Here is a 115,343-nt window from a genome sequence, read left to right on the forward strand (position 1 = left end):
CGGCGCCTGAGGCGATGGCAATGTACTTCGCCAGTCGGTGGTTGAGCAGATCCAGCAGGTGGTCTTTCTGCAGCGGAAAGCTCTGCGTCGCCGCGTCATACCAAAAGCCGGTAATCCATCTGTCGAGCGCTTCATTGCGCGATAGCCACGTAAATACCACGGCAAGGGCAATCAGTATGAAAAGCTGATAACCATAAAAGCGGGACGGTAAGCGGTAAAGGCGTTTTGTCTTATTTGTCTGTAACTTAGACAATTCTGAACGGCTGGAGGTAAGTGCCATGATTTGGGGTCGTTGACGAGTAATGGGGCTATCATAAAAGTGTCAACTTAAGGAAACCTTAAACGAAGACGATATGTGCTTTATTTCTGTTTATCCTCGATAAATCACTATCTCGGGCTGCGGCATTTCATTACACTCGTCGCGATTTTGTCATTATAAAGAGATTGCATGTTAAACCGTTCTTCTTCTGGTTCACGTCTGGGTCGTCAGGCGTTGCTTTTCCCTCTGTGTCTGGTGCTCTACGAATTTTCTACCTATATCGGCAACGATATGATCCAGCCCGGTATGCTGGCCGTGGTGGCGCAGTACAACGCCGGAATCGAGTGGGTACCGACCTCCATGACCGCCTATCTGGCCGGCGGCATGTTTTTGCAGTGGCTGTTAGGCCCGCTGTCGGATCGTATTGGCCGCCGTCCTGTGATGCTGACGGGCGTGGTGTGGTTTATCGTCACCTGTCTTGCCACGCTGCTGGCGCAAAACATTGAACAATTTACCCTGCTGCGCTTCCTGCAGGGGGTGAGCCTGTGCTTTATCGGCGCCGTGGGGTATGCCGCCATTCAGGAATCGTTTGAAGAGGCGGTGTGTATCAAAATTACCGCGCTGATGGCGAACGTGGCGCTGATTGCCCCATTACTCGGGCCGCTGGTGGGTGCCGCGTGGGTGCATATGGCGCCATGGGAAGGGATGTTTGTGCTGTTTGCCGTTCTCGCCGCCATCGCGTTCTTTGGTCTGCACCGGGCGATGCCGGAAACGGCCACCCGCATCGGCGAGAAACTCTCGCTGAAAGAGCTGGGTCGGGATTATAAAGAAGTGCTGAAGAATGGCCGCTTTGTGGCGGGCGCGCTGGCGACCGGGTTCGTTAGCCTGCCGCTGCTGGCGTGGATCGCCCAGTCTCCGGTTATTATCATCAGCGGCGAAAAGCTCAGCAGCTATGAGTATGGTCTGCTGCAGGTGCCGATCTTTGGCGCGCTGATTATCGGGAACCTGGTGCTGGCACGTTTGACGTCACGCCGCACCGTGCGTTCGCTAATTATCATGGGCGGCTGGCCGATTGCGGCAGGGTTGATTCTGGCGGCGGTGGCGACCGTCGCGTCATCACACGCTTATCTGTGGATGACGGCGGGACTGAGCATCTACGCCTTCGGGATTGGCGTGGCCAACGCCGGTCTGGTGCGCCTGACGCTGTTCGCCAGCGAGATGAGTAAAGGCACGGTCTCCGCGGCGATGGGGATGCTCCAGATGCTGATTTTTACCGTAGGTATCGAGGTGAGCAAGCATGCCTACGCGATGGGCGGCAACGGGCTGTTCAGCCTGTTTAACCTCGCCAACGGCGTGCTGTGGGTTGCCCTGATGGTGGTGTTCCTGAAAGACAAACGCGTTGGAAACGCCCTGCAACCTTAATCTTTTTTCCCTCTCCCCTTTGGGGAGAGGGCCAGGGTGAGGGGCGAGGCCGCCAGACCGCTCGCGGTCAATTAAACGGCGCCTCCCCATCCAGCACCTTATCAATCACATCCAACACGCCTTCATCGTTATTGTGCGGCGCTTCAAAACGCGCCGCCGCTTTGATATGCGGTCTGGCATTAGCCATCGCAAAGCTGAACCCGGACTGGCGCAGCATCTCCACGTCGTTGCCGCTGTCGCCGAAGGCCACCACTTCGCTATCGGCTATGCCCCAGCGCTTTTGCAGGATCCGCAGGCCGTTTGCTTTGTGCACGCCGGGGATGATCAGGTCGATACTGCCGTGACCGGTGGTGACGGGCACCATGATGTCACTCAGCTTTTCATGCAGCAGCGCCTGAATACGCGGAATTTCATCGTCAGACACGTTGAGCCCGAACTTGAAGAAAATATCGTTCAGGTTGTCGAAATCGCTGACCATTTCCAGACGGTGATAGTACTTCGCCGCGATACCCTTAAAGCCTTCGTCATAGCACTTCAGCGTGTAGGCGCTGCTCTTCCCGCAGGCGATAATCTCAATGCCGGGAACGTCGCTTAACACGTTCGCAACGGTCTCGAAATGGGCTTTCGACAGTTCACCGTTAAAGACGTCTTCACCCTCACTTACGACCCAGCCGCCGTTTTCGGCGACGAATGAAATTTCATGCGCAATCTCCGGGAAAAAGGAGATCAGCTGGTAGAACTGGTTGCCGCTGGCGACCACGAAGCGAATGCCTTGCGCCTTCATGCGGGCGTACTGCGCCAGAAAGCGCGGACGATTGTAGGTCTTGGCATCGCTGAGGAATGTGCCATCCATGTCGACGGCAATCAGTTTAACGCTCATATCCCTTCTCCAGTGTCGTTTGATTCGTTTCCGGCTTTGCCACCGCGCGCGCCACCAGCGCCGCGATGATGACCAACCCTAACACCACCAGCATGGCGCTGCGCAGCCCGTAGTGCTCGCCGAGGAAGCCAAGCAGCGGCGGCCCGACCAGGAAGGCGAGATAGCCCGTGGTTGCCACCACGCTGACGCGCGTCGGGGCATCCGGGCCGGTATCGCTGGCGGCTGAAATGGTAAGCGGAAAGCCGAGCGACGCGCCCAGTCCCCAGAGGATCACCGAGACCCCGGCAATCCAGTCCACATCGACAAATATGATCATCGCGATACCCAGGCCGCCCAGCAGGGCGCTGGCGCGCACCACCGCTACACGGCTGTAGCGGTCGATAAACCAGCCGCCGGTGAAGCGCCCGATGGTCATCCCCAGCGTAAACCCGGCGTAGATCAGCGAGCCGGAGGTCGGGCTAAAGCCGTGACCGTCTACCATCAGCAGCGGCAGCCAGTCGTTGGCGGACCCTTCGGCGAAGGCCATAGCCAGCACCACCACGCCGATCAGCATCAACTGGAAGTCGCGGTAGAAGGGCAGCCCTTTTTCGGCCGAGTGCTGTTCGTCAGCGGAGTTCTTACCTGTGCCGTCCGGGATCGCCCGGATGCCGGTCAGAATCGGAATGATACACACCAGCGCTGCCAGCAGGATATGCAGATTGGCGCTCACGCCAGTGGCCGTCAGCGCCATTCCCACGCCCGCACCGGCCAGCGTGCCGAGGCTGTAAAAACCGTGCATCATCGGCAGCACGGTTTTGTTCATCTCACGCTCGACAGCCGCTCCTTCAACGTTGATGGCAACTTCCGCCGAACCGAAGCTGCCGCCAAATACCGTCAGCCCCAGCGCAAACAGCACCGGTGAGGCAAACCACAGCGCGACGCTGAGCACGATCATCCCGAATACCGCGAAGCACATGGTGGTGCGGATCACCGCCCGCGTACCGAAGCGCTTCACCAGCCACGCGGAGCAGAGGATGCCGCTCATGGAGCCTATCGACAGGCCAAACAGCACGATACCCATCTCAGCTGTAGAGACGGACAAAATGTCGCGAATGGCGGGGGTGCGCGTGGCCCAGGAGGCCATCAGCAGACCGGGAATAAAGAAGAACATAAACAGCGCCCACATGCGGAGCTGCAGGGCTTTGCGGGAAGAGGTCAGCGTCATTGGGGTAGCACCAGAAGTACAACAATAGCGACAACACTAGCAAGTTTGTGTACATTTGTACACAAACCAGGTGAGGAAATGATGAGCAGACCACCCAACGATCCGCATCGCCGGGAGAAAATCCTGCAGGCGACCCTCGACACCATTGCTGAACACGGTATTCACGCCGTCACGCACCGGAAAATCGCCACCTGCGCGGGCGTGCCGCTGGGGTCGATGACCTACTATTTCGACGGTATGGAGCCGCTGCTGGAGGAGGCCTTCACGTGGTTTACCCGCCAGATGTCGCAGCAGTACCGGGATTTCTTCGCGGGCGTCACCGGGCCGGAAATGGCGTGCGAATCCATTACCACTCTGATCCACAGCTCGCAGGTGACGACGCCGCACAACATGGCGCTGATGTATCAGCTTTACGCTTTTATGCACCGCAGCGCGGCGCTCAAAACGGTGATGCAGGACTGGATGAAGATGAGCCAGACAACGCTCGAGCAGTGGTTCGACCCGGTCACCACCCGCGCGCTGGATGCCTTTATTGAAGGAATGACGCTGCACTACGTCACCGACCGGGCGCCGCTATCCCGCGAAGAGATCCGGGCGATGGTGGGGAGAATTGCGGGCGAGGGGAACCCTTAGGTATCGCTCGCCCTGCCAGTTTTACCTGCGCTCGATTTTATTCCCGCTGGCGTCAACCACCGCTTCGCCATCTTCTTTCGTAAATGCCCCTTTCTGTGCGTCCGGCAGGATGTCGAGGACGACTTCAGACGGGCGGCACAGGCGAGTGCCCAGCGGCGTCACGACGATCGGACGGTTAATCAGGATCGGGTATTGCAGCATAAAATCGATAAGCTGGTCGTCGGTGAAGCTGTCTTCGGCCAGGCCGAGCTGTTCGTAGGGCTCCACGTTTTTACGCAGCAGATCCCGCACCGAGATCCCCATATTGGCAATCAGGGTTGTCAGCTTATCGCGCGACGGCGGGGTTTCCAGATAGAGGATAATCTCTGGCTCCGTGCCGCTGTTGCGGATCATCTCCAGCGTGTTGCGCGACGTGCCGCAGGCGGGGTTGTGGTAGATAGTGATGTGGCTCATATCAGTGGCTCATTACAGTGTGAAGGAGAGACGTAGCGCCAGCGCGGCGAGCGTCACAAACAGGACCGGCAGCGTCATAATGATGCCCGTCCGGAAATAGTAGCCCCAGCTAATCGTCATGTTTTTCTGCGCCAGCACGTGAAGCCAGAGCAGGGTGGCAAGGCTGCCGATAGGCGTGATTTTCGGCCCCAAATCGCAGCCAATCACGTTGGCGTAAATCATTGCTTCCTTGATTAGTCCTGTCGCCGTACTGCCCTCAATGGAGAGCGCGCCAATCAGCACCGTGGGCATATTGTTCATTATGGATGACAGGAACGCGGTGATGAACCCGGTTCCCAGCGTGGTGGCCCACAGCCCTTGCCCGGCCAGGTTATTCAGTACGCCTGAGAGATATTCCGTCAGCCCGGCATTGCGCAGGCCATACACCACCAGATACATCCCCAGCGAGAAGATCACGATCTGCCACGGTGCGCCGCGCAGCACTTTTCCGGTATTTATCGCATGTCCGCGTTTTGCAACGGCAAACAAAACCAGCGCGCCCGCAGTCGCAATGGCGCTGACCGGAATACCCAGCGGTTCTAGCACAAAGAAACCGACGAGAAGAAGGAGCAGCACGATCCAGCCCGTTCTGAAGGTCGGGAGGTCGTGAATGGCCCGCGCGGGCTCACGCAGTTTTGCCAGGTCATATTCCGGGGGAATTTCCTTGCGGAAGAACAGATGGAGCATGGCCAGCGTTGCGGCAATCGCGGCGACATCAACGGGAATCATCACCGAAGCGTATTCGCTGAACCCCAGCGTGAAGAAGTCTGCCGAGACGATGTTGACCAGGTTCGACACAATCAGCGGCAGGCTGGCGGTATCGGCGATAAAACCTGCCGCCATCACAAATGCCAGCGTAGCCTGCTTGCTGAATCCCAGCGCCAGCAGCATGGCGATAACGATAGGGGTTAGGATCAGAGCCGCACCGTCATTGGCAAACAGCGCCGCCACGGCTGCGCCCAGCAGCACGATATACGTAAACAGCAATCTTCCGCGGCCGTTCCCCCAGCGGGCAACGTGCAGTGCCGCCCACTCGAAAAAGCCGGACTCATCCAGCAGCAGGCTGATGATGATGACGGCGATAAACGTTGCCGTGGCGTTCCAGACGATATTCCACACAACCGGAATATCGTTTACGTGAATAACGCCGCTGGCGAGCGCCAGTACGGCACCAATAGTCGCGCTCCAGCCGATGCTGAGCCCTCTGGGCTGCCAGATGACCAGTACCAGCGTAAACAGAAAAATAGCCCCTGCCAGAAACATCTTTTACTCCATTATATCTGTTTTTGTGAATATGTTTTGCTTAGCACAAGCCCGGAAGTCGGTTTTTCAGCTTCATGCGCGTCTCTTCCCGCAGGCAGTTCCAGCTGTTGTCGATAATCGTTGCCGCCCACGCGGGCATGTTGGGAGAGAGACGGTAATAAACCCACTTACCCTCACGACGGTCGATAACCAGCCCGGACTCGCGCAGCAGCGCCATATGGCGGGAGACCTTCGGCTGCGATTCGGCGGTTGCGGCGCAGAGATCGCAGACGCACAGCTCGCCCGCTTCGCGGAGCAGCATGACGATGGCGAGCCGCGTTTCGTCAGAGAGGGTTTTGAAGAGCTGGAGCGGGTGGAGCATGAGGGTTCCTGTCGGCGTGGCTTTTATATGCGTTTAATCATATATGTTTTAATGGTTGGAGAAAAGGTGAAATTGAGTAAGGGGAATTTCAGGCAACAAAAAACCCATCAACCTTGAACCAAAACGGCGGGGTTGATGGGCTCCACAAATTGGGGACATCAAAGAAAAGCAGTGGCACTAGTTATGACTGCCCCCTGATAAAAAAGTTCTGCGCGTAACGAAAATAATTTCACCACGCGCAAACTTAGGAGTTATCCGAGTCCCGGCCAGATGATAATGATCAGCGTACCCGCCAGCGTCAGCAGCACGTTAGCGATAGCATACGTGCCCGCATAGCCCAGCGCCGGGATGTTGCTGCGCGCGGTATCGCTGATGATTTCCATGGCCGGGGCACAGGTACGCGCCCCCATCATCGCCCCGAAGAGCAGGGCGCGGTTCATGCGCAGCACGTAGGCGCCGAACAGGAAGCAGATCACCACCGGCACCAGGCTGACGATAAGTCCGGACACCAGCATCTGCCAGCCGACGGCGCCGAGGCTGTGACCAATCCCGCTGCCCGCGCTTAAGCCCACGCCTGCCATAAAGACCATCAGACCGAACTCTTTCACCATGTTCAGCGCGCCCTGCGGAATGTAGCCGAAGGTAGGATGGTTCGCTCGCAGGAAGCCCAGCATAATTCCGGCGAACAACAGCCCGGCGGCGTTACCGATGCCGAAGCTAAAGTTGCTGAACTGGAAGGTGATCATGCCGATCATCAGGCCAACGATAAAGAAAGCGCAGAAGGCCAGCAGGTCGGTGACCTGGCTGTGAATGGAGATAAAGCCGATGCGGTCGGCCACGGTTTTCACGCGTCGGGCGTCGCCGCTGACCTGCAGCACGTCGCCTTTGTTGAGCACCACGTTGTCGTCGATAGGCATCTCAATCTGGCTGCGGATCACGCGGTTGAGGAAGCAGCCGTGGTCCGTCAGCTTCAGCTGCGCCAGGCGGCGGCCAACGGCGTTATGGTTTTTCACCACGATCTCTTCGGTGACGATACGCATGTCGAGCAGGTCGCGGTCGAACACCTCTTTGCCGTTACGGAAGCTCGGGTCGAGGCGGGCGTGGGCGTCCGGGTAACCCACCAGCGCGATGTCGTCGCCCATCTGCAGCACCGCGTCGCCGTCCGGGTTCGCCAGAATGCCGTTGCGGCGGATACGTTCGATATAGCAGCCCGTCTGGCGATAAATCCCCAGCTCGCGCAGATTTTTGCCGTCTGCCCATGCCACCAGCTCTGGCCCAACGCGATAGGCGCGGATCACCGGGAGATAGACTTTACGTTTGGAATCGGTATCCAGACCGCGCTCGCGGGCGATTTGCTGGGCGCTGGTCTGTAGATCCTGGTGCTGCAGTTTTGGCAGATAGCGTGCGCCAACGATCAGGCTCACCAGACCAATCAGATAGGTCAGGGCATAGCCCAGGCTCAGGTGGTCGAGTGCGGCAGAAAGCTGTGCGCCGGCCATGCCGGAATGACGCAGGGTATCACCGGCACCCACGAGCACGGGAGTGGAGGTCATGGAGCCTGCCAGCATACCGGCCGTTAACCCGATATCCCAGCCAAACAGTTTACCCAGTCCTAACGCGATCAGCAGCGCGCTGCCGACCATCACCAGCGCCAGCATCAGATAATTTTTGCCGTCGCGGAAGAAAATTGAAAAAAAGTTCGGTCCCGCTTCCACGCCAACACAAAAAATAAACAGCATAAAACCTAAGTTGAGCGCGTCCGTGTTAATGCTGAAGTGCTGCTGACCTAATAATAAGGAGACGACTAAAACGCCAATGGAATTACCAAGTTGAACTGAACCCAGGCGCAATTTACCCAGGCAAAGGCCCAGCGCCAGTACCACAAATAATAACAGGATGTAATTCCCATTTAACAAGTCTGCGACGTTTATATTCACGGAGGCTAACTTCTTGTTTACCAGTAAGTTGTTGAATGAAAGGACTATTTGGGCTACTGTTTTCTGGGTCAGGGAAAGGCGTTAACGCTCCCTGTTTCCTGCTTTATTCCCTAAAACATTAGCTGGCGTGTAGTTTAATCGCATTAGCTACTGACAGCTACCTATTATCGCATCACCCTGTGCGTACTTTGGCAAGGATTGCCGCATTGCTTTATCTGACTGGGCGTCTACCCGACGAAGCTGTATTTGATAGAGATAAGTCAGGAGGATAGTTTGAACATTAAACGAAACTGGGCGGGGGTGATCAGCTGCTTTTTGCTGTTTACCGTCGTGTGCATGTCGCTCGCTTTTAACCTGAAAGGGGCATTCAGGGCTGCAGGACACCCGGAGCTGGGGCTGCTCTTTTTTACCCTGCCGGGAGCGGCAGCCAGTTTTCTTTCCCGTAAAGGGGAAGTGGTCAAGCCGCTAATTGGCGCCATGCTGGCGGCACCACTGTGTCTGCTGCTGATGCGCATGCTGTATGTTTCAACGCGAAGTTTCTGGCAGGAGCTGGCGTGGTTGATGAGCGCCGTATTCTGGTGCGCCCTTGGCGCGCTCTGCTACTTATTTGTGCGCAGTCTGCTTCAACGCCGACGGCACCACAAATAAAAACGCCCTCTCGGTGAGGGCGTCCTTTCATTACTGGGCAGCAAACAGGCCCAGGTGCTCTTTGGCGTAAGCTTCGAAGTCGGTGCAGCCGCCGATGTGTTTCTGATCGAGGAAGATCTGCGGTACGGTTTCAACCGGCTTACCGACGGTTTTTTCGAGATCCGCTTTCGTGATGCCTTCCGCGTGGATATCCACGTAGCGGAAGTTGAAGTCATCGCGCTCTTCGGTCAGTTTCTCAGCCAGCTCTTTCGCGCGCACACAGTAAGGGCACCCTGGACGACCAAAAATTACTGCAAACATTTCTCTCTCCTCAAAAAACAAGCCTGACGGCGAATGACACGTATAGTGCCCCATAACCTGTCGTCATTAAAGAAGGTTTCGCCTGTCGTTATAATATCTATGAGCTATGTTTCGCCAATTACACCGCGCATATCATTGCCTATACTGGCTGGCATACGTATTAAGCAAGACAAAGAGAGACAAGATGACGCCAACCATAGACCTGCTCCTTTCCCATCGTTCCATTCGCCACTTCACCGATGAGCCGATTACCGATGCGCAGCGCGAAGCGATTATTAACAGCGCAAGGGCGACTTCAAGTTCCAGCTTCCTGCAGTGCAGCTCCATTATCCGCATTACCGACCCGGCCATGCGTGAACAGCTGGTGACGCTGACCGGCGGGCAGAAGCATGTGGCTCAGGCAGCCGAGTTCTGGGTATTCTGCGCCGACTTTAACCGCCACCTGCAGATCTGCCCTGAGGCCGAGCTCGGGCTGGCCGAACAGCTGCTGTTGGGCGTGGTGGATACCGCGCTGATGGCGCAAAACGCCTTTACTGCGGCGGAGTCGCTGGGATTAGGCGGCGTCTACATCGGAGGCCTGCGTAACAACATTCAAAGCGTGACCGACCTCCTGAAGCTGCCAAAACACGTGCTGCCGCTGTTTGGCCTGTGTCTCGGCTGGCCGGCGGATAACCCGGATCTGAAGCCGCGTATTCCCGCGGCGATGCTGGTGCACGAAAACCACTACCAGCCGGTCGATCAGGACGTCCTGAATCAATACGATGAAGAGCTGGCGAACTACTACCTGACGCGCGGCAGCAATAACCGTCGCGACACCTGGACTGACCATATTCGCCGCACCATCATTAAAGAAAATCGCCCGTTTATTCTTGATTATCTGCACAAACAGGGCTGGGCGACGCGATAGTCCATTTATCCTGCGCCTGCCTGCGTATATGATACGCAGGCTTTTTCCATGTCTTCAGAGAGGTGCAGGGTGAAAATTGCCATATTGTCCCGGGATGGAACGCTCTATTCATGTAAGCGTCTTCGGGAAGCGGCGGCGAAACGCGGACATCAGGTTGAGATCCTCGACCCGATGTCCTGCTATATGAACATTGACCCTGCCGCCTCGTCGATTCACTACAAAGGCCGCAAGCTGCCTCACTTTGATGCGGTGATCCCCCGCATCGGCTCGCAGATAACCTTTTACGGCACCGCTGCATTGCGCCAGTTCGAGATGCTGGGCAGCTATCCGCTCAACGAATCCGTCGCCATTTCACGCGCCCGCGACAAGCTGCGCTCGCTGCAGCTGCTCGCGCGCCAGGGCATCGATCTTCCCGTTACCGGGATTGCCCATTCACCGGACGACACCAGCGATCTGATCGACATGGTGGGCGGTGCCCCTTTGGTGATCAAGCTGGTGGAAGGCACACAGGGCATCGGCGTGGTGCTGGCGGAGACGCGTCAGGCAGCGGAGAGCGTGATTGACGCCTTCCGCGGGCTGAATGCCCATATTCTGGTGCAGGAGTACATTGAAGAGGCCAAAGGGCGCGACATCCGGTGTTTCGTGGTGGGAAACGAGGTGGTGGCGGCCATCGAGCGCCAGGCCAAAGAGGGCGATTTCCGCTCTAACCTTCACCGCGGCGGCATTGCCAGAATCGCCGATATCAGCGACCAGGAGCGGGAAATTGCCGTCAAAGCGGCGCAGACTTTGGGGCTGGACGTGGCAGGCGTAGACCTGCTACGGGCGACGCGAGGGCCACTGGTTATGGAAGTGAACGCCTCGCCGGGGCTTGAAGGCGTGGAAAAAACCACAGGGGTCGATATTGCGGGTAAAATGATCTTATGGATCGAGCGTCATGCGACGCCGGGCTACTGTCTGAAAACGGGTGGTTAAATGGATTACCGCGCGCTTTTTAAGTACCCTATGCGAAGTTTTTATTAAAGAGGCTGCAACGCGATGGATTTACAGGTCGTACCTACACTGGATACGTTACGTCAATGGCTTGATGATGCCGGAATTACGTTTTTCGAATGCGATTCCTGCCAGGCGCTGCATCTGCCTCATATGCAGAATTTCGACGGCATTTTCGATGCCAAAATCGATCTGATTAACGACGTGATCCTTTTCTCCGCGCTGGCCGAAGTGAAGCCCTCTGCGCTGCTGGCGCTGGCTTCCGATCTGTCAGCGATTAACGCCAGTTCTTTGACGGTGAAAGCATTTCTCGACATACAGGATGATAATCTGCCAAAACTGGTCGTTTGCCAGTCTTTATTCTCCGGTGCCGGGCTGTCGTTCAAGCAGTTCTCATGGTTTATGCGCCTGAGCGAAGAGCAAATTTCGATGGTCATGATGGAAGCCAATGCACACCATCTGCTGTATAGCGCGGAAGATGATGCAGAGAATAATGATGCATCTCCCAATTTTCTTCACTAAGCCTGTCTGACTTTTGCGCAGTCGCTGCCATAGCGGCTGCAGAAGGCCATTTTTTCTGCTGCTTTTAACCTTTCTTTAAAGAATTATTCACCTCCCTGAAGGCCGTTTCGGCTTATCACGTAGACTTAACCTGCATAAAAAATTGATAAAAGGCGTTTTTTCGTCTGGGCTATAGCCGGGGACACGGGCTACAGTTATTCTTGCGATGCTTCAAAAAGCGAGCGGAAGCTGCCGGGTAAAGAGGTTTCTTTTTATTTTGAGCAGAGCGACAAACTATGCATGATTTTTGCATACATTCAGATTGCACAGTTTTAGTTCGTTTGTTAACGAGCTTTCAGAAGGAATAACACTATGATCGCCTTGAATAAAAAATGGTTATCGGGTCTGGTTGCGGGTGCTCTGATGGCCGTCTCTGCCGGCACGCTCGCTGCGGAACAAAAAACGCTGCACGTTTATAACTGGTCTGACTATATTGCGCCGGACACGGTGGCGAATTTTGAAAAAGAGACCGGCATTAAAGTCGTCTACGATGTGTTCGATTCCAACGAAGTGCTGGAAGGAAAACTGATGGCGGGCAGCACCGGGTTTGACCTCGTGGTGCCTTCCGCAAGCTTCCTCGAGCGTCAGCTGACGGCAGGCGTCTTCCAGCCGCTGGATAAGAGCAAGTTACCAAACTGGAAAAATCTCGATCCGGAAGTGCTGAAGCTGGTGGCCAAGCATGATCCGGACAACAAATACGCCATGCCTTACCTGTGGGCGACTACCGGTATCGGCTACAACGTCGATAAAGTCAAAGCCGCGCTGGGCCCGGACGTCAAGCTGGACAGCTGGGACGTGGTGCTGAAGCCGGAAAACCTTGAGAAGCTGAAAAGCTGCGGCGTCTCCTTCCTCGATGCGCCGGAAGAGATTTTCGCAACCGTGCTGAACTACCTGGGCAAAGATCCGAACAGCAATAAAGCCGATGATTACACTGGCCCGGCGACCGATCTGCTGCTGAAGCTGCGTCCAAACATTCGTTACTTCCACTCATCTCAGTACATCAACGACCTGGCGAACGGCGACATCTGCGTCGCGATCGGCTGGGCAGGGGACGTATGGCAGGCGGCTAACCGCGCGAAAGAGGCGAAAAACGGTGTGAACGTCTCCTACTTCATTCCGAAAGAGGGGGCGCTGGCCTTCTTCGACGTCTTCGCGATGCCGGCTGATGCGAAAAACAAAGATGAAGCGTATCAGTTCCTCAACTACCTGATGCGTCCTGAGGTGATCGCCCACATCAGCGACCACGTTTACTACGCGAACGGTAACAAGGCCTCCGTGCCGCTGGTGAGCGAAGAAATCCGTAATAACCCGGCTATCTATCCGCCAGCGGATGTGTTCGCCAAGCTCTTCACCCTGAAAGTCCAGGATCCAAAAATTGACCGCGTACGTACCCGTGCGTGGACCAAGGTGAAAAGCGGTAAATAACCCTTTGTTACAGGCCGGGCAAGCGAAGTGCCCCCGGCAACAGGCGCACCGTTCTGGTGCGCCTGCACCATGATTTGATTTCTGCCGGAGAGCACCCCGTGAATGACGCGATCCCCCGCCCGCAGGCGAAAGTCCGTAAAGCGCTGACCCCGCTTCTTGAAATTCGTAACCTCACCAAATCTTTCGATGGCCAGCATGCCGTGGACGACGTCAGCCTGACGATTTATAAAGGCGAGATTTTTGCTCTTCTGGGAGCTTCTGGCTGCGGTAAATCGACCCTGCTGCGTATGCTGGCCGGTTTTGAACAACCCACCGCCGGGCAGATCATGCTCGATGGCGTGGATCTGTCCAGCGTGCCGCCGTATCAGCGCCCGATTAACATGATGTTCCAGTCCTACGCGCTGTTCCCGCACATGACGGTGGAGCAGAACATCGCCTTTGGCCTGAAGCAGGACAAGCTGCCGAAGGCCGAAATTACCGCGCGCGTGGCCGAGATGCTGAGCCTGGTACACATGCAGGAGTTCGCGAAGCGTAAGCCGCATCAGCTGTCCGGCGGCCAGCGCCAGCGCGTGGCCCTGGCTCGCAGCCTGGCAAAACGCCCGAAACTGCTGCTGCTTGATGAGCCGATGGGGGCTCTGGATAAAAAGCTGCGCGACCGTATGCAGCTTGAAGTGGTCGATATCCTCGAGCGCGTGGGCGTGACCTGCGTGATGGTTACCCACGACCAGGAAGAAGCCATGACCATGGCCGGACGTATCGCCATCATGAACCGCGGGAAGTTCGTGCAGATTGGCGAGCCGGAAGAGATTTATGAGCATCCAACCACCCGCTACAGCGCGGAGTTCATCGGCTCGGTCAACGTCTTCGAAGGGCTGCTGAAAGATCGTCAGGAAGATGGTCTGGTCATCGAATCGCCGGGGCTGCAGCATCCGCTGAAGGTCGACCCGGATAACTCCGTGGTGGATAACGTGCCTGTCTACGTCGCGCTGCGTCCGGAGAAGATCATGCTCTGTGAGGATCCGCCTGCCGATGGCTATAACTTTGCCGTCGGTGAAGTGGTGCACATTGCCTATCTTGGCGACCTCTCCATCTATCACGTGCGCCTGAAAAGCGGGCAGATGCTCAGCGCGCAGTTACAGAACGAACATCGCTACCGCAAGGGGCAGCCGACCTGGGGCGACGAAGTGCGCCTGTGTTGGGATGCAGACAGTTGCGTTGTGCTGACGGTATAAGGAGCGGCCAATGAGTACACTTGAACCTCCAGCCCGCGCAGGCAAACCGGGCGGTTTTGCCCAGTGGCTGACGCGAATGCAGATGAAACACGGCCGCAAGCTGGTGATCGCCATGCCGTACGTGTGGCTGATCCTGCTGTTCCTGCTGCCGTTCCTGATTGTTTTCAAGATAAGCCTGGCGGAAATGGCGCGGGCAATCCCGCCTTACACCAACCTGCTGGACTGGGCCGACGGGCAGCTGACGCTGACCTTAAACCTGGGTAACTTCCTGCAGCTCACCGACGACCCGCTCTATTTCGAAGCCTATCTGCAGTCGCTGCAGGTGGCCGCCATCTCGACGCTCTGCTGTCTGGTGATGGGTTACCCGCTGGCGTGGGCGGTGGCGCACAGCAAGCCGTCGACCCGGAATATCCTGCTGCTGCTGGTAATTTTACCGTCGTGGACCTCGTTCCTGATCCGCGTTTACGCCTGGATGGGGATCCTGAAAAACAACGGCGTGCTGAACAACTTCCTGATGTGGCTCGGGGTTATCGATCAGCCCCTGACGATCCTGCACACCAACCTCGCGGTCTATATCGGTATTGTGTACGCCTATCTGCCGTTTATGGTGCTGCCAATCTACACGGCGCTGACCCGTATCGACTACTCGCTGGTGGAAGCGTCGCTCGATCTCGGTGCCCGTCCGCTAAAAACCTTCTTCAGCGTCATTGTCCCGCTGACTAAAGGCGGCATTATCGCCGGGTCGATGCTGGTCTTTATCCCGGCGGTGGGGGAGTTTGTGATCCCGGAACTGCTCGGCGGGCCTGATAGCATCATGATTGGCCGCGTGTTGTGGCAGGAGTTTTTCAATAACCGCGACTGGCCGGTGGCGTCAGCGGTGGCGATTATCATGTTACTGCTGCTGATCGTGCCGATCATGTGGTTCCACAAGCATCAGCAGAAACAGATGGGAGATCGCGGATGAACAACTTACCGGTAGTGCGCTCCCCGTGGCGAATCGCGATCCTGGTGATCGGCTTTACCTTCCTGTATGCGCCGATGCTTATGCTGGTGATCTATTCGTTTAACAGCTCCAAACTGGTGACGGTCTGGGCAGGCTGGTCGACGCGCTGGTACAGCGAGTTGTTCCACGATGATGCAATGATGAGCGCGGTGGGGCTGAGCCTGACCATTGCGGCGCTGGCGGCGACCATGGCGTCCGTGCTGGGCACGATCGCCGCGCTGGTGATGGTGCGCTTCGGGCGTTTTCGCGGTTCGAACGGCTTTGCCTTTATGATTACCGCCCCGCTGGTGATGCCGGACGTGATCACCGGTCTCGCGCTACTGCTGCTGTTCGTGGCCCTGGCGCACGCCATCGGCTGGCCGGCAGATCGCGGCATGCTCACCATCTGGCTGGCGCACGTCACTTTCTGTACGGCCTACGTAGCGCTAGTGATCTCCTCGCGCCTGCGCGAGCTGGATCGCTCCATTGAAGAGGCGGCGATGGATCTCGGCGCGACGCCGCTGAAGGTCTTTTTCATCATCACCCTGCCGATGATTATGCCGGCGGTGATCTCCGGCTGGCTGCTGGCGTTTACCCTGTCGCTCGACGATCTGGTGATCGCCAGCTTTGTTTCCGGCCCGGGGGCGACCACGCTGCCGATGCTGGTCTTCTCCAGCGTACGCATGGGGGTCAACCCGGAGATCAACGCCCTGGCTTCTATCATCCTCGGCGTGGTCGGAATTGTCGGATTTATCGCCTGGTATTTGATGGCGCGCGCGGAAAAACAGCGCGTGCGCGATATCCAGCGTGCAAGACGCGGCTGAAGGATTTAAAATTTCCAGTGATGTGCCGCGCATGACGCGGCACTGTTTTTCAGGGAAGTAAAACATTGGGATTATTAAAAAAATCACGTATTACGCACGCGCGTCCTAACGTACCTGCGCTGGTTCAGGTGGCGGCGCTCGCCATTATTATGATCCGCTGCCTGGACGTGCTGATGATTCTCAACACCCTGGGCGTGCGCGGCATCGGTGAATTCATTCACCGCAGCGTGCAGACGTGGAATCTGACGCTGGTCTTTTTGAGCAGCCTGGTGCTGGTGTTTATCGAGATCTACTGCGCGTTTTCGCTGGTTAAAGGGCGCAACTGGGCGCGATGGGTCTATCTGCTGACGCAAATTACCGCCGCAAGCTATCTGTGGGCCGCCTCGCTGGGGTATGGCTACCCGGAGCTGTTCAGCATCGCCGGTGAATCCAAACGCGAGATCCTGCGCGCGCTGTTTATGCAAAAACTGCCGGACATGCTGGTGCTCTTTCTACTCTTCGTTCCGGCTTCCAGTCGGAGATTCTTCCGCCTGCAATAATGTGTATAATCGCAGCCCTCGTGATTTTTAAGGTTTTCATATGCAGTGCGCACTCTATGACGCCGGACGCTGCCGCTCCTGTCAGTGGATAGAACAGCCGGTCCCTCAACAGCTCACCGCCAAAATGGCCGACCTGCAACAGCTGCTGGCAGAACACGCGGTGGGCGAGTGGTGCGCACCCGTCAGCGGCCCCGAACAGGGGTTTCGCAATAAAGCCAAAATGGTGGTCAGCGGCAGCGTAGAAAAACCGCTGCTGGGGATGCTGCACCGCGACGGCACGCCGGAAGACTTAACCGACTGCCCGCTGTATCCCGACTCGTTTGAGCCTGTCTTTGCCGCACTGAAACCGTTTATCGCGCGGGCGGGCTTAACGCCCTACAGCGTTGCCCGCAAGCGCGGCGAGCTGAAATACCTTCTGCTGACGGAAAGCCAGAAAGACGGCGGCATGATGCTGCGCTTCGTGCTGCGCTCTGAAACCAAGCTGGAGCAGCTGCGCGCGGCGCTGCCGTGGCTGCAGGCGCAGCTTCCGCAGCTGAAGGTCATTACGGCAAACATTCAGCCCGTGCATATGGCAATCATGGAAGGGGAGAAAGAGATTTTCTTCACCGACCAGCACGCGCTGGCCGAAAGCTTCAACGGGGTGCCGCTGTGGATCCGCCCGCAAAGCTTCTTCCAGACCAACCCGACCGTGGCAAGCAGCCTGTACGCCGCCGCCCGCGACTGGGTTCGTGCGTTGAACGTTCACCACATGTGGGATCTCTTCTGCGGCGTGGGCGGTTTTGGCCTGCACTGCGCCACGCCGGAGATGCAGCTCACCGGCATTGAGATCTCTGCCGAAGCGATTGCCTGCGCGAAGCAGTCCGCCGCCGAACTTGGGTTAACGAATCTGCACTTCCAGGCGCTCGACTCCACGCGGTTCGCGACCGGCCAGGGCAACGTGCCTGAGCTGGTGCTGGTCAACCCGCCGCGCCGCGGCATCGGCAATGCGCTGTGCGACTACCTGAGCCAGATGGCGCCAGAGTACATCATCTATTCCAGCTGCAACGCGCAGACCATGGCAAAAGACATTGCGCAACTACCGGGCTATCGCGTTGAACGCGTTCAGCTTTTTGATATGTTCCCGCACACCGCGCACTATGAAGTGCTGACGTTGCTCGTAAAATCTTAAACAAAATGTGAACTCTTCATCCCGGCGAAATCAGGTAAGCTTACGTCATAAGAAATGAATGAAGGCTTACCCATGAAGCAGATCCTGCTGGTGGAAGACGACCACGATATCGCGGCGCTTCTGCGACTCAATTTAGAAGACGAAGGCTACGCCATCACCCACGAACCCGACGGGGGCAAAGCCCTGCAGCGTCTTGAAGTCCAGACGTGGGACGCGGTGATCCTCGACCTGATGCTGCCCAGCGTTGACGGCCTGGAGATTTGCCGCCGCATCCGTCAGATGACGCGCTACCTGCCGGTGATCATCATCAGCGCCCGTAGCAGCGAAACCGACCGCATCACCGGGCTGGAAACCGGCGCCGATGACTATCTGGCAAAACCGTTCTCCGTGCAGGAGCTGATTGCGCGCATCAAAGCGCTGTTCCGTCGCCAGCAGGCGATGGGGCAGGCGCAAACCGACGGTCAAATTCAGGCTCACGGACTGACCATCGATCCGCTGGCGCGCAGCGTGCTGCTTCACGGCCAGGTGGTGGATCTCACCCCGCGCGAGTTCGAACTGCTCTACTTCTTTGCCCGTCATCCCGGCGAGGTGTTCTCCCGTCTGGCGCTGCTGGAGCAGGTCTGGGGCTACCAGCACGAAGGCTATGAGCACACCGTCAACACCCATATCAACCGCCTGCGCATCAAGATTGAGAAGGACGCCGCCGAGCCGGAGATTATTCGCACCGTCTGGGGCAAGGGCTATAAATTTGCGGAGCCAAATCATGATGCGCCGCTTTAGCCTGAGCCAGCGCCTGACGCTGCTCTTCATCCTGCTGATGATGCTCTGCGCCGCCGTTGCCTGCGCGGTACAGCTCTACAGCAGCATGCAGTACGGTAATGCGATGGTGCAGCGTTTGTCGGGCGGGCTGGCGCAGCAGATCGTTCAGCGCGAACCAATTCTGGACGCGCAGGGCAGGGTCGACCGCAGCGCGCTGAAACCGCTGTTTGGCCGGCTGATGACCTTTAATCCGAGCGTTGAGCTGTACGTTATCTCTCCTGACGGCGATATCCTCGCCGATGCCGCACCGCCGGGCCATATTCAGCGGCAAAAAATCGATCTGGCTCCGGTGCAGAGCTTCCTCAGCGGCACCGCCATGCCGGTGCTGGGCGACGATCCGCGCAGTCAAAATCAAAAAGTCTTTAGCGCCACGCCGCTGCGGCAGGACGGCGAGCTAAAAGGCTATCTGTACATTATTTTGCAGGGCGAGGAGTCAAATGCTCTTGCGGAGATGGCCTGGCATAAGGCGCTGTGGAGTACCGTCCTGTGGTCACTGCTGTGGGTCGCGCTGTTTGGCCTGCTGGCCGGTTTACTGGTCTGGTACTGGGTCACGCGCCCGGTTAAACAGCTGACGGTGGAAGTCGCCGGGCTGGAGCAGGACAGCATAAGCGCTATCAGACAGCTGGCGGCACAGACGCCGGACGCGGCGGCAAAAGATGAGGTGGCGATCCTGCGCAACAGTTTTATCGAGCTGGCGCGCAAAATCACCCAGCAGTGGGATCGGCTGGCCGACAGCGATCGCCAGCGCCGGGAGTTTATCGCCAATATTTCGCATGATCTCCGTACGCCGCTGACCTCGCTGCTGGGCTATCTCGAAACCCTGTCGCTCAAATCCGCCACGCTGACGCCGCAGGAGCACCAGCAGTATCTCGCCACCGCGCTGCGCCAGGGACAAAAGGTCCGTCATCTTTCGCAGCAGCTGTTTGAGCTGGCACGCCTGGAGTACGGCGGTATTAAACCCCAGCGCGAGCGGTTCGCGATGGGAGAGCTGATTTCCGACGTGGCGCAGAAGTTTGAGCTCACCGCCCGTACGCGAGAGGTCAACCTGCATATTGACGTGCCGGGGCCGTTGCCGCTGATAAACGCCGATGTGTCGATGATCGAGCGCGTAGTAACCAACCTGCTGGATAACGCGATGCGCCATACGCCTGGCGGCGGGGAAATTCGTCTGGCGGTGTGGCAGGAAAATGAACGGCTGCAGGTCGAAGTGTCCGATAGCGGAGCGGGCGTGGATGCCGCGCTGCGTGACGATCTGTTCCAGCGGCCGTCGGCGCTCAATACTCAGGCGTCGAGAGAGAATCGCGGCGGGTTAGGGCTGCTGATTGTTAAACGGATGCTGGAGCTGCACGGGGGTGGGATCAGGCTGATGGAGTCGGCGAGCGGAGCACGGTTCAGGTTCTTTGTGCCACTCTGAGAAATTGCCGGGTGGCGGCTTCGCCTTACCCGGCCTACAGACTACCACCCCCGTAGGCCGAGCCACCCGGCAAAAAAATCTTACTGCGGGAACCACTGCTCGCTAATTTTCTGGTAAGTACCGTCTGCTTTAATCGCCTTCAGCGCGCCGTTCAGTTTTTCCAGCAGGGCTTTGTTATCCGGACGTACCGCGATACCCAGACCCGTGCCGAAGTACTGTGGATCGGTCACTTTCTCGGTAGCCGTGCCCAGCTGCGGATTGGTTTTCAGCCACTCGTTCACCACGGCGGTATCGCCGAAGACGCCGTCGATACGGCCATTTTTCAGGTCGATAATCGCGTTCTGGTAGCTGTCATAGGCCACGGTCTTCACTTCAGGATGTTTGTCCTGCAGGTATTTCTGATGCGTGGTGCCGTTTTCCATCCCGATGCGTTTGCCTTTCAGCTGATCGAAAGAGGTATAAGCGCCTTTCTTCGCAATCACCACCGCCGAGTTGGCGTAGTACGGGTCGGTGAACGCGACCTGCTTGCTGCGCTCAGGCGTGATGTCCATCCCGGAGATCACCGCGTCGTATTTTTTGAACTTCAGCGACGGGATCAGGCTGTCAAAAGCATGGTTAGTAAAGGTGCAGTCGGCCTGCATCTGTTTGCACAGCGCTTTCGCCAGATCGATATCGAAACCGACGATCTGGTTGCTGGCATCCAGCGACTCAAACGGCGGATAGGTGGCGGACACGCCGAAATTGATTTTATCCGCAGCGGATGCGCCAGCGGCGAAGGTGGCGAGTAATGCGGCCAGAACTAACTTTTTCATTGTAATGCTCCCGTCTGTCTTATTGATGCGCCGTGTCTGCGGCCTGGATGTACAATGCCAGTTAATGAATTTATATGCAATAAAAATGATTAAGTATTATCTTTATCGCAAAAAAAAGCGGATAACCCATCAGGTTACCCGCTTCATGAATACCATTTTATGCATTTTCGTGGTTAATTTCTGCGCTCAAACGCCAGCGCTTTACGCTCGATCAGGCGCATCATCAGCGTCAACAGGCCGTTAACCACCAGATAGACCACGCCTGCCGCACCGAACACCATCACGTCATAGGTGCGTCCGTACAGCAGCTGTCCGTGACCCATCACCTCCATCAGGGTGATGGTGTAGGCCAGAGAGGTACTCTTGAACACCAGCACCACTTCGTTGGAGTAAGAAGAGAGCGCGCGCTTAAAAGCGTACGGCAGCAGGATCGCCAGCGTGTCTTTCTTGCTCATGCCCAGCGCTCCGCAGGACTGCCACTGGCCTTCCGGGATGGCGCGGATCGCGCCGTAGAACAGCTGGGTGGTATAGGCCGCACTGTTCAGCGAAAGGGCAATCAGGGCACACAGCCACGGTTCAGAAAGCAGATGCCAGATAACCGGATACTCCTGCAGCGACGGGAACTGGCCCGGGCCGTAGTAAATCAGGAAGATCTGCACCAGCAGCGGCGTACCGGTAAACAGGGTGATGTACCCGCGCACAATCCACACCAGCACCGGCGTTTTCAGCGTCAGGATGATGGTGAAAATAAGGGCCAGGATCAGCGCCACGATAATGGACGCCACGGTCAGCGTCAGGCTGGTATGCAGCCCTTTCATCAACTCGGGGAAATATTCAAGCATCAGCCTGGTCTCCGTTCAAAGCGCGTCGCACGCAGGTCAATACGCTTGAGGATGTACTGACTGAGCAACGTGATCACCAGGTAGATCGCCGCCGCCACAATGTACCAGGTAAAGGGCTCCTGGGTACGGGTGGCGATGCTTTTGGTTTGCAGCATTAAATCATTGACGCTAATCAGGCTCACCAGCGCGGTATCCTTCAGCAGCACCAGCCACTGGTTGCCGAGCCCAGGCAGGGCATGACGCCACATCTGCGGCATGACCAGACGGAAGAAGATGGCTGATTTCGACAGACCTAACGCCTGACCCGACTCCCATTGACCCTGCGGCACGGCTTTCAGCGCACCGCGCAGGGTTTGCGACGCGTACGCGGAGTAGAGCAGGGAGAGGGCAATCACGCCGCACAGGAACGGGCTGACGTCGAAGTTTTCGATCTGCATCTGCACCGGGATCTGCGCAAAGCCGAGATTGAGGGTGAAGCCGTCCGACAGCGTGAGCAGCAGCTGTGAGGAACCGAAATAGATAAACAGGACCACCAGAATTTCCGGTAGCCCGCGCAGCACGGTGACCAGCGCGGAGCCTGTCCAGGCGACGGGGAACCATTTCGCGGATTCCCACACCGCAAAGAACATCGCCAGCACGAGGCCGATAATCAGTGCGCAAACGGCAAGGCCGACGGTCATCCCGGCGGCGCTTGCTAAAGGAAAAATTTCATTCATCAGGAATTACTTCTGGAACCATTTTTTGTAGATGGTTTCGTAGGTGCCGTCTTTCTTCACTTTTTCCAGCGCAGCGTTGAATTTCTGCTGTAGCTCAGTGTTGCCCTGACGAACGGCAATCCCCAGACCGGTACCGAAATAATCCTTATCGGTCACTTTGTCGCCCACTGGCGCCAGCTTGTCGTTAGCTTTCAGCCACTCGGTCACTACCGCGGTATCACCGAAAACGCCGTCGATACGGCCATTCTGCAGATCCAGCTTGGCGTTCTGGTAGCTGTCATACGGAACGGTGGTGATTTCCGGATGCTTATCCATGATGAATTTCTGGTGGGTGGTACCGTTCTGCACGCCCACTTTTTTGCCTTTCAGCTGATCGACAGAGGTGAATTTGCCTTTCTGACCAATAAACAGGGCGGAGTTGTCGTAGTAAGGGGTGGTGAACAGCACCTGCTTTTCACGCTCAGGGGTGATGTCCATACCGGCCATTACGGCGTCGATACGGCGGAACTTCAGGCTTGGGATCAGGCTGTCGAACGCCTGGTTGCTGAAGGTACAGGTTGCATCGATCTCTTTACACAGGGCGTTAGCCAGGTCCACGTCGAAGCCAACAATTTTGTTGTTCGCATCGATGGACTCAAACGGAGGGTAAGAGGCTTCCGTAGCAAAACGAATGGTCTGAGCTGCGGTAGCGGAAAGGGTAACGCCAGCAAGCAGCACGGCAAGTAATACTTTTTTCATTATATTTCCCCTGACACAATCAATGAGATAAATAGTTTTTGAAGGCATCGGTTTGCGGGTTAGCGAAGCAGCTCGCATCACCTTGCTCAACGATATACCCGTTTTCCATGTAGACCACACGGCTGGCGGTTTTGCGCGCCACTTCCACTTCATGGGTGACGATAACCTGCGTAATGTTGGTTTCCGCCAGCTCGCGAATGATGCTCACGATCTGGGCGGTGATTTCCGGATCCAGCGCCGCGGTCGGTTCATCAAACAGCAGTACCGCGGGCTCCATCATCAGCGCACGGGCAATGGCCACACGCTGCTGCTGACCGCCGGACAGGTGCAGCGGGTAGCGGTCGCTGTAGGGCTTAAGGCGCAGACGATCCAGCAGCTTTTCAGCACGGGCGATCGCCTGATCCTTGCTTAACCCCAGCACGCGGCACGGGGCTTCAATCAGGTTCTGCAGCACGGTCAGGTGCGGCCAGAGATTGTATTGCTGGAAGACCATGCCGACGTTTTGACGCAGCTCGCGAATCGCTTTATCAGACGGCGTCTTTGCGAAATCAAAGTGGTTACCGGCAATCGCCAGCGTACCTGAACGGGGCATTTCAAGCAGATTAAGGACGCGCAGAAGGGAGCTTTTGCCTGCACCGCTTGGGCCAAGCAAAACCAGCGTTTCGCCTTCCGGGCAGTTCAGCGTGATGTCAAACAGCGCCTGGTGTGCGCCGTAGAAGCAGTTAATGCCGTTTAGTTTAATACTCATCGGGGCAGTCTTTACTCATCCAGGCAATCTATAGCAATTGAGGCCGCAGATAGTACCGTTGACAGAATAGTTATGCAATATTTCTGCGTTAAAAGTTAAATATAACCCGTATTTCCTCTTAAACATAGCACAAAATAGCGAACGGCAAGGTCGGCGAGTATAAATGTCGGCATTCCGCAAGAAATGCCGCACATTTTACGGGGGTTACCAGGTTATATCGGCGGGTTTAGCGATTTTCAATCGACTGGCGCAGCGTGCCTGCCGGGGCATGAACGCTGCCGCCCACGTAGCGCACGTCGTCTACCGCCCAGCACTGTCCTTCACGGATCATCAGCACTTCATCCTGCCAGGTTTGGGTTCCCTGCGTCAGCTTCACGCGCAGCGGAATATTGCGGGCATCCGTGTTCGGAATGGTTGACGCGCTCGCCACTTCGGCGCTGTCCGGCAGCGTGGCGCGGCTGGAGAACGGATCGGATTTCAGTAGGGCGTTATGCTGAGGATCGCGGGTGGCATCGTTAAGCAGTTTTGCCAGACCATCGCTCAGATACGGGCGCAGACCGGTGAGATCGTTGCTGCGGTGCTGAATGCGATAATCATAGAACTGCTGCGCCACGGTGTCCGGGCCGCCCTCAATGCAGGGGCCGCTGCGGGTACCGATATCCTTAAAGGCAGGCGTGACCGTGGTAGTACAGGCGCTGAGCACCAGCGCGCAGGGCACTAAAAGTGTTAAAGCTGAATAGCGCATGTTGATTTCCTTATTTATTAACTATCCTTTCAATCATAGCGTAACGAACCGATAATGCTGTGCCTAAGGCATTGAACGCTAAAGAAGGAGAGAAACCATGCAGTTTTCAACAACGCCAACCCTGGAAGGGCAGACTATCACCGAGTACTGCGGCGTGGTCACCGGCGAAGCGATTCTCGGCGCGAATATCTTCCGTGACTTTTTTGCCGGCATCCGCGATATCGTTGGCGGCCGCTCGGGCGCATATGAAAAAGAGCTGCGTAAAGCGCGTGAAATCGCCTTTAAAGAGCTTGGCGAGCAGGCGGAAGCCCTCGGCGCTGATGCGGTCGTGGGGATTGATATCGATTACGAAACGGTCGGGAAAGATGGCAGCATGCTGATGGTGAGCGTAAGCGGTACGGCGGTGAAAACCCTGAGATGAGGCGTTCGTTTGCCGCGCTGCTGCTGGCGCTGCTGCTGGCAGGATGCGCCACGGAAAAAGGGGTTATCGACAAAGGCGCCTACGAGCTGGATACGCGTCATCAGGCTCAGGCGGCTTATCCGCGCATCAAGGTGCTGGTGATCCACTACACCGCGGATGATTTTGACAGCTCGCTGGCCACGCTGACGGATAAAAACGTCAGCTCTCACTATTTGATCCCTGCCAGGCCTCCCGCACCGGACGGTAAGCCGCGCATCTGGCAGCTGGTACCCGAGAGCGAACTAGCCTGGCATGCGGGCATCAGCTTCTGGCGCGGCACCAACCGCATCAATGATACGTCTGTCGGCATTGAGCTGGAGAACCGTGGCTGGCAAAAAACGTCGGGCGTTAAGCGCTTTACCCCTTTTGAGCCAGCGCAGATTGCGGCGCTGGTGCCGCTCGCCAAAGACATTATCACCCGCTACAACATCAAACCTGAAAATGTGGTGGCCCATTCTGATATCGCCCCGCAGCGCAAAGACGATCCCGGCCCGCTGTTCCCTTGGCGTCAGCTGGCGCTGCAGGGGATTGGCGCATGGCCCGACCCGGCGCGGGTGGCGTTTTACCTGAACGGCAAGCCGCGAGATGAGCTTGTGGAGCCGAAGGTGCTGCTCGATCTGCTGGCGCGCTACGGCTATGAGGTGACCGATAAGATGACGAACGCACAGCAGAAGCGCGTGATCGTCGCGTTTCAGATGCATTTTCGCCCGGCGCGCTGGGACGGCGTGGCCGATCGCGAAACGCTGGCAATCGCGGAGGCGCTGTTAGAGCGCTACGGGCAGGGGTAATCCCTCGGGTTACCCGACTCCACTTTTACACGGTCTCCTTTTGGACTAATTTTCTAATCACATTCGCGGAGTAAATGTTTATAGTTTCCTCAGTCGAAATTACTCGCTAACGTGTTTGACAATATATCAGCACGCGAAATCAGAAATACTGATGTGCTGACGTCTTAGCTTTATTTACATTTATTAAATGGACTACGCATTTATGCGCTGTGATTGCACACGTTCATCTTTTCCAATTTAATATTAATGGGTATAACTATGTTAAGTATCTATAGTAAAAATAGCCGTCCACAAGAAGAACTTGACGCCATTATCGCGGCAACTGAAGGTTTTGAAGAAAGAACCTTACGCAAATGGCAGCGTATCAGTACCGAGAATAACGAAGATATTCATTTTATCATTAGCGGTGAAGTTGAATTCCGCCGCAAGTCGGATGAACTGTGTGTATTCACCTTACATAATAAATGTATTTTCGGTCTCTCCTCTATTTATTACAATTCAGCGCATATGTACGGCCTGGTTCGTGCCAATACCGTGGTGCGCACTATTAAAAAAGATGATTTTTTCCGTCTGATGAGCGAAAAAAACCTGTGGGAAGCCTTGAGCAAAGTCCTCTCCTGGTATATTTGCATGCTCAGCAAACGTGACGAAGTGCTCGTCGCCCGCAGCGCGTACTCGATTGTTCGCGAGTTCTTGCTGGAAATTAACGAACTGATGGTGCACCATCAGCACGATATTAATATTTACGACTATATTCAGGAATATACCAGCCTTGCCCGCAGCACCATTATTAAAATCCTCGCTGACCTGAAAAAAGGTAATTATATTCAGGTTGATAAAGGTCGTCTGATGTATTTGTCGACACTGCCAGAGAAATATTAATCGCTTTTTACCTCCCCTTTTAACTGGAAGAGGGACTATGTGTCAGTGAATTATTTGCCTGCGTTCCTGCCGTGGTTTCTTCCACGGGGGACGTGGGTATTTTCCCTTGCGAATAATCTTTTTCCTGCTCTTTTAACGCCTTCATCAATAATGCCTTGATTGCCCCATCATCAAGTGTGTGACTGGTATTATCCTGTTCGGGAGTAGCAGAAACGTTCATTTCGGTCCCTGGCAATGTATCTCGGGATATATCATGCGGTAATTCACCGTCTGGCGCCTGCTGCCAGTCGGTATCGCCGCTATCAATTGGCATCTCCTGCAGCGGCGGCATCTCTTTTGTCATCGGTTCTTGCTTTGCTTCAGGCTGCGGGAACGGTTTACTGACATAGACATAATGCATGTCCGATAGCTTCGTTTCTGGCTTAACGGCGCTCGTTTTTATTGGCTCTGGTACCGGATGGCGCAGATCCCAGTAAAGATGAGCATAGAGTCCCGCAGCGATCGTCATCACTATTCCCACCACCCAGATCAGGGTGGCACAGACCATTTTTTTCAGCGAGGGGCGCCGGTAAGAAAACCAGACCGGTGCGTTCAGGGTATAGCTGCGCTGGGCAGCCAGAGTGATCGTCGACATTATAAATGCTTCTCCTGCGCGGTGGGGGTCGCAGATATATTTGCGGACTGAATAAGCACGCTTGGCGTAGTCCTGGTTTCACGCATTAACTGCATCAATGTCTCTTCACCCGCAATCCCGTCCACATGCAGATGCATTTTCTGCTGAAACTCGCGGGTACGTTGCATTAGTTCCGCCGTCCACACCTTTGCGTGGGTTTCGGGCAGATTCAGCGCCAGGCTAAGCTGCTGATCCATCCAGCCCAAATCTTTGACGCTACTTTCGGCGCTCACGGCATCTTTCCCCTGCGGCGTAAGGCGGTGCAATAGGGTGTAATTGCCCGTTGCATGCTGGTTAAACCATCTGCGGCTCACCTGCCAGGTGCGATTATTCATCAGCAGATCCAGCGAGTTATCATCTACTCTGGCCACCACGGCATAGTTCAGGTGATCGCCCGTTTTGATCTCGCCGATCCACGGGTAACCCTCTTTTGCCAACTCCTCGACCGGAGCGCTGCCCTCCTTACACATCAGGTTGACCCGCCCGGCGTTCTGGCAGAGCGCCTCTTCCATCGTGGTGTCATAACCCCACATGGTATAGAGCTGATGCATCGCATCGGGCTTATTCACCACTTCATTCTCAATAACCGGCACCACTGGGGCGTCGGTTTTTGGGGTCTGCGGTTTCCAGCTTGCCATCACGGGCAGCTGTACCGGCAGTCTGGCGGTAATGGCGGGCATCAATGTCCAGCCGCAGGCGGCAAACAGTACAGAGGCAAAAAGGCCCATAACGGCAAGGCGTTTGCCCTTCGGTTTTGCCGGCAGAACTTCTCCTGCGGCGAGGCGCAGATGGCGCGGCGATACCTGCGCTGAACGTTCGGTCCAGGCGGCGAGCATCGCAAGGTGCGCCAGCTCGTTGAGTTTGCCTGCCTGTCCTTTGGTCAGAACATGCATCTTGCGCACGCGGGCCCGGGTGAACGGCGTCGCGTCGCTGCCATGCGCTTCACACTGGGCCTGAACATAGCTCAGGGATTCGCGGCAGGTGAGAGGCCGGAGCGTGTGACGCGTATGAAGAGATTCACGCAACCCGGACTGCTGGAGGGCGGCTTCCTGGTCGGCCGATCCCATCAGCACAACCGACAGAGGCACATCCAGCTCCTGCGCGCGGGTTAACAGCATTGACAGTGCTTCATGGCAATTCGCTTTCATCGACTGAATATGCGAGATGACCAGCACTTTACGTGAGGTTTTGCGGGACAACATCTCGTCCTGCCACTGACGCAGCACAGCATCAATAGCCTGGATCCGGGTTTTGCTCTCTTTAGTGGTGGTGTTGAGTTTATAGAGCAGGCCGCTGGCGCTGAGTTTCGGGAAGGCGTTAATGGCAATCAGCGTGCCGTCATGCTTTTTAAGCGCATCGCAAAACTGCGAGGTGAGATAGCTGTCGTCGCTAAAGAGCGCAGTAACGCCTGTTGTCTGGCACTTCTCTTTCAGCAAACCGAACACATCCTGATGATACGGAACAAAAAAATCACCTGGCATCCGGCTGATAGTCCGGAAAGGCTGGGTAGTGAAATTAAAATGGCGCATATACATAGCGTATTACCGTCTCTTTCATTCATAACAAGGAGACGGAAAAGTAAAGGATACGGGCGGAAGGGGCAATTTGAATGCAGGATAAAAATATTCGGCCTGCGCTTTTAGCATAGGTTTATTTAATGTTCAATCTTTTTCTAAATTATTGTTGGCGGAAGTATAAATGGGCGGGGGATAGGGAACTCATTAGTATTTACGCCACTTAATCATACAGCCCTGTGCTGTGAATTACTGACTGGCAGAAAGGCTCGTTAAAAAATGCGGATGTCATTTGTTAATCAATTGATTATGCCCTGCGTCATGTTTGTGCTGCTCATTTTCTGCGGCCAGCAAGGGTATATGGTTTATAAAGATTATAAGAAAGTTACGAACAGATTGTCTGATCCAAAGCAGAAGATGCAAAAAAAAAGTCATGATGAAACTCAGTTTGTACTTTTTACGCCGGCGGTGATGCCAGCGAAACAGCCAGCGGCGTTGAAAAAGCCGCTCAGTGCGGAAATCGAAGGTATTCTCAGCAGCGACGAAGCCTGGCTGTCCTTTGCGGTGATAAAAACCCCCTCCGGACAAAAGAGCTATCGCGAGGGCGAAATGCTCGCCGGTTTTGACAATGCCTATATTGCCGAAATTCATCCCGATAATGTGGTGGTGAATTATGAAGGCGCACCGCAGGTTATTTCACTTAAAAAACCAGACTATTTTAAAGGCGGCGTTAACAGCAGCCCGGTAACCAAATCGAAGAAAGATGCAGGATTGGATAATCTGCATCTGGATGATTACCTGGTGTTAAAACCATTAATCGAGAAAGGCCAGCTGGAAGGCTACAACATTAATCCACGCAATGCGTCTCCTTTCTACAGCCATGCTGGCCTGGAAAAAGGTGATGTAGTGGTAAAAGTTGACGATGTGGATATGACTAAAGAGGCGCAGGCAAAAGAGATCGTTGCCCGCTGGTCAAAAATGAAAGAGGCGGATGTCATTATTCGGCGTCACGCTCACCTTGAAAATATTCGGGTCAATGTTCTAAACAATTAATAAGTGTACAGACATGAAGAAATTTCCATGGGCGTGCGTAGCGCTGACCGCATTGTCATTATATTCCGGTTCGCTGTTCGCGGCGAACTTTAGCGCCAGTTTTAAAAATACCGATGTCCGCGAATTTATCGATACCGTCGGGCGTAACCTCAATAAAACCATTCTGGTCGATCCTTCCGTTCAGGGAACGGTGTCGGTCCGTACCTACAACGTGTTGACGGAAGAGGAATATTATCAGTTCTTCCTGAGCGTGCTGGATCTCTATGGTCTGTCGGTGATCCCGATGGATAACGGGATGGTGAAAGTCGTGCGCTCTTCGGTGGCCCGCATGTCGGGCGCACCGATTGCCGACAGCAAAAACCCCGGCAAAGGCGACGAAATCATCACCCGCGTGGTGCGGATGGAGAACGTCCCGGTACGTGAGCTGGCCCCCCTTTTGCGTCAGTTGAACGACGCCTCCGGCATCGGCAACGTGGTTCATTTTGAACCGTCAAACGTGCTGTTGTTAACCGGCAAAGCCTCGGTGGTAAACCGCCTGGTCGATCTGGTGCAGCGAGTGGATCAAAGCGGCGTCCAGCGCCGTGAAATCGTGCCACTGCGTTTTGCCTCGGCCAAAGATCTTTCTGACATGTTGAACAATCTCAACAACGAAGAGCAGAAAGGGCAAAACGCCCCGCAGCTGGCGACCAAAGTGGTCGCCGACGATGAAACCAACAGCCTGGTGATTAGCGGCAGCCCTGACGCGCGTCAGCGCACGCGGATGCTGATCTCCCAGCTCGATCGCGAGCAGAACAACGAAGGCAACACCCGCGTCTTCTACCTGAAATACGCCAATGCCAGCAAAGTGGTGCCGGTGCTGACGGGGATCGGAGAGCAATTGAAAGATAAAGCGGGCGGCGGTAAGAGCAAAGCCGCGCCGATGGCAGGCGACCTGAATATTACCGCCGACGAGTCTACCAATTCGCTGGTGATCACCGCCCAGCCAAACGTCATGAATTCGCTGGAGAAAGTGATCGACAAGCTGGATATCCGCCGTCCACAGGTGCTGGTGGAGGCGATCATCGCCGAAGTTCAGGACGGTAACGGCCTGGATTTGGGCGTGCAGTGGACCGGTAAACACGGTGGGGTTCAGTTTGGTTCGACCGGCCTGCCGATCAGCCAGATCAAGAAGTCAAAAGTCATTGGCAGCTATACGGGCCTGGCGACCGGTTTCTTTAACGGCGATTTTGGTGCGCTGATGACGGCGCTGTCCACTAACGGCAAAAACGATATTTTGTCGACACCGAGCGTGGTGACGCTGGATAACAAAGAGGCGTCGTTCAACGTCGGTCAGGATGTACCGGTACTCTCCGGTTCGCAGACCACCAGCGGCGATAACGTGTTTAACTCGGTGGAACGTAAAACCGTCGGTACTAAGCTGAAAATCGTACCGCAGATCAACGATGGCGACATGATCCATCTGAAGATTGAGCAGGAAGTTTCCAGCGTGGATAACACCTCGACGGCCGATGCCAGCCTGGGCCCAACGTTCAACACCCGCACCATCAATAACGAAGTGATGGTCCACAGCGGACAGACGGTGGTACTGGGAGGTTTGATGGAAAACGTCACTAAACAGTCGGTCTCGAAAGTACCGTTGTTGGGCGATATTCCGGTCGTGGGGCAGTTGTTCCGCTATACCTCGCAGGACAGCGCCAAACGTAATCTTATGGTGTTTATCCACACCACCGTACTGCGCGACGACGACAACTACAGCGCGGCGTCGAAAGAGAAATACGATCAGATCCAGGCGCGTCAGCAGCAGCGTATGGAAGAGCACAAGCTGGGCATTGTAGAGAATTCTGATTCCCCGATGCTGCCGGCCTATCCGTCCCAGAGCCGCGCCGCGCCGGTGAGCGCCAGTGCGCCGGTGTCGTCCCGCAACCCGTTTAAAGAGTAAGGCGGACGCGACATGACCGAGATGAGTAATGCGCTCTGTACCAGCACCTGGGCGAAAGAGAACGGGGTCCTGTTCTATAACGACGAGGTTTATATCCGCGAGGATGCGCAGGCGTATGCCCTGCTGGAGATGCGCCGCGTGCTGGGGCGCTCCTATGCCCCGACGATCTTGACGGCGGAAGCGTTTGACGAACTGCTGACCAAAATATGGCAGCAGAACAGCGGCGTCTCGCAGCAGCTGGTGGACGACATGGACGCCGATATTGACCTGATGGCGTTAACCGAGGAGATCCCGGACAACGAAGATCTGCTCGATAACGACGAGAACTCACCGGTGATCCGCCTGATCAACGCCATTATGGGCGAAGCGGTGAAAGAGGGGGCCTCCGATATTCATATCGAGACCTTCGAGCGCACCCTGAGCATTCGTTTTCGCGTTGACGGCGTGCTGCGTCCGGTGCTGCAGCCGGCGCGCAAGCTCGCGCCGCTGCTGGTGTCGCGTATCAAAGTGATGTCCAAACTGGACATCGCCGAAAAACGTCTCCCCCAGGACGGTCGTATTTCGCTGCGCATTGGTCGTAAGGCTATTGACGTGCGTGTCTCCACTATTCCGTCTCAGTACGGAGAACGCGTGGTGATGCGTCTGCTGGATAAGAGCAACCTTAAGCCGGACATCAACAAGCTCGGTCTGATTGACGAAGAGCTGGTGAAGTTAAAGGGACTGATTGAACGTCCGCACGGCATCATCCTGGTGACCGGCCCGACCGGTTCGGGGAAAAGTACCACCCTGTACGCGCTGCTGTCGGCGCTTAACGGTCATGAACGCAACATTCTGACCGTGGAAGATCCGATCGAGTATGAACTGGAAGGTGTAGGACAGACCCAGGTCAACCCGCGCGTGGATATGACCTTTGCACGCGGGCTGCGCGCCATTCTGCGCCAGGATCCGGACGTGGTAATGATCGGGGAAATTCGTGACGGTGAAACCGCGCAAATCGCGGTGCAGGCGTCCCTCACCGGTCACCTGGTAATGTCTACCCTGCACACCAACAGTGCGGCGGGCGCCATTACCCGTCTGCGTGATATGGGGCTGGAGTCATTTTTAATTGGTTCGTCGCTGCTTGGCGTCATTGCCCAGCGTCTGGTGCGTCGGCTGTGTCCACACTGCCGCACGACCAGTCCGCTGGATGACAATGAGAAAGCGCTGTTCACCTTTATGGAAACGCCGCCCAAAGCGATTTATCGCGCCGTGGGCTGCGAACAGTGTCGCCAGAGCGGCTACCAGGGACGCGCAGGCATCCATGAATTTCTGGTGGTCGACAGCGCCATGCGCCGTGCGATCCATGAAGATAAAGATGAGATGTCCATCGAAACGCAGCTTTTCAAAGAGGCCTACAGCCTGCGTGAAAACGGTCTGCTGAAGGTGATCTCCGGCGTGACCTCGCTGGAAGAGGTGATGCGCGTCACCGCCGAGCGCGGAGGGGATGCGTAATGGCCTGGTATGCGTGGTCCGCGACGGACGCCGCCGGGAAAACCCAGCGCGGCAACCTGCAGGCCGAAGGGCCAAAGCAGGTGCGCCAGATGCTGCGCGAACAAAAGCTGATACCGGTGAATATCTCCCCAACCAGCGATCCGGCGGCGGGGAAAAACGCCCGTAAAGGGGCAAAACTGTCGATTCCGGTGCTGTCGATGTTTACCCGACAGCTTGCGACGCTGGTCAATGCCGCGCTGCCGCTGGAGAGTGCGCTAAAGGCGATTGCGAAGCAGACGGAAGATAAAACCCTGGCGGCGATGGTGACCGAGATCCGCGACAAGATCGTGGAAGGCCACACGCTGTTCGACGCCTTCAGCCAGTTTCCGCGCAGCTTCGATAAGCTCTACTGCACCCTGGTGATGGCCGGTGAAAAGACCGGTCATCTCGGGGGCGTGCTGGAAAAGCTCGCCGAATACAACGAGCAGCGCCAGAAGATGAAAAGCAAGCTCACCCAGGCGATGGTGTACCCCATCACCCTGACGGTAGTGGCGATCGCGGTGATCTCCATTCTGCTGGTCGCCGTGGTGCCGCAGGTCATCGACCAGTTCACTCATATGAAACAAGAGCTGCCGATGACCACCCGCACGCTGATTGCGGTGAGCGACTTTTTACAGGCATGGGGCATCGTTATCGCCGGCGGCCTGTTCGGGGCGTCGGCGAGCTTTAAATTTTGGATAAAAAAAGAAAAGAACCGATTTGTTTATCATCGGTGGCTGTTGCTAAATTCACCGCTGAAAAAACTGGTCTGCGCCATCAACAGCGCGCGCTACATCCGCACGCTGAGTATTTTGCAGGCCAGCAGCGTTCCGCTGCTGGAAGGGATGTATATCGCGATGGACGGGATAGAAAACCTCTATGCCCGGCAGGTGCTTGAGCAGGCGGCGGACACCGTGCGCCAGGGGGCATCTCTCTACAACGCGCTGGAACAGGCGAAAATTTTCCCACCCACCATGCTTTATATGGTGGCCTCCGGGGAGGAGAGCGGCGAGCTGGGCTCGTTGATGGATCGCGCGGCGGAAAACCAGGAATCTGCATTACAGCATCGAATTACTTTAACGCTGTCGGTATTTGAGCCGGCACTGGTAGTAACTATGGCGACCGTTGTTCTATTTATCGTTCTTTCAATATTACAACCGCTTCTTCAACTTAATAATATGGTAGGTTAATCATGTCTTTGAAAAAGAATAGCCTGAAGCGTCAGGCGGGATTCACGCTGCTCGAATTAATGGTGGTTATCGTTATTCTCGGTGTGCTGGCCAGTATGGTCGTGCCTAATTTAATGGGCAATAAAGAAAAAGCCGATATTCAGAAAGCGACCAGCGATATTGTGGCGCTGGAAGGTTCGCTGGATATGTACAAGCTCGACAACCATCGCTATCCGACCACCGAGCAGGGGTTGCAGGCGCTGGTGACCAAACCTGAAATTGCGCCCATTCCGAAAGGCTACCGTGACGACGGCTATATTCGCCGCCTGCCGCAGGATCCATGGGGCAATGACTATATTCTGGTCAGCCCGGGAGAGCATGGCGCTGTCGATATTTTCTCAGCCGGTCCGGATGGAGAAGCGAATACAGCCGACGATATCAGCAACTGGTCTTTTGATAAAAAAGATAAGTAATGAATAAGCAACGTGGATTTACCCTGCTGGAAATTATCGTGGCGCTGGTGATATTCGCCCTGAGCGCCATGATGGTGGTCACCACCATTCCATCACGCAGCGGCGCAGATACATTTGGTCAGCAGCTAAAATCCCTCGTTGAATATGGTTCTGACCGTGCGGTAATGGACGGAAATATTGTCGGGCTGGTGATGACCTCGTCAGAATTTGAACTGGTGACACAGGTTGGAAATAACGGCGAAAGCCACTGGGCACCGCTAAAGGCGGGACGGATCGCGACCCGCGGCGAGTTTCCTGAGGAGATGCACGTCTCCCTCTCGCCGCGAACGCTGGCGGCCACGCTGGACGATGAACCGCAAATCATTTTTTTGCCGGACGGCGAGCTGAGCCGCTTCACGCTCAGCTTCGAAAGCCTCGATAAAAAGCAGCGCTTTCACGTGACGTCACAGGGCTCTGTTCCCGTGGTGGTGGAAAACGATGACTAAACGCAAAACCAAAGAGCAGGGGATGACCCTGCTGGAAGTGATGGTGGCGCTGGTGATTTTCTCCACCGCGGCGCTGGCGCTGATGAACTCCGTCACCCTGAACGTGCGCTTTACCCACAGCCTGTCGGAAACACTGCAGGCCGGCTGGGTGGCGGAAAATCTACTGGCACAAGCTCAGCTTGCTCAGACCGATTTTCCGGATGCCGAGCAGGTGGGTACCGAAACCATGGGCGGACAAACCTGGACCTGGCATATCCAGCGGGTAAAAACCGCCGAAAATACCTTTGCCGATGAGGTAAGGGTTTACAGCGAAGGAAGCGATGCGCAACCGGTGGTGGCACTTCAGCTAGACGAACCGGAGGTGGATCGTGAGTAAGGCGCAGCGTCAGCAGGGCTTTACCCTGCTGGAAATTATGATTGCGCTGACCATCTTCGCGGTGATCAGCATTCTCGCCTGGCAAATTCTTGACGGTGCGATGCGCACCTCGACGGCCAGCGACGAGGCGGCGACAAAAGTGACGGCGCTTCAGCGCACGTACAATCTGCTCTCGCGTGACTTTTATCAGCAGCAGGCGCGCGCGCCGCGCAACAGCGGCGAGGTGTTCGTTCAGCAGCAGAATGGTCTGGAAATGACAACCCTTAACGGCATCAGCGGTCAGGTGCAGCTAGAGCGGGTGAGCTGGACATTAAAGGACAAGCGCCTGTGGCGCAACGTCTGGGCTGCTATCGATGGTCCCGCCAGCGCGCAGCCGGAAGAAGTGCCGATTCTGAACGATGTGAAAGCGATGAAATGGCGTTTCTGGCACGAAGGCTGGCAGGAGAAATGGACCGACATCGCCCATCAGCCTGATGGCGTTGAGCTGAATCTGACTATGGAAAACGGCGAAACCTGGCGCTGGGTTTTTATCACTCCCGGCGATATGCCCGAGATCCAGACCGCGCCAAAAGAGACGAATGCGGACCCGGCGCAGCCGGCAGCGGAGAATGCGGCGCAACCCGTAACCAACCCGCAGCCCGATACGGCAGCACAACCAGGAGTGAGTTCATGAGCGGCAAACCTGCGCGGAAAGAGCGTGGCGTGGCGCTACTGGTGGTCCTGATCCTGCTGGTGATGATGTCCGCCCTGGCGGCGAAAATCAGTCAGCAGTTCTGCCGCCACCTGCAAAAAACGCATTATCAGGTCAGCCAGCAGACGCTGCGCTGGGCCATTGCCCGTCAACAGAAGGTACTGGAAAACGTATTGCAGAAAGCGGCCAGTTCAGAAGGGGCGGGGCTGTCGCCGCGAGGTGACTGGGCACAGCCGATGGAAACCCATGGAGATAATTACACCGTGGTGAGTCAGGTGGAGGATGCCCGGACCTGCTTTAACGTCAATAGTCTGCTGGCCGTTGATGCGGCGCCAGCGGCCCCGGCCGACGCCACTGCGCTGCCGGAAAAACCGGTCAAAGAGCAGATTGTCGAACAGCTGCTGGCAGAAAGCGGAGTCGGTACGCTGGCGGCAGAAGAGATTTACCAGCAACTGGTGGATTATCTTGACGCCGACGACGTGACGGCGAAACAGGGCCAGGAGGCCGATGCCTGGGCGAGCGTGACGCCCGCCCGTGGTCCGGCGAATCAAATGATGCGCACCATCAATGAAATCAGACTGCTGCCCGCCTTTCCGCAGGCCGCATGGCCGAAGGTCAGCAAACTGCTGTGCGCCTTGCCGGATACGGATGGCACCATAAATGTGAATACCTTAACACGAGAACAGTCGCCGCTGCTGGCGGCGGTTTTTACCGGCGTGTTAAGCACGGACGATGCTGCCCGCCTGATCGATTCACGCCCGGAAGAGGGCTGGGAGTCGCTGGAGGCATTCAGCAAAGTGCTGGAGAGCAACTATCCGCAGACCAAAGATATCCTGGCGCAGATTCAGGACAGGGTTGCGGTCAACAGTCGCTATTTTCGGGTGGATACCACCGGCAATACCGATGATTTAACGCTGCGCGTCGTCAGCCAGCTTCACGTTGACAGTGAGGCGGGCAAGGTCGTTACCTGGCAACGCCGCTACCGAATGGTTGAATAAGATAAGTAGAAGATGATGAAAAAGGTGCTTTTTATTCGTCCCGATACCCGTGAGGACGGCAAAATTTGGTGGTGTGAATCCGGTAACGATCGGGTGGAATATCTGACGGGCTGGAGCGCACTGAGCGAACTTTCCTGCCATCCGCTTTCTCAGCAGGTGTGCCTTTTGCTGCCGGCGAGCGAGACGATTTTTCGTCATTTTACCCTGCCGAAAAAAGGACTTTCAGCCCAGACGGCGCAGTTCTCGTGGATGGCGGAAGAGACATTGCTCGGCGAGGTGGAGACGCTGCACTGGACGGTGCTGAACAAAAAGGGGCCAGAAGTGGATGCCGTGGCCATCGACGCTGAACGTCTGCGCCACTGGCTTGAGCTGTTCGCTCAGGCGGGGCTCACGGTGATCCAGGCGCTGCCGGATGCCTGGCTGCTGCCGGTGAGCGAAGGGGGCACTACGCTGGTGAGCCTGGAAGAGAGCTACTGGCTGCGTTTTTCTCCCAGCAGCGCTGGCGAAGCCGATGCGGTCCTGCTGCCGCTGCTGTTGAGTAAATGCCCGACGGGTGAGGTGTGCTGCTATGGCGATGCGCCGCAGGAGGTGCAGGTGGATGAACTGCTGGCGTGGCAGCATCCGCTGGTGTTGATCCAGCCCCAGTGGCAGGGCTGTCGTATCAACATGCTGCACGGGGAGTTTTCCGGGCGCAGCGCCAGCGGTCCGCGTTTTCGCCACGCGAAAACGGCCCTCGTTGCGGCGGCGCTGGTTTGCGTCGGCCTGCTGATCGGCCCCCGCGTTGGTATGGCGGTGATGCTCACTCACCAGCAAAACGAGATCCACCGCGAGATGACCACCGTAGCGCAGCACTATTTCCCGACCCTGCGCCAGACCAGCAACCTGAAATACTACGTCGGGCAGAATATCAGCAAGGCTAAGAAAGGGGTCTTCCTGCAGCTCGAAGCGCTGAATCAAATCAAGCAGTCACTGCCGTCTCTGGAGATCAATAACGTGGAATATGACGAAACGCAAAATCAGCTGACGTTGAATGTGAAATCCATGGATAAACAGACCCTGCAGGATTTTGTCGCCCGCAGCGCCGATACCTTTGAATTTGCGATGCAGCCGATTTCCGGCGAGGCGCCTTATACCGCCATTATTACCGGGAGCTATAAATGAAAACGCAAATAGCCCAGTTAAAAAAACGTTGGCAAAATTATAGTCCACGCGAGCGTAATTTATTTAAACTCTGCGGCGGGGCACTCTGCTGTGCGATGGTTTATTACGGCGCGATGATGCCGCTCGATACTCTGATCAAAAATAACGAGGCCGTGTTATTTAAGCAGAAGCAGACGCTGAACTGGATGCGCCAGGAAATTGATAAAAACCATCTCCAGTCCAGAATAGTCAATACCCCGAATCCGCGCAGCGTGGTGGAAGAAAGTGCCAAAGTCGTGCACGTCGCGTTGACAGACGTGCGTCAGGAAGAGCAGTCGCTAACCTTTGTTGTCGAACGCGTCAACATTTCTGCCCTGCAAAACTGGCTGCGTGAGATGAACGTCTCTTCCGGTATACATCTGGAAAAACTCGCGTTAACGCCGGTGGATCGTCAGAGTGAGGTGAAAGCGCACATTACGCTGAGCTGGGCGAAAAGCGCATGAACCTGCTAATGCTGTTGCAGCAAGCGAATCTGCCGGGACTATGCGTGATGAGCGGAGCGCTGGGGGCAATCCTCGGCAGTTTCCTGGGCGTAGTCGGGGAGCGTATTCCGCCGCTGGTAATGGAAGAAGAGGGGGCAGGCAATCTGCTGTTTCCCGCCTCTCACTGCCCGGAATGCCACCATACCCTGAGCGCGTGGGAAAATATTCCCATCATTAGCTGGTGTGCGCTGCGCGGTCGCTGCCGTCACTGCCATAGCGCGATTCCGCTGCGGCTGCTGCTGGTGGAAGTCTGTAGCGCTGCCTTTTTCGCCGCCAGCGCCGCGCTGGCACCGTCGTTTTCGGCGCTAATCGCGCTGTGGGTGATGTGGAGTTTTCTGCTGCCGCTGGCGGTGATCGATGCGCGCCATATGCTGCTGCCGGACTGCCTGACCCAGCCGCTGCTGTGGACGGGGCTGATGTTCCATGCCCTGTTCCGGACGCTACCGCTGACCGATGCTATCTTTGGCGCGGTGGCGGGGTATCTGTCGCTCTGGCTGGTTTACTGGGCATTCCGTCTGCTGACCGGTCGGGAAGGGTTAGGCTATGGTGATTTTAAGCTGCTGGCAGCGCTAGGCGCGTGGTGCGGATGGCAGGCGTTACCCTCTATTTTGCTGATCGCGGCGCTGGGGGGTATTATTATGCATTGCCTGTTAAAACCCTTTGAGAATAAAAATAACCTTATTTCCTTTGGCCCATACATTGCGTTTTCCGGGCTGGCTGTATTTATTTCTCAAATCCCCTATCTCATCTTTTAAATAATGCAGTCAAGTTTTTTTTGAGGTTTTTTCATTGAGGGAAGAAAAGGAGAAAATAAATTCCCCATTGTATTCTCTTCTCCGCAATAACAGATTTGTTGAATGTTTTATGAGTGGAGGAAGGTACGGCGTAATAATAAGTAGGTCTTTGGTGAACCAGAAGCGTTCACGATTAATTTATCAGTAAATAACGTTCGTCCATGTTTAATGGAAAAGCATGGGTATTTAATTTCACAAATCGTATTATCAGGATCAAATAATGAAATTTCTGAAGCCTAAATATCTGGCACTCTTCGTTGCAGCGGCTGCAAGCCCGGTGTTCGCAGCAGTGCCCGGTAAAGCAACTATCGCCAGTGGTAATGATAAATTTGCCATTGTCGAAGTTGATCAGTCTGCTTCTGCTTACAATAGCCTGGTCAAAGTCCATGATGGCGCCGATGTTAAAGTGCAGTGGGACGTCTGGAGCGGCGCGGCGCCGACTTCAGCGAAAGTGCTGCTCGACGGCAAAACCGTCTGGACCGGCGCAGGCAGCATGTCCGGCACGGCTACGTTTAAAGTGAAGAAAGGTGGTCGTTATCAGGAAACGGTTGAGCTCTGCAATGCCAGCGGCTGCAGCACCAGCGCCAGCAAACTGATTATCGTCGCGGATACCGACGGTAGCCATCTGCTGCCACTCAACACCACCATGCAGGAAAATAACAAAACCCTCTCTAAGCACACCGATAAAGTGGTGGGTGCTTATTTCCCTGAGTGGGGTGTTTACGACCGTAACTTCCCTGTAGACAAAATCCCGGCGGCTAACCTTAACCACATTCTTTATGGCTTCATTCCAATCTGCGGCGGCGACGGCATCAACGACAGCCTGAAAACCATCGAAGGCGGTAACAGCTTCGAAGCGCTTAAGCGCGCCTGTGCTGGCCGTCAGGACTTCCAGGTGGCGATTCACGACCCGTGGGCCGCACTGCAGAAGCCTCAGGCTGGCGTAAGCGGCTGGGACGATCCCTACAAAGGTAACTTCGGCCAGCTGATGGCAATGAAGAAAGCCAACCCGGGCCTGAAAGTGCTGCCTTCTATCGGTGGCTGGACCCTTTCCGATCCGTTCTTCAAAATGCATGACAAAGCGATCCGCGATCGCTTCGTGGCTTCCGTTAAAGATTTCCTGAAAACCTGGAAATTCTTCGACGGTGTGGATATCGACTGGGAATTCCCGGGCGGCGGCGGTCAGAACGAAACGCTGGGCAACCCGCAGCAGGATAAAGAGACTTATACCGCACTGATGCGCGAACTGCGCGCCATGATGAATGAACTGTCAGCCGAAACCGGCCGTACCTTTGAACTGACCTCAGCAATCGGCTCAGGCAGCGACAAAATTGAAGACGTTGATTACACCACTGCACAGCAGTACATGGATCACATCTTCCTGATGAGCTACGACTTCTACGGCGGCTGGAGCAACACCGATCTGGGTCACCAGGCGGCACTGCGTGCGCCGGCGAACAAACCGGATACTAATTACACCACCGAAAACGGCGTGAATGCACTGCTCGCGCAGGGTGTACAGCCTGGCAAAATTGTCGTGGGGACGGCCATGTATGGTCGCGGCTGGACCGGCGTTCACGGTTACAGCAATAACAACCCGTTCACCGGCACGGCAACGGGCATGGTGAAAGGGACCTGGGAACCGGGCGTGGTTGACTATCGTCAGATCGTTAACGAGTACAAAGGCAAAGCGGGCTGGGAATACAACTATGATGCTACCGCTGAAGCGCCGTATCTGTTTAACAAAACCACCGGCGATCTGATTACCTATGAAGATGCGCGTTCCGCAACGGCGAAAGGTCAGTATGTGCTCGCGAAAAACCTGGGCGGTCTGTTTGCCTGGTCTATCGACTCCGATACCGGAGACATTCTGAACGCGATGAATGAAAGCCTGACAGGCGGTGGCGCTGCGCCGGTTGATCCGGTAGTGACCAACCATGCGCCTGTGGCGACTGCCGCTGACCAGAGCGTAACCGGTCCGGCGACGGTGACCCTGGATGGCTCGGCTTCCACCGATCCGGATGGCGATGCCATCACCTACAAGTGGACGCAGATCTCTGGCCCGTCGGTGACTATCACCAACAGCACCAAAGCGAAAGCGACCTTCAACGTTGCCGCTGTCACCAGTAACCAGACTCTGGCGTTCCGCCTGACGGTTACTGACGCGAAAGGGTTGAGCAGTACTGCTGACGTCCAGGTCGTGAACAAAGCGCCGAAAGCAAACCAGGCGCCGGTTGTGAACCAGATGGAAGCCGTGACGCTGGAAGCGGGCCAGAGCTACTCTCTGCACGCTCAGGCTAACGATCCTGATGGCGACGCGCTGACCTACTCCTGGAGCGTTCCTGCGAATATGCAGGCGACAGGCGCAGATACCGCGAACCTGAACATCACCGCGCCGGACGTGGACACGGAATCAACTTACACGCTGAGCGTGCTGGTAAGCGATGGCAAGTCCAGCGTACAGACTAACGTACAGGTGACGGTAACGCCTAAAGCAGCGGAAACGCCGTCTGACGAAGGCAACACCCCATCCGATGAAGGCAACGCGCCGTCTGACGAAGGAAATACCCCATCCGATGAAGGCAACACGCCATCTGACGAAGGTAACACCCCATCAGATGAAGGCAACACGCCGTCTGACGAAGGTTCTGCCACCAATAGCTGCGATAAGCCTGTTGACGCCAACGCCAGTAAATATGCTGCCTGGAGCGCAAGCAAGGTTTACAACGCGGGGAATACCGTCAGCTTCGACAACCTGGTCTGGAAAGCAAAATACTGGACTCAGGGCAACCAGCCGGGCTTCGGTGTGGATGCATGGGAGCTGGTAAGTCAGGTGAAATTCAACTGGCGCTCCGACGTGGTTTATAACGGCGGCGACACCACTACCTACAACGGTTACACCTACACCGCGAAATGGTGGACGAAGGGTGATAAACCAGGTAGCAGCGATGTATGGGTGAAAAAAGGCCCGGCGACTGACTGCCAGTAAGCCACTGCTATAACGATGCGGGTAAGAAATTTGCCCGCTATTACGGTCCACGTCCCGAGACGGACGTGGGCCGTAAATCAGGAAAAGAGTAATAACCGCGTAAGGAGACAATGAAAAAGAGCCGGACTGAAAATGAAAACGTTATTTTTATTGTTGCTGGTAATAAGCCATAGCGTCTTTGCCAACTGCTGGGATAAAGCCGCCAGTTATTATCATGTGGATCCTTATCTGTTATATGCCATTGCTAATGTTGAATCGGGAATGAATCCGAATGCGATTGGACTGAATCACGATGGCACGCGTGATGTCGGCCTTATGCAGATTAACAGTTCACATTTTTCCGAGCTGGAGCGAAAAGGCATTAATGAGTACCGATTAATTACCGAGCCCTGCACCTCGATTATGGTTGGCGCATCGATATTATCCGGAATGATTAAAATTTATGGCTATAACTGGGAGGCGGTCGGCGCCTATAACGCGGGCCTGAGAAAAGAGAATTTCGCGCAGCGCATGGTCTATGCCCGTAAGGTCTGGAATAAATATCAGAAGTTAAAACGTAGCACCCGCACCCATTATTATTGATTTTTGTTTTTTGAAGAGTACCGAATGGTGTTCTTCATAAAACGAAAACTGCTCCCGGGTTTATTTATTAAATGATTAATAAATAAACCGCGAAAATTAACTTTTATTGACCCTTAATATAATTAAGAGGACTAGTGACATGAACAAAAGGACATTACTCAGTGTTCTTATCGCGGGCGCATGCGTTGCACCGTTTATGGCTCAGGCAACCCTGCTGCAGGCCAGCAGCGAACCTTACACCGTTAAGGCCAGCGATCTGCAGAAGAAAGAGCAGGAGTTGACCAACTTCCCGCTTATGGCTTCAGTGAAGTCAACCATCCGCACGCTGGACAACAGCCTGGTGGAACAAATTGAGCCGGGTAAATCGACAAACCCGGAAAACGTCAAGCGCGTGGAAGGGATTATCAAGGCCAGCGACTGGGACTATCTCTTCCCACTGCGTGCGCCGGAATATACTTACAGCAACTTCCTGAAAGCGGTCGGTAAATTCCCTGCACTGTGCCAGACCTATACCGATGGTCGTAACAGCGATGCCATCTGCCGTAAGTCTCTGGCAACCATGTTCGCGCACTTCGCGCAGGAAACCGGAGGCCACGAGTCCTGGCGTCCGGAACCCGAGTGGCGTCAGGCACTGGTCTACGTGCGTGAGATGGGCTGGAGCGAAGGTCAGAAGGGCGGCTACAACGGTGAATGTAACCCGGATGTCTGGCAGGGTCAGACCTGGCCGTGCGGTAAAGACAAAGATGGCGATTTCGTTAGCTACTTTGGTCGCGGTGCGAAACAGCTCTCCTATAACTACAACTACGGCCCGTTCTCTGAAGCGATGTACGGCGACGTACGTGTACTGCTGGACAAACCTGAGCTGGTGGCGGACACCTGGCTGAACCTTGCTTCCGCGATCTTCTTCTTCGCCTACCCGCAGCCGCCAAAACCGAGCATGCTGCAGGTTATCGACGGCACATGGCAGCCGAACGATCACGATAAGGCGAATGGTCTGGTACCAGGCTTCGGCGTGACCACGCAGATCATCAACGGCGGCGTAGAGTGTGGCGGCCCGACTGAGATCGCCCAGTCTCAAAACCGTATCAAATATTACAAAGAGTTCGCCAACTACCTGAAAGTACCAGTTCCTTCTAACGAAGTGCTGGGCTGTGCCAACATGAAACAGTTCGACGAAGGCGGTGCCGGCGCGCTGAAGATCTACTGGGAACAGGACTGGGGATGGAGTGCGGATACTCCATCAGGCCAGACCTATTCTTGCCAGCTGGTGGGTTACCAGACGCCATTCAGCGCCTTTAAAGAGGGGGACTACACCAAATGCGTGAAGCATTACTTCAATGTGAACGTGGTGGGTGAAGACGGGACTTCCGACGGCGGTAACGTCACGCCAACCCCGGCGCCAACACCTACCCCGACCCCTGTCGACCCAACGGACGAAGGCAACACCACGCCGGTGCCAGACGATAATACTCCAGCGCCTGTAAACCATGCGCCAGTAGCAAAAATCTCCGGCCCGGTGGGAGCGGTTGAAGCGGGTAAATCAGTTTCTCTGAACGCGTCTGGCTCGACTGACGAAGACGGTAACCACCTGACTTATACCTGGACGGCTCCGAACGGCCAGACCGTAAGCGGCGAAGATAAAGCGATTATTACCTTCAATGCGCCAGACGTGGCAGCGGCGACGCAGTACCAGATCAACCTGACCGTCAGTGACGGCGAGCTGAGCAGCAGCACCAGCTATACGCTGAACGTACAGCCGAAACAGGCCAGCGGCGGCCAGACCGGGACTTACCCGACCTGGACGTCCAAAACCAAATGGAAAGCAGGCGATATCGTTAACAACCGCGGCCAGCTGTTCCAGTGCAAACCTTACCCATACAGCGGCTGGTGCAATAACGCGCCATCCTACTACGAGCCTGGTAAAGGGATTGCATGGCAGGACGCGTGGACTGCGCTGTAATCAGCAAAATGACAAACGGCAACCTTCGGGTTGCCGCTTTTTTCATCGTAAAAATGCCGGACCCAATCTACCGAGGAAGTTTCCCGTGATCCCGCAGCCACGCCGCGGTGCGCATAATCCCTTCATCCAGCGTCACAATCGGTTTATACCCTAGCTCATTCTCCGCACGCGAAATATCCAGCGTGAAGTCAAAGTTAAGTTTAGAGACGCCGTAATGCGTCAGCGCAGGCTCTTTGGCTGATTTACTGCCAAAGCGCTCCATGCTGCGGGCAATCATATCCAGCATTGGATAGGGAACAGAACGGATACGGCAGTCGATCTGCAGCTCGTCAATTAAGCGCTGCACAATGCTGCGCAGCGTGCACGGTTCGCCGTTGGTGATGTTGTAGGCGCGACCGGAGGTAAGCTTATCGCAGTCCGGCTGGCTGGCCAGCCACATGGCGTGAACGGCATTTTCGTAATAGGTCATATCGACCAGCGCATCGCCGCCGCGCGGCAGCAGCACGCTGCCGTAGTGGTGCATCATCTGCGCCAGACGAGGAATAAACACCTTGTCGTGCGGCCCGAACAGGCTCTGCGGACGCAGGACCGTAAAGCGGGTATGCGGGTTTGACTGCGCCAGCAGGTCGATGACCTCTTCGCTGGCCGCCTTGCTGCGGGCAAACTCGCAGGCAAAGCGAGCAGGGCGGAAATCTTCCTGCACGTCACGATGGTGGTGATAGTCGAAATAGAGTGACGGTGACGAGATATGAATAAAGTTACGCACGCCCCAGGCAACGGCCCATTCACCCAGACGGCGGGTAGCCCGCACGTTGGCGAGATCGAAGGCTTCCTGGGTTCCCCACGGGGAGGTAAAACTGGAGCAGTGCCACAGCGTGTCGATACCGGCGAGCATCATTTTCGCCTGCGAGGAGACCAGCTCCGTCAGGTCGGCATGGACGAACTCTGCGCCCATTTTTTGCAGCAGTTTTCCCATCGCTTCGTTGCGACCGGTAGCCCTGACGCTGATGCCCTTGTTGCGCAGAAATTCGACCGCATTTCGGCCTAAGCCGCTGGTCGCCCCGGTAACCAGTACCTTCATATCAATCCACTGTGTTGAAAAGAATTTCGTGCGCATTCTTTCGTGAATTACGGCGCTATGCAATGGGAAAGGTGAAAGAAAGAGAGTTTTATTTAGATCTTTTCCGTCTTTTGTTCTGCCAGTTGCGCAATGCGTTTCGCCATCCCACGGAAGATAAACAGGTGGGCAGGGATCATCAACAACCAGTAGAACAGACCCGGCATTCCGTGCGGATGCCACCAGGCGCGCACGTCCAGTTCACGATAATCCCCTTTGTCTTTCAGGGTAAAGCAGAGTCGACCCAGCCCCGGGGCTTTCATACCGAACAGCAGCGCCAGCTGTTTTTCCGGCTCGACGATGATCACCTTCCAGCTGTCTACCGTGTCGCCCACCGCAAGATACGGGTTTGCCGGGCGGCCTTTTGCCAGCCTGTGGCCCACCAGCAGGTCCATCGCCCCGCGCGTTTGCCAGAGGATATTACCGAAGAAATACCGATCTTTGCCGCCAATCTGGTTCACCACTCCCCACAGCGCGGCCAGGCTGGCATTGGTTTTCACCGTGCAGCCCGCCTGTTTCGGGTAATAGCCGTATTCCGGGCGCCAGCGGGCAAACGCCTGAGCGTCGTAACCCCAGTCGCTGGAGTTCACCAGCTGTTCTTCTTCCTTGAGCGTTTTGCGCACGGCATCGTCAAAGCGGATCAGCTCCTGGGGAATGAGTGCCCGCAGTTCGCGATCGTCCGCCAGTAAATCGTGCTTCAGCCCCTGGATCAGCGCTTTGGCGGTCGTCGGCGGCACGGAGGTGATCACATTCAAAAACCACACCGAAATCCAGCGGGTCGGGAAGGGAATGGGGATCAGCCAGCGGCGGCGGCCGCTGACGCGCATGAAGTGTTCGAACTGCTCCTGATAGCTCAGCACTTCCGGGCCTGCCGCCTCCAGCACGCGGTGCTGCTCCGCCGGGCGATCCAGCAGGGCTACCAGATAATGCAGCAGGTTCTCCAGCGCAATCGGCGTGGTGCGCGAACGCACCCAGCGCGGCGGCGTGAGTACCGGCAGGTTGTAGACCATATCGCGCATCACTTCGAAGGCGGCGGAGCCTGCGCCAACGATGATCCCGGCGCGCAGTTCGGTGACGGGAATATTGGCGCCGCGCAGGGTCTCAGCCGTTAGCTGGCGGGCACGCAGATGATCGGATTGCTCATGCTCGGGAGCCTGAAGCGAGCTTAAAAAAATCACCTGCTTAACCGGGGTTTGCAGCAGCGCATCGCGGACGTTCATCGCCACCTGTCGCTCGTGGGCGATGAAATCCCCGCCTTCGCCCATGCTGTGCACCAGGTAGTAAAGCGTGTCGACCCCTTCCAGCAGGGCGGGAAGTTCCTTCGGCCAGTTGAGGTCAACGCTGTGGCAGGTAACGCCAGGCAAACCGAGTTTTTGCAGGCGTTCGGTGTTGCGTGCCGCAGCCAGCACCTGATGTCCCTGCTGGCTTAACGCCGCGGTGAGATGCTGACCGATATACCCGCTGGCGCCGAGCACCAGAATGCGTTGCGGCACGTGATGCTCCTTATCGCTGTAAAAACGCCTGCCAGTGTTTCACCACGTCCGCCAGCTGTTCGCGGCTCACGTCGAGATGCATGACCAGGCGCACGACAGGAGAGGCGTTGATCAGCACGCCACGTGTTTTCATAAATTCGCCAAGCGCAGCGGCGCGATCCTCGCCCACTCGGACGAACAGCATGTTGGTGTCGTGGCGCATCACGTCGGCGCCAATCTCGCGCAGCTGCGCCGCCATCCACGCGGCGTTGTCGTGATCGTTCTTCAGACGCGCCACGTTGTTTTTCAGGGCATACAGCCCGGCAGCCGCCAGAATACCCGCCTGACGCATCCCGCCGCCGGTCATTTTGCGCCAGCGGTTGGCGCGCTTGATGTAGTCCGTATTGCCAACCAGCAGTGAACCTACAGGCGTGCCCAGTCCTTTTGACAGGCAGATAGTGAACGAGTCGCAGTACTGCGTAATCTCTTTCAGCTCGCAGCCATACTCCACTACGGCGTTAAAGATACGCGCGCCGTCCACGTGCAGGGCGAGTTTACGCTCGCGGGTAAATTCCCACGCCGCCTTCAGGTACTCGCGCGGCAGCACTTTGCCGTTGTGGGTGTTTTCGAGGCTGAGCAGTTTAGTGCGGGCGAAGTGAATATCGTCGGCTTTGATTTTCGCCGCGACTTTATCGAGCGGCAGGGAGCCGTCCGGCGCGGCGTCAATCGGCTGCGGCTGAATGCTGCCGAGCACGGCCGCACCGCCGGCTTCGTAGAGATAGTTATGCGCGCCCTGGCCGACGATATACTCTTCACCTCGCTCGCAGTGGCTGAGCAGCGCGACCAGGTTCGCCTGTGTGCCTGTCGGCATAAACAGGGCGGCCTTCTTGCCGCTCAGTTCTGCCGCATAGCGCTGCAGTTCGTTTACCGTCGGATCGTCACCGTAGACGTCGTCCCCGACCGGAGCGGCCATCATCTCTTCGAGCATGGCCCGACTCGGGCGGGTAACGGTATCACTGCGTAAATCAATCATTTCACATCCCTTTAATTTAAGAGGTCATGCGAAATGTTTTACCTGAGCCAGTTGGTTTTTGCCAGTTCGATCACCTCGTCGCCTCGGCCGCTGATGATTGCGCGCAGCATGTACAGGCTAAAGCCTTTGGCCTGCTCAAGCTTAATCTGCGGCGGGATCGCCAGCTCTTCTTTGGCGACGACGACATCCACCAGCACCGGGCCGTCGATGGAGAAGGCGCGCTGCAGGGCTTCATCTACCTCGGAGGCTTTCTCCACGCGAATACCGGTGATGCCGCAGGCCTCGGCGATGCGCGCGAAGTTGGTGTCGTGCAGCTCGGTACCGTCCGTGAGATAGCCTCCGGCCTTCATCTCCATCGCTACGAAGCCCAGCACGCTGTTGTTAAATACCACGATTTTTAGCGGGAGCTTCATCTGTACCACCGACAGGAAATCCCCCATCAGCATGCTGAACCCGCCGTCGCCGCACATCGCCACCACCTGACGCTCCGGCGCCGTGGCTTTTGCGCCCAGCGCCTGCGGCATGGCGTTGGCCATCGAGCCGTGGTTGAACGAGCCGAGCAGGCGACGCTTGCCGTTCATCTTCAGATAGCGTGCCGCCCAGACGGTTGGCGTGCCCACGTCGCAGGTAAAAATGGCGTCGTCGTCCGCGAAATGGCTGATTTGCTGCGCCAGGTACTGCGGGTGAATGGCTTTGTCGCTTGGTTTTGCGAGGTCGTCCAGCCCCTTGCGGGCATCGCGATAGTCGCTTAGCGCCTTATCAAGGAACTTGCGGTCGGTTTTCTCTTCCAGCAGCGGCAGCAGGGCGGCAAGGGTAGATTTGATATCGCCCACCAGCGCCATATCGACCTTGCTGTGCGCGCCGATACTGGCAGGGTTGATATCAATCTGAATGATTTTGGCATCCGTCGGGTAGAACGCGCGATACGGGAACTGGGTACCAAGCAGGATCAGCGTGTCGGCGTTCATCATGGTATGGAAGCCGCTGGAAAAACCGATCAGTCCGGTCATGCCAACATCGTAGGGGTTGTCGTACTCGACGTGCTCTTTGCCGCGCAGGGCGTGGACAATCGGGGCTTTCAGCTTTCCGGCAAATTCCAGCAGCTCCTTGTGCGCGCCAGCGCAGCCGCTGCCGCACATCAGGGCGATATTGCTGGAGTAACGCAGCAGCTGCGCCAGCTTTTTCAGCTCCTCTTCTGCTGGTGTGACGACGGGCTGCGGGGCGTGATACCAGTGAGTGCTTGCCCCTTCTGGCGCAGCCTTGAGGGCCACATCGCCCGGAATAACGACCACAGAAACGCCGCGATTCAGCACGGCTTTACGCATGGCGATCGCCAGCACCTGAGGGATCTGCTCCGGGGATGAAACCAGTTCGCAATAGTGGCTGCATTCACGGAACAGCTCCTGCGGATGCGTCTCCTGAAAATAGCCGCTGCCGATTTCGGACGAGGGGATGTGGGCGGCAATCGCCAGCACCGGCACGTGATTGCGGTGACAGTCGAAGAGACCGTTGATCAGATGAAGGTTACCCGGTCCGCACGAGCCCGCACACACGGCCAGTTCACCCGTAAGCTGCGCTTCAGCGCCTGCGGCGAAGGCGGCAACCTCTTCATGGCGGGTCGGCATCCATTCGATGGTCTTCATCTTGTTAAGGCTGTCGCTGAGTCCGTTCAGGGAGTCGCCGGTGACGCCCCAGATACGTTTTACGCCAGCCTGTTCGAGCGTTTTCGCTATATATGCAGCCACGGTTTGTTTCATGGTTGTCCGTCTCCTTTTTGTGATAACGCTTACAAGCTTAGAAGAAAGTCTCCGTATTGCCCGTCGCATCCCCACAATTAAAAGGTGCTTTTCACGCGCAATTATTCGGCATAATCTGGCAGTGTCTCAGTTAAAACAGGAATAATTTCAAATGGTTAAATCATTGTTAATTGCTGTTAATGAAAAGCTATCGTGCGACGATCTTGGCAAACTCTTGTTACGACTTGCCGTCGGCGGGCTGATGCTTTTTCACGGTTTGCACAAGCTTTTTGGCGGCGTGGGGTTTATCAGCGGCATGCTGGTGGAAAAAGGGCTGCCGGGATTTATCGCCTACGGCGTGTTGGTTGGCGAAGTCGTGGCGCCGATCCTGATTATTGTCGGGCTGTTTACGCGGCCGGCCGCGCTGGTACTGGCGTTTACGATGATTGTGGCGTGGCTGATGGTGGGAATGGGTGAAACGTTCGCCCTTGATAAGGTTGGGGCATGGGCGATTGAAAGCCTGGTATACTTCTTTATCGGCTCGCTGGCTGTCGCGTTTTTAGGGGCAGGGCGGTTTGCGCTGGGTAAAGCGCCCGCGTGGCGGTAAAATTGTTGGTCGGGTAAACGCAGTACCGCCCGGCAAAAAAGCCCGGTGGTGCTGACGCTTACCGGGCCTACGAACGAACGTTTATCGTTTATGCGAGGACCAAATCCCCCAGCGGATGGCACGAGCACGCCAGCACGTAACCCTCGGCAATTTCCGCGTCGGACAGCGTCATGGTGCTGGTGACGGTGTACTCACCGGAAACCACTTTGGTTTTACAGCAGCCACACACGCCAGCACGACAGGCAGCTGCTACCGGCACCTTGTTGCTTTCCAGCGCCTCCAGCAGCGTGGTCCCCACGCGGCCAAAGAAGGTCTGGGCAGGCTGCAGTTTGGTGAACTTAACGCCGCCGTTGCTTGCCGCTTCCGCCACCGGCGTGAAGAACTGCTCTTTGAAGAAGCGGGCTACGCCAAGCGCTTTCACTTCTTCTTCCACGATAGCCATGTACGGCGCCGGGCCGCAGGTCATCACCGTTCGGTTCGCAACATCCGGCACGCTTTGCAGCAGCTCGCGGCTCAGGCGACCAGGCACAAAACCGTGGGTCGCGTTGTGTTCCGCCACCAGCGTCACCGGATATTCACGCCACTCCTCGGCAAAAATCACATCTTCCGGGGAACGGACGCTGAAGATCGTCTGCACGTCGGCCTGGGGGCGGTTCTTCGCCAGCCAGCGGCGCATCGACATAATTGGCGTTACGCCACAGCCCGCCGCCAGCAGCAGGAATTTATCGTCATCTTTGTCGTCACAGGTGAATTCCCCCTGCGCGTCGGACAGCCAGATGTAATCCCCGCGCTTCACGTCCTGCGTCAGCCAGTGGGAGCCCGCGCCGTCGTCAATGAGGCGGACGGTGAGCGTAATGTATTCGCTCACGCCCGGCGTCGAGGAGATCGTGTAGGCGCGCAGGGTGTCCGCCGAATTGCGAATGCTGACCAGCGCATACTGGCCTGCACGATATGGATAGTAGTCATGGCACAACAGCGACAGAGTCCACACATCCGGCGTCTCCTGATGGATGTGATGAACCTGCATCCGCCACGGGCATAGTGAGGTTGGCATGGTCATGAATCCCTCCTTACGCGCTCAGCAGCTGCTTCATATCGTCTTCAACGTTGGTCACGGAACGCAGACCGAATTTCTCGTTCAGCACGGCCAGCAGGTCCGGCGTCAGGAAGCCTGGCGCGGTCGGTCCGGTCACGATGTTGGTGACGCCAAGAGAGAGCAGGGTCAGCAGGATGACAATCGCTTTCTGCTCAAACCATGACAGCACCAGGGACAGAGGCAGATCGTTCACGCCGCAGCCCAGTTTCTCCGCCAGGGTGACCGCCAGAATGATGGCCGAGTAAGCATCGTTACACTGGCCCGCATCAATCAGGCGCGGCAGGCCTTCGATATCGCCGAAGTCCAGCTTGTTGAATCGGTATTTACCGCACGCCAGGGTCAGGATCAGGCAGTCTTCCGGCACGCTGGTGGCGAAATCGGTGAAGTAGTTACGCTCGCCGCGCGCGCCGTCGCAGCCGCCGACGAGGAAGATGTGGCGCAGCTTTTCACGGCTGACGAGATCGATCAGTGAATCGGCGGCGCCGAGAAGCGTCTCGCGACCGAAGCCGACGGTGATCAGGTGCGGGATCTCGCTGTACGGGAAGCCCGCCATCTGCTGCGCCTGGGCGATAACCGGACCGAAATCATCACCTTCAAGATGGCTCACGCCCGGCCAGCCGACGATGCTGCGGGTCCAGATGTGGTCATCGTACGCGCCGACGGTAGGGTCGATGATGCAGTTAGATGTCATCACGATAGGGCCCGGGAAGCGGGCGAACTCAACCTGCTGATTCTGCCAGCCGCTGCCGTAGTTACCGATCAGATGCTTAAATTTACGCAGCTCCGGGTAGCCGTGCGCGGGCAGCATTTCACCGTGGGTGTAGACGTTAACGCCGGTGCCTTCGGTTTGCTTCAGCAGGTTGTAGAGATCTTTCAGGTCGTGACCGGAGATCAGGATGCACTTGCCTTCGGTAGCCTTGACGTTGACCTGCGTTGGCGTCGGGTGGCCGTAGGTGCTGGTTTCACCGGCGTCCAGAATGCTCATCACCCTGAAGTTCATCTGGCCGATTTCCATTGAGCACTCAAGCAGGGCATTCATATCGGCAGGCCAGGTGCCCAGCCACGCCATGATTTTGTGGTACTGCGCATAAATCTCATTGTCGTACTGACCCAGAACGTGCGCGTGCTCCATATACGCCGCAGCGCCTTTCAGGCCGTACAGGCACAGCAGGCGCAGGCCGAGAATGTTCTCCCCAATTGCCGCTTTGTCTTTGTTCGGGGTGAATTCTGCCGCCTGGCGCTGGAGGTCGCCGAGATCGTCGCTGACCAGCTGAAGTTCTGACATCGGGTTTTCCACGCGGGCGCTGGCATCCGCCTTCAGACACTGTGCCTTCAGCGCTTCACGCAGGGCAATCGCTTCGCGGGCGTAGCCGACAATGCGCGGAGAGTCGAAGTTAACGTTGGTCAGCGTGGAGAAAAACGCGCGCGGGGCGAAGCTGTCGACGTAGTGGTCGACTATGCCGTATTCGCGGGCTTTGAACGCCCAGGCGGAAAGGCCTTGCAGAGCCGCAATCAGCAGGTCCTGCAGGTCAGATGTTTCTGCGGTTTTGCCGCACATACCCTGTGCGTAGGAGCAGCCGTTGCCTGCCGGGGTACGGATGGTTTGTTCACATTGCACACAAAACATAATCACACCTGTTAAAGTTATATTTGATATACATGTTTAAGGTTATGCTCGTGCCGGAACGGTGAAAAGGGCTTTCTGCTACAAAATAGAGGGAGATTGATTTAGCGCAATTTTGGCGGCAGGAAACCTACCGCCAAAGAAGTATCAGGCCGAGAAAAAGGCCATCAGAACCGGAACCAGCAGGCTTAAAATAAAGCCGTGAACGATAGCCGCGGGCACCATCTCCAGCCCCCCGGAGCGTTGTAATACCGGCAGGGTAAAGTCCATCGACGTCGCACCGCACAGGCCCAGCGCGGTAGAACGACTGCGGCGAACCAGGCTCGGGATCAGCATGATGGCGATCAGCTCTCGCGCCAGATCGTTAAAGAAGGCAGCGCTGCCGATCACCGGGCCGAATGATTCAGTAAGCAGAATACCGGAGAGGGAGTACCAGCCAAAACCTGATGCCATCGCCAGGCCGGTTTTCAGCGGCAGATCGAGCACAAAGGCATTAATGACGCCCGCCACCATTGAACTGGCGACAACAATGACGGCAACCATCATTCCCCGACGGTTCAGGACAATTTGCCTCAGGGTCATGCCATTATTTCGCAGCTGAATACCAATAAGGAACAGCAGGAAGATCAGCGTATATTCGCTGGCCTCAGTTGCGTGCTGCAAAAAAGCCCAACCGGTCAGCCCAAGAAGAAAACCGAGCACCACGACGCCGCATAATTTTAATGATTCAAGCGCCATTGCAATTCGTGAAGGAAGCTTTTCCTGATGATGGTGATTTTTCCATGGAATAGTGCGTTCCAGCCACAGCAGCGCGGCAATATTGCACAGCAAAATAACGACTACGGTGACGACAGAATAATGGAGAATTGAGAGTAAATTCGCTGACAGGTTGTCCAGAAATGCTAGGCTAATCCCCATAAAGAAAAGAATCACGTAGACAATCCAGCTCAGGAATCGATTAATGAGCCTTAATGCGGATTCACGATGGAGCGGAATAAGATAGCCCACGATCAAGGGCAACAAAATGATGAGGAGTCCTGAAAACATGAACAGCCGGTCCTTTTTGAGTATCGGTTAAGCGCCAGAGACACTACCCAATAAAGGCTGTTCAGTAAAGCGACAAAAGAGAGCCGGGTAGCGGCTACGCCTTACCCGGCCTTCAAGTGCACTCTCACGTAGGTCGGGTAAGCGTTAGCGCCACCCGACACCGCGAGCAATTAATCGCGTTTTTCCAGCAGGGTGCGGTACAGCACGCCGCCCAGGATACCACCGATAATTGGCATCACCCAGAACAGCCACAGCTGCTCGAGCGCCCAGCCGCCCTGGAAGATGGCGACGGCGGTACTGCGTGCCGGGTTAACGGAGGTGTTGGTGACCGGAATAGAAATCAGGTGGATAAGCGTCAGCGCCAGACCAATGGCAATCGGGGCAAAACCAGCTGGCGCATGTTTGTCGGTTGCGCCGTGGATCACCAGCAGGAAGCCGGCGGTCAGCACAATTTCAATCACGATGGCAGACAACATGGAGTAGCCGCCCGGAGAATGCTCGCCGAAGCCGTTAGAGGCAAAGCCGCTGGCCGCCGCGTCGAACCCGGCTTTACCGCTGGCAATTACGTACAGAACGCCAGCCGCAATAATACCGCCAACCACCTGCGCCACAATATAACCAATTACCTCTTTCGCCGGAAAACGACCGCCGGCCCATAAACCTAATGTCACGGCCGGGTTAAAATGACCGCCGGAAATATGCCCGACGGCAAACGCCATGGTTAATACGGTTAAACCAAAAGCCAGCGCGACGCCGACAAAACCAATGCCTAATTCCGGGAATGCTGCTGCCAGAATGGCACTACCGCAGCCACCAAATACCAGCCAGAATGTACCAAAGCATTCTGCTGCCAATTTTCTAAACATAACCACCTCAAAAATTTTCCGCACGCTTTCCCGCGCGCGGGATATATCGCCATAAAGGGATGACGACTCGAAGAGCCCGTATTTTAGAAACCAACAACATCCCTTCGCCACTTAAATAAATTCGATTAATTTGATTTAAGGCAATGTGATGTCAATCCTTGTTCAAATCAGCGGTAAATAGAGCATAGACCAATTCTTGTAAGGGTGAATGTTATGCTGTCGTGACAGAGCACCTCCCGCTATACTGCTGATAACTTGAAGGAAAAAGTGATCATTTGTCGGGGGATTTATGCTTCTCGAACGTGTGGAAATTGTCGGGTTTCGCGGTATTAACCGCCTGTCACTGCAGCTGGAGCAAAACAACGTCCTGATCGGCGAGAACGCGTGGGGCAAGTCCAGCCTGCTGGATGCATTGACGCTACTGCTTTCGCCCGAGGACGATCTGTATCACTTTGTCCGCGACGATTTCTGGTTTCCACCCGGCGACGTGACGGGGCGCGAGAAGCACCTGCACATCATCCTGACGTTCCGCGAATCCGAGCCCGGACGTCACCGCGTGCGTCGCTTCCGCCCGCTGTCACCCTGTTGGGTGCCGTGCGATGACGGTTTTCAACGGATTTTCTACCGGCTGGAAGGTGAGATGGCGGAGAACGAGGGGGTACTCACCCTGCGTGATTTTCTCGATGAGAAAGCTAACCCCATCCCGCTGGACAATATCGACGATCTGGCCCGTCACCTGATCCGTCTGACGCCTGTGTTACGCCTGCGCGATGCGCGTTTTATGCGGCGTATTCGTAACGGTACCGTACCCAATATGCCGGAAGTGGAAGTCACCGCCCGCGAGCTGGATTTTCTGGCAAGAGAGCTGGTGTCGCGTCCGCAGAATCTTACTGATGGCCAAATTCGTCAGGGGTTGTCCGCAATGGTACAGCTTCTGGAGCACTATTTTTCCGAACAGGGAACGTCTGAGTCGCGCCATCGCCTGATGCGCCGCCGCTCTCATGATGAGCAGCGAAGCTGGCGTTATCTCGACATCATTAACCGGATGATCGACCGGCCCGGAGGTCGTACCCATCGGGTGATTCTGCTGGGGCTGTTTTCAACGCTTCTGCAGGCCAAAGGCACCGTTCGTCTTGACCGGGACGCCCGGCCGCTGCTGCTGGTGGAAGACCCGGAAACGCGCCTCCATCCCATCATGCTCTCCGTGGCATGGCATCTGCTGAATCTGCTGCCGCTCCAGCGTGTCACGACCACCAATTCCGGGGAGCTATTATCGCTGACGCCGGTAGAACACGTCTGTCGCCTGGTGCGTGAATCCTCCCGCGTCTCCGCTTTCCGGCTTGGGCCGGGCGGTTTGAACGCGGAAGACGGGCGGCGCATCGCTTTCCATATTCGCTTTAACCGGGCGTCGTCGCTCTTTGCCCGATGCTGGCTGCTGGTTGAGGGGGAAACGGAAACCTGGGTCATCAACGAACTGGCGCGCCAGTGCGGCCACCATTTTGATGCGGAAGGCATCAAGGTTATCGAGTTCGCCCAGTCGGGATTAAAGGCACTGATAAAATTTGCCCGCCGGATGGGGATCGAGTGGCACGTTCTGGTCGACGGCGATGAGGCGGGCAAAAAATATGCCTCGACCGTGCGAAGCCTGCTGAGTAACGAGCGAGAGGAAGAGCGCGACCATTTAACTATGCTGCCCGCCATGGACATGGAACACTTTATGTATCGTCAGGGGTTTGACGACGTATTCCACCGAATTGCCATGGTGCCGGTCGATGTCCCGATGAATATGCGGCGCGTGATCGCCAAAGCTATTCATCGTTCCTCAAAACCGGATTTAGCCATTGAAGTGGCGACGGAGGCGGGGAGGCGGGGCGTGGAGGCGGTACCGACCCTGTTGCGGAAGATGTTCTCCCGCGTGCTGTGGCTGGCTCGCGGGAGAGCGGATTAACGTTGGGTCGCCTGTTTCACCTGCTGAATCAGGCTATCCAGCAGCTCGTAGCGGCGGCGATATTCGGAACGCTTTTTGCTGGCGATCTCTTCCATCGGTTTACGCGGCATGACGAGCGGCAGCATAAAGTTACCGCTGTCCTGCTTTTCACCGCCGATGGAGATCCAGAAACTGTCGTAATCGGCCAACAGTTTCCCCTCTTTTTTCTTGCGGTAGCGCCAGCTGCGATAAATGTGCGTATCGTTACTGACGGCGACAATTTGCTCTACCGGGAACGCGGCGCCGAGGGTCATGGCGGCCTCGACCAGCAGACGTTTTGGGAACAGGCCATGGCAGGCTTTTGTCGCACCCTGGATCAGCTCATGCGGAACATGCGCTTTTGCGCCCTGCAAACCGCCAATGAACAGCGTCGATTTTCCCTCAAACTGGCAGAGGGTAAAGGTCATCTCCGCCAGCGCCGTATTTTGACCGTCACAGAAAACGAGGGTAGCTTCTCCCTCTTTATCCATAAACGCATCGGCACACAGACGGACGGTAAATTGCTGTTCATCTTTTCCGGTTAAGGTCAGCAGAGTCACGCCCTGCTTTGAAAGATAACCACTGGTCAGCTTTGCCGGCAGCTGGCGACACATCATCTGATAGTGCCATGACAGCGATTCCAGCGTACGCTGTCTATCCATATTGACCGTCAACCACGGACGATGAAGGCGGCAGGGCAGTCCCGGCTGAACCTGGAGCATTTGCATCAGGTGCGGATGTTCTGCAAGGTCAGACAGCAGGCGAGCGGTGCTGAGCGGTGTCGCCAGTGAACGCAGCATGAACTTACGTCTGTAGGCGGTTTTTTCCCATGCCAGCCCGGGCGCGAACTCACCGAAAGCCAGTTTTTTGAAGAGCTGCCAGCCGGATTTAGGCTGCGGCAGGTTTGAAAGTGATGTGTCGACGATAGATGACATGGTAGATCCTGATCCTTTTGGAATATCGCTATTTCAACAGGAGAAATGTCAACGTCTCGTAAACAAATTAGGGCGATTTCAGAGAACAGGGGTTTCGTTGAGGAGTCGTTTAGATAGAATCAACATTTATAATTGCCAGAACATTTATTTGGAATATTTATGAATCTCAAGGGAAAACGCAGAACGCTGTTTCTGCTGCTGGCGGTCGTGGTTTTAGCCGGTGGGTACTGGCTATGGCAGGTACTGAATGCGCCGGTACCGCAGTATCAGACACTGATTGTTCGCCCGGGCGAACTGCAGCAAAACGTCCTTGCGACGGGCAAGCTTGACGCTTTGCGCAAGGTTGACGTCGGCGCGCAGGTTAGCGGCCAGCTGAAAACGCTGTCTGTTGAGATTGGCGATAAGGTGAAAAAAGGCCAACTGCTCGGCGTTATCGACCCTGAACAGGCTGAGAACCAGATCCGCGAGGTGGAAGCCACGCTGATGGAGCTGCGCGCGCAGCGTGCGCAGGCGCTGGCAGAACGTAACCTGGCGCAGGTGACGCTGACCCGACAGCAGGCACTGGCCAAAACCCAGGCGATTTCGAAGCAGGATTTAGACACGGCCACCACGGAACTGGCGGTGAAACAGGCACAGATTGGCACGATTGACGCGCAAATCAAGCGCAATCAGGCCTCGCTGGATACGGCAAAAACCAACCTCGACTACACCAAAATCGTCGCGCCGATGGCGGGTGAAGTGACCCAGATCACCACGCTGCAGGGCCAGACGGTGATTGCCGCGCAGCAGGCGCCAAACATTCTGACGCTGGCGGACATGAGCACTATGCTGGTCAAAGCCCAGGTTTCAGAGGCGGATGTTATCCATCTTAAGCCGGGACAGAACGCCTGGTTTACGGTGCTGGGCGACCCGCAGACGCGCTACGAAGGCGTGCTGAAAGACATTCTGCCGACGCCGGAAAAAGTTAACGACGCTATTTTTTACTATGCCCGCTTTGAGGTGCCAAACCCGCAGGGCGTGCTGCGTCTGGACATGACCGCACAGGTGCATATCCAGCTGACCGGCGTGAAGAACGTGCTGACCATTCCGCTCTCTGCGCTCGGCGAATCCGCCGGGGATAGCCGTTATAAAGTGAAAGTGCTGCGCAACGGCGAAACGCGCGAGCGTGAGGTTGTGATAGGCGCGCGCAACGACACCGACGTGGTGGTGGTGAAAGGACTGGAAGAGGGCGAGGAGGTTGTTGTCAGCGAAAGCCTGCCCGGAGCCGCCAAATGACGGCGCTGCTTGAGCTGAAGGACATTCGTCGCAGCTATCCGTCGGGCGACGGCCCGGTGGAGGTGCTGAAGGGCATCTCTCTGCGCGTGGATGCGGGCGAGATGGTGGCGATTGTCGGGGCATCGGGTTCAGGTAAATCGACGCTGATGAACATTCTCGGCTGTCTGGATAAACCCACCAGCGGCACGTACCGCGTGGCCGGAACGGATGTCTCCACGCTGAACGGTGACGCGCTGGCGAAGCTGCGCCGGGAACATTTCGGCTTTATCTTCCAGCGTTACCATCTGCTTTCTCATCTTAATGCGGCGCAGAACGTTGAAGTGCCCGCGGTTTATGCGGGCGTCGAGCGGAAAAAGCGACTTGAACGCGCGCAGATGCTGCTGACGCGTCTGGGGCTGGCGGAGCGGGTTGAATACCAGCCCTCGCAGCTGTCCGGCGGCCAGCAGCAGCGCGTGAGTATTGCCCGTGCCCTGATGAACGGCGGGCAGGTGATCCTCGCGGATGAGCCGACCGGGGCGCTTGACAGCCATTCCGGCGAAGAGGTGATGGCGATCCTGCATCAGCTTCGCGATCGGGGGCACACGGTTATCATCGTGACCCACGATCCGCAGGTGGCGGCACAGGCGGAGCGCATTATTGAGATCCACGACGGCGAGCTGGTCAGCAACCCGCCGCCGCGTGAGTCCAGAGCAGCGGCATCTAAAGAAGCGTTGCCAGCATCAACCGGCTGGGGACAATTTTCCAGCGGCTTTCGTGAAGCGCTGACCATGGCCTGGCTGGCGATGGCGGCCAATAAAATGCGTACCCTGCTGACGATGCTCGGCATCATTATCGGTATCGCCTCGGTGGTGTCGATTGTGGTGGTGGGCGACGCGGCCAAGCAGCTGGTGCTGGCAGATATCCGCGCTATTGGCACCAATACCATTGACGTCTATCCCGGCAAAGACTTTGGCGACGACGAGCCGCAGTATCAACAGGCACTGAAATACGACGACCTGGCGGCCATTCAGAAGCAGCCATGGGTCAACTCCGCCACGCCTGCGGTGTCGCAGAACCTGCGCCTGCGCGTGGGCAATGTTGACGTGGCAGCCAGCGCGAACGGCGTGAGCGGTGACTACTTCAACGTCTACGGTATGACCTTCAGCGAAGGCGCCACCTTCAACGCCGAGCAGCTGGCGGGCAGGGCGCAGGTGGTGGTGCTGGACGCGAATTCGCGCAGACAGCTCTTCCCCAATAAAGCCAACGTGGTGGGCGAAGTGATCCTGGTCGGCAACATGCCTGCCACGGTCATCGGCGTGGCGGAAGAGAAGCAGTCGATGTTTGGCAGCAGCAAGATCCTGCGCGTCTGGCTGCCCTATACCACAATCTCCGGGCGGATTATGGGGCAGTCCTGGCTCAACTCCATCACCGTGCGCGTGAAGGAGGGCTACGACAGCGCGCTGGCCGAACAGCAGCTTGAGCGGCTGTTAACCCTGCGCCACGGGAAGAAAGATTTCTTCACCTGGAATATGGACGGCCTCTTGAAAACGGCGGAAAAGACCACACGTACTCTTCAGCTGTTCCTCACGCTGGTGGCGGTTATTTCGCTGGTCGTCGGCGGTATCGGGGTGATGAACATCATGCTGGTGTCGGTAACCGAGCGTACCCGGGAGATTGGCATCCGCATGGCGGTCGGGGCCCGGGCCAGCGACGTGCTGCAGCAGTTTTTGATTGAAGCCGTGCTGGTGTGTCTGGTCGGCGGTGCGATGGGGATTGCGCTCTCGATGATGATCGCCTTCGCGCTCCAGCTCTTTTTACCCGGCTGGGAGATTGGCTTCTCGCCGGTGGCCATTATTACCGCATTCTTGTGTTCAACCTTTACCGGCATTTTGTTTGGCTGGTTGCCCGCCCGCAACGCGGCGCGGCTGGATCCGGTGGACGCGCTGGCTCGGGAATAACCCGAAAATAAAAATGCCAGCCGATCGGGCTGGCATTTTGACTGCGGGATGTACACAATAAAACAGAGAGCTATGCAACCGTCTCAGCTTCAATGGGGACGATAAGGCTGGCATGATTGCCTTTTGGTCCCTGGTGAACATCGAACCGGACGGACTGCCCGGCTTTGAGCGTTCTGTAACCATCCATCTGAATGGTGGAATAGTGAGCGAAGATATCCTCGCCGCCGCCTTCGGGGCAGATGAAGCCAAACCCTTTGGCGTTGTTGAACCACTTAACAGTACCCATTTCCATGCTTCGACATCCTTCGTAAATCTTATAAGTTAAGATGGAATGAACCGGTGGTGGAGTGGGGGCTGTTCAAAACCTCGCCATCTCACGCTTGTACAATTTAGAGAAACGAAAGAAGTCGTCAAGCGTTTGGCGCTGGAGATGGGACAATAATCAACCAAAGTTTGAAGCAGTTAACGCTATTGCAACAGTTTGTGACAGACATCGCGGATGACAGTAATAGATGATTGTTATCTAACATCTGAGGTAGATTCAAAGTGGTTATGCATAATGGGTAAGACCAACGATTGGCTGGATTTTGACCAGCTGGCGGAAGACAAAGTGCGCGACGCGCTAAAACCGCCATCTATGTATAAAGTTATGTTAATGAACGATGATTACACGCCGATGGAATTTGTTATTGACGTGCTACAAAAGTTCTTTTCTTATGATGTAGAACGTGCAACGCAACTGATGCTTACCGTTCATTATCGTGGCAAAGCTATCTGCGGCATCTTCACAGCCGAAGTGGCGGAAACCAAAGTGGCGATGGTGAACGACTATGCGAGGGAGAACGAGCATCCGTTGCTGTGTACGCTGGAAAAGGCCTGATAAGGCATAAAATTGGGGGAGGTGCCTATGCTCAATCAAGAACTGGAACTCAGTTTAAACATGGCTTTCGCCAGAGCGCGTGAGCACCGACATGAGTTTATGACCGTCGAGCATTTACTGCTCGCACTGCTTAGCAACCCATCTGCCCGCGAAGCGCTGGAAGCCTGCTCCGTGGATCTGGTGGCGCTACGTCAAGAACTCGAAGCCTTCATCGAACAAACCACACCGGTGCTGCCAGCCAGTGAAGAAGAGCGCGACACGCAGCCGACGCTCAGCTTCCAGCGCGTGCTGCAGCGCGCGGTATTCCACGTCCAGTCTTCCGGGCGTAGCGAAGTGACTGGCGCAAACGTCTTGGTCGCCATCTTCAGCGAGCAGGAGTCACAGGCTGCCTATCTGCTGCGCAAACACGAAGTCAGCCGCCTCGACGTGGTTAACTTTATCTCTCACGGAACGCGCAAAGACGAGCCTAACCAGGCATCGGATTCCAGCAATCAGGTCAATAACAATGAAGAGCAAGCAGGCGGGGAGGATCGTATGGAAAACTTCACCACCAACCTTAACCAGCTTGCTCGCGTTGGCGGTATCGACCCGCTGATTGGTCGCGATAAAGAGCTGGAGCGTGCGATCCAGGTGCTGTGCCGTCGCCGCAAGAACAACCCGCTGCTGGTGGGGGAGTCAGGCGTGGGTAAAACCGCGATTGCCGAAGGGCTTGCCTGGCGCATTGTGCAGGGCGACGTGCCGGAAGTGATTGCCGACTGCACCATCTACTCGCTGGATATCGGCTCGCTGCTGGCGGGCACCAAATACCGCGGTGATTTTGAAAAACGCTTCAAGGCGCTGTTAAAACAGCTGGAGCAGGACACCAACAGCATCCTGTTTATTGATGAAATTCACACCATCATCGGGGCAGGTGCAGCCTCCGGTGGCCAGGTGGATGCCGCGAACCTGATCAAACCGCTGCTCTCCAGCGGCAAGATCCGCGTGATTGGCTCCACGACCTACCAGGAGTTCAGCAACATCTTTGAGAAAGACCGTGCGCTGGCGCGCCGCTTCCAGAAAATCGACGTGACCGAACCGTCCGTCGAGGAAACGGTGCAGATCATCAACGGCCTGAAGCCGAAGTACGAAGCGCACCACGACGTGCGTTACACCGCGAAAGCGGTACGTGCGGCGGTGGAGCTGGCGGTGAAATACATCAATGACCGTCATCTGCCGGATAAGGCGATTGACGTGATTGATGAGGCCGGGGCGCGTGCGCGCCTGATGCCAGCCAGCAAGCGTAAGAAAACCGTTAACGTGGCGGATATTGAGTCCGTGGTGGCCCGCATCGCGCGTATCCCCGAGAAGAGTGTTTCTCAGAGCGACCGCGACACGCTGCGCACCCTCGGTAATCGCCTGAAAATGCTGGTCTTTGGTCAGGATAAAGCCATTGAGGCCTTAACCGAAGCGATCAAGATGGCCCGTGCCGGGCTGGGGCATGAGCACAAGCCTGTCGGTTCCTTCCTGTTTGCCGGCCCGACCGGCGTGGGGAAAACCGAGGTAACGGTTCAGCTTTCCAAAGCGCTGGGCATTGAGCTGCTGCGCTTTGATATGTCCGAGTATATGGAGCGTCACACCGTCAGCCGTTTGATTGGTGCGCCTCCTGGCTACGTGGGCTTTGACCAGGGCGGCCTGCTCACCGACGCGGTGATCAAGCACCCGCACGCGGTACTGCTGCTCGATGAAATCGAGAAAGCGCACCCGGACGTGTTCAACATCCTGCTGCAGGTGATGGACAACGGGACGCTGACCGACAACAACGGGCGCAAAGCTGACTTCCGCAACGTGGTGCTGGTAATGACCACTAACGCCGGGGTGCGAGAAACCGAGCGTAAGTCCATCGGCCTGATCCACCAGGATAACAGCACCGATGCGATGGAGGAGATCAAGAAGATCTTCACGCCGGAGTTCCGTAACCGTCTGGACAACATTATCTGGTTCGATCACCTGTCTACCGAGGTGATCCATCAGGTCGTGGATAAGTTCATCGTCGAGCTGCAGGTTCAGCTGGATCAGAAAGGCGTGTCGCTGGAAGTGAGCCAGGAGGCCCGAAACTGGCTGGCCGAGAAAGGCTACGACCGTGCGATGGGCGCCCGTCCAATGGCGCGTGTAATTCAGGACAACCTGAAGAAACCGCTGGCGAACGAGCTGCTGTTTGGCTCGCTGGTGGACGGCGGCCAGGTGACCGTGGCGCTGGATCAGGCGAAGAACGAACTGACGTACGATTTCCAGAGTGCGGCGAAGCACAAGCCGGAAGCGGCTCACTGATTTCTTACGTAGGTCTTAAAAACCGGGCAATAGCCCGGTTTTTTTATGCCTGCCTTTCGCCCTCTCTCTGTGGGAGAGGGTATCGGCTGCCCTAAAATATATCTTCCCGCAGACCCACTTTAAAGCCACAAATAAAAAAGGCCGGGATTAACCCGACCTTTTATATATTCATCTGCCATTACAGGCGAAAACAATTAGCGACTACGGAAGACAATGCGGCCTTTGCTCAGGTCGTACGGGGTCAGTTCAACAGTCACTTTGTCGCCCGTCAAAATGCGGATGTAGTTTTTGCGCATTTTACCGGAGATGTGCGCAGTTACCACGTGACCGTTTTCCAGCTCTACGCGAAACATGGTATTAGGCAACGTATCAAGTACGGTACCCTGCATTTCAATATTGTCTTCTTTGGCCATCTAATCCTCTGGGGTATCACTACCAAGTTTTGAACCGGCAAGATAATGCCGAAATTCATCAATTAAGTAAAGAATTGCGCGATTAAAACGCAGCAAAACAGTTTCGGCGCATTGCCCAAGCGTCACGGTACAACCGAACAGGAAACGCATTCGTAAAGGGGAGACAACAGGATAAACGTCAGAACGTTATCTGAAGCGAGGGTCCCAAACGGCGGCGGGGCAACAGGCAGAAGCTACTCTGCGGCATAATTATAACACCCTCACAAAAAATATGCGGAAAACATTTAGGCATTGGGCATAAAGAGCGTTCTCGGTATCCAGAAGTCGCGGGGGAGCTTCTCCTGACGGCTGGCATCCAGATGCTCAATGTACTGGCGTCGCGGGATCTCAACGGCACCGAGAGAGGCCGTGTGCTCGTTGAGCACCTGACAATCGATCAGGCGTCCGCCGCGCTGGGCAAATGCCTGGCAGAAGACCAGCAGCGCCGTTTTCGAGGCGTTAACCGCGCGGGAGAACATCGACTCGCCGCAAAACAGCGTACCCTGCGCCACGCCATACATGCCGCCGACGAGTGCTCCGCCGTCCCACACCTCGATTGAGTGGGCGTAGCCAAGCTCATGAAGCTGGTGGTAGGCGGTAATAATATCTCGGGTTATCCATGTTCCCTCAAAGCGGTCTTCGGCACAGCCTTCAATGACCTGACCAAAGGCGTGATTAAGGGTGACGCGGTACGGTGATTTTGCATGGAAACGCTTCATGCTGCGGCTCAGGTGAAACTGATCTGGCCACAGCACGGCGCGCGGATCGGGAGACCACCATAAAATCGGATCGCCGGGAGAAAACCAGGGGAAGATACCGCGCTGGTATGCCATCAATAGTCGAGCAGGACTGAGGTCACCGCCAAGGGCCAGCAGCCCATTGGGCTCACGCAGCGCCCCTTCCGGAGAAGGGAACGCGATGTTATGACGAGAAAGCTGGACCAGGCGCATGACAGCAAAACTCCAGTACGCGAGTGAGGACGCTACAAATATAGTCTACAGACGCTGTTTAAACTGGTAGTAGCGACCCTGTTTCGCCAACAGCTCTGCGTGACTACCTTGCTCAATAATGTGTCCGTTGTCCATCACAATTATCCGATCAAAACTCGCCAGTCCGCGCAGGCGGTGCGTGACCATCAGGACGGTTTTACCGGTCATGACATTGGCCAGCAAATCAAGGATTTGACTCTCGGTCGTGGCGTCCAGCCCTTCGGTGGGCTCGTCAAGCAGCATCAGAGGCGCATCGTGCAGCAGCGCGCGCGCAATTGCCAGACGGCGCAGTTCACCGCCGGAGAGCTGACGGCCGCCTTCGCCCAGCCAGCTGTTCAGCCCGTCGTCCTCAAGCAGTTTTTGCAGCCCGACCTGCTCCAGCACGGCGCGAAGCGTATCATCAGTGGCCTCTGGGGCTGCCAGCAGCAGGTTATCGCGCAGTGTGGCGCTAAACAGATGCACGCGCTGCGGAACGACGCTGACGGTTTTGCGCAGGGCTTGCTCGCTAAAATCGGTCAGCGACGTGTTATTAAAACGAATCTGACCGCGCTGCGGATCCCAGGCGCGGGTCAGCAGCTGCAGCAGCGTCGATTTACCGCAGCCGGTACGGCCGAGGATCGCAATCCGCTGTCCGGCATTAACAGAAAGGGTGATACCCTCCAGCGCGTTCTGTGCCTGTTTGTCATAGCTGAAGGTGACATCGTCAAGCGTCAGCGCAACCTGCTCAGGTACCGCGGTCTGCCCGGCACTGAACGTAACTTCCGGTTCCTGCTCGGCGATCTGGGTGATGCGCAGGGCAGAGGCGATCACCTGACCCAGGTGCTGGAAGGCGCCCGTCACCGGAGCCAGCGCTTCAAATGCGGCCAGCGCACAGAAAACGAAAAGGGCAATAAGAGGACCCGGCTGTGTATTTCCCCCGATATCGCCGGAAGCCAGCCACAGCATGGCAATCACCGCCACACCGCCGATTAGCATCATTAGCGCCTGAGAAAAGGCCGTCAGTTCCGACTGGCGGCGCTGGGCTTCATGCCAGTTTAGCTCCGTACTTTCCATGCGGGCGCGGTAGCACTTGCTGGCACCAAAAATGGTCAGCTCTGCCTGGCCCTGAAGCCAGGAGGTCAGCTGCTGTCGATAGTCCCCACGCAGACGAGTCAGGTTTTCCCCGGTGGATTTCCCGGCGCGGTAAAACAGCGGCGGCAGAACGATAAGCGTTAACAGCATTATCCCGCCCAGCGTCAGCGCAACGGGAACATCCAGAACAGACAGCCCCAGCGTGACCACCAGAATCACCACAAACGCGCCCACGATAGGGGAAATTACGCGCAGATAAAGGTGATCCAGCGTGTCGACATCTGCCACCACGCGGTTAAGCAACTCGCCCTGACGAAAACGCGCCAGCCCGGCAGGGGAGAGGGGCAGCAGTTTGCTGAAGGTGTAGATACGCAGGTGCTGCAGCACGCGGAAGGTGGCGTCGTGGCTCACCAGGCGTTCGAAATAGCGTCCGGCAGTACGGGTGATGGCGGTACCGCGAACCCCGGCCGCCGGAAGCATATAGTTGAAGCTGTATAATCCGGCGAACCCCGCGACGGCCGAGGCCGACAGAAACCAGCCAGAAAGCGTGAGCAGGCCAATGCTGGCGAGCAGCGTGACAATCGCCAGCACAATCCCCAGCGTCAGCATCCATTTATGGCGTTTATAGAGCGCAAGATAAGGCAGCAGAGCGCGCATCAGATATCCTCCTGACGGTTCGCCAGCAGAGCGGCAAATGGTCCCTGGGCTGCAACGAGAGAGGCGTAATCGCCTTGCTCAACAATACGACCGTTCTCCATGACCCAGATCTGGTCCCAGTCGGCAATGCCTTCCAGCTGGTGGGTAACCATCAGCGTGGTTTGCTGCCGGGAGGCAGCGTTCAGGGCCTCCATTACGCGCTGCTCGCTGTGGGCATCCAGGCTTGCTGCGGGCTCGTCCAGCAGCATCAGCTGGCATGGGTTAAGCAGCGCTCGGGCAACGGCCACGCGCTGCGCCTGCCCGACCGACAGCCCGGCGGACTGATCGCCGACCACGGTATCCACCCCTTTCGGCAGCAGCGGCAGAAATTCGCTGACCCAGGCGCGGTCGAGAACCGATTGCAGCTCATCTTCACGCGCGTCCGGGCGCGCCAGAAGCACGTTTTCACGCAGCGTAGAAGCCGGGAGCTGCGGGTTTTGTCCTACCCAACTGAGCTGTTTACGCCAGGCGTCAGGCTCGAGGTTGCGCAGTTCGGTTTTGTTGATCCGCAGTGAACCCGTGTAGGCCATAAAACCGGATAGCGCGTTCAGTAGAGAGCTTTTCCCGGAACCGCTGGTGCCGACGAGCACCACGCGTTGTCCGGCAGGTAAGGTAAAGTTCAGCGGACCGGCGAGGACTTTGCCTTCGGGCGACAGAATGGAAAAGTCCTGCGCTTCAATCGTCACCGGATCTTTAGCATTCAGCGTTACGTCACCCCGCTCCGGGTGGGCCAGCGGCGTTTCCAGAAACGTTTTCAGGCTATCGGCGGCGCCAACCGCCTGCGCTTTGGCGTGATAGAAGGTTCCCAGATCGCGAAGCGGCTGGAAAAATTCCGGTGCCAGGATCAGCGCCAGGAAACCGGCAGAAAGGGTCACCGCCGTGCCGTAATGACCAAAATCCAGCGCGCCAAGGTAGGAGAAGCCGAAGTAGACCGCCACGAGGGCAATCGACAGAGAGGTAAAGAATTCCAGTACGCCGGAAGATAAGAAGGCGAGGCGTAAGACTTCCATGGTGCGCTGACGGAAGTCCTGTGACGCCATGCGAATATTTTCGGTTTCCGCTTCACCGCGGCCAAAAATGCGCAATGTCTCCATGCCGCGAAGACGATCGAGGAAATGGCCACTCAGGCGACCCAATGCCAGGAAGTTACGGCGGTTGGCATCCGCTGCCCCCATCCCGACCAGCGCCATAAATAGCGGGATCAGCGGGGCGGTTCCCATCAGAATCAGCGCCGCCATCCAGTTCACCGGGAAGATAGCGATAACGATCAGCAGCGGAACGAAGACGGCAAGGGCCATCTGCGGCAGATAGCGCGCGTAGTAGTCGTGCATATCGTCAATCTGCTCAAGGATCAGCGTCGCCCAGCTACCGGCCGGTTTACCCTGGATCCAGGCGGGCCCGGCTTCCTGAAGACGATCGAGCACCTGACGGCGGATCTCGTAACGGATGTGCTGTCCGGCGTGAAAACCGACGCGCTCACGCAGCCATACCACCCAGGCGCGCAGAACAAAAATCAGGATCAGGACAATAAAGGGCAGCAGGAGCGCTTCGCGCGGAATGTTCTCCATGATCATGTGATTAAGAATGCGGGCCAGCAGCCATGCCTGGGCAACAATCAACAGACCGCTAACGAACCCCAAAAGACGGGAAATCGTAAGCCAGCGGCGGGAAATAACGCTTTGCTGTTTCAGCCAGCGTGTTAACTCTTGTTGACGGGTTTTTTCCATTGCGTACTTTGCAGGTGACGTTATTAGAAGTTGGGCAGCGCAATGTTACAACGGGGAGACAATAAAGGCGACTTATCGCCGCCTTTATTTACGTTTGTTACTGACTTGTAAAGATTATTTACCTTGTTCAGCCAGTCCATCGAGGTAGCGTTCAGCGTCCAGCGCGGCCATACAGCCGGTTCCCGCTGAGGTGATCGCCTGACGATAAATATGGTCCATCACGTCGCCGGCCGCAAAGACGCCCGGGATGCTGGTCTGAGTCGCATTACCGTGAATACCGGACTGCACTTTGATGTAGCCGTTTTCCAGCTCCAGCTGACCGTCGAAGATCGCGGTGTTCGGACTGTGACCGATCGCCACAAACAGGCCCGCCACTTCCAGCGTTTCAACGTTATCAGTGTTCTGGGTATCACGGATACGCAGACCGGCAACGCCCATCTGGTCGCCCGTCACCTCTTCCAGGGTACGGTTGGTATGCAGCACGATGTTGCCACTTGCTACTTTATCCATCAGACGTTTGATCAGGATCTTCTCCGCGCGGAAGGTTTCGCGACGGTGGATCAGGTGCACCTCAGAGGCAATGTTTGCCAGATAGAGCGCTTCTTCCACTGCGGTGTTGCCGCCGCCGATGACCGCGACTTTCTGATTACGGTAGAAGAAACCGTCGCAGGTTGCGCAGGCAGAGACGCCGCGGCCTTTGAACGCTTCTTCGGATGGCAGACCGAGGTAACGGGCAGAAGCACCCGTGGCGATGATCAGCGCGTCGCAGGTGTATTCGCCGCTGTCGCCCGTCAGGCGGAACGGACGGTTCTGCAGATCGACCTTGTTGATGTGGTCGAACAAAATTTCGGTTTCGAATTTAGCGGCATGCTCGTGCATACGTTCCATCAGCAGCGGCCCGGTCAGGTCGTTCGGGTCCCCTGGCCAGTTTTCCACTTCGGTGGTGGTGGTCAGCTGACCGCCTTTTTCCATACCGGTAATGAGTACCGGGTGCAGGTTAGCGCGTGCAGCATAGACCGCTGCGGTATATCCCGCAGGTCCAGAACCAAGGATTAGCAGCTTACTGTGTTTGGCCGTGCCCATGAGATCCCCATTGTTGTTGGCAGACATTTGGCTGGATTGTAGGGAATTTGTTGCCGTAAAAAAAGAGCGCAGCAATTTTGATATCAATCTGTGTAATAGCCATGGACGATGAATAGCGCGCGATAACCTCACGCTTTCTCGATAAAAGCGGTCGTTTCTAAGGCAATAAAATGAGGATTAATACCCTGCCGTAATGAATATCCGGCATGTTGTACTAAAAAACGATGTTTTGCTTTGACAATCCCCTGCGCTTTTGCGAAAACATTCAAGGAAGAAAAAAAACCGCGTTAACCGTATGCCGCATAGGCATGCACGTAAATGCCATTTTTACCGGGTCAGTGAAATCTACGCATGGCGTGGACAGACGCCATACGTGATGTCGGTGACAGCCTTCGGGCAACGGTCTTCTTACCAACAGAACCCGAATCCGCATCGCGTCTATTACATAATCAGGCGATGTGATGACTAACGGGTACAGGCTCTGAACAGTGATGTGCACAGGGTCCAGGCAGGAGTAGGGAAGGAATACAGAGAGACAATAATAATGGTAGATAGCAAGAAGCGCCCTGGCAAAGATCTCGACCGTATCGATCGTAACATTCTTAATGAATTGCAAAAGGATGGGCGTATTTCCAACGTCGAGCTTTCAAAACGTGTGGGACTTTCCCCGACGCCGTGCCTTGAGCGTGTGCGCCGACTGGAAAGACAGGGTTTCATTCAGGGCTACACTGCTCTGTTGAACCCGCATTATCTGGATGCCTCACTTCTGGTATTTGTTGAGATTACTCTGAATCGTGGTGCGCCGGATGTGTTTGAACAATTCAACGCCGCTGTACAAAAACTTGAAGAAATTCAAGAGTGTCATCTGGTGTCCGGTGATTTCGACTACCTGTTGAAAACCCGAGTGCCTGATATGTCCGCCTACCGTAAGCTGCTGGGGGAAACCCTGCTGCGTCTGCCAGGCGTGAACGACACCCGTACATATGTGGTGATGGAAGAGGTCAAACAGAGCAATCGTCTGGTTATTAAGACGCGCTAACACGGAACAGGTGCAAAATCAGCGTAGTTTGATTACACTCCTGTTAATCCATACAGCAACAGTGCCGGGGAGTCCCGGCGCTGTTGTCCGTTTTAGCAAAAAGGCAGGATATGCCTGATACCTGGAGAGCCTTTTTTGAGCCAGGAATACACTGAAGACAAAGAAGTCACACTATCGAAGCTAAGCAGCGGACGTCGTCTCCTCGAGGCTTTGCTGATTGTTATTGCCCTTTTTGCCGTCTGGCTGATGGCAGCCTTATTCAGTTTCAATCCTTCAGATCCCAGCTGGTCACAAACTGCATGGCATGAGCCTATCCATAATTTAGGCGGTGTCCCTGGTGCCTGGCTGGCGGATACGCTGTTTTTCATTTTCGGTGTGATGGCCTACACCCTCCCCGTTATTATCATTGGCGGCTGCTGGTTTGCGTGGCGTCATCGTCAGAACGATGATTACATCGACTATTTCGCCGTGTCGCTGCGCCTGATTGGCGCGCTGGCGCTGATCCTTACTTCGTGCGGGCTAGCGGCAATCAATGCGGATGATATCTGGTACTTCGCCTCTGGCGGTGTAATCGGCAGCTTACTCAGTTCTGCGCTACAGCCGATGCTGCACAGCAGCGGCGGCACGCTGGCGCTGCTGTGCATTTGGGCGGCCGGGCTAACGCTATTTACCGGCTGGTCCTGGGTGAGCATTGCCGAGAAAATTGGTAGTTTTATCCTCACCATTCTGACCTTCGCCAGCAACCGTACCCGCCGTGACGATACGTGGGTTGATGAAGACGAGTACGAAGATGAAGAGGAAGATGACGCGCCTGTGCAGCGTCGCGAATCTCGTCGCGCGCGTATTCTGCGCGGCGCGCTGGCGCGTCGTCAGCGTGTTGCTGAGAAATTTGCCAACCCGCTAGGTCGTAAAACCGATGAGGCGCTCTTCTCCGGTAAACGCATGGATGAAGACGAGCAGGTGGCGTATCGCGCTGCGGGTGTCGCAGTCGATCCTGACGATGTGCTCTTCTCTGGCAGCCGGGCCACGCCCGGGGACTTTGACGAATACGACCCGCTGTTAAACGGTCACTCGGTCACTGAACCGGTTGCGGCAGCCGCAGCCGCGACAACCGCAGCGCAGGCGTATGCCGCGCCTGTCGACGCCGTGATGCCATCCGCGCCGGTTTCGCCGCCGGAATCCGTTATTCAGCAACCTCAGGTTGACTGGCAGACTGCTCCCGGTGTTCACACGCCGGAGCCCGTTATCGCGCCTGAACCAGAGAGCTATGTCCCTGTGCAGCAGGAGCAGTGGCAGCAGCCATATCAGCCGCCGCAGCCTGCGTATGAACCGCAAGATTACCCTCACTTTGAACAGCCTGTGGCCCAGCCGTATCAGGAGTATGTGCCAGAACCGGTTGAACCTGTGCAGCCTCATGTAGCGCCGCAGCCTGAACCTGAAATCGTGGAAGAGGTGAAGCCTGCCCGTCCACCGCTGTACTATTTTGAAGAAGTCGAAGAGCGCCGCGCGCGTGAACGCGAACAGCTGGCCGCCTGGTATCAGCCTGTGCCTGAACCGGTGCAGGAGCCGGTGACGAAAGCGCCTTCTGTCCCAGTTCCACCGGTCGACTCGACACCTGTAGTTGCACCCGTAGCGGAAAGCGTGAAGCAGGCTACCGCGGCCGCTGCCGTGGCTGCACCTGTCTTTAGCCTGGCAACAGGGGGCGCGCCACGTCCTCAGGTGAAGGAGGGGATTGGTCCGCAACTGCCTCGTCCTAACCGCGTTCGCGTACCAACCCGTCGTGAACTTGCCTCTTATGGTATCAAGCTGCCTTCCCAGCGCATGGCAGAAGAGAAAGCGCGCGAGCCAGAGTACGAAGATGACGCCGATGAGATGCAACAGGACGAGCTGGCCCGCCAGTTCGCCGCGCAGCAGAATCAACGCTACGGTGAAGAATATCAGCACGGTGAACCTGTGCCTGAAGACGAAGATGACGCTGCAGAAGCGGAATTAGCGCGCCAGTTCGCCGCCACCCAGCAGCAGCGTTATTCCGGTGAACAACCGGCTGGTGCAAATCCGTTCTCACTGTCTGATTTTGAATTCTCGCCGATGAAGGATCTGGTGGATGATGGCCCGAGCGAGCCTTTATTTACCCCGAGCGTGATGCCGGAAGTTGAGCCTGTGCGCCAGCAGCCAGCACCACAGGCCTATGCACAGCCGCAACAACCTGTTCATCAGCCGTATGCGCAGCCGCAGCAGCCCGTTCAGCAGCCATATGCGCAACCGCAACAACCAGTTCAGCAACCGCAGCCGCCGCAGTTCCAGCAGCCTGCGCCTCAGCAGCAAGAGAGCCTGATTCACCCGCTGCTGATGCGTAACGGTGACAGCCGTCCGCTGCAGCGTCCAAGCACGCCGCTGCCGTCTCTTGATCTGTTAACGCCGCCGCCGTCGGAAGTGGAACCCGTCGATACCTTCGCGCTGGAGCAGATGGCGCGTCTGGTGGAAGCCCGTCTGGCCGACTTCCGTATCAAGGCTGACGTGGTGAACTACTCGCCGGGCCCTGTTATCACCCGTTTTGAACTGAACCTGGCGCCAGGCGTTAAAGCCGCGCGTATTTCTAACCTGTCCCGCGACCTGGCGCGTTCCTTGTCGACCGTTGCGGTACGTGTGGTGGAAGTGATACCGGGCAAACCTTACGTTGGTCTTGAGCTGCCGAACAAGAAACGTCAGACCGTCTACCTGCGTGAAGTGCTGGATAACACCAAATTCCGCGATAACCCATCCCCGCTGACAGTGGTGCTGGGTAAAGATATCGCTGGCGATCCGGTGGTGGCAGACCTCGCAAAAATGCCTCACCTGCTGGTCGCGGGTACTACCGGTTCCGGTAAGTCTGTCGGTGTGAACGCCATGATCCTCAGCATGCTCTATAAAGCGCAGCCGGAAGATGTGCGTTTCATCATGATCGACCCGAAAATGCTCGAACTTTCGGTCTACGAAGGCATCCCGCATCTGCTGACCGAAGTGGTCACCGACATGAAAGACGCCGCCAACGCCCTGCGCTGGAGCGTCAATGAGATGGAACGCCGCTACAAGCTGATGTCTGCGTTGGGCGTACGTAATCTGGCCGGTTATAACGAGAAAATCGCCCAGGCTATGCGTATGGGACGTCCGATCCCGGATCCTTACTGGAAGCCAGGTGACAGCATGGATGCCCAGCATCCGGTGCTGGAAAAACTGCCTTATATCGTCGTGCTGGTCGATGAATTCGCTGACCTGATGATGACCGTTGGTAAGAAAGTGGAAGAGTTGATTGCCCGTCTGGCGCAGAAAGCGCGTGCGGCTGGTATTCACCTTGTGCTGGCGACCCAGCGTCCTTCCGTGGACGTTATCACTGGTCTTATCAAAGCGAACATTCCGACGCGTATCGCCTTTACCGTATCAAGCAAAATTGACTCCCGTACCATTCTTGATCAGGGCGGCGCAGAGTCGCTGCTGGGAATGGGGGACATGCTCTATTCCGGCCCGAACTCCACTTCTCCGGTGCGTGTTCACGGTGCGTTTGTCCGCGACGAGGAAGTTCACGCTGTCGTGCAGGACTGGAAAGCGCGCGGTCGTCCACAATATATTGACGGCATTACCAGCGATACGGAAAGCGAAGGCGGCGGCGGTGGCTTCGACGGTGGTGAAGAGCTGGATCCGTTATTCGATCAGGCGGTTAACTTCGTTACCGAAAAACGCAAAGCGTCCATCTCAGGCGTGCAGCGTCAATTCCGCATCGGCTATAACCGCGCAGCGCGTATCATCGAGCAGATGGAAGCGCAGGGCATTGTGAGCGAGCAGGGGCATAACGGTAACCGCGAGGTGCTGGCGCCGCCGCCGTTTGATTAACCTTCAGCGTTTGCAAAGAAGGGTAAATCAGCCAAAATTAAGCATTTTCTTCTGTCGCCTGCCTTCGGGCAGGTCCAGAATAGAAGACGGAAATCCCATATCGGGAAGACGTATTTTAAGGAATAACAATGAAAAAAATCGCCATCGCCTGTGCATTACTCACCAGTTTTGTTGCCAGCAGCGTCTGGGCTGATGCAGCCAGCGACCTTAAAAGCCGACTGGATAAAGTAAGCAGCTTCCACGCCAGCTTCACGCAAAAAGTGACGGACGGCAGCGGCAACGCGGTGCAGGAAGGCCAGGGAGATTTGTGGGTAAAACGCCCAAATCTGTTCAACTGGCACATGACCCAGCCGGATGAGAGCATCCTGGTGTCTGACGGTAAAACCTTATGGTTCTACAACCCGTTCGTTGAGCAGGCTACTGCGACCTGGCTGAAAGATGCCACCAGCAATACGCCGTTTATGCTGATTGCCCGAAACCAGGCCAGCGACTGGCAGCAGTACAATATTAAACAGACGGGTGACGAGTTCGTCCTGACGCCGAAAGGCAGCAACGGCAACCTGAAGCAGTTCACCATTAACGTGAGCACCAACGGTACCATTAATCAGTTCGGCGCGGTTGAGCAGGACGATCAGCGCAGCAGCTACCAGCTTAAATCTCAGCAGAACGGCGCCGTTGATGCATCGAAATTCACCTTTACCCCGCCGAAGGGCGTGACGGTGGACGACCAACGCAATAAGTAAGAGGCGTGAGTGGGCAATCTGTCGCTCGATTTTTCAGATAACGCGTTTCAACCTCTGGCCGCCCGTATGCGGCCAGAAAATTTAGCGCAGTACATCGGCCAGCAGCACCTGCTGGCTGCCGGTAAGCCATTGCCACGCGCCATTGAGGCCGGGCATCTTCACTCCATGATCCTCTGGGGGCCCCCTGGCACCGGCAAGACCACGCTTGCAGAAGTGATCGCCCGCTATGCCAACGCGGACGTTGAACGCATCTCGGCGGTGACCTCCGGCGTGAAGGAGATCCGTGAGGCGATCGAGCGTGCGCGGCAGAACCGCAATGCCGGGCGGCGCACCATCCTCTTCGTGGACGAAGTCCACCGCTTCAACAAGAGCCAGCAGGATGCCTTCCTGCCGCATATTGAAGACGGCACGATCTTCTTCATCGGCGCGACCACCGAGAATCCGTCGTTTGAATTGAACTCGGCGCTACTCTCCCGCGCGCGCGTTTATCTGCTCAAATCGCTGACCACCGAGGATATTGAAAAGGTTCTCACCCAGGCGATGGACGACAAAGCGCGCGGCTACGGCGGGCAGGATATCGTTCTGCCCGACGACACGCGTCGTGCGATTGCGGAGCTGGTCAACGGCGATGCGCGTCGGGCGCTGAATACGCTGGAAATGATGGCCGATATGGCCGAAGTCGACGATGCCGGGAAGCGGGTGCTTAAACCGGAATTGCTCACCGAAATTGCTGGTGAACGCAGCGCCCGTTTCGACAATAAAGGCGACCGTTTTTACGACCTGATCTCGGCGCTGCATAAGTCGGTACGCGGCAGCGCGCCGGATGCGGCGCTTTACTGGTACGCGCGCATTATCACTGCGGGCGGCGATCCGTTGTATGTCGCGCGCCGCTGTCTGGCGATTGCGTCTGAAGATGTTGGCAATGCCGATCCACGCGCTATGCAGGTCGCGCTGTCGGCCTGGGACTGCTTCACCCGCGTTGGACCCGCGGAGGGCGAACGTGCCATTGCGCAGGCGATTGTTTATTTGGCCTGCGCGCCGAAAAGCAATGCGGTTTATACCGCGTTTAAAGCGGCAATGTCGGATGCGCGTGAACGCCCGGACTACGATGTGCCGGTTCATCTGCGTAATGCACCGACCAAACTGATGAAAGAGATGGGGTATGGGCAGGAGTACCGCTACGCTCATGATGAACCCAATGCCTACGCCGCAGGGGAGGAATATTTCCCGCAGGAGATGGCACAAACGCGCTATTATCGCCCCACAAACAGAGGTCTTGAAGGCAAGATTGGTGAAAAGCTCACCTGGCTCGCCGGACAGGATCAAAATAGCCCTATAAAACGCTACCGTTAGTTCAATCGTTGCGGTAATGTTGGCGTAGTATCCTTGTGGCCGCAGGCTGTGGTCACATTTCCCTATTTTAATTCGATAAGCACAGGATAAGCATGCTCGATCCCAATCTGCTGCGTAATGAGCCAGACGCAGTCGCTGAAAAACTGGCACGCCGGGGCTTTAAGCTGGATGTAGATAAGCTACGCGCTCTTGAAGAGCGTCGTAAAGTACTGCAGGTACAAACTGAAAATCTGCAGGCAGAGCGTAACTCTCGATCGAAATCCATCGGCCAGGCGAAAGCGCGCGGGGAAGATATTGAGCCATTACGCCTGGAAGTGAACAAGCTAGGTGAAGAACTGGATCAGGCGAAAGCTGAGCTGGACGTTCTTCAGGCCGAGATTCGTGATATTGCCCTGGCTATCCCGAATATTCCTGACGACAGCGTGCCTGTCGGCAAAGATGAAAACGACAACGTTGAAGTGAAGCGCTGGGGTACGCCTCGTGAGTTTGACTTCGAAGTACGCGATCACGTGACGCTGGGCGAAATGCACGCGGGCCTGGACTTTGCGGCAGCGGTTAAGCTGACAGGTTCTCGCTTCGTGGTGATGAAAGGCCAGATTGCCCATCTGCACCGCGCGCTGGCGCAGTTCATGCTGGATCTGCACACCGAGCAGCATGGCTACAGCGAAACCTACGTGCCGTATCTGGTCAACCACGATACGCTGTACGGTACGGGCCAGTTGCCGAAATTTGCCGGCGACCTGTTCCATACCCGCCCGCTGGACGAAGAAGCAGACAGTAGCAACTACGCGCTGATCCCAACCGCGGAAGTGCCGCTGACTAACCTAGTGCGTGATGAGATCATCGACGAAGACGATCTGCCGATCAAACTGACGGCACATTCACCGTGCTTCCGTTCTGAAGCCGGTTCTTACGGTCGCGACACGCGCGGTCTGATCCGTATGCACCAGTTCGACAAAGTTGAGATGGTGCAGATCGTTCGTCCAGAAGAATCTATGGACGCGCTGGAAGAGATGACCGGCCACGCGGAGAAGGTTCTGGAGCTGCTGGGTCTGCCGTACCGTCGTATGGCTCTGTGTACCGGTGATATGGGCTTTGGCGCCTGCAAAACCTTCGATCTGGAAGTGTGGGTGCCTGCGCAGAACACCTACCGTGAAATCTCCTCCTGCTCTAACGTCTGGGATTTCCAGGCGCGCCGCATGCAGGCACGCTGCCGCAGCAAATCTGACAAGAAAACCCGTCTGGTACATACCCTGAACGGTTCTGGTCTGGCTGTGGGTCGTACCCTGGTTGCCGTGCTGGAAAACTATCAGCAGGCAGACGGTCGTATCGAGATCCCTGAAGTGCTGCGTCCATACATGAAAGGCCAGCAGTACATCGGTTAATATTTGTCTTAAAACAAAAAAGCGCCTCAGGGCGCTTTTTTTTATGCTTATGAATTGATACGACGCAATACCCCCTCCCTCTAAAGTAGTAATACTCCTCCGAATGAAAGTCAGCATAAAACGCTGATAACGAAAATATTCGTTATATATAAAACTACATAGCGGTTTGCGCCGCCTCTCTTTTCTTTGTGAGCAACCAAAGTGAGTCTCTATGAAAATCAACGCGCCTGAAGCATTAATGGCTGCCGAGGTCACTCGCCGTGGTTTGATGAAAACCACGGCTATAGGCGGCCTGGCCGTAGCCAGCAGTGCCTTCACGCTCCCCTTTACCCGACTGGCGTCGGCGGCTGATGCTCTGTCTCCGGCCACTTCCCCGGAAAAAGTGGTGTGGAGTGCCTGTACCGTCAACTGCGGTAGCCGTTGTCCGCTGCGTATGCATGTGGTGGATGGTGAAATTAAATATATCGAAACCGACAATACCGGGGACGATAACTACGAAGGGTTACATCAGGTCCGTGCCTGCCTGCGCGGTCGCTCCATGCGTCGTCGTGTCTATAATCCTGACCGCCTGAAATACCCGATGAAGCGCGTCGGTAAGCGTGGGGAAGGGAAGTTCGAGCGGATTAGCTGGGATGAAGCCTACGATATCATTGCCACTAACATGCAGCGTTTGATTAAAGAGTACGGCAACGAATCCATCTACCTGAACTACGGTACCGGGACGCTTGGCGGCACGCTGACCCGTTCCTGGCCACCGGGTAAAACGCTGGTGGCGCGCCTGATGAACTGCTGCGGCGGTTATCTCAATCACTATGGTGACTACTCATCGGCGCAGATTGCTGCTGGCCTGAACTACACCTATGGCGGCTGGGCGGACGGAAACAGCCCGTCTGATATCGAAAATAGTAAGCTGGTGGTGCTGTTCGGCAATAACCCGGGTGAAACCCGCATGAGCGGCGGTGGGGTAACCTACTACCTCGAACAGGCCCGCGCCAAATCCAATGCCCGCATGATCATCATCGACCCACGCTACACTGACACCGGCGCCGGACGTGAAGACGAGTGGATCCCCATTCGTCCGGGGACCGACGCGGCGCTGGTCTCCGCCCTGGCGTGGGTGATGATCACTGAGAATCTTGTCGATCAGCCTTTCCTGGATAAATACTGCGTCGGCTATGACGAGAAAACTCTGCCAGCCAGCGCGCCGGCAAACGGTCACTACAAGGCGTATATTCTCGGACAGGGCAGCGACGGCGTGGCGAAAACGCCGGAGTGGGCGTCCACCATCACCGGCATCCCGGCTGATCGTATCGTTCAGCTGGCGCGTGAAATTGGTTCAGCCAAACCGGCCTATATCAGCCAGGGCTGGGGTCCGCAGCGTCATGCGAACGGCGAAATCGCGACCCGTGCCATCTCCATGCTCTCCATTCTGACCGGCAACGTCGGCATTCACGGCGGTAACACCGGCGCGCGTGAAGGTTCATATGAAGTGCCGTTCGAACGTATGCCGACGCTGGATAACCCGGTTCAGACCAGCATCTCCATGTTTATGTGGACCGATGCGATTGAACGCGGCCCGGAAATGACCGCCCTGCGCGACGGCGTGCGCGGCAAGGACAAGCTGGACGTGCCGATCAAGATGATCTGGAACTATGCCGGTAACTGCCTCATCAACCAGCATTCAGAAATCAACCGTACCCATGAAATCCTGCAGGACGACAAGAAGTGCGAGATGATTGTGGTGATCGACTGCCACATGACCTCTTCGGCGAAATATGCCGATATCCTGCTGCCAGACTGCACCGCCTCTGAGCAGATGGATTTCGCGCTGGATGCATCCTGCGGCAACATGTCCTACGTGATTTTTACCGACCAGGCGATTAAACCGCGCTTTGAGTGCAAAACCATTTATGAGATGACCTCCGAGCTGGCGAAACGTCTTGGCGTTGAGCAGCAGTTTACTGAGGGGCGGACTCAGGAAGGGTGGATGCGCCATCTGCATGAACTCTCCCGTAAGGCCATTCCTGACCTGCCGGACTTTGACACCTTCCGCAAGCAGGGGATGTACAAACAGCGCGATCCGGAAGGGCACCACGTGGCGTACAAAGCGTTCCGTGAAGATCCGCAGGCGAACCCGCTGACCACGCCGTCGGGCAAAATCGAAATCTATTCCGAAGAGTTGGCAAAAATTGCGTCAACCTGGGAACTGCCGGAAGGGGACGTTATCGATCCGCTGCCGATCTACACGCCGGGCTTTGAAAACTACAACGATCCGCTGACGGCGAAATTCCCGCTGCAGCTGACCGGCTTCCACTACAAAGCGCGTGTTCACTCTACCTACGGTAACGTCGACGTGCTGAAAGCCGCCTGCCGACAGGAGATGTGGATCAACCCGATGGATGCCAAAGCGCGAGGCATCAGCAATGGCGATCGCGTGCGGATCTTCAACGGTCGCGGCGAGGTTCACATTGAAGCCAAAGTGACGCCGCGCATGATGCCAGGCGTAGTGGCGCTGGGTGAAGGTGCCTGGTATAGCCCTGATGCAAACCGCATCGACCAGGCTGGCAGTATTAACGTACTGACCACGCAGCGTCCGTCGCCGCTGGCGAAAGGCAACCCATCCCACACAAACCTTGTCCAGGTTGAAAAGGTTTAAGGAGTAACCGATGACAACCCAGTATGGATTTTTTATTGATTCCAGCCGTTGCACCGGGTGCAAAACCTGCGAGCTGGCCTGTAAAGATTACAAAGACCTGACCCCTGACGTCAGCTTCCGCCGTATTTATGAATACGCCGGGGGGGACTGGCAGGAAGATAACGGCGTCTGGCATCAGAACGTTTTTGCCTATTACCTGTCAATTGCCTGTAACCACTGTGAAGATCCGGCCTGTACTAAGGTCTGCCCGAGCGGGGCGATGCACAAGCGTGAAGACGGTTTTGTGGTGGTGGACGAAGATGTCTGCATCGGCTGTCGGTACTGCCATATGGCGTGCCCGTACGGCGCGCCGCAGTACAATGCCGCCAAAGGTCATATGACCAAATGCGATGGCTGCCACACCCGCGTAGCGGACGGCAAAAAGCCGATTTGCGTCGAGTCCTGCCCGCTGCGCGCGCTGGACTTCGGTCCGATTGAAGAGCTGCGTCAAAAACACGGGCAGCTCGCTGCCGTGGCGCCGCTGCCGTCTGCGCACTTCACGAAGCCGAGCATTGTAATTAAACCTAACGCCAACAGCCGTCCTACAGGGGACACCACCGGCTACCTGGCAAATCCGAAGGAGGTGTGAGATGGGAAGTGGATGGCATGAATGGCCGCTGATGATCTTCACGGTCTTTGGTCAGTGCGTGGCGGGTGGTTTCATTGTGCTCGCGCTGGCGCTGTTGAAAGGTCGCCTTAATGCTGAACAGCAGCAGCGTTTAGTGTTGAGCATGTTTGGCCTGTGGGTGCTGATGGGGATTGGGTTTATCGCCTCTACGCTTCACCTGGGGTCGCCTATGCGCGCGTTTAACTCCCTGAACCGCGTGGGTGCCTCATCCCTCAGTAATGAGATTGCCAGCGGAGCAATTTTCTTTGCCGTCGGTGGGCTGGGCTGGCTGCTGGCCGCCATGAAAAAATTGCCTGCGGGTCTGCGCAGCCTGTGGCTAATCGTGACCATGGTGTTAGGCGTGGTGTTCGTGTGGATGATGGTGCGCGTCTATAACACCATCGATACCGTTCCAACATGGTACAGCGTCTGGACGCCAATGAGCTTCTTCCTGACGATGTTGATCGGCGGACCGCTGCTGGGCTACCTGCTGCTGCGCGTGGCGGGCGTAGACGGGTGGGCAATGCGTTTGCTGCCCGCAGTTTCTCTGCTGGCGCTGGTAGTGAGTTCGATAGTCGCCCTGATGCAGGGTGCAGAACTGGCAACCATTCACAGCTCTATCCAGCAGGCTTCTGCCCTGGTACCGGACTACGGTGCTCTGATGGCCTGGCGCATCGTTCTGCTGGTCGCCGCGTTGGTATTCTGGATTGCTCCTCAGCTCAAAGGTTATCAGCCCGCGCTGCCGCTGCTGTCACTGGCTTTTGTGCTGGTACTGGCGGGTGAACTGATTGGTCGCGGCGTGTTCTACGGGTTGCATATGACTGTAGGTATGGCTATCGCCAGTTAACGTTGTATTTGGTTATATCAAGCCGGGCCTGAGTGCCCGGCTTTTTCTTTTTTCGATCATGAAATTTTTCGACTGTCGTTTTGTTTTAATTTTGCCCATTAATAAATGAAAACAGAGACATAATTAATATCTATAGCAGGCGTGGCATTAGCAGGATAAGTTTTTTAAATCGACAGGGAACATATTGTGCGAGGCGGCTAAATCAGTGGATTGACTTTGTTTTTGCCAGTGGCATGATGCGCACGAAATCTGAACTTCCTCACGGCTTTTTAATCCATGACCACCTATACCCGGCCAGTGCTGCTGTTGCTCTGTGGCTTGCTTCTGTTGACCCTGGCGATCGCAGTGTTAAATACGCTCGTCCCGCTGTGGCTTGCCCATGAAAACTTACCGACCTGGCAGGTGGGTATGGTTAGCTCGTCCTTTTTTACCGGCAACCTTCTTGGAACCCTGGTGACCGGGAGCCTGATTAAGCGCTTTGGCTTTAACCGCAGCTATTATCTGGCTTCGCTGATTTTCGCTGCCGGGTGTGCGGGGCTGGGCCTGATGGTCGGCTTTTGGAGCTGGATGGCATGGCGCTTTATCGCCGGTGTAGGCTGCGCGATGATTTGGGTAGTCGTTGAAAGTGCGCTGATGTGCAGCGGCACCTCCCGTAATCGTGGACGCCTGCTGGCAGCCTATATGATGGTTTATTACGTCGGCACCGTACTGGGGCAACTGATGGTCAGCAAGCTGCCAACCGACCTCATGAGCGTTCTGCCGTGGGTAACGGGTATGGTGCTGGCCGCGATCTTGCCTTTGCTCTTCACGCGCATCGTGAACCAGAACAGCGAACACCAGGAAGCAACCCACGTCTGGCCAATGCTCAGACTGCGTCATGCGCGTCTGGGCGTTAACGGCTGCATTATATCGGGGATTGTACTGGGCTCGCTCTATGGCCTGATGCCGCTCTATCTGAATCATCAGGGCGTCAGCGATTCCGGAATTGGCTTCTGGATGGCGGTCATGGTGAGTGCGGGGATCGTCGGGCAGTGGCCGATTGGCCGACTGGCAGACCGCTTCGGTCGTTTGCTGGTGCTGCGCGTTCAGGTCTTCGTGGTCATCATGGGATGTCTTGCCATGCTCAGCAATGCCGCGATGGCGCCTGCGCTGTTCATTCTCGGGGCCGCCGGCTTTACGCTCTATCCGGTGGCAATGGCCTGGGCCTGCGAAAAAGTTGAGCATCACCAGCTGGTGGCAATGAACCAGGCGCTGTTACTGAGCTATACCATCGGCAGCTTATTAGGGCCGACGTTTACCGCGATGCTGATGCAGAATTACTCCGACAATTTACTGTTTATCATGATTGCCAGCGTGTCGTTTATATATCTCTTAATGCTGCTGCGTAAAGCAGGTGAGCATCCAACGCCTGTGGCACATGCCTGATTAAATTAAAGCCTGTCGATGACAGGCTTTTTTGTCCCCATCACAACTAAGAGTTTTACTTATTGTTTGTTTATTGCGCCAGGCGATAATTCATGTGAGTCCTAACACTATAAGGCAGCAATCATGTCTATTCGTCGTTTTTCCACTACCGCACTTGCCGTAGTGTTGTCTTTAACGTTTGCAACTGCTCCGGTCATGGCTAATCCTGGAAACGGGAACGGCGGTGGTCACGGAAACGGTGGCGGACAAGGTAATGGCGGTAATCATGGTAACGGGAATTCTGGTAACTCCGGCAACCATGGAAATAAGCAAAATAGCGGACAGGATAACCCTGGAAAATCGAATAAGAGCTTCAAAAATAGCAAAGATGTCGGTAATGATGTTGATGCTCGCGTGAGCTTCGATCATGCGCGTCACCTGGCGCTGAATTATGGCTTAACGGGCTATGACTCTCTGCCTCCGGGCATCGCGAAAAACCTCGCCCGTGGTAAACCGCTTCCTCCGGGCATTGCGAAGAAAACCGTGCCAGCCTCTATGCTGGACCAGCTTCCTTCCTACCCAGGCTATGAATGGCGCGTGGTCGGGGACGACCTGGTCTTAATTGCGCTGAGCACAGCCATTGTGACGTCCGTTATTAACGGTGTATTTAAATAGAATATAAAAAAGGCCCGGTTTTACCGGGCCTTTTCTTTAATACATGACCTTGTGGTCATACTGCTCGAGAATACCTTTCACGCGTTCCATCGTCTCTTTTTTCGGCGGCTTCACGCCATCGAGTTTGTACTCTTCGCCCATGGCCACCCATTTATGTTTACCCAGCTCGTGATAGGGCAGAAGCTCGATTTTCTCGACGTTGCCCATGTCACGGGTGAATTCCCCCAGGCGGTGCGCGGAGTCGTCATCGTCTGACCAGCCAGGAACAACCACGTAGCGGATCCAGGTTTTGATGCCTTTGTCGGCTATGTATTTGGCAAACTCCAGCGTGCGGTGGTTTGAGACACCAACGAGGTTCTGATGGATCTCATCGTTCATCTGTTTGAGATCGAGCATCACCAGATCGGTCACTTCAAGCAGTTCATCAATCACCGGATCGTAGCGACGTACAAAGCCATTGGTATCCAGGCAGGTATGAATGCCTTCTTTGTGGCAGGCGCGGAACCAGTCACGGACAAATTCAGCCTGAAGAATGGCTTCACCGCCGGATGCGGTGACGCCGCCCCCGGACGCGTTCATAAAGTGGCGGTAGGTCACCACCTCTTTCATCAAGTCTTCAACGGTCACTTCTTTGCCGCCGTGCGTGTCCCAGGTATCGCGGTTATGGCAGTACAGGCAGCGCATCAGGCAGCCCTGGAAAAAGGTGATAAAGCGGATGCCCGGGCCATCAACGGTGCCACAGGATTCAAAGGAGTGAATACGACCAATAGTTGACATTGCGGTGATATCTCCATCATCGGCCCGTCCCGGGCCTGTGTATGCACAGCTCAAAGCCGGCTGTGTTAAGTCTGTTTTGGCTGTTATCCATTAAGTATAGATAGCGGACAAAAGAGACTGAGGTGGAGAGGGTGCTAAAAAGGCCCCACTGAAGTGGAGCCTTTATTGTACGCTTGTTAACGCGTGATTTCAGTCAATTCCACTTACATGGACTGAGTGAAAGTACGGGTGATAACGTCCTGCTGCTGTTCTTTAGTCAGGGAGTTAAAACGTACTGCGTAGCCAGATACGCGGATGGTCAGCTGAGGATATTTCTCAGGGTGTTCCATCGCGTCGAGCAGCATTTCACGGTTCATTACGTTCACGTTCAGGTGCTGACCACCTTCGATGGACGCTTCGTGGTGGAAGTAACCATCCATCAGACCCGCGAGGTTGGTTTTACGCACTTCGTCGTCTTTACCCAGCGCGTTTGGCACGATAGAGAAGGTGTAAGAGATACCATCTTTCGCGTAGGCAAACGGCAGTTTAGCTACGGAAGTCAGAGAGGCAACAGCACCTTTCTGATCACGACCGTGCATTGGGTTAGCACCTGGGCCGAATGGCGCGCCAGCACGACGACCGTCTGGGGTGTTACCGGTTTTCTTACCATACACAACGTTAGAGGTGATGGTCAGAACAGACTGAGTCGGGATAGCGTTACGGTAGGTAGTCAGTTTCTGAATTTTCTTCATGAAACGTTCTACCAGGTCAACCGCCATGTCATCAACGCGAGAGTCGTTGTTACCAAACTGAGGATATTCGCCTTCGATTTCGAAGTCGATAGCCAGACCGTCTTCGTCACGAATTGGTTTAACTTTCGCATATTTGATTGCAGACAGGGAGTCAGCAGCAACGGACAGACCAGCGATACCACACGCCATGGTGCGGATAACGTCACGGTCGTGCAGCGCCATCAGAGAGGCTTCGTAGCTGTACTTGTCGTGCATGTAGTGGATAACGTTCAGTGCAGTGACGTACTGCTTAGCCAGCCAGTCCATGAAGTGATCCATGCGGTCCATGACTTCGTCGAAGTTCAGAACGTCGCCTTTGATCGGCTCAGATTTAGGACCAACCTGCATTTTCAGTTTTTCATCAACGCCGCCGTTGATAGCGTACAGCATGGTTTTCGCCAGGTTTGCACGCGCACCGAAGAACTGCATTTGTTTACCAACAACCATTGGGCTTACGCAGCAAGCGATAGCGTAATCGTCGTTGTTGAAGTCCGGACGCATCAGGTCATCGTTCTCGTACTGCAGAGAAGAGGTATCGATGGACACTTTAGCGGCGAATTTCTTGAAGTTCAGAGGCAGTTTTTCAGACCACAGAACGGTGATGTTCGGCTCCGGAGAAGGACCCATGGTGTACAGGGTGTTCAGGAAGCGGAAGCTGTTTTTGGTCACCAGAGTACGGCCGTCAACGCCCATACCGCCGATAGATTCTGTTGCCCAGATTGGGTCACCAGAGAACAGTTCATCATATTCAGGAGTACGCAGGAAGCGAACCATACGCAGTTTCATGACCAGGTGGTCAATCATTTCCTGAGCGTCTTGCTCGGTGATTTTGCCTGCTTTCAGGTCACGTTCGATGTAAGCATCCAGGAAGGTGGATACGCGACCGAAGGACATTGCTGCGCCGTTCTGAGACTTAACTGCGGCCAGGTAGCCGAAGTAGGTCCACTGGATAGCTTCCTGAGCGTTGGTAGCAGGACCAGAGATATCGCAGCCGTATTTAGCAGCCATCTCTTTGATCTGACCCAGCGCGCGGTGCTGTTCAGCGATCTCTTCACGCAGACGGATAGTCGCTTCCAGGTTTACGCCGTTTTCCAGATCGGACTGCAGGGAAACAAACTGCGCGTACTTGTCTTTCATCAGGAAGTCGATACCGTACAGCGCAACGCGACGGTAGTCACCGATGATACGGCCACGGCCATACGCATCTGGCAGACCAGTCAGAACGCCAGATTTACGGCAGTTCAGAATGTCTTTGGTGTAAACATCGAATACGCCCTGGTTGTGGGTTTTGCGGTATTCGGTGAAGATTTTTTTCAGCATTGGGTCCAGCTCGCGGTTATACGCTTTGCAGGAACCTTCAACCATTTTAATACCACCAAACGGGATGATTGCGCGTTTCAGTGGTGCTTCAGTCTGCAGACCAACGATTTTCTCAAGGGCTTTGTTGATATAGCCAGCATCGTGAGAAGTGATGGTGGAAGCAACGGAGGTGTCAAAATCAACTGGCGCGTGAGTGCGGTTTTCCAGTTTAACGCCTTCCATTACGCTGTCCCACAGCTTGGTTGTCGCGTCAGTTGCGCCAGCCAGGAAGGATTCGTCACCTTCATACGGGGTATAGTTTTTCTGAATGAAGTCACGTACGTTTACTTCATTCTGCCAGTCACCTTTCGCAAAACCTTCCCAGGCTGTGGCTAACTTTTCATTAAGCTCGGACATGTAACACCTACCTTCTTAAGTGGATTTTTTATTTACTGCCTGAGAAAACCATCAATGATGATCGTCGCCACGCAGGTAAATGACCCAGTATGTCAACCCAACTAACAGACCCCCACCGATAATGTTCCCGATAGTGACAGGGATCAGGTTATCAGTAATGAAATTCATAATAGTCAGGTGTGAGAAACTTTCCGGGGATGAACCAACTGCGGTCCAGAACTCCGGGCTCGCAAAGTCGCGGATGACAATGCCCATTGGGATCATGAACATATTCGCGATACTGTGCTCAAAGCCGCTGGCAACAAACATCGCAACCGGCAGAACCATAATTAAGGCTTTGTCCATCAGGCTACGACCCGAGTAGCTCATCCATACAGCCAGGCAGACCATCAGGTTAGCGAGGATGCCGAGAGCAACGGCTTCGATAAATGTGTGGTGCATTTTGTGGTCGGCGGTTTGCAGGACGTTAAGGCCCCAGCCACCGTTGGCGGTCATGTACTCGCCAGAAAGCCACATCAACAAAACAAAGAGCAGACAGCCAACCAGGTTACCCACGTAAACATTAAGCCAGTTACGTGCCAGCTGACCCCAGGTAATTCTTCCGCTGGCCTTTGCCACGACAATCAGCACCGTTGAGGTGAAGAGGTCGGCGCCGCAGATGACGCAGAGAATCAGACCCAGTGAGAAACAAATGCCGCCAATCAGTTTGGCCATGCCGAAAGGCATTCCGGCAGTACCGGTGGTGGCGGTGATGTAGAAGACGAAAGCGATAGAGATGAACACACCAGCCGTGATTGCCAGATAGAACGTCTTCATCGGGTGTTTCGTTGCTTTATAGACACCCGCTTCTTCGGCAACTTTGGCCATCGCAGCGGGGAGTAAAAGATCAAAAGGGTTGTCAGCTTTCACACTAACTCTCTCTTTATTAAGTCGGCGACGAGATACTAACAAAGCATTATAGAAGAGAAATTGATATAGATCATATCTCGCCTGGCTTATAGGCCCGCAGTGTGTATGGTTTTACAACAAATGCGGAGTAAGTATTTGATTATCCGTATAAAAATAAATTTTAAAAGTTATGAAAAGAGTTGAATTTTTTCGTTCAGCCACCTCGGAGACAGTTAATTAATATGGAGTATTTACCATAAAAAGTAACAGTAAAGCCCAGGTAAATATTATTATATTTACCCATGTTTAACTTTATTATTACAATCAACAGTCATTGCCGAAGAAAATAAAAAACGGGGCAATGAAATTGCCCCGTAATATAGCCCAGACGATTGAATACGCCTACTGCTGGTAATGTTATGTGCGCTTATTTTGACCAGTAAGCGGCTTTTGCTTTCTGCAGTTTTTCGTAGGCCTTCAGCAGCGACTGGTGCGCCGGGAAGGCTTTCAGATCGCTATCAACAGCCTGCAGGCCATAGAACGGCGCTTCACCGCTCAGGGCCGCGCTGGCTGCTTCTACAGCCTCAGCACCGTACATGCGCACGAAAGCATTCAGGTATTGCAGCGGCTCGCGATCCTCTTCCTGTGCCAGCAGGAGCAGGGTTTGCAGGCAACGGTAATAGTTGGTGCGCTCGGCAGAGAAGACCGACTGGTTGAACTCCATGGTCCACTCGGTCCAGGCCAGGGCCTGATCCAGGTCGCCACCCGCCAGGGACAGCATCGCTTTCAGTTCACCGATACGCAGGGTATACCAGCCGTTATCTTTACCGGTCGCCAGACCCAGGAGTTCGCGTACGCGGGTGAAGTCATCGTGGCCTTCCTCGTCCAGTTGGGCGATCAGATTCAGATAATCTTCTTTTTCCCACTCGCTGCCAGGCAGAGCCAGCAGCGTTTCGCGCAGATGTGCACCCATGCTGTTATTCGCCAGCCACAGATCTTCTGCAGGGTAGATGTCGGACATGCCGGGAACAATAATGCGGCATGCATAGACGCCCAGGTGCTCGTAGTCGGCGATATAGACGTCCTGGTCTTCGGCTTTGAAAATCGCCATCAGCGTCGCGAACTCTTCTTCCGTTGTCCCTGCAAAGCTCCAGTCCACGAACGGATAGTCTGCGTCCTGTTTGAACATATCCCAGGAGATCAAACCGCTGGAGTCAATGAAGTGGGTTTCGAGGTTGGTATGTTCAGCCACCTCTTCATCGTCAAACGTTGGCGGGGTGAACACGTCGAGATCTTTCAGGCTACGGCCCTGCAGCAGCTCGGTGACGGTGCGTTCCAGCGCCACGCCGAAGTCAGGGTGCGCGCCAAAGGAGGCGAAACAGGTGCCGTTTGTCGGGTTGAACAGCACGACGCAGATAACCGGGTACTTGCCGCCCAGCGAGCCGTCATAGGCAAAGATTGGGAAACCTTCTGCTTCCAGCTTAGCGATGGACTCCACCACGCCCGGGTAGCGCGCCAGCACGTCGGCCGGAATTTCAGGCAGGCTAATGGATTCGGCAATGATGCGGTTTTTAATGTGGCGTTCAAAGACTTCGGACAGACCCTGCACGCGCGCTTCATTGCGGGTGTTACCGGCGGACATGCCGTTGGACACATACAGGTTGCCGACGATGTTCATCGGAATATAAACGGTCTGCTCGTCAGACTGGCGGGTGAACGGCAGGGCGCAGATCCCACGGTCTTCATTGCCAGACTGCAGATCGATCAGCATGCTGGCGGTCAGTTCGTTGTCTGGATCGTAGAAGGCACGCAGGCGTGAGTCGAGAATACCTTCCGGCAGTTCGTCGTCTTCGGTCAGCGGGAACCATTTTTCATTTGGATAGTGAACGAACGGGCCGTTAGCGATAGTCTCGCCCAGCCAGAAGTCAGCGAAGAAATAGTTGGTGGACAGACGCTCAAAATACTCACCCAGCGCAGAGGCCAGTGCCGCTTTTTTTGTCGCGCCTTTACCGTTGGTAAAGCATAGGGCACAGTCTTTATCGCGAATATGCACGGACCAGACGTGAGGCACCGGATTGAGCCAGGAGGCTTCTTCGATGTTAAAACCCAGGTCGGTCAGTTTCTGCTGGAAGCGAGCGATGGAATCTTCCAGAGCGGCATCTTTGCCGGGGATAAACGTTTGAGTCATGGCGTTCACTTTTATCGTACGTAAAGCGCGCAATGATACGGGTTTTGCGTGACGGGTGCTATCTTCGGCGAAAATAAATGGCTGGGCTATGCTTAGTGGCAGTAACTGACTGTTAAGGCATAGAAAAATGAAAGCATTTGATCTCCAGCGGATGGCGTTTGATAAAGTTCCTCCTGAATTTCTGGGCGAAGTGGCGCTGCGCAGCCTGTATACCTTCGTACTTGTCTTCCTGTTTCTTAAAATCACCGGCCGTCGCGGCGTACGGCAGATGTCGCTCTTTGAGGTGTTGATCATCCTGACGCTGGGTTCAGCGGCGGGGGATGTCGCCTTCTATGATGATGTGCCGATGGTGCCGGTGTTTATCGTTTTTGTTTCACTGGCGCTTCTTTATCGCCTTGTCATGTGGCTGATGTCGAAAAGCGAAAAGCTGGAAGATCTGCTTGAGGGGAAGCCGGTCGTTATCGTCGAGGACGGGCAGTTGGCCTGGGAAAATGTACAAAGCGCCAATATGACCGAGTTTGAGTTCTTTATGGAGCTACGACTGAATAGCGTTGAACAGCTCGGGCAGGTGCGTCTGGCGATCATGGAGACCAACGGGCAGATCAGCGTCTATTACTATTCTGACGACGAGGTGAAGCCGGGACTGTGTATCCTGCCGGATATGCTGATCGAGCGTTTCAGAACCGTACCTGAGTCAGGCGAGTATGCCTGCGTGAGATGTAGCCATGTGCTCGCGATGCAGCCGGGGGATCGTCAATTATGCCCCCGCTGTGCAAATCCGGAATGGACGAAGGTTAGCCGGGCCAAACGCATCACCTGACAGCCATTTTGTCGGTTTTGTCATGGCGAGGCGGCAGATTGTTTTGTGTGACGCGGGGCACATTTCACGGGTCATAAGTTTTAGACATTGCGGCGCGTGTCACTGAATGATAAAACCGATATCCACAGTTATAACTTATGGCTTTTAGCGTGGTGAGGGGAAATGGCTCAAGTCTTTAATTTCAGTTCAGGTCCGGCAATGTTACCGGCAGACGTGCTTAAACAGGCTCAACAGGAACTCTGTGACTGGAACGGTCTCGGTACGTCGGTGATGGAAATCAGCCACCGTGGTAAAGAGTTTATTCAGGTGGCCGAAGAGGCAGAAAAGGATTTTCGCGATCTGCTGAATATTCCCTCGAACTACAAAGTATTGTTCTGCCACGGCGGTGGACGCGGCCAGTTTGCAGGCGTTCCGCTGAATATCCTCGGTGACAAAACGACGGCTGACTACGTTGACGCGGGCTACTGGGCTGCGAGCGCCGTTAAAGAAGCGCATAAATACTGCACGCCGAATGTTATCGACGCAAAAGTGACCGTTGATGGCCTGCGCGCCGTGAAGCCAATGAGCGAGTGGCAGCTTTCTGATAACGCAGCCTATCTGCACTACTGCCCGAACGAAACCATTGACGGGATTGCCATCGACGAGACGCCAAACTTCGGCAGCGATGTCGTGGTTGCCGCCGACTTCTCCTCCACCATTCTGTCTGCGCCAATTGATGTCAGCCGCTACGGCGTTATCTATGCGGGCGCGCAGAAAAATATCGGTCCGGCCGGTTTGACTATCGTCGTCGTGCGTGAAGACCTGCTGGGTAAAGCACATACATCCTGCCCGTCGATTCTTGATTACACCGTGCTGAACGACAACGATTCTATGTTCAACACCCCACCGACGTTTGCCTGGTACCTTTCCGGCCTGGTCTTCAAATGGCTGAAGCAAAACGGCGGCGTGGCGCAGATGGACAAGGTGAATCAGCAGAAAGCTGAACTGCTGTATGGCGTGATCGACAAAAGCGATTTCTATCGCAACGATGTGGCGAAAGCTAACCGTTCCCGCATGAACGTGCCGTTCCAACTGGCGGACAGCAGCCTGGATAAAGTGTTCCTGGAAGAGTCCTTCGCGGCAGGCCTGCATTCGCTCAAAGGTCACCGTGTCGTTGGCGGCATGCGTGCCTCCATCTATAACGCGATGCCGCTGGAAGGCGTTAAAGCTCTGACAGATTTCATGATCGACTTCGAACGTCGCCACGGTTAATAGCGCTGTTTTCACCCCCGTAGCCCTGCTGCGGGGTTTTTATTATGTTGAGTTGAGAGTTAAGTTTTCATGGAATCCCTGACGTTACAACCTATCGCGCGGGTAGATGGCACCATTAATCTGCCTGGTTCAAAAAGTGTCTCGAACCGCGCTCTACTGCTGGCAGCACTGGCAAACGGCACCACCGTCCTTACAAACCTGCTGGACAGCGATGACGTACGCCATATGCTCAATGCGCTGAAAGCGTTGGGTGTTCATTACATTCTCTCCGACGATCGTACCCGCTGCGAAGTGACCGGCAGCGGCGGCGCGCTGCAGACGGATGAAGAGCTTGAGCTGTTTCTGGGCAATGCGGGTACCGCGATGCGTCCGCTGGCGGCGGCCCTGTGTCTTGGGCGCAACAACATTGTGCTGACCGGCGAACCTCGCATGAAAGAGCGTCCGATTGGCCATCTGGTGGATGCACTGCGTCAGGGCGGCGCGCAGGTTGAGTATCTGGAGCAGGAAAACTATCCGCCACTGCGTCTGCGCGGTGGTTTTAACGGCGGTCACGTCGAGGTTGACGGCAGCGTCTCCAGCCAGTTCCTGACGGCACTGCTGATGACCGCGCCGCTGGCACCGCAGGATACGGTTATTACGATTAAAGGCGAGCTGGTCTCCAAACCTTATATTGATATCACGCTGCACCTGATGAAAACCTTCGGTGTCGAGGTGGAAAACCAGTCTTATCAGCGCTTCGTGGTGCGTGGGGCACAGCAGTACCAGTCTCCGGGCAGCTATCTGGTTGAAGGCGACGCTTCGTCGGCTTCTTACTTCCTGGCTGCGGGCGCGATCAAAGGCGGTACCGTGAAGGTCACCGGTATTGGTCGCAATAGCGTGCAGGGCGACATCCGTTTTGCGGACGTGCTGGAAAAAATGGGCGCGGTTGTGACCTGGGGTGATGACTTCATCGCCTGTACCCATGGCGATCTGAAGGCCATCGACATGGACATGAACCATATTCCGGATGCGGCGATGACCATTGCCACTGCGGCGCTGTTTGCAAAAGGCACCACCACGCTGCGTAATATCTACAACTGGCGCGTAAAAGAGACTGACCGTCTGTTCGCGATGGCGACTGAGCTGCGTAAGGTCGGCGCTGAGGTGGAAGAGGGCGAAGACTACATTCGCATCACGCCTCCTGCAAAACTGCAGGTTGCCGAGATCGGAACCTACAACGATCACCGTATGGCGATGTGCTTCTCGCTGGTGGCGTTGTCAGACACGCCTGTGACCATCCTTGACCCGAAATGTACGGCGAAAACGTTCCCGGACTACTTCGAACAGCTGGCACGCATTAGCACGCTGGCCTGATAACACCTTGCCGCATCGCCTGATGCGGCATTTCCTTACGCTTCCTGACGAACACTTCCGTTCATTTCTTCTACACTCTGCTTCAATCAATCCGTAATTTGCACGCAAAGGTAACAGTTGCGCACGTTGACGCGTATAATGCGCGGCGTTCATGTAAACGGTATGCCTTATTTAAGGAGAAAAAGATGACGGCAATTGCCCCGGTAATCACCATTGATGGGCCGAGTGGCGCAGGGAAAGGGACTCTGTGCAAAGCGATGGCGGAAGCATTGCAATGGCATCTTTTAGATTCGGGAGCAATCTATCGCGTGCTGGCTCTGGCTGCGCTACATCATCACGTGGACGTGGCGTCAGAAGAAGCGCTGGTTCCGCTGGCCGCGCATCTTGATGTGCGTTTCGTGTCGACCGATGGCAACCTGGAAGTGATCCTTGAAGGGGAAGACGTGAGCGGGGAAATCCGTACTCAGGAAGTGGCGAATGCGGCCTCTCAGGTAGCGGCCTTCCCGCGCGTTCGTGAGGCGTTGTTACGTCGTCAGCGCGCGTTTCGTGAAGCCCCGGGTTTGATCGCGGACGGACGCGATATGGGAACCGTGGTATTCCCTGATGCACCTGTGAAAATTTTCCTTGACGCCTCTTCAGAAGAACGCGCTCAGCGCCGCATGCTTCAGTTGCAGGAAAAGGGGTTTAGTGTTAACTTTGATCGCCTTTTATCCGAGATAAAAGAGCGCGATGACCGCGATCGTAACCGCGCCGTCGCTCCACTTGTTCCAGCAGAAGATGCATTAGTTCTGGATTCAACCAGTTTAACTATTGAGCAAGTGATTGAAAAAGCGCTACAATATGCGCGCCAAAAACTGGCACTCGCGTAATCGCGACCGATTTAGCAGTACCCCCGCTGCAATGGATTGACGGCGGGTATGTGAAACAACCCCATCCGGCACGGAGCCAGGTGGACGTTAATATTAACCTGAAGATTAAACATGACTGAATCTTTTGCTCAACTGTTTGAAGAATCCTTAAAAGAAATCGAAACCCGCCCGGGTTCCATCGTTCGCGGTGTTGTTGTTGCTATCGACAAAGACGTAGTACTGGTTGACGCCGGTCTGAAATCTGAGTCCGCCATTCCGGCAGAGCAGTTCAAAAACGCCCAGGGCGAGCTGGAAATCCAGGTTGGCGACGAAGTTGACGTTGCTCTGGACGCAGTAGAAGACGGCTTCGGTGAAACCCTGCTTTCTCGTGAGAAAGCGAAACGTCACGAAGCTTGGATCACGCTGGAAAAAGCTTACGAAGAAGCTGAAACTGTGGTCGGTGTTATCAACGGCAAAGTTAAAGGTGGCTTCACTGTTGAGCTGAATGGTATTCGTGCGTTCCTGCCAGGTTCTCTGGTAGACGTTCGTCCAGTCCGTGACACCCTGCACCTGGAAGGCAAAGAGCTTGAGTTCAAAGTAATCAAGCTGGACCAGAAGCGTAACAACGTTGTTGTTTCCCGTCGTGCCGTTATCGAATCTGAAAACAGCGCAGAACGCGATCAGCTGCTGGAAAACCTGCAGGAAGGCATGGAAGTCAAAGGTATCGTTAAGAACCTCACTGACTACGGCGCATTCGTTGACCTGGGCGGCGTTGATGGCCTGCTGCACATCACCGACATGGCGTGGAAACGCGTTAAGCACCCAAGCGAAATCGTGAACGTGGGCGACGAAATCACTGTTAAAGTGCTGAAGTTCGACCGCGAGCGTACTCGTGTATCCCTCGGCCTGAAACAGCTGGGCGAAGATCCATGGGTAGCTATCGCTAAGCGTTACCCAGAAGGTACTAAACTGACTGGTCGCGTAACCAACCTGACTGACTACGGCTGCTTCGTTGAAATCGAAGAAGGCGTTGAAGGTCTGGTGCACGTTTCCGAAATGGACTGGACCAACAAAAACATCCACCCATCCAAAGTTGTTAACGTTGGTGATGTAGTGGAAGTAATGGTTCTGGATATCGACGAAGAACGTCGTCGTATCTCCCTGGGCCTGAAACAGTGCAAAAACAACCCATGGCAGCAGTTCGCGGAAACCCACAACAAGGGCGACCGTGTTGAAGGTAAAATCAAGTCTATCACTGACTTCGGTATCTTCATCGGCCTGGACGGCGGCATCGATGGCCTGGTTCACCTGTCTGACATCTCCTGGAACGTTGCAGGCGAAGAAGCAGTTCGTGAATACAAAAAAGGCGACGAAATCGCTGCAGTTGTTCTGCAGGTTGACGCAGAGCGTGAGCGTATCTCCCTGGGCGTTAAACAGCTCGCAGAAGATCCGTTCAACAACTGGGTTGCACTGAACAAGAAAGGCGCAATCGTAAACGGTAAAGTAACTGCTGTTGACGCTAAAGGCGCAACCGTAGAACTGGCTGACGGCGTTGAGGGTTACCTGCGCGCTTCTGAAGCTTCCCGTGACCGCGTTGAAGATGCCACTCTGGTTCTGAACGTAGGCGACGACGTTGAAGCTAAGTTCACCGGTGTTGACCGTAAGAACCGTGCAATCAGCCTGTCTGTTCGTGCTAAAGACGAAGCTGATGAGAAAGATGCAATCGCAACTGTTAACAAACAGGAAGATGCAAACTTCTCTAACAACGCAATGGCTGAAGCTTTCAAAGCAGCTAAAGGCGAGTAATATCAGGTTCTCAGCATCATTTGAGCTGTAACGCATTTACAGCGTGAAGGATGAGGAGCAAACTTGACAGATTGCAGGATTCGTCCTGTAATCAATAACAAAGGGCGGCTACGGCCGCCCTTGTTTAATGAGCTGTTCAGCTAATTGGTTTGAAAGGAACCGGAGGAATCATGACCAAGTCAGAATTGATTGAAAGACTTGCCAGTCAGCAACCGCATATCCCTGCCAAGGCAGTGGAAGATGCCGTAAAAGAGATGCTGGAGCATATGGCCTCCACTCTTGCCCAGGGCGAGCGCATTGAAATCCGCGGTTTCGGTAGTTTTTCTCTGCACTATCGTGCTCCACGTACCGGGCGTAACCCGAAAACTGGCGATAAAGTCGAGCTGGAAGGTAAGTACGTTCCACACTTTAAGCCGGGTAAAGAACTGCGCGATCGCGCCAATATTTACGGTAACTGAGTTTAGCCAGCCGGTTAAACTGGGTTCGAAAGAAAGCACCTGCGGGTGCTTTTTTTGTGTCTGTCGCTTTTATTCTGAAGATGTCCCGCATTTTCAGTTTCGTTTTCTGTAAGCCGATAAAAACAACACAGCGCGCGCTGTAAAACGCATTCTTCTCATCTGACATTTCGCACTGCTTGCATACATACTGCCGCTCTGAAACAGGGAGGTAGCAATGGGAATTCCCACGCTTAGTATCTGCGCCATTCTGGCGATAGCCCCGTTACTCTGGTTACCTGAACTGCCATCACCTTACACCGTGTGGGTCATGGTGGCTGGCGGGATAGTGCTTGCTGCATGGCAAAACCATCGAGTGAAGTATGCTGGTATTACGTTGTTATTTTGTGCGTGGGGCATTCTGGCCGCGCAGGAGAGCGTCTGGCCGATGCAGCATTTAACCACGGGGGCCGTGCAGGCTGAGGTAGAGCTCACATCGACCGACGGCGCTACTTTGCATCAGGGAAACATTCGCAGCATTGATGGCAAGCGCTGGTGGGCTTCAACCGGCGTAACGCTGTATGGCAACTATCTGGCACAGAAAGCGTGTGCCGGTCAGCGCTGGACCATGACGCTCAGGCTCAGGCCTGCCCATGGCGAACTGAACGACGGCGGTTATGATTCTCAGCGCAGCGCCTTTGCCCAACATCAAACGCTGAGTGGGCGCTTCACCCGTGCTGAACTCGTCGATGGGCGCTGCAGCCTGCGAGCGCAATACCTGATGTCACTGCAAAACCGACTTTCTGCTTACCGCTGGGGTGCGGTTATCCTCGGACTTGGGATGGGTGAACGTCTGGATGTTCCCCGTGAAATAAAAGACCTGATGCGTGAAACCGGGACGCTGCATTTGATGGCGATTTCGGGCCTGCATATCGCGCTGGCAGCCTCTCTCGTCTGGTTACTTGCACGTGGACTCCAGTTTTTATTACCCAGCCATCGGGTCCACTGGCAAATGCCTCTCCTGGCTGGGTTATGCTTTGCCGCCTTCTATGCCTGGCTTACCGGTCTGCAACCTCCTGCGCTACGAACGGTCATCGCGCTTTCTGTGCTTGCAATGTTGCGGATCGCTGCCCGCCAATGGTCTCCCTGGCAGGTATGGGGATGCTGTATCGCAGCGATCCTGATAAGCGATCCCTTAGCCGTACTTTCGCAGAGTCTTGCCCTGTCTGCATTTGCCGTCGCCGCGCTGATTTTCTGGTTTCAGTGGCTGCCTCTTCCTGACTGGCAACGGGCCCGACGTATACGGCCGCTGCTGAACCTGCTCTATCTGCAGGTCGGTATGCTGATGCTGCTGATGCCATTACAGGTTCTGATTTTCCATGGCTTCAGCTTCACCTCACTGGTCGCGAATCTCTTTGCCGTTCCTCTGGTGACGTTTGTCTCCGTACCGCTGATCCTGCTCGGCATGCTGCTTCATCTGCTGCCGCTGGAAGCACTGGAAAGCGTTGTCTGGTTTGCAGCCGATAAGTCACTTGCGGGGCTATTCTGGCTCCTCATGCGCCTGCCTGATGGCTGGCAGAGTGTAGATCAACGCTGGCAGTACATGACACTACTGCCCTGGCTTATCATCATTGGCTGGCGTTTTCGTGCCTGGAAAACCCTTCCCGCCGTTTGTTTTGCAGGAAGTGTCTTACTGACATTTCCTCTCTGGAGAACGGAAAAAAGCGAGAGCTGGACTTTGCATATGCTGGATGTGGGGCAGGGGCTGGCAATAGTCATTGAACGGCAGGGGAAGGCCATTCTCTATGATACCGGGCTCGCCTGGCCGGGCGGGGACAGCGGACAGCGGTTACTAATCCCGTGGCTTCGCTGGCATCACCTGCGGCCTGAAGGCGTTATTCTCAGTCATGAGCACCTCGACCATGCGGGAGGTCTCGCATCGTTGCAAAAAGCGTGGCCTGACCTGTGGGTAAGAAGCCCATTGCGCCAGGCGGGGCATCACCCCTGTTTTCGCGGGGAGAGATGGAGATGGCAGGGACTCTCCTTCACCGTACACTGGCCCCCTGAAAATTACCCGGCTCAGGGAAACAACCATTCCTGCGTGGTAAAAATCGACGACGGTGAGCAGAATGTTCTGCTAACAGGAGATATTGAAGCGCAGGCGGAACAGGCTATGCTTAGCCATTACTGGCGTTATCTGACCTCTACCCTCATACAGGTGCCCCATCATGGCAGCATTACTTCTTCTTCCTTGCCGCTGGTACAGCGCGTGGAAGGTAAAATCGCTCTGGATTCAGCGGCCCGCTATAACGCATGGCGATTCCCGTCAGCAAAAGTTGTCCGACGCTATCGAAAAGAGGGGTATATCTGGCACGATACCCCTCATTCTGGACAAATATCGGTGACATTCTCGCAACATCACTGGCAAATCCGGCGCTTGCGAGAGCAATTTTTACCCGTTTGGTATCATCAGTGGTTTGGCGCGCCCGTCGATAACGGGTAGAATATGCGGCTATTTCAACGAATGCTGGTTTTTTGAATGCATAACGACAAAGATCTCTCCACGTGGCAAACCTTCCGCCGTCTCTGGCCGATGATTGCGCCCTTTAAAACAGGCCTGATCGTGGCGGGAGTAGCGTTAATCCTCAACGCAGCCAGCGATACTTTTATGCTATCGCTTCTCAAACCGTTACTGGACGACGGTTTTGGTAAAACGGATCGCTCAGTGCTGCTATGGATGCCTCTGGTGGTTATCGGACTGATGATCTTACGCGGTATCACCAGCTACATCTCCAGCTACTGCATTTCCTGGGTATCCGGGAAAGTGGTGATGACCATGCGCCGTCGCCTGTTCAGCCACATGATGGGCATGCCGGTCTCGTTCTTTGACAAGCAGTCTACCGGGACGCTGCTGTCGCGTATTACATACGACTCCGAGCAGGTTGCCTCCTCGTCCTCAAGCGCACTGATCACCGTTGTGCGTGAGGGCGCGTCAATCATCGGCCTGTTCGTGATGATGTTCTATTACAGCTGGCAGCTGTCGCTCATCCTTATCGTTCTGGCGCCGGTAGTTTCTATTGCCATCCGCGTCGTCTCAAAGCGCTTCCGCAATATTAGTAAGAATATGCAGAACACGATGGGGCAGGTTACCACTAGCGCGGAACAGATGCTGAAAGGGCATAAGGAAGTGTTGATCTTCGGCGGTCAGGAAGTCGAAACAAAACGCTTTGATAAAGTCAGCAACAAAATGCGTCTTCAGGGGATGAAAATGGTCTCAGCCTCTTCCATCTCTGACCCGATTATTCAGCTGATTGCGTCACTGGCGCTGGCATTCGTCCTGTATGCGGCAAGCTTCCCAAGCGTAATGGAGACGCTGACTGCAGGTACCATCACCGTGGTCTTCTCCTCAATGATCGCCCTGATGCGTCCGCTGAAATCCCTGACAAACGTCAACGCCCAGTTCCAGCGTGGGATGGCTGCCTGTCAGACCCTGTTCAGCATTCTGGATTCCGAACAGGAAAAAGATGAAGGTAAGCGCGTCATTGAGCGTGCAAACGGCGACGTTGAGTTTCGCAATGTGACCTTTACCTACCCTGGCCGCGAAACACCGGCCCTGCGTAATATCAACCTGTCCATTCCGGCGGGTAAAACCGTGGCGCTGGTAGGCCGTTCCGGCTCGGGTAAATCGACCATTGCCAGTCTGATCACCCGTTTTTACGATATTAACGAAGGTGAGATCCTGTTAGACGGGCATGACCTGCGGGAGTATACCCTTCAGTCGCTGCGTAACCAGGTTGCTCTGGTTTCTCAGAACGTGCATCTGTTTAACGATACGGTCGCCAACAACATCGCTTACGCGCGCACTGATGAGTACAGCCGCGAGCAGATTGAGAACGCCGCGCGTATGGCCTACGCAATGGACTTTATCAATAAGATGGATAACGGCCTGGATACGATAATCGGTGAAAACGGGGTACTTCTTTCCGGCGGTCAGCGTCAGCGTATCGCCATTGCGCGTGCGCTGTTGCGCGATAGCCCGATTCTGATTCTGGACGAAGCGACCTCTGCGCTGGATACGGAATCAGAACGTGCTATTCAGTCTGCACTGGATGAGCTGCAAAAGAACCGTACCTCGCTGGTGATTGCACACCGTCTGTCGACTATCGAGCAGGCTGACGAAATCGTCGTGGTTGAGGACGGTATCATTGTTGAACGCGGAAGCCATGCTGACCTGCTGGAGCACCGCGGCGTTTACGCCCAGCTTCATAAGATGCAGTTTGGCGAATGATTGCACGCATTTGGTCCGGTGAGAACCCGCTGTGGCTGCTGCTTTTGCCGCTATCCTGGCTATACGGCCTGGTAAGCGGCATTATCCGTCTGCTTTACCGTCTGGGGCTGAAGCGTGCCTGGCGCGCGCCGGTGCCGGTTGTGGTTGTCGGTAATCTTACGGCAGGGGGCAACGGTAAAACGCCGGTGGTGATCTGGCTGGTGGAGCAATTGCAAAAACGCGGCATCCGCCCAGGGGTGGTATCGCGCGGATATGGTGGCAAAGCGGCGCGTTATCCGCTGCTGCTGACGGCGGAAACCACGACAGCCGAAGCGGGTGATGAACCGGTATTGATTTTCCAGCGTACCGGCGCGCCGGTTGCGGTCTCTCCGGTGCGCAGCGACGCCGTTCAGGCACTGCTTGCCGAACAGGCGGTACAAATCATCATCACTGATGATGGCTTGCAGCACTATGCCCTGGCGCGTGATAAAGAGATCGTGGTCATCGACGGTGTTCGCCGTTTCGGTAACGGCTGGTGGCTGCCTGCCGGCCCTATGCGTGAACGTGCTTCGCGACTGAAGTCCGTTGATGCGGTGATTGTGAACGGTGGAGAGGCAAAATCGGGCGAAATCGCGATGCACCTGCAGCCGGGTCTGGCGGTCAACCTGGCGACGGGTGAACGCCGGTCGGTTGCTGAACTACCTTCACCGGTGGCGATGGCGGGAATTGGTCATCCCCCGCGCTTCTTCGCGACGCTGGAACAGTGTGGTGCCCGGCTTGAAAAACGCGTTCCGCTGGCCGACCACCAGGCGCTGGTGGAAGGGCAGGTTGACGCCCTGACTGTGCCCGGACAGTCGCTGATCATGACTGAAAAAGATGCGGTAAAATGCCGTGCCTTTGCGAAAGATAACTGGTGGTATCTGCCGGTTGACGCTGAACTCAGCGGCGAGCAGCCGGAACACTTGCTCCAGGAACTGATTGCGTTGGTGCAGTAAAGGCTTACGCGGTTCCGGTGGCGCTTAGACTGACAGGAAAACGCATGTCATTACCGCAACTCTCGCTTTCAGCCGCACGTCATTTACACCTTGCCGCGCAGGGGCTGCTCAAAAAGCCCCGCCGCCGCGCACAGCCTGCCGATATTCTCTCTACCGTCCAGCGCATGTCGCTGCTTCAAATCGACACCATTAACATTGTGGCCCGTAGCCCTTACCTGGTCCTGTTTAGTCGACTGGGGAATTATCCTTCGCAGTGGCTGGATGAAGCGCTAAGCAAGGGGGAGTTGATGGAGTACTGGGCGCACGAAGCCTGCTTTCTGCCCCGCAGCGATTTTGCCCTGGTTCGTCACCGCATGCTCGCGCCGGAAAAGATGGGCTGGAAATACCGACAGGCGTGGATGCAGGAACATGCGGCTGAAATTGAGCAGCTCATCGCGCATATTCAGGAAAACGGTCCCGTACGTTCCGCCGATTTTGAACACCCGCGCAAAGGCACCAGCGGCTGGTGGGAGTGGAAGCCGCATAAACGTCATCTCGAAGGGCTGTTTACCTCTGGCAAAGTGATGGTGATTGAGCGGCGTAATTTTCAGCGCGTCTACGATCTTACGCCTCGCGTGATGCCGCACTGGGACGACGAGCGTGACCTGCTTACCCAGGAGGCGGCTGAGGCCATCATGCTGGAGAACAGCGCCCGCAGCCTGGGGATTTTCCGCACCCAATGGCTGGCAGACTATTACCGCCTCCGCCAGCCTCCGCTGAAACCTTTGCTGGACATGTGGCAAAGCGAACAGCGCATCATTCCCGTCACGGTGGAAACGCTGGGCGAAATGTGGCTGCATGCGGATCTCCTCCCGCTACTGCCTCAGGCCCTGGAGGGGAAACTTCAGGCAACACACAGTGCGGTGCTGTCGCCTTTCGACCCGGTCGTCTGGGACAGAAAACGCGCCGAGCAGCTGTTCGATTTTAGCTACCGGCTGGAATGTTATACCCCGGCTCCAAAGCGCCAGTACGGCTATTTTGTTTTACCGCTGCTGCACAAGGGGCAACTGGTCGGGCGTATGGATGCCAAAATGCACCGCAAGACCGGAACGCTTGAAATCATTGCGCTTTATCTGCAAGAAGGCGTCAGGGTGACGGCGAGCCTGGAAAAAGGGTTAACGTCCGCCATTAGCGAATTCGCGCGCTGGCAGGGTGCCCGCGACGTGACGCTGGGCCGGGTACCTGATGGATTGTTTACATCCTGTCGAAGTGGCTGGGAAACAGGCACGCCCTGAAAAGGGAATGTGTTAAGCTTTAGCTATTACCCATACGGAGGAACTATGGATCACCGTTTACTTGAAATTATTGCCTGCCCGGTATGCAACGGCAAACTCTACTACAGCCAGGACAAACAGGAGCTCATTTGCAAGCTCGACAGCCTGGCTTTCCCGCTGCGTGACGGCATTCCGGTACTGCTGGAAAATGAAGCCCGTTCCCTGGTAGCAGAAGAGAGCAAACCATGAGTTTTGTTGTCATTATCCCTGCGCGTTATGCCTCAACGCGTCTGCCGGGTAAACCGCTGGTGGATATCAACGGCAAGCCGATGATTGTGCATGTTCTTGAGCGTGCAAGGGAATCCGGTGCCGACCGCGTGATTGTTGCTACCGATCATCCTGACGTCGCCCGTGCGGTTGAGGCAGCAGGCGGTGAGGTATGCATGACCCGCGCCGATCACCAGTCCGGCACCGAACGTCTGGCGGAAGTGGTTGAGAAATGTGGTTTCAGTGATGATACGGTCATCGTAAACGTGCAGGGTGACGAGCCGATGATCCCGGCGGTGATTATCCGTCAGGTGGCCGAAAACCTGGCCCAGCGTCAGGTCGGAATGGCCACGCTGGCGGTACCCATTCACCACGCTGAAGAGGCATTCAATCCGAATGCGGTGAAGGTCGTCATGGATGCGGAAGGCTATGCGCTCTATTTCTCCCGAGCTACGATTCCGTGGGATCGCGATCGCTTTGCGCTTTCTAAAGAGACCATCGGTGATACCTTCCTGCGTCATATTGGCATCTACGGCTATCGCGCCGGCTTTATTCGCCGCTATGTGGCCTGGGCGCCGAGCCCGCTGGAGCATATCGAAATGCTGGAGCAGCTTCGCGTGCTCTGGTACGGCGAGAAAATTCACGTTGCCGTTGCTGAGGAAGTTCCCGGCACGGGCGTAGACACCCCTGAAGATCTTGAGCGCGTTCGAGCCGAATTGCGTTAATCTTACCGGCATCTCTCCGCAGTGAGGGATGCACTCTCCGCTTTATTTTTCACTTTCTTTTTCCTGATTGATCTCTTCCGGGTGACATCTTCATTAAGGACGCTCATTATAAAAGCAGTAGTCTTAATGGGGGTAATCTCATATGGAACAGCTGCGTGCCGAACTTAGCCATCTGCTGGGTGAGAAATTAAGCCGGGTAGAATGCGTGAGTGAAAAGGCCGATACCGCGCTTTGGTCATTGTATGACAGTCAGGGCAACCCAATGCCGCTGATGGCCAGAAGTTTCACCTCGCCGGGAGTAGCCAGGCAGCTTGCATGGAAAATGTCGATGCTGGCGCGGGAGGGGACCGTCCGTATGCCGACGGTGTACGGCGTGATGACCCACGAGGAACACCCCGGCCCGGACGTGCTGCTGATTGAGCGTTTACGCGGTGTGTCCGTTGAAGCGCCTGCGCGCACGCCGGAACGCTGGGAGCAGTTAAAAGACCAGATTGTCGAGGCGCTGCTGGCCTGGCACCGTCAGGATAGCCGCGGGCTTGTTGGTCCGGTCGACAGCACTCAGGAAAACCTGTGGCCGCAGTGGTACCGCCAGCGGGTGGAAGTGCTCTGGGGGACGCTTAACCAGTTCAACAATACCGGTTTAACCATGCAGGACAAACGCATTCTGTTTCGCACCCGCGAGTGCCTACCGGCACTGTTCGACGGTTTTAATGACAACTGCGTTTTGATCCACGGTAATTTCACCCTGCGCAGCATGCTCAAAGATGCCCACAGCGATCAGCTTCTGGCGATGCTCGGGCCGGGGATCATGCTCTGGGCTCCGCGCGAATATGAGCTCTTCAGGCTCAGCGACAGCGGGGCGGCGGAAGGTTTACTGTGGCATTACCTTCAGCGCGCCCCTGTTGCGGAAGCATTTCTCTGGCGGCGCTGGCTGTACCTGCTCTGGGACGAAGTCGCGCAGCTGGTGAACACCGGACGTTTTAATCGCGCAAACTTCGATCTGGCAACAAAATCACTGTTGCCCTGGCTCGCCTGACGATCCTTTCAGCCACTGCCAGAGGCGTCCAAGCGTCTCATAGCCGACGCGGTCGCTATGCATCAGCCACGCCGGGGAGGGGATAGCCCGCTCCCACGGGTTGAGCGGCGCGTCGACGGCCATCTGGTTTGCCGGCGCGGGAAGCGGGTGCAGGCCTTGCTTCTCAAAGAAAATCATCGCGCGCGGCAGGTGTGAGGCGGAGGTCACCAGTAAGAACGGGGCATCGCCAATCGCCTGCTTCACAGCGGCAGCCTCTTCTTCGGTATCTTTTGGGCTGTCGAGAGTGATTATTGAAGAACGCGGTACGCCGAGCGATTCCGCGACCCTGGCGCCCGCTTCAGCCGTGCTCACCGGGTTCGTTTTGGCCGCCGCGCCGGTGAAGATCATTCTTGATCCCGGATTCGCCAGCCAGAGGCGAATACCTTCGTTCAGCCGCGGCAGGCTGTTGTTGATCAGGTTTGAACTGGGGGCCCAGTCAGGATCCCAGGTATATCCGCCGCCCAGCACCACGATATACGCCACTTTCTGATTTCCCTGCCATGTCGGGTACTTGTTTTCGATGGGGCGTAACAGACCATCCGCGACCGGTTGCAGGCTTAACAGCAGCAAGACTAACCAGCCGAGCGTGATAAGCGTTTTGCCACTTTTCTGAAAGCGACTGAACCACACCAGCGCCAGCCCCAGCGCGATGATGATGAGCAGCAGCGGAAGGGGAAGCATCATCCCTCCAATGTATTTCTTAAGGGTAAAAAGCATCCTTTTTGGTTCCTTTTTTGACCATATAGCAGGTGATTACCCGTGATATTACACCAGAGAGGTTCATTCTCCGCGCGGGTGTGACAAAATAGCAGTTTTGCAGTTAGCGGGTGGAACTCTCCCAATGCGGGATCGCAATTTTGATGACATCGCGGAAAAGTTTTCGCGCAACATTTATGGCACCACGAAAGGGCAGCTCCGTCAGACGATCCTCTGGCAGGATCTGGACACCATTCTGGCTACGTTCGGTGGTCAAACGTTGCGCGTGCTGGACGCCGGTGGCGGTGAAGGGCAGACGGCCATAAAAATGGCTGAACGCGGTCATCACGTCACGCTTTGCGATCTTTCTGCTGAAATGGTCGCCCGGGCGACGCGTGCGGCAGAAGAGAAAGGTGTGAGCCACAACATGCATTTTATACAATGCGCCGCTCAGGATATCGCACAGCATTTGGAAACCCAGGTTGATCTGATATTGTTTCATGCGGTGCTGGAGTGGGTTGCCGATCCGCAAAGCGTGTTACAAACCCTGTGGTCGATGTTGCGCCCGGGCGGCACGCTGTCGCTGATGTTCTACAATGCTAACGGCTTTCTGATGCACAACATGGTTGCAGGAAACTTCGACTATGTTCAGGTCGGGATGCCCAAAAAGAAAAAGCGCACGCTTTCCCCGGACTATCCGCGCGATCCACAGCAGGTTTATGGCTGGCTTGAAGCGATTGGCTGGCAGATAGTCGGGAAGACGGGCGTCAGGGTGTTTCATGATTATCTGCGTGAAAAACACAAACAGCGTGACTGTTTTGACACCTTAACAGAATTAGAAACGCGGTATTGCCGTCAGGAGCCTTTTATCAGCCTTGGCCGCTATATTCACGTCACCGCGCACAAGCCGCAGATGCAAGGATAACCTATGAGTGAATTTTCCCAGACAGTCCCCGAACTGGTTGCCTGGGCCAGGAAAAACGATTTCTCCATCTCGCTGCCGGTAGACAGACTCTCTTTCCTGCTGGCGGTTGCCACGCTGAACGGCGAACGGCTGGATGGTGAAATGAGCGAGGGTGAACTGGTGGATGCGTTCCGCCATGTCAGTGATGCGTTTGAGCAAACCAGCGAAACCATTAGCGTGCGTGCCAACAACGCAATCAACGATATGGTGCGTCAACGTCTGCTGAACCGCTTTACCAGCGAGCAGGCGGAAGGAAACGCCATCTATCGTCTGACGCCACTGGGCATCGGCATCACCGATTATTATATCCGCCAGCGTGAATTTTCCACGCTGCGTCTTTCCATGCAGCTCTCGATCGTGGCGGGTGAGCTTAAGCGCGCCGCCGACGCGGCGGATGAAAACGGTGACGAATTCCACTGGCACCGTAACGTCTACGCGCCGCTGAAATATTCGGTGGCCGAGATTTTCGACAGTATCGATCTCACCCAGCGCCTGATGGACGAGCAGCAGCAGCAGGTGAAAGACGATATCGCACAGCTGCTGAATAAAGACTGGCGAGCGGCCATCTCCAGCTGTGAACTTCTGCTGTCAGAAACCTCCGGCACGCTGCGTGAGCTCCAGGATACGCTGGAAGCCGCAGGGGATAAGCTTCAGGCGAACCTTCTGCGCATCCAGGATGCGACCCTGGCGCACGACGATCTGCACTTTATTGACCGTCTGGTGTTCGACCTGCAGAGCAAACTCGACCGTATTATCAGCTGGGGCCAGCAGTCGATCGACCTGTGGATCGGCTATGACCGACACGTGCATAAATTTATCCGTACCGCGATCGATATGGATAAAAACCGCGTCTTTGCTCAGCGTCTGCGTCAGTCGGTACAGACCTATTTCGATGCGCCGTGGGCGTTGACCTACGCCAATGCCGATCGTCTGTTGGATATGCGTGACGAAGAGATGGCGCTGCGCGATGAAGAGGTGACCGGTGAACTGCCGCCGGATCTGGAATACGAAGAATTTAACGAAATTCGCGAGCAGCTTGCGGCGATGATCGAAGAACAGCTCGCGGTCTACAAAACCAGACAAGCTCCGCTGGATCTTGGACTCGTGGTGCGCGACTATCTGGCGCAATATCCTCGTGCGCGCCACTTCGACGTCGCCCGCATTGTGGTAGACCAGGCGGTACGCCTGGGTATCGCGCAAGCAGATTTCACCGGACTGCCGCCGAAGTGGCAGCCAATTAACGATTACGGAGCCAAGGTACAGGCGCATGTCATTGACAAATATTGAACAAGTGATGCCGGTTAAGCTGGCACAGGCGCTGGCGAATCCGTTATTTCCGGCGCTGGACAGCCAGCTGCGTGCCGGTCGTCACATTGGCTTAGACGAGCTGGATAATCACGCCTTTTTGATGGACTTTCAGGAGTACCTGGAAGAGTTTTACGCACGCTACAACGTGGAGCTTATCCGCGCGCCGGAAGGGTTTTTCTACCTGCGCCCGCGCTCCACGACGCTGATTCCGCGTTCCGTGCTCTCCGAGCTGGACATGATGGTCGGCAAAATTCTTTGCTACCTCTACCTCAGCCCGGAACGTCTGGCGAATGAAGGGATCTTCACCCAACAGGAACTTTACGACGAGCTGTTGACGCTGGCAGATGAAAGCAAGCTGCTCAAGCTGGTGAACAACCGTTCCACGGGTTCGGATCTTGACCGTCAGAAATTACAGGAAAAGGTTCGCTCTTCCCTGAACCGTCTGCGTCGTCTGGGGATGGTCTGGTTTATGGGCCACGACAGCAGCAAATTCCGCATTACGGAATCTGTCTTCCGCTTCGGCGCCGACGTGCGTGCGGGCGATGACGCGCGTGAAGCGCAGCTTCGCATGATCCGCGACGGTGAAGCGATGCCGGTGGAAAACCATTTGCAGCTCAATGATGAGCATGAAGAGAATCTGCCGGATAGCGGGGAGGAAGAGTAATGATTGAACGCGGTAAATTTCGCTCACTGACGCTGATTAACTGGAACGGCTTCTTTGCCCGAACGTTCGATCTGGATGAGCTGGTCACGACGCTCTCCGGCGGTAACGGGGCGGGTAAATCCACCACCATGGCGGCCTTTGTCACGGCGCTGATCCCTGACCTGACGCTGCTTCACTTCCGTAACACCACCGAAGCGGGAGCAACAAGCGGCTCCCGTGATAAAGGTCTGCACGGTAAGCTGAAGGCCGGCGTCTGTTATTCGGTTCTGGACGTCATTAACTCCCGCCATCAGCGTGTAGTCGTGGGCGTGCGCCTGCAGCAGGTCGCTGGCCGTGACCGTAAAGTGGATATCAAGCCGTTTGCGATTCAGGGCTTGCCGACCTCCGTGCAGCCGACGGCGCTGCTGACGGAAACCCTGAATGAACGCCAGGCGCGCGTGCTGACGCTGCAGGAGCTGAAGGATAAACTGGAAGCCATTGAAGGCGTCCAGTTCAAGCAGTTCAACTCGATTACCGACTACCACTCGCTCATGTTCGATCTGGGCGTGGTGGCGCGTCGTCTGCGCACCGCATCAGACCGTAGCAAATACTACCGCCTGATCGAAGCGTCTCTGTACGGCGGTATCTCCAGCGCCATTACCCGCTCCCTGCGCGACTACCTGCTGCCGGAAAACAGCGGGGTGCGTAAGGCCTTCCAGGATATGGAAGCGGCGCTGCGTGAAAACCGGATGACGCTGGAAGCGATTCGCGTTACCCAGTCCGATCGTGACCTGTTTAAACACCTGATCAGCGAAGCCACCAACTATGTGGCGGCGGACTACATGCGCCACGCCAACGAGCGCCGCGTGCATCTCGATCAGGCATTAGAATACCGTCGCGAGCTGTTTACCTCCCGTAAACAGCTGGTGGCCGAGCAGTACAAGCACGTCGAAATGGCGCGCGAACTCGGTGAGCACAACGGTGCCGAGGGCGACCTGGAAGCCGACTACCAGGCCGCCAGCGATCACCTGAACCTGGTGCAAACTGCGCTCCGTCAGCAGGAAAAAATCGAGCGCTATGAAGCGGACCTCGACGAGCTGCAGATCCGTCTCGAAGAGCAAAATGAAGTGGTGGCCGAAGCCGCCGACATGCAGGAAGAGAACGAAGCCCGCGCCGAAGCCGCCGAGCTGGAAGTGGATGAGCTGAAAAGCCAGCTTGCCGATTACCAGCAGGCGCTGGACGTGCAGCAGACGCGTGCGATTCAGTACACCCAGGCATTGCAGGCATTGCAGCGCGCGAAAGAGCTGTGCCATCTGCCTGACCTGACGCCGGAAAGCGCCGACGAGTGGCTGGATACCTTCCAGGCCAAAGAGCAGGAAGCCACCGAGAAACTGCTGTCCCTCGAACAAAAAATGAGCGTCGCGCAAACGGCGCACAGCCAGTTTGAGCAGGCTTATCAGTTAGTCGTTGCGATTAACGGCCCGCTGGCGCGTAGCGAAGCCTGGGACGTTGCCCGTGAGCTGCTGCGCGACGGCGTGAACCAGCGCCATCTGGCCGAGCAGGTTCAGCCGCTGCGTATGCGTCTGAACGAGCTGGAGCAGCGCCTGCGCGAGCAGCAGGAAGCCGAGCGTCTGCTGGCGGAATTCTGCAAGCGTCAGGGAAAAAATTACGATTTCGACGAGCTTGAGGCCCTGCATCAGGAGCTGGAAGCGCGTATCGCTGCGCTTTCAGACACGGTCTCCAGCGCCAGCGAACAGCGTATGACTCTGCGTCAGGAGCTGGAGCAGCTTCAGTCCCGTTCGAAGACGCTTCTGGAGCGGGCGCCGGTCTGGCTGGCGGCTCAAAGCAGCCTGAACCAGCTCAGCGAACAGTGCGGCGAGCAGTTCGAATCCAGTCAGGAAGTGACAGAATACCTGCAGCAGCTGCTGGAGCGCGAGCGCGAAGCCATTGTTGAGCGTGATGAAGTGGGCGCGCGCAAGCGTGACGTCGACGAAGAAATTGAACGCTTAAGCCAGCCGGGCGGGTCAGAAGATCCGCGCCTGAATGCACTCGCCGAGCGTTTTGGCGGCGTGCTGCTGTCCGAGATTTATGACGATGTAGGTCTTGATGATGCCCCGTACTTCTCCGCGCTGTACGGTCCATCCCGCAACGCGATAGTGGTCCCGGATCTGTCGCTGATTTCTGAGCAGCTTGCCGGCCTGGAAGATTGTCCGGAAGATCTCTACTTGATCGAAGGGGATCCGCAGTCGTTCGATGACAGCGTATTCAGCGTCGACGAGCTGGAAAAAGCGGTGGTGGTGAAAATCGCCGACCGTCAGTGGCGCTATTCCCGCTTCCCGGAACTGCCGCTGTTTGGCCGCGCCGCGCGCGAAAGCCGCATCGAAAGCCTGCACGCCGAGCGTGAAACGCTGTCTGAACGTTTTGCGACGCTGTCGTTTGACGTGCAGAAAACCCAGCGTCTGCACCAGTCTTTCAGCCGCTTTATCGGCAGCCATCTCGCCGTAGCGTTTGACGCGGATCCGGAAGCCGAAATCCGCAAGCTCAATACCCGCCGTGGCGAGCTTGAACGTGCGATTGCCAGCCATGAAAATGATAACCAGCAGAGTCGCGTTCAGTTTGAACAGGCCAAAGAGGGGGTTGCTGCCCTTAACCGCATTCTGCCGCGCCTGAATCTGCTGGCGGATGACACCCTGGCCGATCGCGTGGACGAGATCCAGGAGCGTCTGGATGAAGCGCAGGAAGCTGCGCGCTTCGTGCAGCAGCACGGCAATCAGCTGGCGAAGCTGGAGCCTGTTGTTTCTGTTCTGCAGAGCGACCCGGAACAGTTTGAGCAGTTAAAAGAAGATTATGCCTGGTCGCAGCAGGTGCAGCGCGAGGCGCGTCAGCAGGCGTTTGCCCTGACGGAGGTGGTGCAGCGTCGCGCCCACTTCGGCTACTCCGATTCGGCGGAAATGCTGAGCGGTAACAGTGACCTGAACGAAAAGCTGCGTCAGCGTCTTGAGCAGGCTGAAGCGGAACGTACTCGCGCCCGCGAAGCAATGCGCAGCCACTCCGCTCAGCTGAACCAGTACAATCAGGTGCTGGCCTCGCTGAAAAGCTCCTTCGACACCAAGAAAGAGCTGTTAAACGATCTGCAGAAAGAGCTTCAGGACATCGGCGTTCGTGCCGATAGCGGGGCAGAAGAGCGCGCGCGTATCCGTCGTGACGAACTGCATTCGCAGCTCAGCAATAACCGTGCGCGTCGTAATCAGCTGGAAAAAGCGCTGACCTTCTGCGAAGCGGAAATGGATAACCTGACCCGTCGCCTTCGCAAGCTGGAACGCGATTATCATGAAATGCGTGAGCAGGTCGTGACCGCCAAGGCGGGCTGGTGCGCGGTGATGCGCATGGTGAAAGACAATAACGTCGAGCGTCGTCTGCACCGTCGCGAGCTGGCATATCTCTCCGCCGATGAGCTGCGTTCCATGTCGGATAAGGCGTTGGGTGCCCTGCGTCTGGCGGTGGCGGATAACGAACACCTGCGCGATGTCCTGCGTATGTCTGAGGATCCGAAACGTCCTGAACGTAAAATCCAGTTCTTCGTGGCGGTTTACCAGCACCTGCGCGAGCGTATTCGCCAGGACATCATCCGTACTGACGATCCGGTCGAAGCCATCGAACAGATGGAAATCGAGCTGGGCCGTCTGACGGAAGAGCTGACCTCCCGCGAGCAGAAGCTGGCAATCAGCTCCCGCAGCGTGGCGAACATTATTCGTAAAACCATTCAGCGCGAGCAGAACCGTATCCGCCAGCTCAACCAGGGGCTGCAGAGCGTGTCGTTTGGTCAGGTGAACAGCGTGCGCCTCAACGTTAACGTGCGTGAAGCGCATGCCACCCTGCTGGAAGTGCTT

The 115,343-nt window shown here is 55.8% G+C and carries 100 protein-coding genes and 1 pseudogene (2 of these 101 cut by a window edge); 65 read left to right on the top strand and 36 right to left on the bottom strand.

Annotated elements, in window-relative coordinates:
• Positions 1-280: the beginning of a phosphatase PAP2 family protein gene (locus F0319_RS02790; RefSeq protein ID WP_149366233.1), read on the bottom strand. Its footprint begins 449 nt before the window's first position; 280 of the gene's 729 nt are visible here — the first part of the coding sequence; its start codon is at positions 278-280; its stop codon lies beyond the left edge, outside the window.
• Between the two features lie 168 nt (positions 281-448).
• On the opposite strand from F0319_RS02790, the gene F0319_RS02795 reads away from it, so the two are divergent.
• Positions 449-1,681: an MFS transporter gene (locus tag F0319_RS02795; RefSeq protein WP_111963868.1), complete on the top strand. Its 1,233-nt coding sequence runs from the start codon at positions 449-451 to the stop codon at positions 1,679-1,681.
• Positions 1,682-1,748: 67 nt separating this feature from the next.
• Here F0319_RS02795 and F0319_RS02800 read toward each other — a convergent pair whose 3' ends face one another.
• Both F0319_RS02800 and F0319_RS02805 read right to left on the bottom strand, forming a co-directional pair.
• Positions 1,749-2,561, bottom strand: coding sequence for a Cof-type HAD-IIB family hydrolase (locus F0319_RS02800; RefSeq protein WP_111963869.1), 813 nt, complete (start codon positions 2,559-2,561; stop codon positions 1,749-1,751).
• Positions 2,551-3,765, bottom strand: coding sequence for an MFS transporter (locus F0319_RS02805; RefSeq protein WP_149366234.1), 1,215 nt, complete (start codon positions 3,763-3,765; stop codon positions 2,551-2,553). Before F0319_RS02805 ends, F0319_RS02800 begins: the two co-directional genes overlap by 11 nt.
• Before the next feature lie 81 nt (positions 3,766-3,846).
• On the opposite strand from F0319_RS02805, the gene F0319_RS02810 reads away from it, so the two are divergent.
• The gene (locus tag F0319_RS02810) at positions 3,847-4,398 is read left to right on the top strand and encodes a TetR/AcrR family transcriptional regulator (protein WP_111963929.1); all 552 of its coding nucleotides are present in this window, start codon (positions 3,847-3,849) and stop codon (positions 4,396-4,398) included.
• Between the two features lie 21 nt (positions 4,399-4,419).
• On the opposite strand, the gene arsC is transcribed toward F0319_RS02810, so the two are convergent.
• The 4 genes from arsC to F0319_RS02830 all read right to left on the bottom strand — a co-directional run bounded on the left by arsC (position 4,420) and on the right by F0319_RS02830 (position 8,451).
• The gene (gene arsC, locus F0319_RS02815) at positions 4,420-4,851 is read right to left on the bottom strand and encodes a glutaredoxin-dependent arsenate reductase (RefSeq protein ID WP_149366235.1); all 432 of its coding nucleotides are present in this window, start codon (positions 4,849-4,851) and stop codon (positions 4,420-4,422) included.
• Between the two features lie 12 nt (positions 4,852-4,863).
• On the bottom strand, positions 4,864-6,153 hold the full coding sequence (locus tag F0319_RS02820; protein ID WP_149366236.1) for an arsenic transporter: 1,290 nt from the start codon (positions 6,151-6,153) through the stop codon (positions 4,864-4,866).
• Between the two features lie 40 nt (positions 6,154-6,193).
• Complete coding sequence (locus F0319_RS02825) at positions 6,194-6,514, bottom strand: metalloregulator ArsR/SmtB family transcription factor (protein WP_149366237.1); 321 nt, start codon at positions 6,512-6,514, stop codon at positions 6,194-6,196.
• Between the two features lie 251 nt (positions 6,515-6,765).
• The gene (locus tag F0319_RS02830; protein WP_111963874.1) at positions 6,766-8,451 is read right to left on the bottom strand and encodes an aspartate:alanine antiporter; all 1,686 of its coding nucleotides are present in this window, start codon (positions 8,449-8,451) and stop codon (positions 6,766-6,768) included.
• Between the two features lie 273 nt (positions 8,452-8,724).
• Between F0319_RS02830 and F0319_RS02835 the strand changes: the two genes are divergently transcribed.
• Positions 8,725-9,099: an inner membrane protein YbjM gene (locus F0319_RS02835; protein ID WP_111963875.1), complete on the top strand. Its 375-nt coding sequence runs from the start codon at positions 8,725-8,727 to the stop codon at positions 9,097-9,099.
• A gap of 30 nt (positions 9,100-9,129) precedes the next feature.
• Here F0319_RS02835 and F0319_RS02840 read toward each other — a convergent pair whose 3' ends face one another.
• Positions 9,130-9,399: a GrxA family glutaredoxin gene (locus F0319_RS02840; RefSeq protein ID WP_006809455.1), complete on the bottom strand. Its 270-nt coding sequence runs from the start codon at positions 9,397-9,399 to the stop codon at positions 9,130-9,132.
• Positions 9,400-9,583: 184 nt separating this feature from the next.
• Between F0319_RS02840 and nfsA the strand changes: the two genes are divergently transcribed.
• The 11 genes from nfsA (at position 9,584) to F0319_RS02895 (ending at position 20,260) form a co-directional block, all read left to right on the top strand.
• Positions 9,584-10,306, top strand: coding sequence for a nitroreductase NfsA (nfsA, locus tag F0319_RS02845; protein WP_111963876.1), 723 nt, complete (start codon positions 9,584-9,586; stop codon positions 10,304-10,306).
• A gap of 69 nt (positions 10,307-10,375) precedes the next feature.
• Positions 10,376-11,278 carry a 30S ribosomal protein S6--L-glutamate ligase gene (gene rimK / locus F0319_RS02850; protein ID WP_111963877.1) on the top strand — a complete coding sequence of 301 codons (903 nt, stop codon included), beginning with the start codon at positions 10,376-10,378 and terminating at the stop codon, positions 11,276-11,278.
• A gap of 63 nt (positions 11,279-11,341) precedes the next feature.
• Positions 11,342-11,818: a YbjN domain-containing protein gene (locus F0319_RS02855; protein WP_014169308.1), complete on the top strand. Its 477-nt coding sequence runs from the start codon at positions 11,342-11,344 to the stop codon at positions 11,816-11,818.
• A 351-nt stretch (positions 11,819-12,169) separates the two neighbouring features.
• A complete protein-coding gene (gene potF, locus F0319_RS02860) occupies positions 12,170-13,282 on the top strand; it encodes a spermidine/putrescine ABC transporter substrate-binding protein PotF (RefSeq protein ID WP_008503444.1) in 1,113 nt (370 codons plus the stop codon).
• A gap of 98 nt (positions 13,283-13,380) precedes the next feature.
• Entirely contained in the window at positions 13,381-14,514 is a 1,134-nt protein-coding gene (gene potG, locus F0319_RS02865; protein WP_024907855.1) for a putrescine ABC transporter ATP-binding subunit PotG, read from the top strand.
• 10 nt (positions 14,515-14,524) lie between these two features.
• Positions 14,525-15,478, top strand: a complete 954-nt coding sequence (gene potH / locus F0319_RS02870; RefSeq protein ID WP_115874590.1) for a putrescine ABC transporter permease PotH — start codon at positions 14,525-14,527, stop codon at positions 15,476-15,478.
• On the top strand, positions 15,475-16,320 hold the full coding sequence (gene potI / locus F0319_RS02875) for a putrescine ABC transporter permease PotI (protein WP_149366238.1): 846 nt from the start codon (positions 15,475-15,477) through the stop codon (positions 16,318-16,320). The genes potH and potI overlap by 4 nt, the downstream gene beginning before the upstream one ends.
• Before the next feature lie 65 nt (positions 16,321-16,385).
• Positions 16,386-16,859 carry a YbjO family protein gene (locus tag F0319_RS02880; protein ID WP_024907853.1) on the top strand — a complete coding sequence of 158 codons (474 nt, stop codon included), beginning with the start codon at positions 16,386-16,388 and terminating at the stop codon, positions 16,857-16,859.
• Between the two features lie 40 nt (positions 16,860-16,899).
• Positions 16,900-18,027 carry a 23S rRNA (uracil(747)-C(5))-methyltransferase RlmC gene (gene rlmC, locus F0319_RS02885; RefSeq protein WP_149366239.1) on the top strand — a complete coding sequence of 376 codons (1,128 nt, stop codon included), beginning with the start codon at positions 16,900-16,902 and terminating at the stop codon, positions 18,025-18,027.
• Positions 18,028-18,099: 72 nt separating this feature from the next.
• Complete coding sequence (locus F0319_RS02890; protein ID WP_111963881.1) at positions 18,100-18,807, top strand: response regulator transcription factor; 708 nt, start codon at positions 18,100-18,102, stop codon at positions 18,805-18,807.
• Positions 18,791-20,260, top strand: a complete 1,470-nt coding sequence (locus F0319_RS02895; protein WP_149366240.1) for a sensor histidine kinase — start codon at positions 18,791-18,793, stop codon at positions 20,258-20,260. The genes F0319_RS02890 and F0319_RS02895 overlap by 17 nt, the downstream gene beginning before the upstream one ends.
• Positions 20,261-20,340: 80 nt before the next feature.
• Here the strand turns inward: F0319_RS02895 and artJ are convergent, their stop codons facing one another.
• From artJ to F0319_RS02925, 6 genes are all read right to left on the bottom strand, one after another.
• Entirely contained in the window at positions 20,341-21,072 is a 732-nt protein-coding gene (gene artJ / locus F0319_RS02900; protein ID WP_021240923.1) for an arginine ABC transporter substrate-binding protein ArtJ, read from the bottom strand.
• A 173-nt stretch (positions 21,073-21,245) separates the two neighbouring features.
• The gene (gene artM, locus F0319_RS02905) at positions 21,246-21,914 is read right to left on the bottom strand and encodes an arginine ABC transporter permease ArtM (RefSeq protein ID WP_023310940.1); all 669 of its coding nucleotides are present in this window, start codon (positions 21,912-21,914) and stop codon (positions 21,246-21,248) included.
• Positions 21,914-22,630, bottom strand: a complete 717-nt coding sequence (artQ, locus tag F0319_RS02910; RefSeq protein WP_025756069.1) for an arginine ABC transporter permease ArtQ — start codon at positions 22,628-22,630, stop codon at positions 21,914-21,916. Before artQ ends, artM begins: the two co-directional genes overlap by 1 nt.
• A gap of 6 nt (positions 22,631-22,636) precedes the next feature.
• Positions 22,637-23,368 (bottom strand): arginine ABC transporter substrate-binding protein ArtI, encoded by a 732-nt coding sequence (artI, locus tag F0319_RS02915; RefSeq protein ID WP_008500032.1) that lies wholly within the window; start codon positions 23,366-23,368, stop codon positions 22,637-22,639.
• 19 nt (positions 23,369-23,387) lie between these two features.
• Entirely contained in the window at positions 23,388-24,116 is a 729-nt protein-coding gene (gene artP / locus F0319_RS02920) for an arginine ABC transporter ATP-binding protein ArtP (RefSeq protein ID WP_023310942.1), read from the bottom strand.
• 226 nt (positions 24,117-24,342) lie between these two features.
• Entirely contained in the window at positions 24,343-24,861 is a 519-nt protein-coding gene (locus F0319_RS02925; RefSeq protein ID WP_059445567.1) for a lipoprotein, read from the bottom strand.
• Positions 24,862-24,958: 97 nt separating this feature from the next.
• On the opposite strand from F0319_RS02925, the gene F0319_RS02930 reads away from it, so the two are divergent.
• From F0319_RS02930 to F0319_RS02940, 3 genes are all read left to right on the top strand, one after another.
• Positions 24,959-25,282, top strand: a complete 324-nt coding sequence (locus tag F0319_RS02930) for a heavy metal-binding domain-containing protein (RefSeq protein WP_008500028.1) — start codon at positions 24,959-24,961, stop codon at positions 25,280-25,282.
• Positions 25,279-26,109, top strand: a complete 831-nt coding sequence (locus tag F0319_RS02935; protein ID WP_149366241.1) for an N-acetylmuramoyl-L-alanine amidase — start codon at positions 25,279-25,281, stop codon at positions 26,107-26,109. Before F0319_RS02930 ends, F0319_RS02935 begins: the two co-directional genes overlap by 4 nt.
• 258 nt (positions 26,110-26,367) lie before the next feature.
• Entirely contained in the window at positions 26,368-26,991 is a 624-nt protein-coding gene (locus F0319_RS02940; RefSeq protein WP_111963886.1) for a helix-turn-helix domain-containing protein, read from the top strand.
• Positions 26,992-27,010: 19 nt separating this feature from the next.
• Here the strand turns inward: F0319_RS02940 and F0319_RS02945 are convergent, their stop codons facing one another.
• Together F0319_RS02945 and F0319_RS02950 are read right to left on the bottom strand one after the other, a co-directional pair.
• Positions 27,011-27,625, bottom strand: a complete 615-nt coding sequence (locus F0319_RS02945; protein ID WP_149366242.1) for a hypothetical protein — start codon at positions 27,623-27,625, stop codon at positions 27,011-27,013.
• Complete coding sequence (locus F0319_RS02950) at positions 27,625-29,199, bottom strand: ExeA family protein (RefSeq protein ID WP_149366243.1); 1,575 nt, start codon at positions 29,197-29,199, stop codon at positions 27,625-27,627. The genes F0319_RS02945 and F0319_RS02950 overlap by 1 nt, the downstream gene beginning before the upstream one ends.
• 300 nt (positions 29,200-29,499) lie before the next feature.
• On the opposite strand from F0319_RS02950, the gene gspC reads away from it, so the two are divergent.
• The 15 genes from gspC (at position 29,500) to F0319_RS03025 (ending at position 45,878) form a co-directional block, all read left to right on the top strand.
• Positions 29,500-30,231 carry a type II secretion system protein GspC gene (gspC, locus tag F0319_RS02955; RefSeq protein WP_149366355.1) on the top strand — a complete coding sequence of 244 codons (732 nt, stop codon included), beginning with the start codon at positions 29,500-29,502 and terminating at the stop codon, positions 30,229-30,231.
• Positions 30,232-30,244: 13 nt separating this feature from the next.
• Positions 30,245-32,170, top strand: a complete 1,926-nt coding sequence (gspD, locus tag F0319_RS02960) for a type II secretion system secretin GspD (RefSeq protein WP_149366244.1) — start codon at positions 30,245-30,247, stop codon at positions 32,168-32,170.
• A gap of 12 nt (positions 32,171-32,182) precedes the next feature.
• A complete protein-coding gene (gene gspE, locus F0319_RS02965) occupies positions 32,183-33,661 on the top strand; it encodes a type II secretion system ATPase GspE (protein WP_115874602.1) in 1,479 nt (492 codons plus the stop codon).
• Positions 33,661-34,869 carry a type II secretion system inner membrane protein GspF gene (gene gspF, locus F0319_RS02970; protein ID WP_149366245.1) on the top strand — a complete coding sequence of 403 codons (1,209 nt, stop codon included), beginning with the start codon at positions 33,661-33,663 and terminating at the stop codon, positions 34,867-34,869. The genes gspE and gspF overlap by 1 nt, the downstream gene beginning before the upstream one ends.
• Positions 34,870-34,871: 2 nt before the next feature.
• Complete coding sequence (gene gspG / locus F0319_RS02975; protein ID WP_111963893.1) at positions 34,872-35,321, top strand: type II secretion system major pseudopilin GspG; 450 nt, start codon at positions 34,872-34,874, stop codon at positions 35,319-35,321.
• Positions 35,321-35,806 carry a type II secretion system minor pseudopilin GspH gene (gene gspH / locus F0319_RS02980; RefSeq protein ID WP_149366246.1) on the top strand — a complete coding sequence of 162 codons (486 nt, stop codon included), beginning with the start codon at positions 35,321-35,323 and terminating at the stop codon, positions 35,804-35,806. The genes gspG and gspH overlap by 1 nt, the downstream gene beginning before the upstream one ends.
• Positions 35,799-36,182, top strand: coding sequence for a type II secretion system minor pseudopilin GspI (gene gspI / locus F0319_RS02985; RefSeq protein WP_127730215.1), 384 nt, complete (start codon positions 35,799-35,801; stop codon positions 36,180-36,182). Before gspH ends, gspI begins: the two co-directional genes overlap by 8 nt.
• A complete protein-coding gene (gspJ, locus tag F0319_RS02990; RefSeq protein WP_149366247.1) occupies positions 36,175-36,855 on the top strand; it encodes a type II secretion system minor pseudopilin GspJ in 681 nt (226 codons plus the stop codon). The genes gspI and gspJ overlap by 8 nt, the downstream gene beginning before the upstream one ends.
• The gene (gene gspK, locus F0319_RS02995; RefSeq protein WP_149366248.1) at positions 36,852-37,871 is read left to right on the top strand and encodes a type II secretion system minor pseudopilin GspK; all 1,020 of its coding nucleotides are present in this window, start codon (positions 36,852-36,854) and stop codon (positions 37,869-37,871) included. Before gspJ ends, gspK begins: the two co-directional genes overlap by 4 nt.
• A 15-nt stretch (positions 37,872-37,886) precedes the next feature.
• A complete protein-coding gene (gspL, locus tag F0319_RS03000) occupies positions 37,887-39,032 on the top strand; it encodes a type II secretion system protein GspL (protein WP_149366356.1) in 1,146 nt (381 codons plus the stop codon).
• Positions 39,029-39,514 (top strand): type II secretion system protein GspM, encoded by a 486-nt coding sequence (gene gspM / locus F0319_RS03005; protein WP_149366249.1) that lies wholly within the window; start codon positions 39,029-39,031, stop codon positions 39,512-39,514. The genes gspL and gspM overlap by 4 nt, the downstream gene beginning before the upstream one ends.
• Entirely contained in the window at positions 39,511-40,308 is a 798-nt protein-coding gene (locus tag F0319_RS03010) for a prepilin peptidase (protein WP_149366250.1), read from the top strand. Before gspM ends, F0319_RS03010 begins: the two co-directional genes overlap by 4 nt.
• 259 nt (positions 40,309-40,567) lie before the next feature.
• Positions 40,568-43,336 carry a glycosyl hydrolase family 18 protein gene (locus F0319_RS03015; protein WP_149366251.1) on the top strand — a complete coding sequence of 923 codons (2,769 nt, stop codon included), beginning with the start codon at positions 40,568-40,570 and terminating at the stop codon, positions 43,334-43,336.
• A 132-nt stretch (positions 43,337-43,468) separates the two neighbouring features.
• The gene (gene iagB, locus F0319_RS03020; RefSeq protein ID WP_149366252.1) at positions 43,469-43,918 is read left to right on the top strand and encodes a type III secretion system invasion protein IagB; all 450 of its coding nucleotides are present in this window, start codon (positions 43,469-43,471) and stop codon (positions 43,916-43,918) included.
• Between the two features lie 139 nt (positions 43,919-44,057).
• Positions 44,058-45,878 (top strand): chitinase, encoded by a 1,821-nt coding sequence (locus tag F0319_RS03025; protein ID WP_149366253.1) that lies wholly within the window; start codon positions 44,058-44,060, stop codon positions 45,876-45,878.
• Positions 45,879-45,945: 67 nt separating this feature from the next.
• Here the strand turns inward: F0319_RS03025 and F0319_RS03030 are convergent, their stop codons facing one another.
• The 4 genes from F0319_RS03030 to poxB form a co-directional block, all read right to left on the bottom strand.
• Complete coding sequence (locus tag F0319_RS03030; RefSeq protein ID WP_149366254.1) at positions 45,946-46,959, bottom strand: NAD-dependent epimerase/dehydratase family protein; 1,014 nt, start codon at positions 46,957-46,959, stop codon at positions 45,946-45,948.
• A 92-nt stretch (positions 46,960-47,051) separates the two neighbouring features.
• Positions 47,052-48,488: an SDR family oxidoreductase gene (locus F0319_RS03035; RefSeq protein ID WP_149366255.1), complete on the bottom strand. Its 1,437-nt coding sequence runs from the start codon at positions 48,486-48,488 to the stop codon at positions 47,052-47,054.
• Positions 48,489-48,498: 10 nt separating this feature from the next.
• The gene (gene ltaE / locus F0319_RS03040; protein WP_149366256.1) at positions 48,499-49,500 is read right to left on the bottom strand and encodes a low-specificity L-threonine aldolase; all 1,002 of its coding nucleotides are present in this window, start codon (positions 49,498-49,500) and stop codon (positions 48,499-48,501) included.
• Positions 49,501-49,538: 38 nt separating this feature from the next.
• Entirely contained in the window at positions 49,539-51,257 is a 1,719-nt protein-coding gene (gene poxB / locus F0319_RS03045; protein WP_041910648.1) for a ubiquinone-dependent pyruvate dehydrogenase, read from the bottom strand.
• A 151-nt stretch (positions 51,258-51,408) separates the two neighbouring features.
• On the opposite strand from poxB, the gene F0319_RS03050 reads away from it, so the two are divergent.
• Positions 51,409-51,843, top strand: coding sequence for a DoxX family protein (locus F0319_RS03050; RefSeq protein ID WP_115874615.1), 435 nt, complete (start codon positions 51,409-51,411; stop codon positions 51,841-51,843).
• A gap of 88 nt (positions 51,844-51,931) precedes the next feature.
• Here F0319_RS03050 and hcr read toward each other — a convergent pair whose 3' ends face one another.
• The 4 genes from hcr to aqpZ all read right to left on the bottom strand — a co-directional run bounded on the left by hcr (position 51,932) and on the right by aqpZ (position 56,476).
• Positions 51,932-52,903, bottom strand: coding sequence for an NADH oxidoreductase (gene hcr, locus F0319_RS03055; RefSeq protein ID WP_149366257.1), 972 nt, complete (start codon positions 52,901-52,903; stop codon positions 51,932-51,934).
• Between the two features lie 10 nt (positions 52,904-52,913).
• Positions 52,914-54,566 (bottom strand): hydroxylamine reductase, encoded by a 1,653-nt coding sequence (gene hcp, locus F0319_RS03060; protein ID WP_149366258.1) that lies wholly within the window; start codon positions 54,564-54,566, stop codon positions 52,914-52,916.
• A gap of 144 nt (positions 54,567-54,710) precedes the next feature.
• The gene (locus F0319_RS03065; RefSeq protein ID WP_111963907.1) at positions 54,711-55,610 is read right to left on the bottom strand and encodes a LysO family transporter; all 900 of its coding nucleotides are present in this window, start codon (positions 55,608-55,610) and stop codon (positions 54,711-54,713) included.
• Positions 55,611-55,780: 170 nt separating this feature from the next.
• Positions 55,781-56,476 (bottom strand): aquaporin Z, encoded by a 696-nt coding sequence (gene aqpZ / locus F0319_RS03070; protein WP_149366259.1) that lies wholly within the window; start codon positions 56,474-56,476, stop codon positions 55,781-55,783.
• Positions 56,477-56,765: 289 nt separating this feature from the next.
• On the opposite strand from aqpZ, the gene F0319_RS03075 reads away from it, so the two are divergent.
• Positions 56,766-58,424 (top strand): ATP-dependent endonuclease, encoded by a 1,659-nt coding sequence (locus F0319_RS03075; protein ID WP_149366260.1) that lies wholly within the window; start codon positions 56,766-56,768, stop codon positions 58,422-58,424.
• Here the strand turns inward: F0319_RS03075 and F0319_RS03080 are convergent.
• Positions 58,421-59,377, bottom strand: a complete 957-nt coding sequence (locus F0319_RS03080) for a VirK/YbjX family protein (protein ID WP_149366261.1) — start codon at positions 59,375-59,377, stop codon at positions 58,421-58,423. The two genes, F0319_RS03075 and F0319_RS03080, sit on opposite strands and share 4 nt — an antisense overlap.
• Before the next feature lie 159 nt (positions 59,378-59,536).
• On the opposite strand from F0319_RS03080, the gene macA reads away from it, so the two are divergent.
• A complete protein-coding gene (gene macA, locus F0319_RS03085; protein ID WP_059445587.1) occupies positions 59,537-60,652 on the top strand; it encodes a macrolide transporter subunit MacA in 1,116 nt (371 codons plus the stop codon).
• Complete coding sequence (gene macB, locus F0319_RS03090) at positions 60,649-62,589, top strand: macrolide ABC transporter ATP-binding protein/permease MacB (RefSeq protein WP_149366262.1); 1,941 nt, start codon at positions 60,649-60,651, stop codon at positions 62,587-62,589. The genes macA and macB overlap by 4 nt, the downstream gene beginning before the upstream one ends.
• A gap of 70 nt (positions 62,590-62,659) precedes the next feature.
• Here macB and cspD read toward each other — a convergent pair whose 3' ends face one another.
• Positions 62,660-62,881: a cold shock-like protein CspD gene (gene cspD, locus F0319_RS03095; protein ID WP_008499993.1), complete on the bottom strand. Its 222-nt coding sequence runs from the start codon at positions 62,879-62,881 to the stop codon at positions 62,660-62,662.
• A 267-nt stretch (positions 62,882-63,148) separates the two neighbouring features.
• Between cspD and clpS the strand changes: the two genes are divergently transcribed.
• Positions 63,149-63,469 carry an ATP-dependent Clp protease adapter ClpS gene (clpS, locus tag F0319_RS03100; RefSeq protein ID WP_006174393.1) on the top strand — a complete coding sequence of 107 codons (321 nt, stop codon included), beginning with the start codon at positions 63,149-63,151 and terminating at the stop codon, positions 63,467-63,469.
• 27 nt (positions 63,470-63,496) lie between these two features.
• The gene (clpA, locus tag F0319_RS03105) at positions 63,497-65,776 is read left to right on the top strand and encodes an ATP-dependent Clp protease ATP-binding subunit ClpA (RefSeq protein WP_014831269.1); all 2,280 of its coding nucleotides are present in this window, start codon (positions 63,497-63,499) and stop codon (positions 65,774-65,776) included.
• Between the two features lie 194 nt (positions 65,777-65,970).
• Here clpA and infA read toward each other — a convergent pair whose 3' ends face one another.
• From infA to trxB, 5 genes are all read right to left on the bottom strand, one after another.
• The gene (gene infA, locus F0319_RS03110) at positions 65,971-66,189 is read right to left on the bottom strand and encodes a translation initiation factor IF-1 (RefSeq protein ID WP_002211347.1); all 219 of its coding nucleotides are present in this window, start codon (positions 66,187-66,189) and stop codon (positions 65,971-65,973) included.
• Positions 66,190-66,473: 284 nt separating this feature from the next.
• A complete protein-coding gene (gene aat, locus F0319_RS03115) occupies positions 66,474-67,178 on the bottom strand; it encodes a leucyl/phenylalanyl-tRNA--protein transferase (protein WP_111963917.1) in 705 nt (234 codons plus the stop codon).
• A 45-nt stretch (positions 67,179-67,223) separates the two neighbouring features.
• Positions 67,224-68,945, bottom strand: a complete 1,722-nt coding sequence (gene cydC, locus F0319_RS03120) for a heme ABC transporter ATP-binding protein/permease CydC (RefSeq protein WP_149366263.1) — start codon at positions 68,943-68,945, stop codon at positions 67,224-67,226.
• The gene (gene cydD / locus F0319_RS03125) at positions 68,945-70,711 is read right to left on the bottom strand and encodes a heme ABC transporter permease/ATP-binding protein CydD (RefSeq protein ID WP_149366264.1); all 1,767 of its coding nucleotides are present in this window, start codon (positions 70,709-70,711) and stop codon (positions 68,945-68,947) included. The genes cydC and cydD overlap by 1 nt, the downstream gene beginning before the upstream one ends.
• A 114-nt stretch (positions 70,712-70,825) precedes the next feature.
• On the bottom strand, positions 70,826-71,794 hold the full coding sequence (gene trxB, locus F0319_RS03130; RefSeq protein ID WP_032638969.1) for a thioredoxin-disulfide reductase: 969 nt from the start codon (positions 71,792-71,794) through the stop codon (positions 70,826-70,828).
• Between the two features lie 544 nt (positions 71,795-72,338).
• On the opposite strand from trxB, the gene lrp reads away from it, so the two are divergent.
• The 10 genes from lrp to F0319_RS03180 all read left to right on the top strand — a co-directional run bounded on the left by lrp (position 72,339) and on the right by F0319_RS03180 (position 86,409).
• Positions 72,339-72,833 (top strand): leucine-responsive transcriptional regulator Lrp, encoded by a 495-nt coding sequence (gene lrp / locus F0319_RS03135; protein WP_000228469.1) that lies wholly within the window; start codon positions 72,339-72,341, stop codon positions 72,831-72,833.
• 135 nt (positions 72,834-72,968) lie between these two features.
• Positions 72,969-76,700 (top strand): DNA translocase FtsK, encoded by a 3,732-nt coding sequence (ftsK, locus tag F0319_RS03140; RefSeq protein ID WP_149366265.1) that lies wholly within the window; start codon positions 72,969-72,971, stop codon positions 76,698-76,700.
• A gap of 128 nt (positions 76,701-76,828) precedes the next feature.
• Entirely contained in the window at positions 76,829-77,443 is a 615-nt protein-coding gene (gene lolA, locus F0319_RS03145) for an outer membrane lipoprotein periplasmic chaperone LolA (protein ID WP_021240884.1), read from the top strand.
• A 9-nt stretch (positions 77,444-77,452) separates the two neighbouring features.
• The gene (gene rarA / locus F0319_RS03150; RefSeq protein WP_111963921.1) at positions 77,453-78,796 is read left to right on the top strand and encodes a replication-associated recombination protein RarA; all 1,344 of its coding nucleotides are present in this window, start codon (positions 77,453-77,455) and stop codon (positions 78,794-78,796) included.
• A 92-nt stretch (positions 78,797-78,888) separates the two neighbouring features.
• Entirely contained in the window at positions 78,889-80,181 is a 1,293-nt protein-coding gene (gene serS, locus F0319_RS03155; protein ID WP_008499983.1) for a serine--tRNA ligase, read from the top strand.
• Between the two features lie 211 nt (positions 80,182-80,392).
• Positions 80,393-82,837 (top strand): dimethylsulfoxide reductase subunit A, encoded by a 2,445-nt coding sequence (gene dmsA, locus F0319_RS03160; RefSeq protein ID WP_111963922.1) that lies wholly within the window; start codon positions 80,393-80,395, stop codon positions 82,835-82,837.
• Between the two features lie 10 nt (positions 82,838-82,847).
• Positions 82,848-83,465, top strand: coding sequence for a DMSO/selenate family reductase complex B subunit (locus F0319_RS03165; RefSeq protein ID WP_021240882.1), 618 nt, complete (start codon positions 82,848-82,850; stop codon positions 83,463-83,465).
• A gap of 1 nt (position 83,466) precedes the next feature.
• The gene (locus F0319_RS03170; protein WP_111963923.1) at positions 83,467-84,330 is read left to right on the top strand and encodes a dimethyl sulfoxide reductase anchor subunit family protein; all 864 of its coding nucleotides are present in this window, start codon (positions 83,467-83,469) and stop codon (positions 84,328-84,330) included.
• A 276-nt stretch (positions 84,331-84,606) separates the two neighbouring features.
• Entirely contained in the window at positions 84,607-85,755 is a 1,149-nt protein-coding gene (locus F0319_RS03175; protein WP_111963924.1) for an MFS transporter, read from the top strand.
• A 123-nt stretch (positions 85,756-85,878) separates the two neighbouring features.
• On the top strand, positions 85,879-86,409 hold the full coding sequence (locus F0319_RS03180) for an anti-virulence regulator CigR family protein (RefSeq protein WP_111963925.1): 531 nt from the start codon (positions 85,879-85,881) through the stop codon (positions 86,407-86,409).
• Between the two features lie 36 nt (positions 86,410-86,445).
• On the opposite strand, the gene pflA is transcribed toward F0319_RS03180, so the two are convergent.
• From pflA to ycaO, 4 genes are all read right to left on the bottom strand, one after another.
• The gene (gene pflA / locus F0319_RS03185) at positions 86,446-87,186 is read right to left on the bottom strand and encodes a pyruvate formate lyase 1-activating protein (protein ID WP_149366266.1); all 741 of its coding nucleotides are present in this window, start codon (positions 87,184-87,186) and stop codon (positions 86,446-86,448) included.
• A 203-nt stretch (positions 87,187-87,389) separates the two neighbouring features.
• A complete protein-coding gene (pflB, locus tag F0319_RS03190; protein WP_023310992.1) occupies positions 87,390-89,672 on the bottom strand; it encodes a formate C-acetyltransferase in 2,283 nt (760 codons plus the stop codon).
• A gap of 51 nt (positions 89,673-89,723) precedes the next feature.
• Positions 89,724-90,581: a formate transporter FocA gene (gene focA / locus F0319_RS03195; RefSeq protein ID WP_008499974.1), complete on the bottom strand. Its 858-nt coding sequence runs from the start codon at positions 90,579-90,581 to the stop codon at positions 89,724-89,726.
• Between the two features lie 406 nt (positions 90,582-90,987).
• Positions 90,988-92,748: a 30S ribosomal protein S12 methylthiotransferase accessory factor YcaO gene (gene ycaO / locus F0319_RS03200; protein ID WP_149366267.1), complete on the bottom strand. Its 1,761-nt coding sequence runs from the start codon at positions 92,746-92,748 to the stop codon at positions 90,988-90,990.
• 127 nt (positions 92,749-92,875) lie between these two features.
• Between ycaO and F0319_RS03205 the strand changes: the two genes are divergently transcribed.
• From F0319_RS03205 to F0319_RS03265, 13 genes are all read left to right on the top strand, one after another.
• Positions 92,876-93,568, top strand: a complete 693-nt coding sequence (locus F0319_RS03205) for a DUF421 domain-containing protein (RefSeq protein ID WP_111964569.1) — start codon at positions 92,876-92,878, stop codon at positions 93,566-93,568.
• A gap of 162 nt (positions 93,569-93,730) precedes the next feature.
• Complete coding sequence (serC, locus tag F0319_RS03210; RefSeq protein WP_115874635.1) at positions 93,731-94,819, top strand: 3-phosphoserine/phosphohydroxythreonine transaminase; 1,089 nt, start codon at positions 93,731-93,733, stop codon at positions 94,817-94,819.
• 69 nt (positions 94,820-94,888) lie between these two features.
• On the top strand, positions 94,889-96,172 hold the full coding sequence (gene aroA / locus F0319_RS03215) for a 3-phosphoshikimate 1-carboxyvinyltransferase (protein ID WP_111964567.1): 1,284 nt from the start codon (positions 94,889-94,891) through the stop codon (positions 96,170-96,172).
• A gap of 185 nt (positions 96,173-96,357) precedes the next feature.
• The gene (gene cmk, locus F0319_RS03220) at positions 96,358-97,041 is read left to right on the top strand and encodes a (d)CMP kinase (RefSeq protein ID WP_024907794.1); all 684 of its coding nucleotides are present in this window, start codon (positions 96,358-96,360) and stop codon (positions 97,039-97,041) included.
• A gap of 111 nt (positions 97,042-97,152) precedes the next feature.
• Positions 97,153-98,826 carry a 30S ribosomal protein S1 gene (rpsA, locus tag F0319_RS03225; protein ID WP_008499966.1) on the top strand — a complete coding sequence of 558 codons (1,674 nt, stop codon included), beginning with the start codon at positions 97,153-97,155 and terminating at the stop codon, positions 98,824-98,826.
• A gap of 170 nt (positions 98,827-98,996) precedes the next feature.
• Complete coding sequence (ihfB, locus tag F0319_RS03230; protein ID WP_008499965.1) at positions 98,997-99,284, top strand: integration host factor subunit beta; 288 nt, start codon at positions 98,997-98,999, stop codon at positions 99,282-99,284.
• A gap of 214 nt (positions 99,285-99,498) precedes the next feature.
• The gene (locus F0319_RS03235; RefSeq protein WP_149366268.1) at positions 99,499-101,763 is read left to right on the top strand and encodes a ComEC family protein; all 2,265 of its coding nucleotides are present in this window, start codon (positions 99,499-99,501) and stop codon (positions 101,761-101,763) included.
• A 36-nt stretch (positions 101,764-101,799) separates the two neighbouring features.
• Positions 101,800-103,548 carry a lipid A ABC transporter ATP-binding protein/permease MsbA gene (gene msbA / locus F0319_RS03240; RefSeq protein WP_111964565.1) on the top strand — a complete coding sequence of 583 codons (1,749 nt, stop codon included), beginning with the start codon at positions 101,800-101,802 and terminating at the stop codon, positions 103,546-103,548.
• Positions 103,545-104,522, top strand: coding sequence for a tetraacyldisaccharide 4'-kinase (gene lpxK / locus F0319_RS03245; protein WP_149366269.1), 978 nt, complete (start codon positions 103,545-103,547; stop codon positions 104,520-104,522). Before msbA ends, lpxK begins: the two co-directional genes overlap by 4 nt.
• Before the next feature lie 44 nt (positions 104,523-104,566).
• Positions 104,567-105,796: a winged helix-turn-helix domain-containing protein gene (locus F0319_RS03250; RefSeq protein WP_149366270.1), complete on the top strand. Its 1,230-nt coding sequence runs from the start codon at positions 104,567-104,569 to the stop codon at positions 105,794-105,796.
• A gap of 45 nt (positions 105,797-105,841) precedes the next feature.
• On the top strand, positions 105,842-106,024 hold the full coding sequence (gene ycaR, locus F0319_RS03255) for a protein YcaR (RefSeq protein ID WP_006174474.1): 183 nt from the start codon (positions 105,842-105,844) through the stop codon (positions 106,022-106,024).
• Entirely contained in the window at positions 106,021-106,767 is a 747-nt protein-coding gene (gene kdsB, locus F0319_RS03260) for a 3-deoxy-manno-octulosonate cytidylyltransferase (RefSeq protein ID WP_008499959.1), read from the top strand. The genes ycaR and kdsB overlap by 4 nt, the downstream gene beginning before the upstream one ends.
• A gap of 142 nt (positions 106,768-106,909) precedes the next feature.
• On the top strand, positions 106,910-107,803 hold the full coding sequence (locus tag F0319_RS03265; RefSeq protein WP_149366271.1) for a YcbJ family phosphotransferase: 894 nt from the start codon (positions 106,910-106,912) through the stop codon (positions 107,801-107,803).
• On the opposite strand, the gene elyC is transcribed toward F0319_RS03265, so the two are convergent.
• The gene (gene elyC, locus F0319_RS03270) at positions 107,780-108,559 is read right to left on the bottom strand and encodes an envelope biogenesis factor ElyC (RefSeq protein ID WP_149366272.1); all 780 of its coding nucleotides are present in this window, start codon (positions 108,557-108,559) and stop codon (positions 107,780-107,782) included. The two genes, F0319_RS03265 and elyC, sit on opposite strands and share 24 nt — an antisense overlap.
• Before the next feature lie 124 nt (positions 108,560-108,683).
• Between elyC and cmoM the strand changes: the two are divergent.
• The 4 genes and pseudogenes from cmoM to mukB all read left to right on the top strand — a co-directional run.
• A pseudogene (gene cmoM, locus F0319_RS03275) lies at positions 108,684-109,474 on the top strand (tRNA uridine 5-oxyacetic acid(34) methyltransferase CmoM).
• Positions 109,467-110,789 (top strand): chromosome partition protein MukF, encoded by a 1,323-nt coding sequence (mukF, locus tag F0319_RS03280; RefSeq protein WP_041910621.1) that lies wholly within the window; start codon positions 109,467-109,469, stop codon positions 110,787-110,789. Before cmoM ends, mukF begins: the two are co-directional and overlap by 8 nt.
• On the top strand, positions 110,770-111,474 hold the full coding sequence (gene mukE, locus F0319_RS03285; protein ID WP_008499954.1) for a chromosome partition protein MukE: 705 nt from the start codon (positions 110,770-110,772) through the stop codon (positions 111,472-111,474). Before mukF ends, mukE begins: the two co-directional genes overlap by 20 nt.
• Positions 111,474-115,343: the 5' portion of a chromosome partition protein MukB gene (gene mukB / locus F0319_RS03290; protein ID WP_149366274.1), read on the top strand. 582 nt of this gene lie beyond the right edge of the window; only the first 3,870 of its 4,452 coding nucleotides appear in the window; its start codon is at positions 111,474-111,476; its stop codon lies beyond the right edge, outside the window. The genes mukE and mukB overlap by 1 nt, the downstream gene beginning before the upstream one ends.

The organism is Enterobacter vonholyi (assembly GCF_008364555.1).
Taxonomy (GTDB): domain Bacteria; phylum Pseudomonadota; class Gammaproteobacteria; order Enterobacterales; family Enterobacteriaceae; genus Enterobacter; species Enterobacter vonholyi.

What these genes read in the sequence shown, in the direction of transcription:
- F0319_RS02795 (WP_111963868.1), top strand. Translation starts at nt 449, where the DNA reads ATGTTAAACCGTTCTTCTTCTGGTTCACGTCTGGGTCGTCAGGCGTTG.
- F0319_RS02800 (WP_111963869.1), bottom strand. Translation starts at nt 2,561, where the DNA reads ATGAGCGTTAAACTGATTGCCGTCGACATGGATGGCACATTCCTCAGC.
- F0319_RS02805 (WP_149366234.1), bottom strand. Translation starts at nt 3,765, where the DNA reads ATGACGCTGACCTCTTCCCGCAAAGCCCTGCAGCTCCGCATGTGGGCG.
- F0319_RS02810 (WP_111963929.1), top strand. Translation starts at nt 3,847, where the DNA reads ATGAGCAGACCACCCAACGATCCGCATCGCCGGGAGAAAATCCTGCAG.
- arsC (WP_149366235.1), bottom strand. Translation starts at nt 4,851, where the DNA reads ATGAGCCACATCACTATCTACCACAACCCCGCCTGCGGCACGTCGCGC.
- F0319_RS02820 (WP_149366236.1), bottom strand. Translation starts at nt 6,153, where the DNA reads ATGTTTCTGGCAGGGGCTATTTTTCTGTTTACGCTGGTACTGGTCATC.
- F0319_RS02825 (WP_149366237.1), bottom strand. Translation starts at nt 6,514, where the DNA reads ATGCTCCACCCGCTCCAGCTCTTCAAAACCCTCTCTGACGAAACGCGG.
- F0319_RS02840 (WP_006809455.1), bottom strand. Translation starts at nt 9,399, where the DNA reads ATGTTTGCAGTAATTTTTGGTCGTCCAGGGTGCCCTTACTGTGTGCGC.
- nfsA (WP_111963876.1), top strand. Translation starts at nt 9,584, where the DNA reads ATGACGCCAACCATAGACCTGCTCCTTTCCCATCGTTCCATTCGCCAC.
- F0319_RS02855 (WP_014169308.1), top strand. Translation starts at nt 11,342, where the DNA reads ATGGATTTACAGGTCGTACCTACACTGGATACGTTACGTCAATGGCTT.
- potF (WP_008503444.1), top strand. Translation starts at nt 12,170, where the DNA reads ATGATCGCCTTGAATAAAAAATGGTTATCGGGTCTGGTTGCGGGTGCT.
- potH (WP_115874590.1), top strand. Translation starts at nt 14,525, where the DNA reads ATGAGTACACTTGAACCTCCAGCCCGCGCAGGCAAACCGGGCGGTTTT.
- potI (WP_149366238.1), top strand. Translation starts at nt 15,475, where the DNA reads ATGAACAACTTACCGGTAGTGCGCTCCCCGTGGCGAATCGCGATCCTG.
- rlmC (WP_149366239.1), top strand. Translation starts at nt 16,900, where the DNA reads ATGCAGTGCGCACTCTATGACGCCGGACGCTGCCGCTCCTGTCAGTGG.
- F0319_RS02890 (WP_111963881.1), top strand. Translation starts at nt 18,100, where the DNA reads ATGAAGCAGATCCTGCTGGTGGAAGACGACCACGATATCGCGGCGCTT.
- F0319_RS02895 (WP_149366240.1), top strand. Translation starts at nt 18,791, where the DNA reads ATGATGCGCCGCTTTAGCCTGAGCCAGCGCCTGACGCTGCTCTTCATC.
- artJ (WP_021240923.1), bottom strand. Translation starts at nt 21,072, where the DNA reads ATGAAAAAGTTAGTTCTGGCCGCATTACTCGCCACCTTCGCCGCTGGC.
- artM (WP_023310940.1), bottom strand. Translation starts at nt 21,914, where the DNA reads ATGCTTGAATATTTCCCCGAGTTGATGAAAGGGCTGCATACCAGCCTG.
- artQ (WP_025756069.1), bottom strand. Translation starts at nt 22,630, where the DNA reads ATGAATGAAATTTTTCCTTTAGCAAGCGCCGCCGGGATGACCGTCGGC.
- artI (WP_008500032.1), bottom strand. Translation starts at nt 23,368, where the DNA reads ATGAAAAAAGTATTACTTGCCGTGCTGCTTGCTGGCGTTACCCTTTCC.
- artP (WP_023310942.1), bottom strand. Translation starts at nt 24,116, where the DNA reads ATGAGTATTAAACTAAACGGCATTAACTGCTTCTACGGCGCACACCAG.
- F0319_RS02925 (WP_059445567.1), bottom strand. Translation starts at nt 24,861, where the DNA reads ATGCGCTATTCAGCTTTAACACTTTTAGTGCCCTGCGCGCTGGTGCTC.
- F0319_RS02930 (WP_008500028.1), top strand. Translation starts at nt 24,959, where the DNA reads ATGCAGTTTTCAACAACGCCAACCCTGGAAGGGCAGACTATCACCGAG.
- F0319_RS02935 (WP_149366241.1), top strand. Translation starts at nt 25,279, where the DNA reads ATGAGGCGTTCGTTTGCCGCGCTGCTGCTGGCGCTGCTGCTGGCAGGA.
- F0319_RS02940 (WP_111963886.1), top strand. Translation starts at nt 26,368, where the DNA reads ATGTTAAGTATCTATAGTAAAAATAGCCGTCCACAAGAAGAACTTGAC.
- F0319_RS02945 (WP_149366242.1), bottom strand. Translation starts at nt 27,625, where the DNA reads ATGTCGACGATCACTCTGGCTGCCCAGCGCAGCTATACCCTGAACGCA.
- F0319_RS02950 (WP_149366243.1), bottom strand. Translation starts at nt 29,199, where the DNA reads ATGTATATGCGCCATTTTAATTTCACTACCCAGCCTTTCCGGACTATC.
- gspC (WP_149366355.1), top strand. Translation starts at nt 29,500, where the DNA reads ATGTTTGTGCTGCTCATTTTCTGCGGCCAGCAAGGGTATATGGTTTAT.
- gspD (WP_149366244.1), top strand. Translation starts at nt 30,245, where the DNA reads ATGAAGAAATTTCCATGGGCGTGCGTAGCGCTGACCGCATTGTCATTA.
- gspE (WP_115874602.1), top strand. Translation starts at nt 32,183, where the DNA reads ATGACCGAGATGAGTAATGCGCTCTGTACCAGCACCTGGGCGAAAGAG.
- gspF (WP_149366245.1), top strand. Translation starts at nt 33,661, where the DNA reads ATGGCCTGGTATGCGTGGTCCGCGACGGACGCCGCCGGGAAAACCCAG.
- gspG (WP_111963893.1), top strand. Translation starts at nt 34,872, where the DNA reads ATGTCTTTGAAAAAGAATAGCCTGAAGCGTCAGGCGGGATTCACGCTG.
- gspH (WP_149366246.1), top strand. Translation starts at nt 35,321, where the DNA reads ATGAATAAGCAACGTGGATTTACCCTGCTGGAAATTATCGTGGCGCTG.
- gspI (WP_127730215.1), top strand. Translation starts at nt 35,799, where the DNA reads ATGACTAAACGCAAAACCAAAGAGCAGGGGATGACCCTGCTGGAAGTG.
- gspK (WP_149366248.1), top strand. Translation starts at nt 36,852, where the DNA reads ATGAGCGGCAAACCTGCGCGGAAAGAGCGTGGCGTGGCGCTACTGGTG.
- gspL (WP_149366356.1), top strand. Translation starts at nt 37,887, where the DNA reads ATGAAAAAGGTGCTTTTTATTCGTCCCGATACCCGTGAGGACGGCAAA.
- gspM (WP_149366249.1), top strand. Translation starts at nt 39,029, where the DNA reads ATGAAAACGCAAATAGCCCAGTTAAAAAAACGTTGGCAAAATTATAGT.
- F0319_RS03010 (WP_149366250.1), top strand. Translation starts at nt 39,511, where the DNA reads ATGAACCTGCTAATGCTGTTGCAGCAAGCGAATCTGCCGGGACTATGC.
- F0319_RS03015 (WP_149366251.1), top strand. Translation starts at nt 40,568, where the DNA reads ATGAAATTTCTGAAGCCTAAATATCTGGCACTCTTCGTTGCAGCGGCT.
- iagB (WP_149366252.1), top strand. Translation starts at nt 43,469, where the DNA reads ATGAAAACGTTATTTTTATTGTTGCTGGTAATAAGCCATAGCGTCTTT.
- F0319_RS03025 (WP_149366253.1), top strand. Translation starts at nt 44,058, where the DNA reads ATGAACAAAAGGACATTACTCAGTGTTCTTATCGCGGGCGCATGCGTT.
- F0319_RS03030 (WP_149366254.1), bottom strand. Translation starts at nt 46,959, where the DNA reads ATGAAGGTACTGGTTACCGGGGCGACCAGCGGCTTAGGCCGAAATGCG.
- ltaE (WP_149366256.1), bottom strand. Translation starts at nt 49,500, where the DNA reads ATGATTGATTTACGCAGTGATACCGTTACCCGCCCGAGTCGGGCCATG.
- poxB (WP_041910648.1), bottom strand. Translation starts at nt 51,257, where the DNA reads ATGAAACAAACCGTGGCTGCATATATAGCGAAAACGCTCGAACAGGCT.
- F0319_RS03050 (WP_115874615.1), top strand. Translation starts at nt 51,409, where the DNA reads ATGGTTAAATCATTGTTAATTGCTGTTAATGAAAAGCTATCGTGCGAC.
- hcr (WP_149366257.1), bottom strand. Translation starts at nt 52,903, where the DNA reads ATGACCATGCCAACCTCACTATGCCCGTGGCGGATGCAGGTTCATCAC.
- hcp (WP_149366258.1), bottom strand. Translation starts at nt 54,566, where the DNA reads ATGTTTTGTGTGCAATGTGAACAAACCATCCGTACCCCGGCAGGCAAC.
- F0319_RS03065 (WP_111963907.1), bottom strand. Translation starts at nt 55,610, where the DNA reads ATGTTTTCAGGACTCCTCATCATTTTGTTGCCCTTGATCGTGGGCTAT.
- aqpZ (WP_149366259.1), bottom strand. Translation starts at nt 56,476, where the DNA reads ATGTTTAGAAAATTGGCAGCAGAATGCTTTGGTACATTCTGGCTGGTA.
- F0319_RS03075 (WP_149366260.1), top strand. Translation starts at nt 56,766, where the DNA reads ATGCTTCTCGAACGTGTGGAAATTGTCGGGTTTCGCGGTATTAACCGC.
- F0319_RS03080 (WP_149366261.1), bottom strand. Translation starts at nt 59,377, where the DNA reads ATGTCATCTATCGTCGACACATCACTTTCAAACCTGCCGCAGCCTAAA.
- macA (WP_059445587.1), top strand. Translation starts at nt 59,537, where the DNA reads ATGAATCTCAAGGGAAAACGCAGAACGCTGTTTCTGCTGCTGGCGGTC.
- macB (WP_149366262.1), top strand. Translation starts at nt 60,649, where the DNA reads ATGACGGCGCTGCTTGAGCTGAAGGACATTCGTCGCAGCTATCCGTCG.
- cspD (WP_008499993.1), bottom strand. Translation starts at nt 62,881, where the DNA reads ATGGAAATGGGTACTGTTAAGTGGTTCAACAACGCCAAAGGGTTTGGC.
- clpS (WP_006174393.1), top strand. Translation starts at nt 63,149, where the DNA reads ATGGGTAAGACCAACGATTGGCTGGATTTTGACCAGCTGGCGGAAGAC.
- clpA (WP_014831269.1), top strand. Translation starts at nt 63,497, where the DNA reads ATGCTCAATCAAGAACTGGAACTCAGTTTAAACATGGCTTTCGCCAGA.
- infA (WP_002211347.1), bottom strand. Translation starts at nt 66,189, where the DNA reads ATGGCCAAAGAAGACAATATTGAAATGCAGGGTACCGTACTTGATACG.
- aat (WP_111963917.1), bottom strand. Translation starts at nt 67,178, where the DNA reads ATGCGCCTGGTCCAGCTTTCTCGTCATAACATCGCGTTCCCTTCTCCG.
- cydC (WP_149366263.1), bottom strand. Translation starts at nt 68,945, where the DNA reads ATGCGCGCTCTGCTGCCTTATCTTGCGCTCTATAAACGCCATAAATGG.
- cydD (WP_149366264.1), bottom strand. Translation starts at nt 70,711, where the DNA reads ATGGAAAAAACCCGTCAACAAGAGTTAACACGCTGGCTGAAACAGCAA.
- trxB (WP_032638969.1), bottom strand. Translation starts at nt 71,794, where the DNA reads ATGGGCACGGCCAAACACAGTAAGCTGCTAATCCTTGGTTCTGGACCT.
- lrp (WP_000228469.1), top strand. Translation starts at nt 72,339, where the DNA reads ATGGTAGATAGCAAGAAGCGCCCTGGCAAAGATCTCGACCGTATCGAT.
- lolA (WP_021240884.1), top strand. Translation starts at nt 76,829, where the DNA reads ATGAAAAAAATCGCCATCGCCTGTGCATTACTCACCAGTTTTGTTGCC.
- serS (WP_008499983.1), top strand. Translation starts at nt 78,889, where the DNA reads ATGCTCGATCCCAATCTGCTGCGTAATGAGCCAGACGCAGTCGCTGAA.
- dmsA (WP_111963922.1), top strand. Translation starts at nt 80,393, where the DNA reads ATGAAAATCAACGCGCCTGAAGCATTAATGGCTGCCGAGGTCACTCGC.
- F0319_RS03165 (WP_021240882.1), top strand. Translation starts at nt 82,848, where the DNA reads ATGACAACCCAGTATGGATTTTTTATTGATTCCAGCCGTTGCACCGGG.
- F0319_RS03170 (WP_111963923.1), top strand. Translation starts at nt 83,467, where the DNA reads ATGGGAAGTGGATGGCATGAATGGCCGCTGATGATCTTCACGGTCTTT.
- F0319_RS03175 (WP_111963924.1), top strand. Translation starts at nt 84,607, where the DNA reads ATGACCACCTATACCCGGCCAGTGCTGCTGTTGCTCTGTGGCTTGCTT.
- F0319_RS03180 (WP_111963925.1), top strand. Translation starts at nt 85,879, where the DNA reads ATGTCTATTCGTCGTTTTTCCACTACCGCACTTGCCGTAGTGTTGTCT.
- pflA (WP_149366266.1), bottom strand. Translation starts at nt 87,186, where the DNA reads ATGTCAACTATTGGTCGTATTCACTCCTTTGAATCCTGTGGCACCGTT.
- pflB (WP_023310992.1), bottom strand. Translation starts at nt 89,672, where the DNA reads ATGTCCGAGCTTAATGAAAAGTTAGCCACAGCCTGGGAAGGTTTTGCG.
- ycaO (WP_149366267.1), bottom strand. Translation starts at nt 92,748, where the DNA reads ATGACTCAAACGTTTATCCCCGGCAAAGATGCCGCTCTGGAAGATTCC.
- F0319_RS03205 (WP_111964569.1), top strand. Translation starts at nt 92,876, where the DNA reads ATGAAAGCATTTGATCTCCAGCGGATGGCGTTTGATAAAGTTCCTCCT.
- serC (WP_115874635.1), top strand. Translation starts at nt 93,731, where the DNA reads ATGGCTCAAGTCTTTAATTTCAGTTCAGGTCCGGCAATGTTACCGGCA.
- aroA (WP_111964567.1), top strand. Translation starts at nt 94,889, where the DNA reads ATGGAATCCCTGACGTTACAACCTATCGCGCGGGTAGATGGCACCATT.
- cmk (WP_024907794.1), top strand. Translation starts at nt 96,358, where the DNA reads ATGACGGCAATTGCCCCGGTAATCACCATTGATGGGCCGAGTGGCGCA.
- rpsA (WP_008499966.1), top strand. Translation starts at nt 97,153, where the DNA reads ATGACTGAATCTTTTGCTCAACTGTTTGAAGAATCCTTAAAAGAAATC.
- ihfB (WP_008499965.1), top strand. Translation starts at nt 98,997, where the DNA reads ATGACCAAGTCAGAATTGATTGAAAGACTTGCCAGTCAGCAACCGCAT.
- F0319_RS03235 (WP_149366268.1), top strand. Translation starts at nt 99,499, where the DNA reads ATGGGAATTCCCACGCTTAGTATCTGCGCCATTCTGGCGATAGCCCCG.
- msbA (WP_111964565.1), top strand. Translation starts at nt 101,800, where the DNA reads ATGCATAACGACAAAGATCTCTCCACGTGGCAAACCTTCCGCCGTCTC.
- lpxK (WP_149366269.1), top strand. Translation starts at nt 103,545, where the DNA reads ATGATTGCACGCATTTGGTCCGGTGAGAACCCGCTGTGGCTGCTGCTT.
- F0319_RS03250 (WP_149366270.1), top strand. Translation starts at nt 104,567, where the DNA reads ATGTCATTACCGCAACTCTCGCTTTCAGCCGCACGTCATTTACACCTT.
- ycaR (WP_006174474.1), top strand. Translation starts at nt 105,842, where the DNA reads ATGGATCACCGTTTACTTGAAATTATTGCCTGCCCGGTATGCAACGGC.
- kdsB (WP_008499959.1), top strand. Translation starts at nt 106,021, where the DNA reads ATGAGTTTTGTTGTCATTATCCCTGCGCGTTATGCCTCAACGCGTCTG.
- F0319_RS03265 (WP_149366271.1), top strand. Translation starts at nt 106,910, where the DNA reads ATGGAACAGCTGCGTGCCGAACTTAGCCATCTGCTGGGTGAGAAATTA.
- elyC (WP_149366272.1), bottom strand. Translation starts at nt 108,559, where the DNA reads ATGCTTTTTACCCTTAAGAAATACATTGGAGGGATGATGCTTCCCCTT.
- mukF (WP_041910621.1), top strand. Translation starts at nt 109,467, where the DNA reads ATGAGTGAATTTTCCCAGACAGTCCCCGAACTGGTTGCCTGGGCCAGG.
- mukE (WP_008499954.1), top strand. Translation starts at nt 110,770, where the DNA reads ATGTCATTGACAAATATTGAACAAGTGATGCCGGTTAAGCTGGCACAG.